The sequence below is a fragment of the Mucilaginibacter robiniae genome (genome assembly GCF_012849215.1).
In the GTDB taxonomy this organism is placed as follows: Bacteria; Bacteroidota; Bacteroidia; order Sphingobacteriales; family Sphingobacteriaceae; genus Mucilaginibacter; species Mucilaginibacter robiniae.
Genome location: NZ_CP051682.1, coordinates 1,383,324 through 1,498,666, shown reverse-complemented (window position 1 = coordinate 1,498,666; position 115,343 = coordinate 1,383,324). Strand labels below are relative to the sequence as shown.

102 protein-coding genes and 1 tRNA gene (2 of these 103 cut by a window edge) are annotated in these 115,343 nt (G+C 42.4%); 51 read left to right on the top strand and 52 right to left on the bottom strand.

What is annotated here, in order from left to right:
* On the top strand, window positions 1-611 hold the final stretch of the coding sequence (locus HH214_RS06650) for an MFS transporter (protein WP_169606583.1). 676 nt of this gene lie to the left of the window's left edge; the window shows 611 of its 1,287 coding nt (coding positions 677-1,287); its start codon lies beyond the left edge, outside the window; it ends in the stop codon at window positions 609-611.
* A 160-nt stretch (window positions 612-771) separates the two neighbouring features.
* Here HH214_RS06650 and HH214_RS06645 read toward each other — a convergent pair whose 3' ends face one another.
* From HH214_RS06645 to HH214_RS06625, 5 genes are all read right to left on the bottom strand, one after another.
* A complete protein-coding gene (locus HH214_RS06645; protein ID WP_169606582.1) occupies window positions 772-2,082 on the bottom strand; it encodes a carbohydrate porin in 1,311 nt (436 codons plus the stop codon).
* Between the two features lie 34 nt (window positions 2,083-2,116).
* Entirely contained in the window at window positions 2,117-2,776 is a 660-nt protein-coding gene (locus HH214_RS06640; RefSeq protein ID WP_169606581.1) for an HD domain-containing protein, read from the bottom strand.
* 33 nt (window positions 2,777-2,809) lie between these two features.
* Window positions 2,810-3,076 carry a helix-turn-helix domain-containing protein gene (locus tag HH214_RS06635; protein WP_169606580.1) on the bottom strand — a complete coding sequence of 89 codons (267 nt, stop codon included), beginning with the start codon at window positions 3,074-3,076 and terminating at the stop codon, window positions 2,810-2,812.
* Window positions 3,077-3,192: 116 nt separating this feature from the next.
* Window positions 3,193-3,690, bottom strand: coding sequence for a hypothetical protein (locus HH214_RS06630; protein WP_169606579.1), 498 nt, complete (start codon window positions 3,688-3,690; stop codon window positions 3,193-3,195).
* Complete coding sequence (locus HH214_RS06625) at window positions 3,691-4,863, bottom strand: THUMP domain-containing class I SAM-dependent RNA methyltransferase (protein ID WP_169606578.1); 1,173 nt, start codon at window positions 4,861-4,863, stop codon at window positions 3,691-3,693.
* A 79-nt stretch (window positions 4,864-4,942) separates the two neighbouring features.
* On the opposite strand from HH214_RS06625, the gene HH214_RS06620 reads away from it, so the two are divergent.
* Window positions 4,943-5,305 carry a DUF3127 domain-containing protein gene (locus tag HH214_RS06620; protein WP_169606577.1) on the top strand — a complete coding sequence of 121 codons (363 nt, stop codon included), beginning with the start codon at window positions 4,943-4,945 and terminating at the stop codon, window positions 5,303-5,305.
* Between the two features lie 239 nt (window positions 5,306-5,544).
* On the opposite strand, the gene HH214_RS06615 is transcribed toward HH214_RS06620, so the two are convergent.
* From HH214_RS06615 to HH214_RS06595, 5 genes are all read right to left on the bottom strand, one after another.
* Window positions 5,545-6,501, bottom strand: a complete 957-nt coding sequence (locus HH214_RS06615) for a transketolase family protein (protein WP_169606576.1) — start codon at window positions 6,499-6,501, stop codon at window positions 5,545-5,547.
* A 119-nt stretch (window positions 6,502-6,620) separates the two neighbouring features.
* Window positions 6,621-7,466, bottom strand: a complete 846-nt coding sequence (locus HH214_RS06610; protein ID WP_169606575.1) for a transketolase — start codon at window positions 7,464-7,466, stop codon at window positions 6,621-6,623.
* A 115-nt stretch (window positions 7,467-7,581) separates the two neighbouring features.
* Window positions 7,582-8,259, bottom strand: coding sequence for a fructose-6-phosphate aldolase (fsa, locus tag HH214_RS06605; protein WP_169606574.1), 678 nt, complete (start codon window positions 8,257-8,259; stop codon window positions 7,582-7,584).
* Between the two features lie 328 nt (window positions 8,260-8,587).
* Window positions 8,588-11,473 (bottom strand): glycosyl hydrolase 115 family protein, encoded by a 2,886-nt coding sequence (locus tag HH214_RS06600; RefSeq protein ID WP_169606573.1) that lies wholly within the window; start codon window positions 11,471-11,473, stop codon window positions 8,588-8,590.
* A 15-nt stretch (window positions 11,474-11,488) separates the two neighbouring features.
* Window positions 11,489-12,562: an endo-1,4-beta-xylanase gene (locus tag HH214_RS06595; protein ID WP_169606572.1), complete on the bottom strand. Its 1,074-nt coding sequence runs from the start codon at window positions 12,560-12,562 to the stop codon at window positions 11,489-11,491.
* 855 nt (window positions 12,563-13,417) lie between these two features.
* Between HH214_RS06595 and HH214_RS06590 the strand changes: the two genes are divergently transcribed.
* The 3 genes from HH214_RS06590 (at window position 13,418) to HH214_RS06580 (ending at window position 20,131) form a co-directional block, all read left to right on the top strand.
* Complete coding sequence (locus tag HH214_RS06590) at window positions 13,418-16,534, top strand: SusC/RagA family TonB-linked outer membrane protein (protein ID WP_169606571.1); 3,117 nt, start codon at window positions 13,418-13,420, stop codon at window positions 16,532-16,534.
* 18 nt (window positions 16,535-16,552) lie between these two features.
* Window positions 16,553-18,376, top strand: coding sequence for a RagB/SusD family nutrient uptake outer membrane protein (locus HH214_RS06585; protein WP_169606570.1), 1,824 nt, complete (start codon window positions 16,553-16,555; stop codon window positions 18,374-18,376).
* A gap of 69 nt (window positions 18,377-18,445) precedes the next feature.
* A complete protein-coding gene (locus HH214_RS06580) occupies window positions 18,446-20,131 on the top strand; it encodes an endo-1,4-beta-xylanase (protein ID WP_169606569.1) in 1,686 nt (561 codons plus the stop codon).
* 376 nt (window positions 20,132-20,507) lie between these two features.
* On the opposite strand, the gene HH214_RS06575 is transcribed toward HH214_RS06580, so the two are convergent.
* The 5 genes from HH214_RS06575 to HH214_RS06555 all read right to left on the bottom strand — a co-directional run bounded on the left by HH214_RS06575 (window position 20,508) and on the right by HH214_RS06555 (window position 24,482).
* On the bottom strand, window positions 20,508-21,776 hold the full coding sequence (locus HH214_RS06575) for a BamA/TamA family outer membrane protein (protein ID WP_248282224.1): 1,269 nt from the start codon (window positions 21,774-21,776) through the stop codon (window positions 20,508-20,510).
* Window positions 21,777-21,881: 105 nt separating this feature from the next.
* Window positions 21,882-22,457, bottom strand: a complete 576-nt coding sequence (locus HH214_RS06570; protein ID WP_169606568.1) for an NUDIX domain-containing protein — start codon at window positions 22,455-22,457, stop codon at window positions 21,882-21,884.
* A gap of 143 nt (window positions 22,458-22,600) precedes the next feature.
* Window positions 22,601-22,900: a YMGG-like glycine zipper-containing protein gene (locus HH214_RS06565; RefSeq protein WP_169606567.1), complete on the bottom strand. Its 300-nt coding sequence runs from the start codon at window positions 22,898-22,900 to the stop codon at window positions 22,601-22,603.
* A gap of 104 nt (window positions 22,901-23,004) precedes the next feature.
* Window positions 23,005-23,739 carry a metallophosphoesterase family protein gene (locus HH214_RS06560; RefSeq protein WP_169606566.1) on the bottom strand — a complete coding sequence of 245 codons (735 nt, stop codon included), beginning with the start codon at window positions 23,737-23,739 and terminating at the stop codon, window positions 23,005-23,007.
* Window positions 23,740-23,744: 5 nt separating this feature from the next.
* Complete coding sequence (locus tag HH214_RS06555; protein ID WP_169606565.1) at window positions 23,745-24,482, bottom strand: nucleotidyltransferase; 738 nt, start codon at window positions 24,480-24,482, stop codon at window positions 23,745-23,747.
* A gap of 219 nt (window positions 24,483-24,701) precedes the next feature.
* On the opposite strand from HH214_RS06555, the gene HH214_RS06550 reads away from it, so the two are divergent.
* Entirely contained in the window at window positions 24,702-26,243 is a 1,542-nt protein-coding gene (locus HH214_RS06550; protein ID WP_169606564.1) for an alpha-N-arabinofuranosidase, read from the top strand.
* A gap of 143 nt (window positions 26,244-26,386) precedes the next feature.
* Window positions 26,387-26,683, top strand: coding sequence for a thioredoxin (gene trxA / locus HH214_RS06545; protein WP_169606563.1), 297 nt, complete (start codon window positions 26,387-26,389; stop codon window positions 26,681-26,683).
* Window positions 26,684-26,690: 7 nt separating this feature from the next.
* On the opposite strand, the gene HH214_RS06540 is transcribed toward trxA, so the two are convergent.
* Window positions 26,691-27,188, bottom strand: a complete 498-nt coding sequence (locus HH214_RS06540) for a DUF2147 domain-containing protein (protein WP_169606562.1) — start codon at window positions 27,186-27,188, stop codon at window positions 26,691-26,693.
* Window positions 27,189-27,376: 188 nt separating this feature from the next.
* Here HH214_RS06540 and HH214_RS06535 point away from each other — a divergent pair, with 188 nt between their 5' ends.
* From HH214_RS06535 to HH214_RS06525, 3 genes are all read left to right on the top strand, one after another.
* On the top strand, window positions 27,377-28,276 hold the full coding sequence (locus tag HH214_RS06535) for a helix-turn-helix domain-containing protein (RefSeq protein WP_169606561.1): 900 nt from the start codon (window positions 27,377-27,379) through the stop codon (window positions 28,274-28,276).
* Window positions 28,277-28,376: 100 nt separating this feature from the next.
* The gene (locus HH214_RS06530; RefSeq protein WP_211166321.1) at window positions 28,377-29,378 is read left to right on the top strand and encodes an aldo/keto reductase; all 1,002 of its coding nucleotides are present in this window, start codon (window positions 28,377-28,379) and stop codon (window positions 29,376-29,378) included.
* 189 nt (window positions 29,379-29,567) lie between these two features.
* Window positions 29,568-30,425: a fumarylacetoacetate hydrolase family protein gene (locus tag HH214_RS06525; RefSeq protein WP_169606559.1), complete on the top strand. Its 858-nt coding sequence runs from the start codon at window positions 29,568-29,570 to the stop codon at window positions 30,423-30,425.
* 81 nt (window positions 30,426-30,506) lie between these two features.
* On the opposite strand, the gene HH214_RS06520 is transcribed toward HH214_RS06525, so the two are convergent.
* Window positions 30,507-31,376: a YitT family protein gene (locus HH214_RS06520; protein ID WP_169606558.1), complete on the bottom strand. Its 870-nt coding sequence runs from the start codon at window positions 31,374-31,376 to the stop codon at window positions 30,507-30,509.
* A gap of 230 nt (window positions 31,377-31,606) precedes the next feature.
* Between HH214_RS06520 and HH214_RS06515 the strand changes: the two genes are divergently transcribed.
* Window positions 31,607-32,644, top strand: coding sequence for a threonine aldolase family protein (locus HH214_RS06515; RefSeq protein ID WP_169606557.1), 1,038 nt, complete (start codon window positions 31,607-31,609; stop codon window positions 32,642-32,644).
* A 290-nt stretch (window positions 32,645-32,934) separates the two neighbouring features.
* Window positions 32,935-33,804, top strand: coding sequence for a universal stress protein (locus HH214_RS06510; RefSeq protein ID WP_169606556.1), 870 nt, complete (start codon window positions 32,935-32,937; stop codon window positions 33,802-33,804).
* A 47-nt stretch (window positions 33,805-33,851) separates the two neighbouring features.
* Here HH214_RS06510 and HH214_RS06505 read toward each other — a convergent pair whose 3' ends face one another.
* On the bottom strand, window positions 33,852-34,931 hold the full coding sequence (locus HH214_RS06505) for an aminotransferase class V-fold PLP-dependent enzyme (protein ID WP_169606555.1): 1,080 nt from the start codon (window positions 34,929-34,931) through the stop codon (window positions 33,852-33,854).
* 1,283 nt (window positions 34,932-36,214) lie between these two features.
* Here HH214_RS06505 and HH214_RS06500 point away from each other — a divergent pair.
* The 3 genes from HH214_RS06500 (at window position 36,215) to HH214_RS06490 (ending at window position 38,031) form a co-directional block, all read left to right on the top strand.
* Window positions 36,215-36,451, top strand: coding sequence for a sensor histidine kinase (locus HH214_RS06500; protein WP_248282223.1), 237 nt, complete (start codon window positions 36,215-36,217; stop codon window positions 36,449-36,451).
* Between the two features lie 155 nt (window positions 36,452-36,606).
* Window positions 36,607-37,281 carry an outer membrane beta-barrel protein gene (locus tag HH214_RS06495; protein ID WP_169606553.1) on the top strand — a complete coding sequence of 225 codons (675 nt, stop codon included), beginning with the start codon at window positions 36,607-36,609 and terminating at the stop codon, window positions 37,279-37,281.
* 27 nt (window positions 37,282-37,308) lie between these two features.
* Entirely contained in the window at window positions 37,309-38,031 is a 723-nt protein-coding gene (locus HH214_RS06490; RefSeq protein WP_169606552.1) for a hypothetical protein, read from the top strand.
* Window positions 38,032-38,112: 81 nt separating this feature from the next.
* On the opposite strand, the gene HH214_RS06485 is transcribed toward HH214_RS06490, so the two are convergent.
* Entirely contained in the window at window positions 38,113-38,310 is a 198-nt protein-coding gene (locus HH214_RS06485; protein ID WP_169606551.1) for a hypothetical protein, read from the bottom strand.
* Between the two features lie 115 nt (window positions 38,311-38,425).
* A complete protein-coding gene (ggt, locus tag HH214_RS06480; protein ID WP_169606550.1) occupies window positions 38,426-40,135 on the bottom strand; it encodes a gamma-glutamyltransferase in 1,710 nt (569 codons plus the stop codon).
* A 184-nt stretch (window positions 40,136-40,319) separates the two neighbouring features.
* On the opposite strand from ggt, the gene HH214_RS06475 reads away from it, so the two are divergent.
* Entirely contained in the window at window positions 40,320-40,835 is a 516-nt protein-coding gene (locus HH214_RS06475) for a hypothetical protein (RefSeq protein ID WP_169606549.1), read from the top strand.
* A gap of 2 nt (window positions 40,836-40,837) precedes the next feature.
* On the opposite strand, the gene HH214_RS06470 is transcribed toward HH214_RS06475, so the two are convergent.
* Window positions 40,838-44,587 carry a S8 family serine peptidase gene (locus HH214_RS06470; RefSeq protein WP_169606548.1) on the bottom strand — a complete coding sequence of 1,250 codons (3,750 nt, stop codon included), beginning with the start codon at window positions 44,585-44,587 and terminating at the stop codon, window positions 40,838-40,840.
* A gap of 134 nt (window positions 44,588-44,721) precedes the next feature.
* Here HH214_RS06470 and HH214_RS06465 point away from each other — a divergent pair, with 134 nt between their 5' ends.
* Window positions 44,722-45,192: a hypothetical protein gene (locus HH214_RS06465; RefSeq protein ID WP_169606547.1), complete on the top strand. Its 471-nt coding sequence runs from the start codon at window positions 44,722-44,724 to the stop codon at window positions 45,190-45,192.
* A gap of 59 nt (window positions 45,193-45,251) precedes the next feature.
* On the opposite strand, the gene HH214_RS06460 is transcribed toward HH214_RS06465, so the two are convergent.
* Window positions 45,252-46,019, bottom strand: coding sequence for a DUF4136 domain-containing protein (locus tag HH214_RS06460; protein WP_169606546.1), 768 nt, complete (start codon window positions 46,017-46,019; stop codon window positions 45,252-45,254).
* Window positions 46,020-46,202: 183 nt separating this feature from the next.
* Window positions 46,203-47,852 carry an NAD+ synthase gene (locus HH214_RS06455; RefSeq protein WP_169606545.1) on the bottom strand — a complete coding sequence of 550 codons (1,650 nt, stop codon included), beginning with the start codon at window positions 47,850-47,852 and terminating at the stop codon, window positions 46,203-46,205.
* 68 nt (window positions 47,853-47,920) lie between these two features.
* On the opposite strand from HH214_RS06455, the gene gldB reads away from it, so the two are divergent.
* The 3 genes from gldB (at window position 47,921) to HH214_RS06440 (ending at window position 50,790) form a co-directional block, all read left to right on the top strand.
* The gene (gene gldB, locus HH214_RS06450; RefSeq protein WP_449288825.1) at window positions 47,921-48,961 is read left to right on the top strand and encodes a gliding motility lipoprotein GldB; all 1,041 of its coding nucleotides are present in this window, start codon (window positions 47,921-47,923) and stop codon (window positions 48,959-48,961) included.
* Window positions 48,962-49,045: 84 nt separating this feature from the next.
* A complete protein-coding gene (locus HH214_RS06445) occupies window positions 49,046-50,059 on the top strand; it encodes a sensor histidine kinase (protein WP_169606543.1) in 1,014 nt (337 codons plus the stop codon).
* A gap of 2 nt (window positions 50,060-50,061) precedes the next feature.
* On the top strand, window positions 50,062-50,790 hold the full coding sequence (locus HH214_RS06440) for a LytR/AlgR family response regulator transcription factor (protein WP_169606542.1): 729 nt from the start codon (window positions 50,062-50,064) through the stop codon (window positions 50,788-50,790).
* 3 nt (window positions 50,791-50,793) lie between these two features.
* On the opposite strand, the gene HH214_RS22260 is transcribed toward HH214_RS06440, so the two are convergent.
* From HH214_RS22260 to HH214_RS06420, 5 genes are read right to left on the bottom strand one after another with little or no spacing between them, the layout of a single operon-like run.
* Window positions 50,794-51,303 carry a hypothetical protein gene (locus HH214_RS22260; RefSeq protein WP_315853193.1) on the bottom strand — a complete coding sequence of 170 codons (510 nt, stop codon included), beginning with the start codon at window positions 51,301-51,303 and terminating at the stop codon, window positions 50,794-50,796.
* A gap of 44 nt (window positions 51,304-51,347) precedes the next feature.
* On the bottom strand, window positions 51,348-51,701 hold the full coding sequence (locus tag HH214_RS22255) for a glycosyltransferase family protein (RefSeq protein WP_315853192.1): 354 nt from the start codon (window positions 51,699-51,701) through the stop codon (window positions 51,348-51,350).
* 14 nt (window positions 51,702-51,715) lie between these two features.
* Complete coding sequence (locus tag HH214_RS06430) at window positions 51,716-52,489, bottom strand: class I SAM-dependent methyltransferase (RefSeq protein WP_169606541.1); 774 nt, start codon at window positions 52,487-52,489, stop codon at window positions 51,716-51,718.
* 4 nt (window positions 52,490-52,493) lie between these two features.
* Window positions 52,494-53,141 (bottom strand): O-methyltransferase, encoded by a 648-nt coding sequence (locus tag HH214_RS06425; RefSeq protein ID WP_169606540.1) that lies wholly within the window; start codon window positions 53,139-53,141, stop codon window positions 52,494-52,496.
* On the bottom strand, window positions 53,138-54,469 hold the full coding sequence (locus HH214_RS06420; RefSeq protein ID WP_169606539.1) for a flippase: 1,332 nt from the start codon (window positions 54,467-54,469) through the stop codon (window positions 53,138-53,140). The genes HH214_RS06425 and HH214_RS06420 overlap by 4 nt, the downstream gene beginning before the upstream one ends.
* Before the next feature lie 142 nt (window positions 54,470-54,611).
* On the opposite strand from HH214_RS06420, the gene HH214_RS06415 reads away from it, so the two are divergent.
* Complete coding sequence (locus HH214_RS06415; protein ID WP_211166320.1) at window positions 54,612-55,304, top strand: FkbM family methyltransferase; 693 nt, start codon at window positions 54,612-54,614, stop codon at window positions 55,302-55,304.
* A 41-nt stretch (window positions 55,305-55,345) separates the two neighbouring features.
* On the opposite strand, the gene typA is transcribed toward HH214_RS06415, so the two are convergent.
* Together typA and HH214_RS06405 are read right to left on the bottom strand one after the other, a co-directional pair.
* Window positions 55,346-57,157 carry a translational GTPase TypA gene (gene typA / locus HH214_RS06410; RefSeq protein WP_169606538.1) on the bottom strand — a complete coding sequence of 604 codons (1,812 nt, stop codon included), beginning with the start codon at window positions 57,155-57,157 and terminating at the stop codon, window positions 55,346-55,348.
* A gap of 102 nt (window positions 57,158-57,259) precedes the next feature.
* Window positions 57,260-58,039 (bottom strand): alpha/beta hydrolase, encoded by a 780-nt coding sequence (locus tag HH214_RS06405; RefSeq protein ID WP_169606537.1) that lies wholly within the window; start codon window positions 58,037-58,039, stop codon window positions 57,260-57,262.
* A 172-nt stretch (window positions 58,040-58,211) separates the two neighbouring features.
* Between HH214_RS06405 and HH214_RS06400 the strand changes: the two genes are divergently transcribed.
* The 8 genes from HH214_RS06400 (at window position 58,212) to HH214_RS06365 (ending at window position 65,779) form a co-directional block, all read left to right on the top strand.
* The gene (locus tag HH214_RS06400) at window positions 58,212-58,919 is read left to right on the top strand and encodes an esterase family protein (RefSeq protein ID WP_169606536.1); all 708 of its coding nucleotides are present in this window, start codon (window positions 58,212-58,214) and stop codon (window positions 58,917-58,919) included.
* Window positions 58,920-59,025: 106 nt separating this feature from the next.
* Window positions 59,026-60,267: an ATP-grasp domain-containing protein gene (locus HH214_RS06395; RefSeq protein WP_169606535.1), complete on the top strand. Its 1,242-nt coding sequence runs from the start codon at window positions 59,026-59,028 to the stop codon at window positions 60,265-60,267.
* Between the two features lie 90 nt (window positions 60,268-60,357).
* Window positions 60,358-61,455 (top strand): carboxylate-amine ligase, encoded by a 1,098-nt coding sequence (locus HH214_RS06390; protein WP_169606534.1) that lies wholly within the window; start codon window positions 60,358-60,360, stop codon window positions 61,453-61,455.
* Window positions 61,456-61,463: 8 nt separating this feature from the next.
* Entirely contained in the window at window positions 61,464-62,306 is an 843-nt protein-coding gene (locus HH214_RS06385; RefSeq protein ID WP_169606533.1) for a type 1 glutamine amidotransferase, read from the top strand.
* A 155-nt stretch (window positions 62,307-62,461) separates the two neighbouring features.
* Entirely contained in the window at window positions 62,462-63,658 is a 1,197-nt protein-coding gene (locus HH214_RS06380) for a hypothetical protein (protein WP_169606532.1), read from the top strand.
* Window positions 63,659-63,734: 76 nt separating this feature from the next.
* Entirely contained in the window at window positions 63,735-64,190 is a 456-nt protein-coding gene (locus HH214_RS06375; protein WP_169606531.1) for a MarR family winged helix-turn-helix transcriptional regulator, read from the top strand.
* Window positions 64,191-64,304: 114 nt separating this feature from the next.
* Entirely contained in the window at window positions 64,305-64,808 is a 504-nt protein-coding gene (locus HH214_RS06370; RefSeq protein WP_169606530.1) for an FKBP-type peptidyl-prolyl cis-trans isomerase, read from the top strand.
* Window positions 64,809-64,813: 5 nt separating this feature from the next.
* Window positions 64,814-65,779 (top strand): FKBP-type peptidyl-prolyl cis-trans isomerase, encoded by a 966-nt coding sequence (locus HH214_RS06365; RefSeq protein ID WP_169606529.1) that lies wholly within the window; start codon window positions 64,814-64,816, stop codon window positions 65,777-65,779.
* Between the two features lie 3 nt (window positions 65,780-65,782).
* Here HH214_RS06365 and HH214_RS06360 read toward each other — a convergent pair whose 3' ends face one another.
* From HH214_RS06360 to HH214_RS06335, 6 genes are all read right to left on the bottom strand, one after another.
* On the bottom strand, window positions 65,783-67,093 hold the full coding sequence (locus tag HH214_RS06360; protein WP_169606528.1) for a cryptochrome/photolyase family protein: 1,311 nt from the start codon (window positions 67,091-67,093) through the stop codon (window positions 65,783-65,785).
* Window positions 67,086-67,994 carry a TIGR01777 family oxidoreductase gene (locus HH214_RS06355; RefSeq protein ID WP_169606527.1) on the bottom strand — a complete coding sequence of 303 codons (909 nt, stop codon included), beginning with the start codon at window positions 67,992-67,994 and terminating at the stop codon, window positions 67,086-67,088. Before HH214_RS06355 ends, HH214_RS06360 begins: the two co-directional genes overlap by 8 nt.
* Window positions 67,995-68,039: 45 nt before the next feature.
* The gene (locus tag HH214_RS06350) at window positions 68,040-68,921 is read right to left on the bottom strand and encodes an NAD(P)H-binding protein (protein ID WP_169606526.1); all 882 of its coding nucleotides are present in this window, start codon (window positions 68,919-68,921) and stop codon (window positions 68,040-68,042) included.
* Window positions 68,922-69,077: 156 nt separating this feature from the next.
* Window positions 69,078-69,848 carry an SDR family NAD(P)-dependent oxidoreductase gene (locus HH214_RS06345; protein WP_169606525.1) on the bottom strand — a complete coding sequence of 257 codons (771 nt, stop codon included), beginning with the start codon at window positions 69,846-69,848 and terminating at the stop codon, window positions 69,078-69,080.
* Between the two features lie 34 nt (window positions 69,849-69,882).
* On the bottom strand, window positions 69,883-70,680 hold the full coding sequence (locus HH214_RS06340; RefSeq protein WP_211166319.1) for an MIP/aquaporin family protein: 798 nt from the start codon (window positions 70,678-70,680) through the stop codon (window positions 69,883-69,885).
* 30 nt (window positions 70,681-70,710) lie between these two features.
* Complete coding sequence (locus tag HH214_RS06335) at window positions 70,711-73,317, bottom strand: MGH1-like glycoside hydrolase domain-containing protein (protein WP_169606524.1); 2,607 nt, start codon at window positions 73,315-73,317, stop codon at window positions 70,711-70,713.
* Between the two features lie 1,064 nt (window positions 73,318-74,381).
* On the opposite strand from HH214_RS06335, the gene HH214_RS06330 reads away from it, so the two are divergent.
* The 9 genes from HH214_RS06330 to HH214_RS06290 all read left to right on the top strand — a co-directional run bounded on the left by HH214_RS06330 (window position 74,382) and on the right by HH214_RS06290 (window position 89,744).
* Complete coding sequence (locus tag HH214_RS06330) at window positions 74,382-77,441, top strand: SusC/RagA family TonB-linked outer membrane protein (RefSeq protein WP_169606523.1); 3,060 nt, start codon at window positions 74,382-74,384, stop codon at window positions 77,439-77,441.
* 22 nt (window positions 77,442-77,463) lie between these two features.
* Complete coding sequence (locus tag HH214_RS06325) at window positions 77,464-78,975, top strand: RagB/SusD family nutrient uptake outer membrane protein (protein ID WP_169606522.1); 1,512 nt, start codon at window positions 77,464-77,466, stop codon at window positions 78,973-78,975.
* 65 nt (window positions 78,976-79,040) lie between these two features.
* Window positions 79,041-79,898 (top strand): glycoside hydrolase family 16 protein, encoded by an 858-nt coding sequence (locus HH214_RS06320; protein WP_169606521.1) that lies wholly within the window; start codon window positions 79,041-79,043, stop codon window positions 79,896-79,898.
* 29 nt (window positions 79,899-79,927) lie between these two features.
* Window positions 79,928-81,403 (top strand): glycoside hydrolase family 30 protein, encoded by a 1,476-nt coding sequence (locus tag HH214_RS06315; protein ID WP_169606520.1) that lies wholly within the window; start codon window positions 79,928-79,930, stop codon window positions 81,401-81,403.
* Window positions 81,404-81,446: 43 nt separating this feature from the next.
* Window positions 81,447-82,898: a glycoside hydrolase family 30 protein gene (locus HH214_RS06310; protein WP_169606519.1), complete on the top strand. Its 1,452-nt coding sequence runs from the start codon at window positions 81,447-81,449 to the stop codon at window positions 82,896-82,898.
* Window positions 82,899-82,932: 34 nt separating this feature from the next.
* Entirely contained in the window at window positions 82,933-84,204 is a 1,272-nt protein-coding gene (locus HH214_RS06305) for a hypothetical protein (protein ID WP_169606518.1), read from the top strand.
* 12 nt (window positions 84,205-84,216) lie between these two features.
* Entirely contained in the window at window positions 84,217-86,370 is a 2,154-nt protein-coding gene (locus tag HH214_RS06300) for a glycoside hydrolase family 3 C-terminal domain-containing protein (RefSeq protein WP_169606517.1), read from the top strand.
* 118 nt (window positions 86,371-86,488) lie between these two features.
* Complete coding sequence (locus HH214_RS06295; RefSeq protein ID WP_169606516.1) at window positions 86,489-87,727, top strand: glycoside hydrolase family 5 protein; 1,239 nt, start codon at window positions 86,489-86,491, stop codon at window positions 87,725-87,727.
* Window positions 87,728-87,827: 100 nt separating this feature from the next.
* Window positions 87,828-89,744, top strand: coding sequence for a 7TM diverse intracellular signaling domain-containing protein (locus HH214_RS06290; RefSeq protein ID WP_248282222.1), 1,917 nt, complete (start codon window positions 87,828-87,830; stop codon window positions 89,742-89,744).
* A 16-nt stretch (window positions 89,745-89,760) separates the two neighbouring features.
* Here the strand turns inward: HH214_RS06290 and HH214_RS06285 are convergent, their stop codons facing one another.
* The 4 genes from HH214_RS06285 to HH214_RS06270 are packed head-to-tail and all read right to left on the bottom strand — an operon-like array spanning window position 89,761 to window position 92,046.
* Window positions 89,761-89,994 (bottom strand): cytochrome b5 domain-containing protein, encoded by a 234-nt coding sequence (locus HH214_RS06285; protein ID WP_169606515.1) that lies wholly within the window; start codon window positions 89,992-89,994, stop codon window positions 89,761-89,763.
* Complete coding sequence (locus HH214_RS06280; protein WP_169606514.1) at window positions 89,991-90,680, bottom strand: lycopene cyclase domain-containing protein; 690 nt, start codon at window positions 90,678-90,680, stop codon at window positions 89,991-89,993. The genes HH214_RS06285 and HH214_RS06280 overlap by 4 nt, the downstream gene beginning before the upstream one ends.
* Window positions 90,677-91,213 carry a hypothetical protein gene (locus tag HH214_RS06275; protein WP_211166318.1) on the bottom strand — a complete coding sequence of 179 codons (537 nt, stop codon included), beginning with the start codon at window positions 91,211-91,213 and terminating at the stop codon, window positions 90,677-90,679. The genes HH214_RS06280 and HH214_RS06275 overlap by 4 nt, the downstream gene beginning before the upstream one ends.
* Entirely contained in the window at window positions 91,213-92,046 is an 834-nt protein-coding gene (locus HH214_RS06270) for a phytoene/squalene synthase family protein (protein WP_169606512.1), read from the bottom strand. The genes HH214_RS06275 and HH214_RS06270 overlap by 1 nt, the downstream gene beginning before the upstream one ends.
* 96 nt (window positions 92,047-92,142) lie before the next feature.
* On the opposite strand from HH214_RS06270, the gene HH214_RS06265 reads away from it, so the two are divergent.
* Window positions 92,143-93,624 carry a phytoene desaturase family protein gene (locus tag HH214_RS06265; protein WP_169606511.1) on the top strand — a complete coding sequence of 494 codons (1,482 nt, stop codon included), beginning with the start codon at window positions 92,143-92,145 and terminating at the stop codon, window positions 93,622-93,624.
* A 119-nt stretch (window positions 93,625-93,743) separates the two neighbouring features.
* On the opposite strand, the gene HH214_RS06260 is transcribed toward HH214_RS06265, so the two are convergent.
* The 3 genes from HH214_RS06260 to HH214_RS06250 form a co-directional block, all read right to left on the bottom strand.
* Window positions 93,744-94,286: an RNA polymerase sigma factor gene (locus tag HH214_RS06260; RefSeq protein WP_169606510.1), complete on the bottom strand. Its 543-nt coding sequence runs from the start codon at window positions 94,284-94,286 to the stop codon at window positions 93,744-93,746.
* A gap of 289 nt (window positions 94,287-94,575) precedes the next feature.
* Entirely contained in the window at window positions 94,576-95,595 is a 1,020-nt protein-coding gene (gene murB / locus HH214_RS06255) for a UDP-N-acetylmuramate dehydrogenase (protein ID WP_169606509.1), read from the bottom strand.
* A gap of 135 nt (window positions 95,596-95,730) precedes the next feature.
* The gene (locus tag HH214_RS06250; protein WP_169606508.1) at window positions 95,731-96,651 is read right to left on the bottom strand and encodes a PfkB family carbohydrate kinase; all 921 of its coding nucleotides are present in this window, start codon (window positions 96,649-96,651) and stop codon (window positions 95,731-95,733) included.
* 86 nt (window positions 96,652-96,737) lie between these two features.
* Here HH214_RS06250 and HH214_RS06245 point away from each other — a divergent pair.
* Window positions 96,738-96,811, top strand: a tRNA-Asn gene (locus tag HH214_RS06245).
* Window positions 96,812-97,355: 544 nt separating this feature from the next.
* Window positions 97,356-97,637 carry a response regulator transcription factor gene (locus HH214_RS06240; RefSeq protein WP_169606507.1) on the top strand — a complete coding sequence of 94 codons (282 nt, stop codon included), beginning with the start codon at window positions 97,356-97,358 and terminating at the stop codon, window positions 97,635-97,637.
* Window positions 97,638-97,670: 33 nt separating this feature from the next.
* Here the strand turns inward: HH214_RS06240 and istB are convergent, their stop codons facing one another.
* Together istB and istA are read right to left on the bottom strand one after the other, a co-directional pair.
* Window positions 97,671-98,423: an IS21-like element helper ATPase IstB gene (istB, locus tag HH214_RS06235; RefSeq protein WP_169605652.1), complete on the bottom strand. Its 753-nt coding sequence runs from the start codon at window positions 98,421-98,423 to the stop codon at window positions 97,671-97,673.
* Window positions 98,424-98,439: 16 nt separating this feature from the next.
* Window positions 98,440-99,969, bottom strand: coding sequence for an IS21 family transposase (gene istA, locus HH214_RS06230; RefSeq protein WP_248282179.1), 1,530 nt, complete (start codon window positions 99,967-99,969; stop codon window positions 98,440-98,442).
* A 49-nt stretch (window positions 99,970-100,018) separates the two neighbouring features.
* On the opposite strand from istA, the gene HH214_RS06225 reads away from it, so the two are divergent.
* Window positions 100,019-100,198: a hypothetical protein gene (locus HH214_RS06225; RefSeq protein ID WP_169606506.1), complete on the top strand. Its 180-nt coding sequence runs from the start codon at window positions 100,019-100,021 to the stop codon at window positions 100,196-100,198.
* 93 nt (window positions 100,199-100,291) lie between these two features.
* On the opposite strand, the gene HH214_RS06220 is transcribed toward HH214_RS06225, so the two are convergent.
* A complete protein-coding gene (locus tag HH214_RS06220; protein ID WP_169606505.1) occupies window positions 100,292-101,173 on the bottom strand; it encodes a cation diffusion facilitator family transporter in 882 nt (293 codons plus the stop codon).
* A 90-nt stretch (window positions 101,174-101,263) separates the two neighbouring features.
* Between HH214_RS06220 and HH214_RS06215 the strand changes: the two genes are divergently transcribed.
* On the top strand, window positions 101,264-101,500 hold the full coding sequence (locus HH214_RS06215; RefSeq protein ID WP_248282221.1) for a YnfA family protein: 237 nt from the start codon (window positions 101,264-101,266) through the stop codon (window positions 101,498-101,500).
* A 203-nt stretch (window positions 101,501-101,703) separates the two neighbouring features.
* Here HH214_RS06215 and HH214_RS06210 read toward each other — a convergent pair whose 3' ends face one another.
* Window positions 101,704-102,963: an alpha/beta hydrolase-fold protein gene (locus HH214_RS06210; protein ID WP_211166317.1), complete on the bottom strand. Its 1,260-nt coding sequence runs from the start codon at window positions 102,961-102,963 to the stop codon at window positions 101,704-101,706.
* A 243-nt stretch (window positions 102,964-103,206) separates the two neighbouring features.
* Between HH214_RS06210 and HH214_RS06205 the strand changes: the two genes are divergently transcribed.
* The 5 genes from HH214_RS06205 (at window position 103,207) to HH214_RS06185 (ending at window position 107,913) form a co-directional block, all read left to right on the top strand.
* Window positions 103,207-104,523, top strand: a complete 1,317-nt coding sequence (locus HH214_RS06205; RefSeq protein ID WP_169606504.1) for a DUF3500 domain-containing protein — start codon at window positions 103,207-103,209, stop codon at window positions 104,521-104,523.
* Window positions 104,520-105,707, top strand: coding sequence for a HupE/UreJ family protein (locus HH214_RS06200; RefSeq protein ID WP_169606503.1), 1,188 nt, complete (start codon window positions 104,520-104,522; stop codon window positions 105,705-105,707). Before HH214_RS06205 ends, HH214_RS06200 begins: the two co-directional genes overlap by 4 nt.
* 539 nt (window positions 105,708-106,246) lie before the next feature.
* Entirely contained in the window at window positions 106,247-106,504 is a 258-nt protein-coding gene (locus tag HH214_RS21925; RefSeq protein ID WP_248282220.1) for a cold-shock protein, read from the top strand.
* Between the two features lie 551 nt (window positions 106,505-107,055).
* Window positions 107,056-107,451 (top strand): hypothetical protein, encoded by a 396-nt coding sequence (locus tag HH214_RS06190; RefSeq protein ID WP_169606502.1) that lies wholly within the window; start codon window positions 107,056-107,058, stop codon window positions 107,449-107,451.
* A gap of 138 nt (window positions 107,452-107,589) precedes the next feature.
* Window positions 107,590-107,913: a hypothetical protein gene (locus tag HH214_RS06185; RefSeq protein WP_169606501.1), complete on the top strand. Its 324-nt coding sequence runs from the start codon at window positions 107,590-107,592 to the stop codon at window positions 107,911-107,913.
* 159 nt (window positions 107,914-108,072) lie between these two features.
* Here the strand turns inward: HH214_RS06185 and HH214_RS06180 are convergent, their stop codons facing one another.
* The 3 genes from HH214_RS06180 to HH214_RS06170 all read right to left on the bottom strand — a co-directional run bounded on the left by HH214_RS06180 (window position 108,073) and on the right by HH214_RS06170 (window position 109,554).
* Complete coding sequence (locus tag HH214_RS06180) at window positions 108,073-108,555, bottom strand: hypothetical protein (protein WP_169606500.1); 483 nt, start codon at window positions 108,553-108,555, stop codon at window positions 108,073-108,075.
* A 197-nt stretch (window positions 108,556-108,752) separates the two neighbouring features.
* Window positions 108,753-109,121 carry a hypothetical protein gene (locus tag HH214_RS06175; RefSeq protein WP_169606499.1) on the bottom strand — a complete coding sequence of 123 codons (369 nt, stop codon included), beginning with the start codon at window positions 109,119-109,121 and terminating at the stop codon, window positions 108,753-108,755.
* A 28-nt stretch (window positions 109,122-109,149) separates the two neighbouring features.
* The gene (locus tag HH214_RS06170) at window positions 109,150-109,554 is read right to left on the bottom strand and encodes a hypothetical protein (protein ID WP_169606498.1); all 405 of its coding nucleotides are present in this window, start codon (window positions 109,552-109,554) and stop codon (window positions 109,150-109,152) included.
* Window positions 109,555-109,858: 304 nt separating this feature from the next.
* Here HH214_RS06170 and ku point away from each other — a divergent pair, with 304 nt between their 5' ends.
* The 3 genes from ku to HH214_RS06155 are packed head-to-tail and all read left to right on the top strand — an operon-like array spanning window position 109,859 to window position 113,604.
* A complete protein-coding gene (gene ku, locus HH214_RS06165) occupies window positions 109,859-110,629 on the top strand; it encodes a non-homologous end joining protein Ku (RefSeq protein WP_169606497.1) in 771 nt (256 codons plus the stop codon).
* A gap of 3 nt (window positions 110,630-110,632) precedes the next feature.
* Window positions 110,633-113,161 carry a DNA ligase D gene (ligD, locus tag HH214_RS06160; RefSeq protein WP_169606496.1) on the top strand — a complete coding sequence of 843 codons (2,529 nt, stop codon included), beginning with the start codon at window positions 110,633-110,635 and terminating at the stop codon, window positions 113,159-113,161.
* Window positions 113,158-113,604, top strand: a complete 447-nt coding sequence (locus tag HH214_RS06155; protein ID WP_169606495.1) for a hypothetical protein — start codon at window positions 113,158-113,160, stop codon at window positions 113,602-113,604. Before ligD ends, HH214_RS06155 begins: the two co-directional genes overlap by 4 nt.
* Window positions 113,605-113,977: 373 nt before the next feature.
* Here HH214_RS06155 and HH214_RS06150 read toward each other — a convergent pair whose 3' ends face one another.
* Together HH214_RS06150 and HH214_RS06145 are read right to left on the bottom strand one after the other, a co-directional pair.
* Window positions 113,978-115,033, bottom strand: coding sequence for an HNH endonuclease domain-containing protein (locus HH214_RS06150; protein WP_169611061.1), 1,056 nt, complete (start codon window positions 115,031-115,033; stop codon window positions 113,978-113,980).
* A 186-nt stretch (window positions 115,034-115,219) separates the two neighbouring features.
* Window positions 115,220-115,343 carry the 3' portion of a hypothetical protein gene (locus HH214_RS06145; protein ID WP_169606494.1) on the bottom strand. It continues 233 nt past the right edge of the window, so only the last 124 of its 357 coding nucleotides appear in the window; its start codon lies off the right edge, out of view — the gene reads right to left on this strand; it ends in the stop codon at window positions 115,220-115,222.

The following is a 115,343-nucleotide window of genomic DNA, read 5'->3' as shown; positions in this document are numbered from 1 at the left end:
GTATTAACTTTGTTTTCAAAAGCAAAATGATGATAGGCGCCATGAGCCTGGATTTATTCTCCGTGTTTTTTGGTGGTGCTGTTGCCTTATTGCCTGTTTTTGCACATGATATTTTAAAAGTAGGTTCGGAAGGATTAGGTATTATGCGGGCTACTTCATCATTAGGTGCGGTATTGAGCATGTTGGTGATGACCAAATTTTCGCCCATGAACCGCCCATGGCGTAACCTGCTGATTGCGGTTAGCGGCTTCGGCCTCTCTATTGTTGGTTTTGGCCTTTCTAAGGTATTTTACTTGTCGCTGGTGTTCCTGTTCACTGAAGGTGCTTTTGATAGCATTAGCGTTATTATACGCAGTACTATCATGCAATTGCTTACGCCCGATCAAATGCGTGGACGAGTATCGGCCGTAAACTCTATGTTTATTGGTTCTTCTAACGAAATTGGAGCATTTGAGTCAGGTACTGCGGCAACTTTATTGGGTACTGTGCCTTCCGTAATTTTTGGTGGAAGTATGACGTTGCTTATCGTGTCTATTACTTACTGGAAAACCAGAATGTTAATACCTGCCAAACTAGCGGATATTAGTACACCTACAGAAAAGGAGATGTAAGTCGTTAAAATACTATATGCTACAAATCAGTTAATGATTAAGTAGAGTAAACAGCATTAATTTGCTGCTTAAAACAAAACGGCGGAGCCTTGTACATTGCAAGAACTCCGCCGTTTTATTTTGCCAGTAATGCTAGTTATTAGCCTACTGTTACTAAATATTAAAATTCGATATGTGCACGTAACGAAAATACGTTTACAGGGCCACGATCTTTATTATATGCCGGATTCACAATGAACTGATAATCGGGAGTGATATAAAATTTCTTTTGGAAAGCATTTATCTTGTAGTATAGTTCAGCAACCATTTCAGTGCCATAATGCTGCAACTGTCCATCACCGATGATGAACCCATAGCCGCCAGCTGCCAGGTAGTCGCGGTGTGGAGCCGAAATGCCATTACCTACAAAGGCTAAACCAACCTCATCATCACTACGTTTCCATGAGGTGCCTTTTAACACGCCACCAAAGCTTAATGAACGGTCAATTTCCGTAAAAAACCAAGTCTCAGTATGGCCATCGTTCCAGCTGGCTTTGGCAAATACACCCAAATCTTTGGTTAGGTATTGCTCGGCATTTAAGCCAAAGCCATATTTATGGTGGCCGTAGTGCAATACGGTATCAATATTAGGCGTTACAGGGCTTTGTGCAATGGCATCGCGGTAATTACCCATTTTGCCATTATTCATAAAACCCAGTACACGAAAGGAACCTTGCCGACTGTTAATGCTGTAACGTTTTTCAAATTCTAGCGTTTCGCTGTTGGATTTGCCTAATTTGGCATCAAACACAGAACCGTTAGCTGTAGTAGTTACCAAAGTGTAGGCAAAACGTAAAGTCCAGGTAGGCATACCCAGTTCGGTAAAAGCGCCTAGTACATAGCCACGGGTATTGGCTGGGTAATCCCAAGCTCCGTTACTCATTAACGACCAGTTCATAAACTGCGTACGGGGGTCATGGCTGAAGCTGTTGCCATCAAAATAATCAGACATGCCAAACTTACCTACGGTAACCGAGAAGTAGCGTTTGCTTTTAAAACCTGCCAATTGGTTTAAGTCGTCCTGCACGGTGTCGCGTTCATTACCCCAAGTAAAGTTTTGGGTCAGGTACAATCGTGCAATGTAAATTTTAGGTTCGGCACTACCTACCCGGAAGGTTTCGCCATTTGGGAAACCGGCAACACCGAGTGTTTTACTAAAGCCGGAACCACCCGAAAGTTCAGGGTTGAAATAGGCATCGGCACCTTTCCAAAGCCGGGCTCCACCAAACAAGGTAGTGGTTAACGAACTGGCAGTTTCATGCAACGGTGATAAGCTGTTATCGCCCGAATAAGGCGCATGGAATGATGGCTTGGTTTGAGTAATAACAGTTTGCTGGAAGTGGAAGTTAAATCGTTGTTGTTTTACGGTATCTTGAGCTAATAATTGAAGGGTAGCTCCAAACAAGAAGGTAAATAGTAAAAGTTTTTTCATGCAATAATATTAGCATGTAAAGATACTTTATTTGCTACACCTTACCTTCCCATTCCGCATAAAACTGCTCCAAATAATTGAGCATAAATGTATGGCGCTGCTCGGCCAAGCGGCGTGCAGTGGGCGTATTCATTTTATCTTTCAGCAGTAATAATTTTTCGTAAAAATGATTGATAGTTGGAGCTGTAGAATTTTTATACTGCTCTTTGGTCATATCCAATATAGGTGGAATTTCAGGATTGTAAATTTCCCGGCCTTTAAAGCCGCCATAGTTGAATGCACGGGCAATGCCTATAGCACCTATGGCGTCCAATCGATCAGCATCCTGTACAATTTCCAGTTCTTTGGAGTGATAGCTTGGGCGATCAAACCCAGCTTTGAATGACATGCAGGCAATAATTTGCCGTACTTCATAAATTATATGTTCCTGAACGTTCAGGCTTTGTAAAAATTGAGCTGCCGTTTCAGGGCCAATGTTTTCATCTCCGCCATGAAATTTACTGTCGGCAATATCATGCAACAGGGCAGCCAGTTCTACAATCAGTAAATCAGCATCCTCAGTGCTGGCAATTAGTTTGGCATTGTTCCAAACTCTTAGCGTATGCCACCAGTCATGACCACCTTCAGCATGTTGCAGCGTTTGCTGTACATAAGCTGCAGTTTGCGCAACAAGCTGGGCAGAAGGTTGGTTCATGAGAGGAATAGCAAGCTTGGGTTAGAGCCTAAATTAATTAACAATTTTCTTAAATAATTGCGAGATATTGGTAGGATCTGCCTTTAAAAGTTCTACCGGGTCAATATTTAATAGATTTGCTATCTGATAAAGTCGCTCTAACGTGATTTTAGTATAGCCTAACTCGATTTTACTGTAAGCATTTTGCGAAATATCCAGTTTCATAGCCAAATACTCCTGTGTATAGTTACGGTATTCTCTAAGTTTCCTAATATTTGTTGCTACTGATTTAATTTTTAAGTTGAAAACATCATTCACCATACTCCTAATTTCAGGTTTTTTTAGGATACGTACGAGATATAACAACCTACGGTTTTAGGTATTAATTAGAAAGTAAAAATTGTTAGTAGCAATAAGCTATAAGTTCAATACAGTTATTATTGGCTTACCGGATAACTGATGGTAACTGCCGGTAATAAAGTAGCCATATCCAACAACACCTCGTTTGAAGCTACAATAGGTTGCCGATGGCTGTAATATTGGTAAATCTGTTTTTGTGCAGCAGGAGTACCTGTACTAGGTAATACGGGGTTGATGGAACAAGCCACAATAAAATCGTGAGTTTTTTCACCATCAAAAATGATCCAGTGGTGGTCTGATTTTTTCAGGGCATCAATAAAAGGTAAAGTAACCTGATAATCATCAGCATAGTACACAATAATCTTTTCGATGGCACCTTGGGCATCAGCCGTAAACTTGAATACGGCGGTTCCATTTACCTTTTTAGCGGCAAGTTCGGGCGAAATCTCTACGTTGTTTTTGAAGAACTGCATCATGGCATCTTTGCCGCCCTGAAATGGGAAAACTGCCTTTTTTTGTGCATGTACCGTAACAGTAAATAATATAACGGCTACTAATAAGAAATAACGTTTCATTTATACAATTTGGGGTTCACGTTTACTGCCTCCATATATGGTATATTCCAGTAAGCGGCAGTCGAGCTTACCGTTATAAAATTCTACCCGGCGCGAGGCTTGCAGGCCTATTTTTTTAGCTAAATCAGGGTTGCCGGTAAATACATAGCCCTTGTAACCTTTGCATTGCTGCTTCATAAAGTCGCCTATACGTTTGTAGGTAGCTTCCAGTTTGGTGTGCGTACCTAAGCGTTCACCATATTCTGGGTTAAACATGACTATACCAGGCGTTTCGGGTACTGGTGTATCAGCAAAATCACAAACATCAAATTCAATCAAATGTTCTACACCGGCTGTTTTGGCATTACGGCGAGCAATTTCTACTGCATCGGGAGATAAATCAGTAGCTATAATTTTAGCCTGCGTTTCTCTTTTTGCTTTATCTTTCAGTTTACGCCGTTCGGTAAAAAATACCTGTTCATCATAGCCCATCAGGTGCATAAAGCCATAGTTCATCCGGAACAAACCGGGGCTTTTATCAGTAGCCATCAAAGCAGCTTCAATAGCTAAGGTACCTGAACCGCACATGGGGTTAATAAAAGTGCTTTGTTTATCCCAGCCGGTTGCCATAATAGTGGACGATGCCAAAGCCTCCAGCATAGGCGCTTTGCCCGGCAGCTTGCGATAGCTATGCTTGGCTAAAGTTTCGCCCGATGTATCAGCGAAAACCTCAGCGCGGTCATCCTGCCAGTACAAGTGCAGTACCGTTTTATTCAGTTCAGGCCCTGAATTGGGGCGAATACCTTTTTGCGCTTTGATGCGGTCAACAATGGCATCTTTTACCTTTACATTGGCAAATAGCGGCGTACGGATATGCTCATTATTTACGTTGGAGGTAATGGAAAAATAGCCACTGAAATCAATCAGCTTTTCCCATTCTATCTGCACCAACTGATCGTACAGCTGTTGCGGGTTTTCAGCCTGAAACGTTTTAAGCGAGTACAGAATCTGGCTAGCGCAACGTAAATTAAGGTTGAGCGGAATACAATCAGTTACGGTACCATTCAGCTCAACGCCGGTTGAAAATACACGGGTAGGGGTGTAACCCAATGCTCTTACTTCCTGCTCCAGATAGGCCGACAGGCGCTTATTGCAGGTAATTATAATTTTACTTTCGGTGTGGAAAACTTGCATTTTATGTGGGCAAATTTATGCATTTAAAGTAGCTGATTTACAATCTTAACCTTAACTTTACGTTTTATAATGTAAGATTATGGATATAAAAGGCAAAGTACATGAAGTGTCGCCAACCCAACAGGTTACCGACTCGTTGAAGAAGAGAGAGCTTATTGTTGAATATATTGAAAACCCGCAATACCCTGAATATTTAAAATTTGAAGCCATTCAGGATCGTTGCAATTTGCTGGACAATGTACGTGTAGGTGATGATGTAGAAGTATTTTTTAATCTGCGTGGCCGCCCATGGACTGATAGAACCGGCAAAAAGAGCTATTTTAACTCAATGCAGTTGTGGAAAATCAACGTATTAAGTGGCGCTGCTGCTGCATCTGCTCCGGCTTACGCTCCACCGGCTGATTTAAGCTCAGCTCCTGATGATGATGATTTGCCATTCTAAGATGGCTTTATCTGCTGAAGCTTTAACCGGTATAGCTTACCTGTTTAAAGCGTAAAGCTGCATAATTATTGTTTTTTATAAAAGTCCTGTACAGTAGGTGTCAGTAATGCCTAATGTACAGGGCTTTTTGTTTGCAAACTGTTGTTTGGTAAACTAGTATTACAGAATAAAGGAAAATACAAAGGCTACCTTAACGGGTAGCCTTCAATGGTTTATAATAGCAGTAAAAGACCAATTTTTTATCCTTTACGCTGAATAGCTTTTTGAGCAGCATCTACAATGTGTTTAGCATCTAAGCCATATTTTGCCATCAATTGTTCAGGAATACCTGATTCGCCAAAAGAGTCGTTAACAGCAATATACTCTTGTGGGTACGGGGTGTTTTTAACTAACACCTGCGCCACTGAGTCGCCCAAGCCGCCTAGGCGGTTGTGCTCTTCGGCAGTAACCACGCATTTCGTTTTAGCTACTGATTTTAAAATAGCTTCTTCATCCAATGGTTTAATGGTGTGGATGTTGATAATTTCGGCTGAGATACCCATAGCTTCCAGCTGTTCGCCGGCTTGTATAGCTTCCCATACCAGGTGACCGGTAGCAATAATAGTTACATCAGTACCTTCATTCACCATCCAGGCTTTACCAATTTCAAATACTTGGTCGGGTGCGGTAAAGATAGGCACTACCGGGCGACCAAAGCGCAGGTAAACCGGGCCATGATGCTCGGCAATAGCAATAGTAGCAGCCTTGGTTTGGTTAAAATCGCAAGGGTTAATTACTGTCATGCCTGGCAGCATTTTCATCATGCCGATATCTTCCAGAATCTGGTGAGTAGCTCCATCTTCACCTAGCGTTAAGCCCGCATGTGAAGCGCAAATTTTTACGTTTTTATCTGAGTAGGCTACTGATTGACGAATTTGGTCGTACACGCGGCCAGTAGAAAAATTGGCAAATGTACCGGTGAAAGGAATGTGGCCACCAATAGTCATACCGGCTGCAATACCGATCATGTTGGCTTCGGCAATACCTACCTGCACAAAACGTTCAGGAAAAGCATTAATGAAGTCCTGCATTTTAAGTGAGCCTATCAGATCGGCGCACAAGGCTACCACTTTGGGGTTGCGCTTACCAGCTTCCAGCAAGCCTGCGCCAAACCCTGAGCGGGTATCTTTTTTTTCTGTATAAGTATACTTGGTCATTTCTTGTCTGTTGTTTTAGATTGTTGCGGGTTATGGGTTTTTAGTTGCGGGTTGGATGATTATAAAGTTATATTCTATTTTTCTCCGCAACTTATCACTCGCAACTCGCTGCACTTTAATTAATAGTCGCCTAAAGTTTCCTCTAATTGACCTAAGGCTTGTTCTAGCTGAGCATCATTAGGAGCAACACCATGCCATTTATGGCTTCCCATCATGAAGTCAACCCCAAAGCCCATGTCAGTTTGCATCAAAATAACCACAGGTTTACCATGACCAGTCATGCTGATTGCTTTTTCAATACCTTCCACTACCTGAGCCATGTCGTTGCCTTTAATTTGCAATACCTCCCAGCCGAAAGCAGCCCACTTAGCAGGCAAATCACCTAATGACATTACCAAATTAGTAGGACCATCAATTTGCTGACCGTTTACATCGATAGCGACAATCAGGTTATCTACTTTGTGGTGAGGGGCAAACATAGCTGCTTCCCAAATTTGACCTTCTTGCAATTCACCATCTCCATGTAGGGTAAATACCAACCGATCATCACCGTTCAGCTTTTTGCTTAATGCCGCACCAATACCTACCGATAAGCCCTGGCCTAAAGAGCCTGATGCTACACGTACGCCTGGCAGATGCTCATGCGTGGTTGGGTGCCCTTGCAAGCGCGAATCTAGTTTACGGAAGGTTTTCAGTTCTGCTTTGTCGAAATAACCGGCATGTGCCAGTACAGAATAGAATACCGGTGAAATATGGCCGTTTGATAAAAAGAATAAATCTTCGCCAATACCATCCATATTAAAAGATGGATCATGTTTCATAATGGCAAAGTAAAGGGCAACAATATAATCAGTACAGCCCAATGAGCCGCCCGGATGCCCGCTTTGGCAACCATGCACCATACGCAGAATATCACGGCGTACTTGTGAGGCAATGCCTTGAAGTTCTTGGATATTTTTAGTCATTTTTTTAGTTGTGAGTTACGAGGTTTGAGTTGCTGGTGATAAGTTGAGACTACCGGAGAGCAATTAATGAGTAATAATGCTTCCAAAATCCGCAAACGATCACCCGCAACAAAAATTATTTCACTGGTTCAACACCGGCAGCAGCAGCTTTAGCATGATCGGCCAGGAATTGAGCTAAGCCACTATCAGTTAATGGGTGTTTTAATAAAGCAGTTATAGCCGACAATGGACCAGTAATTACATCAGCACCAATTTTAGCGCAATTGATAATGTGCATGGCATGACGAACCGAAGCTGCTAGTATTTGAGTTTGGTAACCGTAGTTATCATAAATTAAACGGATATCTTCAATCAGCTGCAAGCCATCGGTAGATACATCATCTAAACGGCCAATGAAAGGAGACACATAAGTAGCACCTGCTTTAGCAGCCAGTAAAGCCTGACCAGCAGAGAAAACCAGCGTGCAGTTGGTTTTGATACCTTGTTGGGTAAAGTATTTGATAGCTTTAACGCCATCTTTAATCATCGGTACTTTAACCACAATACGCTCGTGTAGCTTGGCTAAGGCTAAACCTTCTTCTACCATTTCGTTGTAAGTGGTAGATATTACTTCGGCACTTACATCACCATCTGTAATGTCACAGATTGCTTTATAATGGTTAATTACATTGTCATGGCCAGAAATGCCTTCTTTAGCCATCAATGATGGGTTAGTGGTAACTCCGTCCAGTACGCCTAAATCATGCGCCTCACGAATTTGTGCCAAATTGGCCGTGTCGATGAAGAATTTCATATATGATGATCTTTTATTTACTGTGTAATATAGCAGCCTATACCCACTATTTATGTATTTGCTGGTAAAGTTGCAATTAATTTTAAATCTTACCTAATTAATTTTCGCAATCGATTGTATTCAAATAAATGTCAATACTACAATTATAAACTTTTATAAAGTATTTTGTACTATGAGATTGATAAATGATAGTGTATTTGTGCAATTATGAGTGTAGCTACAACCGTAGCATATTGTTACACAAACTAAAAAGAGATAGTTCATGATCTTGAAAAAGAATGAACTATCTCTTGTATCGAGCAGAGTAAGCTTTTCTTGAAAGTTATGCTTACTTTATACCAATATAAAAGCTTTCTGGCGGACCTAAATAGCTAGGCTTTAACTGATGATCGATATCTAACACTAGCTTCTGCAACACTACTCCTGGTGTTACCATCCAAAATTTAACCGTATGTAAACCGGGCTGTGTAATGTGGTGCGATGAAGCTTGTACCATGATATTATCCGCTACTGATTTGTTCCACAGTGGCTGCGTTTCTTCAGCATTTACGGTTACTAATTTGGGTTGCTCATTGTCAATCGAAATGGCATACTGAAGCTTATCGGTACCTGCAATATCAATGCTGGGTGATACATAGACGTTAACATTCACCAAACCCGTATCAGCCAGATTAACCTGATATTCCAGATGCGGACTATTACCGCCAGGTGTTTGCCGTGGCGCAGTAAGCGGATACATACTTACTGCTGATGAAGTACGGCCATAATCGGGCAAGGTTAGCCATTGTATAGAAGCTGGGGCTACGGCTTTGTTGTAATGTGGAGCTTCTATGGCTACGTATCCATTGTTTTCTACAAAGCCCTTAAGTGTGCCATTTTTACCTAACGAGTTTAAAATGGCTTTGACCATTACTGTTTTACCGTCAGATGAGGTAATGGTAATCGGTGTGCTTTGTGTGCCTGCAGGTACCTTACTCCAGTCTATGCTTACCCAAAGGCGATCTTGTTTATCAACACTACCACTGGCTGGTGTAACTTTAACCCAAGGTGCAGCAGTTACGTTGTAAGTAAAAGGCGACTTGCCGCGGTTGAATAACTCTAAATAGTGTGCCTGTTGATCGAGAGGATTAAACTGTGGCAATACCGCTTCGCTAGTTGCATGAGGCCACCAGTCGGTTGAGCCTTCTACAGCTACGCCTAAATCGGCAGTGGCAGGCAAATCAATTTGTTTAGTTTCGGGTGCTTTCTGTGCACGTGGTTCCTGCCAGTAAGTGTAGCCAATATGCGTTTGGTCCATCATGTGGTTCCATTTGCCGCCAGCTATTTCATGGTTGTACTGGTTAGCTATTTCCGAATCTTTGTTAAACAGCTCGGTTACTTTGCTGGCCATATCGTTAGTAGCTGCCCGACCTTGCTCTGCATACCATCGGTTTTTTGCGGCAGCGTAATACAACTCGTTTAGGTTGGCACAAGCTTTCACCGGATGCAGTACGAGTTCAAAAAAAGCATCTTTGTAATTTGCTGGCATTTGCTGATAAAGCTGTTCCGCCTCTGCTTCCAGTTTGTTGTAATCAGCTACTACGGTTTCAAACTCACGGTAGTTGGTTAAGCTGTAAGTGTTCTGATCCAATAGTTCGGGTTTGCGCCGGCCATTGTATTTGGTATACTTAGACAAGATGTCGGCAATTTGTGTTGCATATTGCGGACCAAACTGTTTTTGTGCCCATAGTTGCGTGTATTGCTGTAGCTTTGTAGCCGGCCATTTATCAGGGTTCCAGGCATAATCCAAAAAGAAGTTGATGGGGAACTCCATAGGTTTCAAGTCGCCCACGTTTACAATCCAAACCTGGCGTACGTTATGCTCATAAGCCATATGCATTTGCTCCCAGGTTTTACTAATTGGGTTCGTGTTCAGCCACTTGTAATTACGCGGCCCGCCTACATAATCAAAATGATAGTAAATACCGTAACCACCCTTACGTGGCTTTTCGCCTAATTTAGGCAGTTTGCGAATGTTGCCCCAGTTATCATCACATAGTAGCAGAGTAACATCATCGGGTACACGCATACCTTTATCATAGTAGTCTTGTACTTCTTTATACAAAGCCCACATTTGCGGTGTTGCTTCAGGCTTTTTGCCCGTTACATCACTGATGATTTTACGCTGATCGGCTACTATTTTTTCCAATAGTGCAATGTTGGTACCCGCTTCCATGGCCATATCACCATCGCCGCGCATACCTACTGTAACAATGGTTTCTGTATTACCCATGTTCTGGATGCCCTTTCGCCAAAAATCACGCAGTACTTCGCCGTTTTTGTTGTAATCCCATTCACCTTTGCCATAACGTTTCCATTCTTGCTGGGCACGGTCCATCGGTTCATGATGCGAGGTGCCCATTACAATACCGTATTCATCAGCCGTAGCCCGGTTTAATGGGTCGTCATCATTAAAGGCATTACCCCACATGGCAGGCCATAGGTAGTTACCCTTCATGCGCAAAATGAGTTCGAACATACGAGCATACATTTGGTGGTTCACGCCGCCAAATTTTTCACGTGTCCAGCCTGAAAAAGCAGGGGCCTCATCATTGATAAATATGCCTCGATACTTAACGGCTGGTGTACCTTGCGTATGACGGCCAGGCAGCACGTACAAGTTCTTTTGCTCCTTAACCGGTACATCAGCCCACCAGTACCAAGGGGATATGCCAATCTGTGCCGATAAATCATAGATGCCATAAATAGTACCGCGTTTGTCACTACCGGCTATCACCAGCGCCTGGTCAACACCGGGTAGGGGATGGCTAACATTCTGCAGAACGAAAGTTTCCCACTTACCGGCAATGCCACTTACGTTTAACTTATGTTGTTGAATGAGCCGGTCAATTAATACACTTTTACCAATGGTACCAATAATTACGGCTTGCTTGGCTGGTTTAGCGGCATCTGTGAAAAAGGAAGGCTCTGCGTGAGTTACCGAAGCAATATCTTTTTGCAAATCGTGTGCTGCACGGATTACACCTTTATAATCTGTACTGTTCAGATATAGGGATGCAGATTTCCCTCCTCCCGACAGGCGGAAACTACCTGCGCTGCTTTGAGAAGTTACATAAACATCGGTATCAACAGCCAGTGCATATTGGTGGCTGGTTAGTACGCCCACCAGTGCCATAGCTGTAGCTTTAAGCCATAAACTATATTTTTTATTCATGGTAAAGGTTTTAAGTTACTTTTTGAAATTAGTTACCTCATAAAAGGCCTTTTTAGGTTGGAGGTTAGTATCAAACAACAACGGGAAGTTTTTGCGGCCAGCTACCGGATAGGTATCTAACCAGGTATAACGGTCGGATATGTTCCAGAAAGTAACACCGGTAATATCTTTTTTATACTGCCTGAAAACATCAAATACCTCTTTGTATTTGGCTGTTTGTTTTTGCTCTAGTTCAGGGGTGTATTCGCCTTTTTCACCGGGGCGTAGCTCACGTCGTTCTTTCTCCCAAGGGTAAATAGAAACATCCAGTTCTGTAATTTGCACTTTAAGGCCCAGTGAGGCAAATTTTTCAATAGTGTTACGTAACTCGGTTGCTGATGGCTCGTAAACCGACCAATGTGCCTGTAAGCCTACCGCATTGATGGGAACTTTAGCATCGATCAGCTTTTTAAGCAGTCGGTAAATGCGTTCCAGTTTTTCAGGACGTTCGGTATTATAATCATTATAAAAGAGAACCGCTTTAGGGTCGGCTTCGTGGGCATATTCAAAAGCTTTGGCAATAAAGTCTTCACCGCAGATTTGGTACCATGGACTGTTACGTAAAAACTGTGTCTTGTCATCAGCAATAGCTTCATTAACCACATCCCAAGCATATATTTTGCCTTTATAGCGGCTTACTACCGTTTGGATATGATCATGCAAACGCTTTAATAAAACAGCTTTAGTTACCTGATGACCTAAGCTGTCTTTAAAAATCCAGTTGGGCGTTTGTTCGTGCCAGCACAAGTTATGACCACGTACACGTAAACCATGGTGTTGTGCAAAATTGACTATGGAATCAGCATCACGCCAGAAATACTGGTTTTCCTGCGGATGTATAGGCCCCATCTTCATGGCATTTTCAGGTGTTAGGCTGTTAAATTGCTTAATAATAAACTCAGCTTCTGGCCCGGCAAGGTTACGTGGACCTACGGCTACCCCAACAGGGAAGTAGTTCTTATAGTAATCCTTTAAGCCCATATCTGAATTGTGCGGAGCTTTTTGTGCTGCTGCATGCTGCCAGCCTGTTAAACCCATGCATGCTGCCATGCAGGTTTTTCGTAGCCAATTCTGAAGCTTTTTTTTAGGTAGATAAAAGGTGTACATAATGGTAATTGGTAAATAATTTTACATCATGCCATAAGCCGGTATAGCAACTCAATGCTAAAAGCTACAGCCTTATTTAATTTAGTAGGAGGTTTTATAATGGCGTTTATACTGCAAATAAATTCTTGTTTGCAATCGATTGCAAATATATCATTATATTGATAGGAAGCAACAAAAACAATGCTTTAATAATGAAAAAAGATGTTGGTATGTGCTGGTTATTATGTGGTTAAACATTTAAGTGAAATGCTGCTATTGCGCTATCAATAAAAAAGTGATAAGGCGCATTTTTATTATAATTCAAATAAGGCTAATTAAAATTTATAAGATTTTTAAAAAGATTTAAAATTGATTGTGAGTATATCGGTAAAGTAGATGATTTAACATGAAAACTGTTTTTTCAAAAAAGTAATCGATTGCAAAGAATTATTTGCAATCGATTGCAAATTTAATTTTTCTTTCTACTTTTAGCCTGTAGAAACCATTATAAGTCCTTTTGATTCATAGTTTATTGCTACTGGTGTAGCGAGATAAGTGCTGATACCTAAAGAAGGATTACTGGACTTTGATTAACCAATTAATAAACACAACTGCTAACTATATAAAGGAATAATTATGATTAAACATCGACACTTTTTGCATTCACGCCAATCCAGTAACTGCCGAATCTCACTTATCTAGGTAGTACACAATTTTCTTTATAGGTAATCCAAATTTTACTTACTGGGATAACTATGCCCCGAACAAAGTATAGAATAACTACGCAAGCCACTAAGAACCAATAACTTTTAATTAATTATGGAAAAAATTAGACTTTTTAAATGTTGGAAAGCATTGCTTTTACTACTCAGTATCAGCATGTTTTCCATATCAGTGTACGCTCAATCTAGAAGCGTTAGCGGTACTGTAACCGATGAGAAGGGAGAGCCCCTGATTGGCGCTACAGTAAAGTTAAAGTCTGGTGGGTTAACTACCTCAACCAATATCAACGGGCAGTTTACCTTGAATGTGCCTAATAATGAAACCGCATTGAATGTGTCTTATGTAGGATATATTGATCAGGAGGTAGCTATCAATGCACAAAGCAATAATCTTAGAGTTAGACTGTCTACCAGTGCCCGTAACCTGAATGATGTAGTGGTAATTGGTTATGGTACACAACGTAAAAAAGACGTAACTGGTGCGGTATCTTCTATTAGTGGTAATGATTTAGCAGAAGTACCCGCAGCAGCTAACGTAGTTAACCAGTTACAAGGTCGTATTGCTGGTTTAGATATTCAAAGTAATGGCAGTACACCGGGTTCACAAGGTCAAATCCGTTTGCGCGGTGAGCGTTCATTTGCTACTTCGCAAGGTGCTGCCGATCAAACCAATGGACCACTGTTTGTGGTGGATGGTGTACCTTTTATTGGGGGTAGCTTAAACGATATTAATCAGGATGATATTGCTAGTATTGATGTATTAAAAGATGCTTCAGCTTCAGCTATCTATGGCTCAAGAGCATCGGGCGGTGTAGTATTAATTACTACTAAACGTGGTAAAGCTGGCCGCACTCAGGTTGCCTATAGTGGTAATTATGGCTTTAGCAAAATTATTGGTGAGTATCCATTCATGAATGCTTCTGAATATGCTGCATTCAAAGAGCAAACCATTGTAGGTAGCCCAAGTCAATCTACATCGTACCCATTAACCCCTGCTGAACAGGCAGGTTTGGCTGCCGGTACCAATACCGACTGGCAAAAGCTGCTTTACAGAACAGGCTTTGTAACCGATAACCAACTCAATATATCAGGTGGTAACGAAAAAACGCAGTTCTCTATCAGTGGTGGTTATCACTATGAAAAGGGCGTCCAATATGCAACCAAGTTTGATCGTGGTTCATTGCGTATTAACTTAGATCATACTATTAGTAAAGTGTTCAAAGTAGGTGTAACTTCTTTTCAAGCTTTAACACATTCTAATAATACTACAGGTATTTTATACAATGCAGCAGCTATAAGCCCACTTACTTCTCCTTATAATGCTGATGGTTCTATAAACTTACTGCCCATGACTGGTTCGGTAGACCAGCCAAACCGCATTAACCCGTTAACTTTAAGAAACCCTTACATACAATCGCTTAACCGTAGATTAACTACCAATAACTTGGTTTATGGTGAAGCCAACATTTTTGATGGCTTTAAATATCGTTTAAATGCCAGTTTAGCCTATGGGCAAAATCAATATAACGGATACTCACCGGTTAGTACAGTTGTTAATACTAATACAAGTAACACCGCAACTGGTGAATCAGTAACTAATAGTGAAAACTATACTTGGTTGCTTGAAAATATAATCACTTATGATAAAGTATTTTCGCAAAAGCATCATATTACCTTTACTGGTTTATACAGTACCGAAAAAGATCATAACCAGGGTTCAGGTATAACCGGCACTGGTTTGGCAGCTGATTATCTGCAAAGCTATAACCTGTTTTATGCGAATACGGTATCTGTTACAAACAGTGCATTCAGCTACTCTGAAAGAGGTTTGATTTCTTACATGGCACGTTTGTTTTACGGCTTTAATGATAAATATTTGTTAACAGCTACTGTACGTCGTGATGGTTCATCAGTGCTGGGCTCAGGCCATCAGTATTTTACTTATCCTGCATTTGCCCTAGGCTGGAATATTGACCGTGAAGACTTTATGAAAGGTTTAACCTGGATTAATACCTTAAAGTTAAGAGCTGGTTATGGTGTTACTGCTGACCAGAATATCAACCCTTACCAAATTCTAGGTACTTTAGGTTCAAACGCCTATAACTTCGGTGCTAATGGCCAAACTGGTTACCTGGTAAACAGTTTACCTAACCCTAACTTGAAATTTGAGCATACCAACAATATTAATATCGGTATTGATTTTGGCGTACTAAATAGTCGTATCACCGGTAGCATTGATGTTTACAGCCAAAAAACTTATGATATTTTGCAGGTAGAATCACTGCCAGCCAGTAATGGTGCCGGTAATACTACGGTTAATGCCGGTAATTCAAAAGGTAATGGCCTGGAAATTAGCTTAAGTTCAGTTAACCTGAGAAGCAAAACTGGCTTAAACTGGACCACCGACTTCAATATTGCTTTTCAACGTAACTCTATTACTGCTTTACATGACAATTTGCTATCAGACATTAACAATGGCTGGTTTGTAGGTCAACCTTTCAACGTAATTTATGATTACAAAAAGATTGGCATCTGGCAACAAAGTGAAGCAGGACAAGCTGCTGTATATGGCGCACGCCCGGGGCAAATCAAAATAGAGGATGTGAACCACGACAATAAGATTGATAATAATGACCGCCAGATACTGGGAAGTTATCAACCAAAGTTTACAGCAGGCTTAACTAACCGTTTTAGCTACAAAGGTGTTGATTTGTCGTTTGTAACTTTTGCCCGTATTGGTCAAAAAGTAGCGGTAACTTACCTTACCGGTGATTCAGGTGGTTCAGGTTTTCCATTTTTTGACGTAGGTCGTGTAAACCAGATTAAAACTAATTATTGGACTCCAACTAATCCAACCAACGATTTTCCACAGCCTGATGGTGGTACGCCAATTAACGGCAGTACGTTGCAATACCGTAATGGTTCATTTATCAAAATGCGTAGTATCAATTTAGGTTACACCATCCCGGGTACAGTACTTAAACATGCAGGTCTGAGCTCATTAAGAGTTTACGCAACTGTAAATAATCCATTTATTATTTATTCTCCACTGGTTAAAAGTGGCTTAGGCATCGATCCCGAAGGTAACGGTTATGGTAACCAATTGGCAGGTGCATCAGGCTTTAGCTCTAATGCTTTAGGCCGTGCTATTACTGTTGGTTTAGCTAATCCAACAGCACGTACCTGGTCAATCGGTGTAAATGCAAGATTTTAACAGTATAAAATAAAAGACATGAAATCATATAAAAAAATAGCGATTTTACTTACTGCTTTGGGTACATTAAGTGTATCTAGCTGTAAAAAACTACTCGAACAAAGCCCTAAGGCCAACATAACTCCTCAGTTTTTTACAACATCAGGTGGCGTATTAGGTGGTATTACAGGTGTTTATTCTGATTTACGTAACTTGTGGGGTACTGAAGGTTTTCTTTATTATTGCCAGTTCGGTGTTGATGAAAATATTGTAGCCGGTGGTTCAAGTACAGGAGGTAATGCTTTCGCCACTTACAATAATTATGTACGCAATTATACTGACGTTTATAATGCTTTATACGGCTTATTCAGTATTGCTTACCAAGATATTAATACGCTGAATGGTGTGCTGCAATATGGGCCTACTGCCTTTACTGATGTACCTACCCGTACTGCTTATTTAGCACAAGCCAAATTTCTGCGGGCGTTTTATTACTATCATTTAGTTGAAACCTTTGGTGCAGTACCACTACACACCACATTTATTACAGAGCCGACACTTTCAGATTCACGTGCGCCTATCGCTGATGTATATGCTCTAATCATCAAAGATTTAACAGAGGCTTCTACTGAACTGCAAAGCAGACCGGGTGAAACTATTGCTTCAACGGGTGCAGTTTCACCTTTTAGTGGACATGCTGCTACAAAGGCTACTGCATTATATTTGTTGTCTAAGGTGTATTTAACTCGTGGTTGGTCAAGTGCTGCACAGCCCAATGATTTTCAGAATGCTTTAACAACTGCACAAAGCTTAATTAACAATAGGGCCAATTATGGTTTTCCTAATGGTAATATTGGTTTATATGCAAACTATGCGGATGCTTATAATCCCGCTAATGATGCAAATAATACAGAAGACTTATTTGCTGTAGAGCATAGTACTGATCCAAAATATGGTGATTATTCAGCTTCTCCATCAAGCGGTAAGGTAAACGGATGGGCATGGTTTTTCCGACCTAACTATCCAACTGTAAACGCAAGTTATCCGTCAAGTGCTAACGGGTCTCCTGTTATGACACGTGATTTGACTAATGGCCGTCCATTCTTCCGTTGTCGTCCTAACTTTGAATATGTTGATAATATAGCTTTTGCAGATAAAACCAACGATTTTCGATACTGGAATACTTTCCAAACTACATGGATTGCTAATAATACTGGTGTAACTACACCACGAGGCACACTTACTGTAGGTACCGATACGGCTATATGGATGCCTCCTTATGATCCGGGTGCAACCAAGCGTGCCGCATTTAAAGGTGTTATCTTTATGCGCCCTAGTCTGGCTACTGCTGCTCAAGGCACTAATGCTAACCCTTTTACAACATCATTCTTTCCGTCAATTAAAAAGTTTGATGACCCTAATCGTCCTAACGTAAATGATGCTTCACAGCGTCCTAATGTGCTGTTCCGTTTTTCTGAGGTGTATTTGATTGCTGCTGAAGCAGCTTTCAAAATGGGAGATAATGCTACTGCGGCTGCCATGATAAATGTGTTAAGAACACGTGCGGCTGCTCGTCCTGCAGGTGCTCCTGCTGCTCCGTCTAATGCAGTTACTAATATGCAGATTACACCAGCACAAGTTACTATTGATTTCATTCTGGATGAGCGTAGCCGTGAATTGTATGGTGAATCATTAAGATGGTGGGATTTAGTACGTACCCAATCATTAGTGCGCCGCGTAAAACTATATAATACTGAAGCTGCTAACAATGTTCAAGACTTTGAAGTGTTGCGCCCAATACCTCAAACTGAAATTGACTTAGTTACTATAGGGCCAAAATTTCCGCAAAACCCTGGCTTTTAATTTTATATATTAACCTATACAGGCTATGCTAATATTACAGCGTAGCCTGAAATGAAAATTAAATAAAAGATGAAAAGATATTTACAAAACGCAGGATTAGCTTTACTGGCTACTACGGCTATGTTAAGTACTTCCTGTAAAAAGAATGCTGATTTTAATAGCCTAAGTACTGGTAATTATACTGATACCAGCGGTACTTTAAAAGCACTTACGGCATCAGCTTTTCCTAATATGGGTATGGCTGTAACTTATACTCCTATGTCAACTATACCAGCATATTTGGCTACAGTAAAAAGGGAGTGTAACAACGTAACTTTTGGTAATGAACTAAAAGAAGGCTCGGTAGTACAAAATGATGGAACTTATAATTACGCTACAGCCGACGCTTTGTACAAAATCTGTACTGATAATGGCTTAAGTGTGTTTGGCCATAACCTAGTGTGGTACTCGCAACAAAATGTTACTTACTTAAACAGCTTGATTAGTGCGCTTGTAATTCCGGGAAAAGGCGGAACACCTGCTCCTAATTTACTGGCTAATTTAAATGGTGATTTTGAAACTGGTAGCGGCAATAACTTTACGGGTTGGAGTAATCTGGCAGGCAATTCATCGTCAGCTACATACACAGCAGTTTCAGGTAACAACTCTAATCGGGCTTTACAGGTTAACGTAGCTACAGCAGGAGCTAATGCTTATGATGTACAATCAATAGGGCCAACTTTTGCTGTAACTGCAGGTCACAACCTTACTGTTACCGTTGATATTAAAACTACCAACACCAGTGGGAAGGTTAATATTGTTTTGCAGAATACAACTACTGGTTACTATTCACAACAAGTTATAAGCCCTACATCAACTTCATTTGCTACTTATACGGCTACTTTTACCGGAGTATCAGATGCTGCACCAAGCATCCGCTTAAATTTTCCTTCTTCTGGCAATTACACTATTGATAATATAATTATTCAAGATCCTAGTCAGGGTATGTCGGCAACAGGTGCAACACAACCTACTACTGCTCAGATTGCAGCTGTAATTCAGCCTGAAATGACTAAGTACATTACTACAACATTGCAACGCTATCCTAACATTAAAGCTTGGGATGTAGTAAATGAGCCATTGCTGGATAATGGTCAGGTTCGTACTAATACTAACTTTACAGCTTCTGCTACTCAGTTTTTGTATGCGCAATACTTAGGCAATAAATATCAGGACAGCTATATCACAAAAGCATTCAAAGCAGCTAGAGCAGCAGCACCGAATGATATTTTATTTATTAACGATTATAACTTGGAATATGCTACTGTAAAAACAGATTCTCTGGTAGCTATGGTTACAGCTTTAAATAAATATGGTGCAACTATTGATGGTATTGGTACGCAAATGCACATTACTTTAGGCCAAAACTTAAACAACATTGATTATATGTTCAAAAAGCTGGCTTCAACTGGTTTAAAAATCAGGGTTTCAGAATTGGATGTTGTAATTAATGGTGCTAAAACCAGCCCGTTTGTGCCTACAGCTACCTTATTATCTTACCAGGCAGCTATGATAAAATATGCTATTAATTCTTATATCACTAATGTTCCGGCCTCACAACGTTATGGCGTAACTGTTTGGGGCGTTTCAGATACCGATAGTTGGCTTAACACCAAGGCATCTCCTGATGCGCCTCTGCTATTTGATGCTAATTATGTTAAAAAGCCAGCCTATGCCGGCTTCAAAGCAGGCTTAACTCCAGGATCTGTTCAATAGTATTATTGAATTAACTGTTTTCTAACAAAAGCTGCCATAAAATGGCAGCTTTTGTTGCTTAAGCTTAGTAGTAAACTCTACAGATATCGAGTTAGGTTTGATGATAAGTAAGTACAAGGTGTGATTAGTAGTTCTGCACAATAAGTCTGTTTCATGTTTTCTTCCTATATACATGGAAAATGGCTGGTATTTAAAAGGACCGACATGGTTATTTAAATATTATAGATTTATCAATGTAACTATATAGACACAGGAAACAAAGGAATACAAGGCTATTTAAACAGCAGAAGAGTTTAGTTAAGGATTGGTCTGAACAAGTGAAAAGTATTAGGTAGAGGAGGATATAGCAGATTTAAGCAATTGTAAATAGCAATATTTAAAAAGCTTCGCCTAAAGCTAAACGGAAGGTACGGTAACCGCTGCTAAAGCCATAATCAAGTGCAATGTTGGTGTTTGATTTTTTATTGAACTTGATACGCAAACCAGCGCCACCCGCTGGATGGATATAGCTAAACTGACGGGTATCAGGCTCGGTAACAGAAGTAGCATTGGCAAATACCACAAAGCCGAGTAGGCCGTTGTTGGTAATTCCTCTACGGTATTCGGCTTCGGCATAAATCAAGCCTTGTCCACGATACCTATTTTGTTCAATACCCCGGCCTGAACGGTTAAATACATCCCAACCTATACTGGGTAAGCTTAAGTAGGGTGTACCTTTATTTAGTGTAGTCCAGTAATAAGTCCAGAAGGCTAATGTATTTTGCTTTTGTGCGGTATTGTGGCTTAAGGCTACATACTTGCGCATATCCAGATAAACGGATTGCCATAGGTTATTGCCCCCAAATACCGTCGAACTCATGCGGTAAATTAAATTAGCATAGCAACCCGGCATAGGGTTGATGGAGTTGTTGCGGGTATCGTATAATAAATTAAGGTTGGGGCCTGATGAAAATGACCGGTCATCTAAGGCTGCATCCAATTTGTTGAATTGTGATTTAGGTAAACCTGTATTTTCCAAATCGGCAGAAACACCAAAATGATAATCCATGGCATAACCTACCCCTGCAAAGAAGTAAGGTTTAATACGGCGTAAAAAACCTTGATAAAAGCGCAAGTATTTATAATCTATACGCGTACGGTTACTGGAAGGCTGGTTGCCGCCTAAACCCCAGGTATCTTGCGGATAAACCATCAAGCGGGTGTCGCCCGTAAGTAACCATTTATTATTAGCAAACCAGATGTTAGACCGAAAAGGCAGGCCATACCGGCCTCTAAAGTTAAAATACGGCGTAAAGGAAATGCTGGATAATTTCGTGTTGTCAGGATCGCCTAAGTAAAAGCCAGCAGTAGTTGAAGTTACAAACGCTTGCCCAGGGCCCATTGATCCACTGGCTGCAGGTAAAAAGGAAAAATAAATTTTGTCGTTGCTGATTTGAGCCGGCCTTGTGCTATAACCCGGCATAAAGAACGTTTTAAATACGTCAATCAAATCTTTTTGTGGTACGCTATCTCTGCGTATAGTCGGATAGCCTGCTCCGGAGTAGTTGGAATCAGCATCCTGAGCCTGTAAACTTACAGGAACTAAGCCTAAGAGAAAGATAAAAAAAAGACCTTTGCTTAAAAGGCTATAGTTAATCCAGCGCACAAATAGTTTATCAAACTTCAGTTAACAATTGGTTTACAGGTGTTTTGTAAATCTAAATAACTGTGCTGATAAAACGTAAAAAATATTACAAAAGTTTTACAATTTTTATTTATAATATAAAAAGTAATGTTGTAGTACTATTACCGTTTTTGCATCATTAACGGCACCTTGTTTTAACTTTTCGTAAGCTTCATCAAAACCTATCTCGAGTATGGTTATATCTTCTCCTTCGCCTTTTGCGCCGCCGCCTTCACCCTGCTTCATGGTATCATTGTAAGGAGCTATAAATAGATGTATATACTCAGTAATACCGCCACCCGATGTATATACTGCACCCACTTTGTTCAGGTCAGCTATTTTATAACCCAGCTCTTCATTAACTTCGCGTATAGCAGCTTGGTCGGGTGTTTCTCCTTCATCAATCAAGCCTGCGCAGGTTTCAACAAGGTAGCCTTCATCGTTGCCGTTTAGGTAAGTAGGTAATCTGAATTGGCGGGTGAATAGAAAAGTTTTTAGTTCAGCATTGTACAATAATACAGCTACTGCATCAGGGCGGAAGTAAACTTCATTTTCCTGAGGGTGCATTGCCCCTTTGGTATCCGGTTTCTGGAAGGTATAATATTTAAGTGGAAATTTCCGATCAGACAAAGTTTCACAATTGGTAATTTGTATCTCAGCCATAACGTGCTTTACGAAAGCAACAACGAGGCAAGAGTTAAGTTTAAAGAAGCGTTAGATTATAACTTAATATAAAACAATAAAGCCCGTATTGTGAAATACAGGCTTTATACAAACTTTAGATAACAGGAATATTAAATTTATTATTAATGACGGCGACGGCTGTAATAAGTATGATGTGCACGGTAATAAGCAGCATGTCTTTTATGTACGTTTCTGCGATGTTCGTTACCAATAATGTAACCACCACCGGCACCAATAGCACCACCAATTAAAGCACCTTTAACACCGTGGCCAATTAAACCGCCAGCAATGGCACCACCAGCACCGCCAATTAAAGCACCTTTAGCTTGGCCGCTCATTCTTCTGTGTTGTGCAAGTGTATAATTGCTGCTGGCCAGTATCACTGAACTAATCAGCGTAATTAACAAAATGATCTTTTTCATAGAATTGTGTATTTATATATTTAAGTAGATGCAAATATGACTTAATGGTTTAACGTGTATTTAACAATATTTGTTAATAAACTGTTTTATGGTATGATATATTTTTAAACTTCCAGTAAATAATATGGATAATCATAACCCGCTTTAACCAAAATAGGTTTGGCTACATTGAATATTTTAATGTCGCTATTGAGGGTGCCTTCCAGTGTGCCAGCATGGGCATGTCCATGAAAAGCAGCAATTACTTTATTCCGGATTAGCGGTTCAGCTAAACGTGATGAACCTAGAAAAGGATAAATTTCAGGTGGCTCGCCTACTACAGTAGCTTTGATAGGGGCATAGTGTAATACAGCTATTTTCTTGGTAATTTGGCTGCCATCCAGCACATTTAAGGCCCGTTCCAAATGCAGGCTTTCATCAACGGCTTCCTGAACAAAAGCTTTATTAGCATCTTCGCCAAACATGGTAAGCAGGTAACGGTCAAAACCGCCGCCAAAGCCTTTTACACCGGCAAAGCCAACATCACCAATTACTATAGCCTCACCATCCAGTATATGCACGTTAGAGTTTTGCAGCACTTGCCTGATTAATTTGTGACGCCCTTTTTCGTAATCATGGTTACCCAGTACGCAAACTACTGGTATAGTGCAAGCGCGTAGTTCTTCAGCTAATACTTTAGCTTCGTCTTCATCACCGGTATCAGTTAAGTCGCCACAAATCAGTAATACATCAGCACGAGCCGATATTTCACGAAAATAATCTACCCATTTGCCGCGGTCTGTTTCTCGAACATGTATATCGCCAACGGCAGCAATGCGGGTTACTTTTTTCTCTTCCATAGTTGTTATACAGTTTTAATCGTATAGGATTTGTAATCCCATTCTTTAATATCTATACAATACTGAGTTTGATCAATCATGGGTCCGCGGCATACCTTTTCAGTAGGAGATGGTAAGTCGTATTGTTCGCCGGCGCGGCGCAGCAGTTCATCATATAACCAGCGGGGTACAATGTTCTGGTAATCGGCCGGGTACACAAATTGGAACGAGAGCAACTGCGCTAACAACAACTGCCAATGCGGGTCAATCCTGAATAGTAAATGTTTCCAATCCAGGTTAGCACCGTATTGCAGCAGTAAGTGATTTAAATCAGCGCCATCAAAACGTTCGCGGTTTTGTACGTATATTTTGCTCCATACTACTTCTTCGGCCGAAAGGAGTTTCAAATCGTGATCAAAGAAGTTGGCATCTACTGCGCGTTCAAACCAACTATCATCTACCCGGCAAATGTTGTTTACTGTATCAAAAATCAAGTCAATAAAGTACTCGCCTTTGAATATTTTGGCTAACCAGCGGGCATCAGTAAATTCAGTGGTATAACCTTGCTCTGCGAAGTACTTTAAAATGCGTGGGCAATCGGTTGAACGGCAATATACATCCAAATCTTTGGTATCACGGTACAAACCGGTATAATGAAATATGGCAAAGGCACCCCCTAGCATATAATCAATTCCACTATCATTTAAATGATCAAGTGCCTCTTTGTAAAAAGCAATTGCTTCTTCGTCTTCATTAATTACCATATCGTTATAAAAAAAATCAAACTCAGGGCTTACCGCAGCCTGAACTATAAGAACTGTAATTATTTTATTCTGTTTGCAGGAAAGTATAGTGCTGATAAAGGAGCTGAGTAGATCAATCTTCACTATCAGAGATATAGGGATACATTTTCAATAAAGCAATTCCTTAAAATGCAATAGATTAATTATAATTGTATAACCAACATTTAAAACCTACTGCACTTGAAAAAACGTATTTTATTCCTGCTAACTGCGGGACTGGGCCTGAAAAGCTATGCCCAAAATACCGCAACTTTAACGGTAAGCAATAATTCAAAAGATACCATTAGCCGTAATATTTACGGCCAGTTTGCCGAACATCTGGGGCGTGGCATCTATGGTGGTTTTTGGGTGGATAAAACCTTACCAGTAGCTAAGCAAGATCGTATCCGGCTGGATGTGGTTAATGCCTTGAAGAAAATCAAAATTCCGAACCTACGCTGGCCCGGCGGATGCTTTGCTGATGAGTACCATTGGCGTGATGGCATTGGCCCACGCCCACAACGCCCTAAAATGATTAATACCAACTGGGGCGGAGTAGTAGAAGATAATAGCTTTGGTACACACGAATTTCTGGAGCTATGCCAATTATTGGGTTGTGAGCCGTACATATCGGCTAATGTGGGTAGTGGTACCGTACAGGAAATGTCGAACTGGGTAGAGTATCTGAATTTCGATGGTGAAAGTCCGCTTACCAACCTGCGTACACAGAACGGGCACCCGAAACCCTTTAACGTGCACTTTTGGGGAGTGGGTAATGAAAGTTGGGGTTGCGGTGGTAATATGACGCCAGAACATTATAGCGATGAATACCGCAGATATGCCTCTTTTGCCAAAAACTATAACAATGCCAAGCTTAAAAAAATAGCCTGCGGGCCCAATGCAAGTGATTATAACTGGACGGAAACTTGTATGAAGAATATTGGTCCGGGACGTATGTGGGGCTTATCTCTTCATTATTATACGTTGCCTACCGGCAACTGGAGTGATAAAGGTTCATCTACCAACTTTGGCGAAGCAGCTTATTTCAATACTATGAAAAACTGCTTGCAAATGGAAGAACTGGTAACCAAGCACTCAGCTATTATGGATAAGTACGATCCGCAAAAGAAAGTAGCTTTAGTAGTGGACGAATGGGGCGTATGGACCAACGTGATGCCGGGTACTAATCCGGGTTTCCTGTTTCAGCAGAATAGCTTACGCGATGCCTTAGTAGCAGCTACCACATTGAATATTTTTAATAACCACTGTGATCGTGTAAAAATGGCTGCCTTGGCACAATGTATAAACGTATTGCAGGCGCTGATTATCACCGATAAGGAGAAAATGCTGCTGACGCCTACTTACTACGTTTTTGATATGTACAAAGTACATCAGGATGCTAGATACCTGCCTGTCAAACTAAATGCACCCGAGTATGAGTATGAAGGCAAAAAGATTCTGGCAGTAAATGTAACGGCTTCGCAGGATGCTGCCGGTAAGGTGCATTTAACGCTGGCTAACTTAGATGCACACAACACTATTGCTGTAAGTACAGAGTTTAAAGATATAGCTTGGCAAGCAGTAACTGGCCGGGTTTTAACTTCAGCCAAAGTGGATGATATTAACACGTTCGAAAAACCTTACACTTTAATCCCTAAAACTTTTACAGGTGCCCGTAAAGAAGGGGATAAGTTAGTAATTAATATGCCAGCTAAAGCTGTGGTAGAATTAGAACTGAATTAAATAAGCTATCATAACTAATAAAAACAGCCGCTGCAAACTTGATTTGAAGCGGCTGTTTTTATTTAAGCAGTTACAGCTATCAAGATTACTTTTCACAAACGGATTTTGCATTGGGCTGTTGCTAAACTAAAAGATTAAAGATTATGGCAAGCTTTTCAGATATTATCAATACGCCGCAACCTGTATTGGTCGACTTTTCGGCTGAATGGTGTGGACCATGTAAAATGATGGCTCCTATACTGAAGCAGGTAAAAGATGCAATGGGCGATCGCGTGAAAATTGTAAAAATTGATATCGACAAAAATCCGGCGGTAGCTGATGCTTACCGCATACAGGGGGTGCCTACCCTAATTTTATTTAAAAATGGCGAAAATAAATGGCGGCAGAGCGGCGTAATGCAAGCCGGACAGATTAAGCAGATTATTGAGAGCTATTTATAAATAGCTCTTAGTTTTTCGCGATAAATTTAGCAACATCGGCATCATCCACCCGGTTAAAGGTCATGGTACGGCCTATAAATTTAAAGTGCCAGTAACCGGTTACCTTTAACACATTATCAGACGTCATGCTGGCTGATGAATTCCATTTACGCCCGGTTTGTGCATCGTAAATCATACCGTTTTCCCAACTGTCTGTTTTAGGATGATATTCCAGATTCTCTAATACATTCATGCCAACAAGATGCCGTGAGCGAAGCTGTTTTGATGGATTGTGTATATCCAGACGGGCTTCCATAGGCTTGGTGGGTTCATCAGAATCATCAAACCAAACCAGCTTGGCTTTAAAATCATTTCCATCACGATATACCTGTACAATACAGTTCTTTTTTTCCGACATCCATTTGCCGCATATACGATCGCTCGCTAATGCAGACAATTTGGAAGCATCTATAGTTAACGTAGCTGCAACGATCAGGAAGCAGCTGAGTAAAAGTTTCTTTGCCATAAGTACTTAGCTTTCTTTACAAGGTAAAAAAAATAACTTTTAAAATATGACAAATGTTTTACTGAACCATTCTTTTACAGCATACGCCTAAGAATAGTACGGTAGTTGTAGTTTGCAGATATGTGAACAACAGGCTAAAGCAATGCTGAATAGATAATTGGTTTATTTTGAAATAGCTAAGTTTGTGTATGCCTCAGTTAAGTATCCAAAAAAACAAAGCAGATTATACTAAAAGCGCGTTATTAGAATCATCGCAGTTCAGGGTGGCTTCCATAAATGAAGGATTGTGTGGAGCAGTAACTTTTGATGCTTACAACCGGCGCAATTTTTATAAAATAACGCTACTTTTAAATGGTAATAGTGAGCTTTTTTATGCCAATCGTGCTATAAAAGTAAACGGGCCTGCTTTAGTATTTACCAATCCACTAGTGCCATATGCCTGGGAAAGCGACCAGGCCATAGAGCCAGAAGGATACTTTTGTGTATTTACCGAAGACTTTTTGCAGCAAGGTGGCCGTATGGATAGTTTGCAGGATTCATCTTTGTTTAAAGCTGGCGGAACTCCGGTGTATTTTTTAAATGAAGCACAAACCGAGTACATAACGCAGCTTTTTGTAAGAATGCGCTATGAGGTAGATACAGAGTACTTGTATAAACATGAACTGGTACGAAGTCAGTTAAACTTGATTATTCACGAAGCTATAAAAATGCAACCGGCGGTGTCTTACTTTACTCCACCTAATGCAGCCGCACGTATAGCTAATTTGTTTCTGGATTTACTAGATCGGCAGTTTCCCATCATGTCGGCACAAGATGCTTTAAAGCTTAAAAAGGCAGGCGATTATGCTAACAACCTATCGGTTCATGTAAATCATTTAAATGCTGCCGTACATGAGATAACCGGCAAATCAACCACTACGCATATTAATGAGCGTATATTAACTGAGGCCAAATCATTACTAATGCATACCAAATGGAGCGTAGCCGAAATAGCATATAGCCTAGGTTTTGAATATGCCTCATACTTTAACAGCTTCTTTAAGAAACATACTAGTAGCACACCTATGGCTTTTCGAAGGGCACTTTGAAAAGTATAAGTATTGCTTTGAAACGTTTAGCGGCTCTACCAAGTGAGCTTGGTAGTTTTGCTTTATACTAAAATCATAAAAGCACACACTGATGAACACAATGAAAAGCATAAACTTAGGGAGCCAAGGGTTGCAGGTATCGGTTGAAGGATTAGGCTGTATGGGGATGACTCCTATAGCAGGTGGCGATATCTATGGTAAGGCCGATGAGGGAGAATCAATAGCTACTATACATCGGGCACTGGAGTTAGGCGTGAACTTTTTAGACACCGCCGATTTATATGGCCCTTTGCTGAACGAACGCCTGGTAGCTAAAGCCATACAAGGTAACCGCGACAAATATATTATTGCTACCAAGTTCGGTTATGAGGTTGATGATGATGAGCAGCTCACCTGGGCTATTAATGGTCGACCAGAATATGTACACAAAGCTATCAACCGTTCGCTGAAAAATTTAGGTACAGATTATATTGATTTGTATTATCTGCACCGTGTAGATCCTAACACGCCTATTGAAGATACCGTAGGTGCTATGAGTCAATTGGTTCAATCAGGAAAAGTTAAATACATCGGCTTATCTGAAGTGGCTGCCGATACCATCCGGAAGGCACATGCCATTCACCCAATTACAGCCGTACAAACCGAATACTCCATTTTTGAGCGTGACCCGGAAGTAAACGGCGTATTAACTACTTTGCAAGAACTGGGTATTGGTTTTGTGGCTTACTCGCCTGTAGGTCGTGGCTTTTTAACGGGTGCTATACAAAGCCCAGACGATTTTGCTGAAAATGATTTTCGCCGGCAAATTCCGCGCTACCAAGGCGAAAACTTTTATAAGAATTTAGAACTGGTTAAACAGATACAAGCTATAGCTGCTAGCAAAGGTATAACTGCTACGCAATTAGCTTTAGCTTGGGTGTTACAAAATAACGTGGTGGCTATTCCGGGTACTAAGCGGATTAAGTATATTGAGGAAAATGCCGCAGCTGCTCAAATAACATTTACGCCTGAAGAAAAAGCTCAGCTAGAATCTATTGTTCCGGTTGGTGTTGCTGCGGGTAGCCGTTACGATGAACAACAAATGAAATTTGTAAATCAATAAAGCTGCTAAAAAAATATCTAAAAAAGCTTCCATGTATTCAAAGTACGTGAAAGCTTTTTTGTGGTATACAAGATTGTTTTTTGCTCTACTACTAAATAATATTTTCTTGCTTTTATAATTTATAGGTGTAGTAATGCTGATGTTATTAACTTTAACGATTGATAGTGAAAATCTAATTCTAATCTAGTTATGAAATTAATCAGGTATGGCCAACCCGGCCAGGAGCGCACTGGCGTACAGTTGGATGGTGTTAATTATGATACTTCGGCTTTTGGAAGCGATTATAACGAACAGTTTTTTGAACGTGGTGGCTTAGCTTCTTTAGAAGCTTACGTAGCTGCACATCGGCAAGAACTGCAAACCATTGGTGATGACGAACGACTGGCCAGTCCAATTGCCCGCCCTTCAAAAATTGTTTGTATTGGCTTAAACTATGCCGACCATGCTAAAGAAACTGGTGCTGCACTGCCGCCCGAGCCAGTGATTTTCATGAAGAGCACCACTTCATTGACCGGACCGAATGATAATATTATGATTCCTAAAAACTCGGTTAAAACCGATTGGGAGGTAGAGCTGGCTATTGTAATTGGCAAAAAAGCATCCTACATAGAAGAAGCCGAAGCGAACGACTATATAGCCGGCTATGTACTGCATAATGATGTTTCAGAACGTGAGTTTCAGCTGGAGCGTAATGGTACTTGGGATAAAGGCAAGGGGTGCGATACCTTTGCACCACTAGGCCCTGTTCTAGCAACCGCTGATGAGCTGGGTGATTTGGATAATCTGCGTTTATGGCTTACTGTTAATGGTAAGAAAATGCAGGATGGTACAACGGCTAACCTGATTTTTAAAATTCCTTACTTGGTGTCCTATGTAAGCCAGTTCATGACTTTGCTGCCTGGTGATGTAATCTCCACCGGCACTCCGGCTGGTGTAGGTTTAGGCTTTAATCCGCCAGTGTATTTAAAACCTGGTGATGTAGTAGAGCTAGGCATTGATGGTTTAGGTACGCAAAAACAGCAGGTAGTTGCATACACAAAAAGCTAATTGGCTACAGTTACACTTAAACAGAAACAGGCTGAGAGGAATATCCTTTCAGCCTGTTTCTGTTTGAAGTGAGTAGTGATATTAATGTCGTGCCCGGCGTTTTAATACGCCGCCGGCAGCTTCTTTAATAGTGCTGGTAAATACAAAGGCTTTTTCATCCACTTCTTCTACCATATTGCGTAAACGGCGTACCTCCAAGCGGGTAACTACGGTAAAAACAATATCTACCGGCTGACTAATATCAAAGCTTTCTTTCAAAAAGCCGCGTTCGCCTTTGTAAACCGTAATACCCCGGCCTAGTTCCATTACTAGTTTTTCTTTGATCATTTGGCTTTGGCCTGATATAATGGTGACGCCAGTGTATTCTTCCAAACCTTCTATCACAAAATTAATCGTACGCGATGCGGTATAGTAAGTCAGAATGGAGTATAAAGCTGTAGGCAATCCTAAATCAATAGCCGCAATCAGAAAAATCACAATATTAATGCCCAAAATAATCTCGCTGATGGTAAAACTGATGCGTTTACCGGTGTATAGGGCTAGTACCTCAATACCATCCAATGCGCAGCCGCCACGTATGGCTAAACCCACGCCTATGCCCATAAAAACACCGCCGAAAATGGATACCAGCAATTTATCAGAGGTAATTTGCGGGTAGTGGATAAATTGAAGGCATAGTCCTAATCCAATAACCGCAGCCAGGGTTTTAATGGCGAAAGTACGGTTAACCTGAAAGGCACCCATAATAATGAGCGGGATATTAGCCAGCACAATGACGTAGGCAATATTAAGTTCATACAGCTCATGAATGAGCAGAGAGATACCGGTAACGCCGCCATCAAAAAACTGATTGGGGATCAAAAAGCTTTTAAGGGCGAAACTACAAAATAGGATACCCAGCACCGTGTAAACAAAATCCTGCACGGCATGAGGCAGATGAAAACCTTTCATGCCACGAATTTAACTGATTTTAGCTTTCAGGAAGGTTAAATATTGTTCTTTTTTGTGGTAATTGACGGATAAGTTTGTTAATAAATGCTTAAATCATCTTGATTGTTCCCTTTAATTCTTTCATAAAAGGGCAACAGTTTTGTTATAATACTAAAAACTAGCTGCCATTTGAATCAAAAATGTACAGGGCTTAATATATTGCAGGCTGATTGTAGAATAGCTGTTCATAGATGAAAAAATTTAGCTTTAAAAACGATTATAGTGAAGGCGCACACCCAGCCATTTTAAATGCCTTAGTAAGCAGTAACCTGGCCCAGCAAAGTGGTTACGGCGATGATGAATATACACAAGAAGCCGTACAACTCATTAAACAACGTATTGAAAACCCCGAAGCTGGTGTGTTCCTGGTTTCGGGTGGTACGCAGGCTAATTTGATTGTAATTGCTTCTATACTTCGCCCGCATGAGTCCGTGATAGCGGCTACTACTGGGCATATTAATGTACACGAAGCTGGAGCTATTGAAGCTACTGGGCATCGTATTGAGGCGGTGCCTACGCCTGATGGTAAACTGCGTCCTGAAGATATTTTTGGGGTACTGGGCAAGTTTGAAGAAGTGCACATGACCCGCCCGCGGTTGGTGTATATTTCAAATGCTACCGAAATTGGCACTATGTACAGCCGACAGGAACTGGTAGATTTATCAGCCTGTTGCCGTGAGCATCATTTGTATTTGTTTATGGATGGCGCTCGCCTCGGTTCAGCTTTGTGTGCTGAAACTAATGATATTACCTTTGCTGATTTAGCCCGTTATACCGATGTATTCTACATTGGCGGTACCAAAAACGGTGCTTTGCTGGGTGAAGCCATTGTGATTAACCATCGCGAACTGCAAAATGATTTTCAGTACCATTTAAAGCAGCGTGGCGCTTTGATGGCTAAAGGTCGCTTATTGGGTGTTCAGTTTGCCGAAATGTTCAGGAGCGATTTGTTTTTTGAAATGGCTCGCCATGCTAACCAAGCAGCCGCTAAACTATCGGCGGCTATTCAGCAGTTGGGTTTTCCGTTGTTAACGGTATCTTATACCAACCAGATTTTTCCAATTCTGCCTGCCGATGTAATTGAGCAGTTGTTGCAGCAGTTTGATTTTTATCGTTGGCAAAAGATAGATGCACAGCAAACCGCCATCCGCTTGGTAACCAGTTGGGCTACGCCTGATGAGGCGGTGGATCAGTTTATTGAAGTATTAACAAAGATTACCGGCAAGTAAATAATTTCAAAACAAATGCCATAAGTAAAGCTTTACTTACGGCATTTGTTAAACATACTTTGTAGCATTGTATTTCGGTGTTCATTTTTAATGTGTGAACATTCCTGAATACTTTGAATGATGGAGATGGTATTAGAATCCATCTTATTGATTATTCCTATTAGTTGTGGTATTTCCTGCTAAATCGTGATTATAATCACATTGCCAACTGAGAATCATCATCTTACTGCGCAACTTTTTTAATGAGCTTTGTAACAGCAAAATCATCAAACTCATTAAAATTCAAGCGTATGAAAACTATAGCTGTATTAACCGATTTGACTGCAAAAGGAGAGCATGCTGCCTTTTATGCTTTGCATCTGGCTCAGCATCTTCATGCTAATATTTTATTGTACAATGCCTTTACCGTGCCTTCTGCCGACCCCATGGCTGCCCAGATTGCATGGCCGATGGAAGATTTTGATGAATTACAAAACGATACCGAAAACGAGTTAAATTTGCTGGTTAAAAAGTTAGAGGTGGAGCTTACTGCTTCACCAGCTTATGCTTTTAAACCAGTTATTGATTGCCGCTGCCATGATGGTGCATTGAACCTGCACCTGGATGAGCTATTAAATAACCGCGATATAGTGATGCTGGTAATTGGCAGCCATAAAAAGGGGCTATCTGCCTGGCTGATGGGTAACCACATGCGGAGCGTAATTGATAATGTAACAGTACCGGTATTGATGGTGCCCGAAAACTGTAGTTTTAAAAGTATCCATAAAATTACTTTCCCGACTGATTTAATGCCAGCCGATATTGATTTGGTACATGCAGTAGCCCACCTGGCTAAACCGTTTGGCGCAAGCTTGTTGCTAGCGCATATTTGCCCGGCTAGCGAGGAGGCGCAAATACCTGTTAAGAAGTTTCTGGAAGAGGTAACCAATAAAATTGATTACGCCCATATTTATTACCGCAACGTTTGCGATGCCGACCTGCATGATGGTTTAAACTGGTTGGCTAATCAGGCCGCGGCCGATTTGCTGGTGATGGTACACCGCAACAAAGGCTGGCTTGATCAACTTTTAAACCGGAGCAATACCTTGAAAGTGGCCGAACAAATCAGCATACCTTTACTGGTGTTCCCTTACCCGGTACCTAAGCTCCCTGTTTTTTAGTAAAGCGGGTTAGGGTATTGATACAGAAAGGGCAGTAGTAGCGTAAATTACCGATGCTGGTCAATTACTTCCAGCAATCGTTCCAAGTCTTGTTCCGTGTTGTAGAAGTGGAAGGATACTCGAATACCTGGTCCGCGTAAGGAGGTCAGCACGCCGGCTTGCTGTAGCTGATTGAATACCTGTTCAGTCAAATTAAGGTTGAATATAGAGGAATGCTGCTTACGTTTCAGTATAGCTTCAGCTAGTAAACCACGGTCAGCAAAGGCGTTTAGGGCTTGCTGGCTGAGTTGTTGAATGTGGCTGGCTATGTTAGCCAAACCGGTTTGTTCCAGATCAGCAATAGCTTGTTTCAGGCTACCGAAGGTTAGGGTGTCCTGATGGCCGGGTTCAAAGTAAAATGATAACGGACTGCGGCCTTGTAGAAAAGGTTCCGAAGGGAATGTCTTTTGCTGGTTACCTGCGTAAAGCTGACTAGCTAAGTTCTCGTTCAATAGGGCAAAGCCATTGCCATAGCCGCTTAGCATCCATTTATAGCCGCTGGCCATGAGCGCATCCAGCCCTGATTCAACAAAGTTGAAAGGTTCGGTGCCGCAATATTGGGTACCATCGGCTACCAGCAGTAGTTCAGGGTAGGTATGTTTCAGGGTTTTGATAAACGCCGGGTCTATTTTGATGCCGCTGATGTACTGTACCAAACTAAAGGCCAGCAGGGTAGGCTTAAACTGCTCGATACGAGCCAGCAGGTTTTGTTCCAGCAGTTCGTCTGCCACTACGTGTTCATATGCATAACCGCGACTTTTTACCGGGTAATTAATAGAAGGGTAATCTTCCTGTACCAGCAATACTCGTTGCTTGCCTGGTAAGCCATCCAGCAGAATGTTAAAGCCATACGAAAAGTTGGGCACCAGGAAGGTGTTTTCTACATTGGAATGGAACAGCCGGGCTACGCTGTTTTTTACCTGCTGTAAAAAATCAGCTTGTGGCAGACGGAAATTGCTGCCTTGTTCCATGAAATCCATATCATGCTGCCTGCGCCAGTTCAGTAACGATTGCGACAGGATACCCGAACTCGCCGTATTGACATACGTATAGTTGTTCAGAACAGGAAACTGCTCAGTAAAAGTCATGCGTAAAGATAGTATTTTAGTCACGCATAGCAGAAAAGGTGAGGCTAAGTTTAGTTGTGATTTTAGTGTTACATGTTTCAGTGTGTAAGATCTGTAACACCTTGTAACACTGACAAACCATTGGCAGTGGTGGCACTGTTTTGTCAGTAGGATATTGGGTTTTGGTAGCTAATTGAAGTATACGTGGTATGCTTAAGCTAGCATAAAAGCTATAAGAGGCTTATATATCCCTTTACTCTGGCGCGAGTATGTCGGGCTGGTTGCAGCAGTGGCTACTCGTGCCTGAAAACTACTGCTAAACAGGCACGAGTAGCCATTGCCCACTTACCGCCCCGACATACTCGCGCCAGAACAGGGGGATCAATTGTCTATAAGTAGAGGAGCAAATTATGCGCAAAAGTATTCTTTTAGATACAGGGGTTGGTCACCTCGTTTCGGCTTATCTTTACCTTTATGAGTATAAAAAAAACAAAAAAATTTGCTGTTTTATTGTTAGGATTCTTCTTAATGTTAACTTTCGGGAGATGTCGCCAGGAGTGTTTACAGGAATCTATTGCACATTATGGTAAAGCTGAATTCAATATTTTCAAAGGGTTCGTGATATTTCATCGCAGTCGAGTAAGCTATAATAAAAATGTATACATGCTATATAAGCATAATTGTGGACCTTATATTATTACTTATTTAGACAACAAAGACTCGATGTTAAATGTGAATACTAAGTTTGTGAAAAATTGCTTTAATGATTCTTTAAGCGCAACCAAAATAAAGAGCTTAATGAAAGCATTCTTAAAGATTAAATGTTATTACCTTAAAGTTGACCAAGAAGGCAATATTTATATCAATCCGTACTCTTCCCAAAAAACATTATTGTTGAGAAAGGCTAAAGGATCATTGCCTAAAGATATTAGCAATTTCAAATTATATAATGATCAATGGTACATTTTGAAGTGATTCTATCTTTGAGATAAAAAAGCAGCTACAATTTTCAATGTACATCGATAAGTGATTTATGATGTAGAAAACAAATATAGTTGGGAACCTGTCCCTTTAGTTCTGATGCACGTGTGTCACGTATACTTTAGCTAATCAAACACAGCAAAGCCCGGTCGATCCACTGCCGGGCTTTGCTGTTAATTACACATAAGAACTCTACTGAAAGCTATTACTCATTTCAAAGAGCGGCAGGTACATAGAAACTAAGATCCCCAATTTCTGGCGCGAGTATGTCGGGGTGGTAAGTGGGCAAAAGCTACTCGTGCCTGTTAAGGAATGGGTATCCCTTGCTGCAGTCAGCCCGATATACTCGCGCCAGAATTGGGGTAGGCATTCCGGGGAAATATCATGCCACCTTGTTCAATAAATTTAGCAAGGCAGGCAGGCCAGGGTTGAAAGGCCAGGTTTCTATCGGGCTGGGCATGTCTATCATTAAAACCCTTGTAGAATGGCACAAGGGTGAAATTTGGTTTCGCAGCAAAGAGCACGAGGGTACTACCTTCTACATCGAGTTACCAAAATAAATAAGCTCAATTGTAATATTCGTTACAGTAGGGTTTCGCTTATACAATTGCACTCTCATAAAACGACCCTTTCGAGAGAAGAAATAGCCACAACTGAGTATTTCAATAAAATAAACTTACCTTAGCGCTTACAATCCAACGCTTTATCTAGTTTCATGAATAAATATCTTTACTCTTTAGCTGTTTTATTATGTGCCTCATTAGCGGCTCAGGCGCAAACGCAAAAAGGCAGCCAACTGCTGGGCGGGCAAATCTCAGAAAGTACCGGCAAAGGCACAACCATTGAGCACGATCCTAGCGATAACGGTGCTACTACGGTGAGCAAAGACAAAATGAACTACTTTGGCATTGGCCCTTCTTACAGCTACTTTGTGGCTAACAACCTTGACCTGGGGGCTTCAGTAGGCTATACCAGCTCTACGCTTAAGAATAACTTCAGCGCTTTGGGCAACGATGCAACCCAGCAGAAAGGATTCAACTCCGGTGTTTTCTTAAGAAAATATTTTTTGTATGACGGCAAGGTCGGTTTCCGCGTGGGGCCTTATGTAAGCTACCAACACGCCAAGGCTACCATGAATTACCAAAACACGCAGAGCTTTAACGAGGATACTGTAGAAAACAGGTTAAATGCAGGCATTGGTTTAGACTTTGTTTATTTCCCAGCCCGCAGGATCGGGCTGGCAGCAAGCATTGGCAGCCTGTCATATGAGAAGGTGTATTACAAGGAGCTATCCGGCGGTCAGCTGATGCAGGAGCAGCGGGATCATGCCTTCGGCGCGAACCTGGCTTCCAATTTAGCTTTATCGGTTTATTATTCCTTTGGTAAATAGCTTGATTCATCAACTCAAATCATATCCATGATATTAAAAAAAGCTTACAGTACGCTGCTGATGACCTTAGGGGTGGGGATGCTTGTTTGTTCGTGTAAAAAAGAAGGCGTTGCTGTTTCGGAGGTCATGCCTGCTAAAGAGGCAGTACAAACGCAAGTTGCTGCTAGCAGTGATACCAGCGTAGTTGCAGATCCGTTTTTACTCAGCTCTATTTCAAACCCCGTCGGGCATTTCACGCCGGCAGATTTTGGTGTAATGCCTTACGGTCTGCCCAATGCAACTGGAGATAATGGTGTAGCCATTGGTCAGCCTACTGGCATGGTATTAAAAGTAAACAGCAAGACATTCGTTCTTAGTAAATCGTTGCACAATGATCCGGTAGTGGCGTTTTCCAAACCAGCGCTTTTGCCGATGAGACCCATTCCCGAAATGACTATTGAAGGCGGCGATAAAGACGGCTTTATGAAGGTGCAAATCACGTTTCTTTATATAGCGCGCCGATATCAACTTCAATCCTGTAAGCTGATAATTGATGGTGATTTCTATGGCCGCGCATCTGCTGTATACTTCAGCGCACCTCAAGGAGCTCAATATGCTAAATTGCTTTCGGCAACTATTGACACCAGTAAAGAGTACGCCAGCGCTAAAGGCACGTTTGATGCCGAAGTGAGTAGGGTCAGTGGCCTATGGGCGCCTCCCGGCGTATTACGGCTAAGCGGATCGTTTAATATAGAGTCCCCGAAACTTTAAATAACCGCTGCATCCATCAACTTACTTTTATAAAGCCGTAAAATTTTGCTGGTAGCTTTTTAGTTCCCAATTGTCGACCCTTTAGTGAGATGTTTTCTTTTTAGCAGATACTCTAAAAAAAGAATGCCTAACATCAATGCAGGTAAGAATCTTTACTAAAAATACTATTTCCCGCTCAAGCGTCTGCGCTTGAACAACTTGCAGCCGAGCCGCTTGCAGAGGGCTCAAGCGTCTGCGCTTGAGCGGAAGAGGGTTGAGCAGAGGTAAAGATTGTTCCATAAACGAACGTTTACCGGGAATCCCTCTTGCTCCCGCAAGCGTCCCGCTTGTGGTTTAGCGACATTACCAGCTATCTTTATCATCAGTAGAATACCTAAAGAACACATAATTAACTCTACCAACCTGCCTTCGTATCATCCCCACGCGGGTCAGCACCGCCTACGTAGCCTTGCGGCGTTTTGACAATGGCCTCTACGCGGCCTATGGCACCACGATCGGTGATTTTATAGCCTTTTTGTTGCAGCTTGGCTTCTACTGATTTGTCCAGTGCTTCGTGTTCGGTTTCGATATCATCAGGCAGCCATTGATGGTGGAAGCGTTTAGAGGCTACCGCCTGTTGTGGGGTCTGGTTAAACTCAATCACGTTCAGGATGGTTTGAAAAACCGAAGTAATAATGGTAGAGCCCCCCGGCGTACCCACTACCATAAACAGCTGACCGTTCTTTTCCAGTATAGTTGGCGTCATGGACGATAACATGCGTTTGCCAGGTTGTATGCTGTTGGCTTTGCCGCCTACCAGTCCGTACATGTTGGGCACACCCGGTTTAGAGCTGAAATCGTCCATCTCATTATTCAGCAAAAAGCCGGCACCCTTTACAAATATCTTAGCCCCAAATGAACCATTCAGCGTAGTGGTGATGGATACTGCATTGCCTTCGCGGTCAACAATACAGTAGTGGGTAGTTTGGTCACTTTCGTAACCGACAAAAGTACCGGGTTGTATGGCGCTGCTGGGCGTGGCTTGTGCCCAGGTAAAGCTTTTCATGCGGTTATCCACATAGCTAGGGCGTAACAAACTATCTACCGGAACCTTGTAAAAGTCGGGGTCGCCCAAGTATTTAGAACGGTCGGCATACACACGCCGCTCCGCCTCCACTATCAATTGCACGGTCGAATCCTGGTTATAGCCCCAGCGGTGCAGTGGGAAAGGTTCTACACTGTGCAGCAATTGCAACAGAGCAATACCCCCGCTGGATGGTGGCGGCATGGTAATTACCTTATATTGCTTGTACTTCCCAATCACCGGCTTGCGCCACACCGAATGGTAGTTGTCCAGATCAGCCTGGGTAATCAGTCCATCGGCCGATTTCATTTCGGAAATCAGTTGAGTGGCAACCGTACCGTTATAGAAACCTGCACGTCCTTGATCCCGAATCAGCATCAGGGTTTTGGCCAAATCTTCCTGCACCAGTAAATCACCGGCAGCCCAAGGGGTATCTTTCAAAAAGTAGCTTTTACTGGGGTTCAGTCGTTTAAAATCGGCTTGGTTGCGGTTTAAATCGGCAGCCAGGTGCTGGGTAATTTTAAAACCCTGATGAGCCAGATTAATAGCCGGTTGCACCAATTCGGCCCATTTCAGTTTGCCGTATTTGCGGTGCGCCTCAATCATACCATCTACCGAACCGGGTACGCCTACCGCCTGGTGGGTGTACAAGCTTTTATTCGGGATTACGTTGCCGTTAGCATCGAGGTACATATCGGCATTAGCTTTGCCAGGCGCTTTTTCCCGGTAATCGAGCGTGTTGGTTTGCCCCTTGGCCGAACGGTAAACCATAAAGCCACCACCGCCAATATTACCAGCTTCGGGCAGGGTAACAGCCAAAGCAAATTGTACAGCCACAGCGGCATCAACCGCATTACCGCCTTTTTTCAATATGCTTAAGCCTGCTTGTGCCGCATCCGGGTAGGCGCAAACCACCATGCCGTTTTTACTGGGCTGTTCAGACTGACTTACCGGCGTTTGTGCATAAGCTATACTGGTAGCTAAAGTAAAAGCGATGTACAGCTGCGGTTTGAATATGGTTTTTATAGAGAGAATTTTCATGTGTTCAAAAAGATGTTCGTTCGTCTAAAATAGTACAAATCCGGTTAAACAGCGGGGTTTAATTGTAGTCATACCTTAAAATTATGCTACTGACTTTTAGCCGGGTAAGCCGGTAAAAGCTATTTTTTTAAAGTTAGATCTTCATAAAATCTTAAATCTGCCGTTATTTACACAAAACTACATCATGAAAAAAATAACATTACTCTTTATTATTAGCTGTTTCATGCTGGCCTTTCAGCAAAAGTCTAACGCGCAAACCACGCAAAACCCGGCCTTATACCAGGGCGCGCTTGGTTTAAAGTTTGATGGTTATGAAAATGGTATTTCCGGCAAGTACTTCATGAATAACTCAACCGCGGTAGAAGGTGTTTTAGGTTTTCGTAAGCACGGCTTGGTTATAACCGGCTTATACGAAATTCACCAAACTGCTTTCGGGGTAAACGAGCTTAAGTTTTATTATGGTGCAGGTGCGCACATTGGTTCGGTAGGTAAAGGTATTTTTCAACGCTATACCGGCGATGATGAATATTACGATAGCAGCCACGTACTGCTGGGTGCTGATGGTGTTTTGGGCCTGGAATACCTGATTCCGAACAGCCCTATTGCCATTAGTTTAGATTTGAACCCACGCCTGGAATTAGCCGTGGGTCCGTATTTTGATATTGCGCCTGGGTTAGGTATTAAATACTGCTTTAAATAATATTAGCGGTCAATAATCAGCTTGGTGGCATATTGTTTTTGCCCCAGTCGTAACCGAAGTATGTAAGTGCCGGGGGGCATGGCAGATACGTTAACTGCCGTACTGTAATTCCCTGCCGGCACTGTGCTTTTGTTGGTGTACACTATTCTGCCAGCTGTGCTGATGAGCGCCATATTTAAATCGCTGGCCGCAGGTGCAATAAAGGCAACGTTTAAATTGGTATTGGCTGGCACCGGGAACACCGATAAGCTAATATCATTAGGCGTATTCAGCACCGCATCACTCTTAATATAGGTGTAAACGGGCGATATGGTTGTACAACCCGTTGTCAGCACATTTTGTAACTGGTAATTACCGCTTTGCGTAGGCAAGTAGGTTTGCCCGGTTGCCGCGGTAATAGCTGTACCGTTTAAATACCACTGGTTGTTAGCCGCAAAGTTCGAACTCAGCGTAGTGCCGTTTTGAATAATAACCGGCGTGGTTACTATAACTGATTGACGCGTAGCCGAAGGGCAGCCTGCACTAATTACGTGCATGTTATAAAAATAGTAGTAAAAAGATTTATAAGCTGCCGTATCGGTGGTTGATGTAGTGGTTGCCGTGTTGGATACAATACTGAATACATCACCGATTTTGTAAGGATAGCCACTCACCCCGCTGTTACTTCTGAATAAAGTAGCATCATCGCTAAAGCTGGTACTGATGGTATAAGTGCCCGCTGCTGGTAGTTGCAGATTCAGATTGTAAACCTGCCCCTGGTCGGCGGCATCATCAGATTGAGCGCCGGAACCTGGCGTGGTGCGTGTTGCGGTAAGCGCAAGTGTACTGCTGGATACCACTTGTCCGTTAGCGTTTGATACCGTAAAAGTAACATGTCCCGAGTTCCCCACATATAAACGCGCACTCTGAATAATGACCGGAACACGGGTAAATACCGTAACATTCGGTCCAAACTGGTTATACCCACCACCCGAGAACACACTTTTTGTAGCCGGACCTACATAGGCGTTCAAATCATTCACCCCGGCATAGTAAGTATTGTTGGTAGGGGCAGTAGTTGTAAAAGCATTTTGGCCGTACGTTAATGGAGCGCCGCCAGTTGCTGCCGAGTACCAAAGCAAAGTACCATCACCCGTACCGTTAAGTAAGTAGCGGTTGGTATCATTACAGTAATTGGCCGTCAGGTTGGTGGCTGCAGGTGCGGCTCCGATGGTGATGTTAGCTAAAGTTTGGTCGTTGCCGGTTACTGCATCACCGCTTAACTTGGTAGTGGCGCTCAATGTATAAGCTGCCCCAGCTTGGGCATTAAAGGTACCACTTAGGATAAAGTTATCTTCGGTGCCTGCTGCTAACGTGCCGGTATAGGTTTCATTTAAAGTAACTACCGTATTATTGGCCGAAGTTACAGTGACCGTAACCGGTACATTACTGATGGCTGATGTTCCGTAATTTTTAAGCCGGACGGTAATGTTATTGGTACCGGCACAGTTGCCATTGGCTGCACTATTGCTGATGGCCGTAGCACCGGCATCAATAGCAGGTGCGGTAAACTGTACGCGGTAATCCTGCGTTTCACCTTTGCCATAGCTGCCACAGGCGGTAACTGCTGATGCTGTGCTGGTTTCTTGCAGTACTACCCGCATCAAGCTGGAGTTTCCTGAAGTGGCAGTAGAAGGCACGGTTACATTAGCCGTAAAGGTGCCCGTGCCGGTAATTACACCGCTGGTGGCTACTAACTCATCTGTAGTATTAAAAACGCCATCAGCGTTCCAGTCAATAAATACTTTGGCTATTTTGTTGAAATTGCCGCCGCAGGTACCTAAAGTAAGGCTGATTGGGTAAGTACGGCCAATTTCTAACTGGGTAGTAAGTGCGGTATAGTCTGAGTACGTGGTACAGCCTGCTGTCGGTGTATTATTGATGTTGGAAAAGGTAACATTGTTAATGCGCGAATCTGCACTGGAAGTAGGGGCAGAGGTACAGTAAGTTGTACCACCCCCACCTGTTACAATCAACGAGTAGGGCTGTGAGCCCGATTGCAGCGTACCTTTATGCGATACGAGAATGGTGTAAGTGCGGCCTGGTACCGCACCATCTACATATACCTGCTCTACGTTATCACGGCTATTGTCACCCTTGGTGGCGGCTGCACTTGGATTACTGTAGCTCAGCACCCAAGGTAAAAACGTACTGGTACCATCACTCACCCGAATGTCCAAATCGTTAACTAGTTTGGCGGTACGGTCGTTAATTGTGCCTTCGGTGCTGGGCGTACCTTGCGGATCAGTCCAAGCTATGGTAGCTATCAAAGCACCTGTACCTGAAGCTATCGCCTTAATGGTATATGTTTGACCTTGTTGCAAGGTGTTTTCGTTGATCAGACTTTTGGTATTTTGATCGGTAATGGCTTGTGCTGCTTTGCGCGTATCTAATACACCCCAGCCATAGGTATAATCGGGTCCGACATTGCCGGCATCAAAAGCGGTGTGGCAAGCTAAGCCTTTTAAGGTAGCCGAACGCATGAAACTGCCGTTATGCTTTTGGGCATAGTACTCTTGCAGTAATTGCAAAGAGCCAGTTACGTTAGGCGTAGCCATTGAGGTACCTGATAACGTAGCATAAGCCGAAGTTCCGCTGTTGCTGGTAGATAGCACATTGTCGCCATCACCGCAAATGTCGGGTTTGATACGGCCATCATCAGTAGGTCCTAACGAGCTAAAGTTAGAAATAGCTACCGATTGCCGGCTGGCTGGTCCTGATGGTTGCTGCTGTATAGCACCAACAGTTAAAATATTTTTAGCATTGGCAAAGGTGGGCAATATATCATACCCGTTATTGCTGCTGATACCAGCCGGACGAGGGCCTTTACTTACAATAGTTTGATCGGTGCGGCTTTTATAGCCATAGTAGGTAGTACCTACCGCCGGGCCGGTATAAACACGGTTGTTGCCTGCTGCTACCACAATCAAATAGCTAGGCGCATTGTAGGCAATCTTATCCATGTTTTGGGCATCGGTATCGTAAAAACCGAATTTATAATCTTCCGTATCACCAGGTAAGCCATACCAGTTCCAGGTGCCATCATCATTTTGTTCCCAACCGGCTATTACACCATAAGAGTGGTTGGATAACAGCAAGCTAGATGCCGCGGCGCTCATTTCGGTAATATCGTTATCAAAATCGTATGATAGGAGCGTGCTGCTGTTGAAAGACATGCCTTTGGCAGGTGCATAAACACCTTTGGCTATCATGGTGCCCGCTACGTGGGTAGAGTGTAAGCTGGTAGCTGTTGCCGCATCTTTCAGAGTAATTGTTTTGCCGGAAAACTCCTGGTGGGCAGCATAAACCGAACCTTCATCCCAAATAGCTAGTCTGCCGTTCAAAAAACTGCTGGAACCTGATAAGCTCAGGCCCAGTTCGCCACCAGGTTGTACGGCATTGGTTCGGGTAGTGGCTGCGGCTGTGGTATTGTTGAACGTATGGTAATAAACCGGAAAGCCTAATGCAGATACTCGTTGTAATGATATAACATCGCCTTTACTGTTTTTACGACGGATAAACCAATTGTGGGCCGGTGCCAGCGTTTGTATTTTTAGCTGATTAGCGTTGTAGTTGTTATTGAACTGCTGGGTGAGCTGTTCCAGTATAGTTTTCTTAGCCGTATTATCCGGCTGGTTTTGGGCCAGAGCTATCGTAGTTCCACCTAATATGAGCGCAATAGAAAAAAGAATTTTCAAGTAAAGTTTATTCATGTATAGGCTATGTAAGCTAACTATTCAAATCGGTTGTTCGGTAAAGTTCAATATTTTGACTGAACATTTAGTACATTGCTGATTAACAATTCTTAACCAGGCCATATTTATTAAACAGTATCATCATTTTAACCATGCTTAAATTTATTAGCAAATTATTTCTGGCTTTCAGCATCGCATCAGTACTGGTTATTACATTAAGTAGCATGTTTTCGGGTTCAATACATTTATCATCAGGTATAGAAGGTCATATTTACCAAGCCACCGGCAACCACATGCCGATGCGTGGCAAAGCCATCGAACCATCCAATAAATCATTAAACTGCCGAATAAATATTTACCAGGCAACTACTATTGCGCACACTACCGGACACCTGCCGCTTTTTACGCAAATTAACACCCATTTGGTTGCTAGCTTGCACACAGATAGTACCGGTTATTATCAAGTTAAACTGCCTGTGGGAAAATACTCTGTTTTTATCCGGCAAGATAGCAGCTACTTTGCTGCCGAAACAGATGGTCAAGGCATCCTGAACCCGGTTGAAGTGAAAACCCAACAACTTACCCGACGTGATTTCACCGTTACCCTGCAAGCTGCTTATTGAAAATAAAAAAAGCCTGCTTATAAAATAAGCAAGCTTTAGTAAAGCTTTACAACCTGAGTTTACATACCTACAGGCAGTTGTTTAAAAATATCGTTTACTACTTTAGGTAGTTGAGCAATAGCTTTCTCGCGGTTTTTGCTTAATTCTCCAGCGCCATAACCAATCCAAACAGTTTGGTTGGTGTGCGTATCAATCAGCTCAATAGCCAGTACACCTTCTTTAAAGTGTTCTTGTACAGGGTAGCCGCCGCCGTAACCGTAGCCGCCCCAACCACCACCCCAGCCTAAGCCAAAGTATGGATAGCGCCAGCCCCAGCCGCCGTAGCCGCCCCAACCACCCCAGCCTAAGCCGTAGTATGGTGTATAAGCGTAGCCGTTCCGTGAGCCGCGGTCAACAATAGTGGTGTAGCGTACCAGCAAATCCGGATTGTTAGGTTGCATCACCAAGCCTTTGCTTTGCAAGCTGCTTACAGCAGCATCTTGAATTTTACGGACTGCTTCCGGGTTGTTGAAGTACTTGTTGTTGTTTACTTCGTTAAGCCGGGCACCTAAGCTGGCCTGACCACGATTTGGACCTTGCATACGCGGACCCTGATTGCCAAAATCCCGACGACGCGGTGGCTGACCTTGAGAGTCATCAGGGCGACGTTGTCTCGGGCCCCGGAAGTTGCCCTCAGCGCCAGGGCCTTCAGGTGCTGCCCAGGCAAACGTACGATACTGTTTTAAATTCAGGTAATCGTCTCCGGCTTTGTAATAATGATAACTTGAACAGGCTGAAAGTGCTGATATAGCAAAAAGCACCAGCGCAAAATATAGTGTTCTTTTCATGGTATAATATTCCTTATTAGCTTTGATAACGAAACTATCCGATGGTTTAATGCAGAATGAAAAAAAATAATTTTTTATTAATCTTTTTCATTCTGCATTAAGTTCTGGTTGGACTTATCGAAATAAGTACAGCACTGCTGAATTTGTTTTATTATACCTGCTAAAAAGAATATTAAAAACTCTTTAAGACAGATACTTACCTACAATAGGCATCCGGCGCCCCATGCCAAAGGCTTTGGGTGATACCCGTAAAATAGGCGGAGTTTGGTAACGCTTGTGTTCAGCCAGATTAACCAGTTTAATAACGCGGCGAACAGTAACCTCATCAAAGCCCTGCTTAATCAATTCGGAAGACGAACAACGGTGTTCAACATATTGTGCCAGGATAGCATCCAGCGTATCATAATCAGGTAGTGAATCCGTATCTTTCTGATCGGGACGCAGTTCGGCAGATGGTGGTTTTACAATGGAGTTTTCCGGAATGATTTCACGATCACGATTGATATATCGCGCCAGCTGATAAACCTGTGTTTTGTAAACATCGCCCAGTACAGATATACCACCGCACATATCACCATATAAGGTACCATAACCTACGGCAGCTTCACTTTTGTTGGAAGTATTAAGTAAGATATAGCCAAACTTGTTACACATTGCCATCAGTACCACGGCACGGCTACGGGCCTGTAAATTTTCTTCTGCAATGTTAAAGGGCAAACCCTGAAATTGTGGTTCTAAAGCTGATTCAAAAGCATCGGTAATGGTTTTAATAGCAATGGTTTCTGATTTGCAACCCAGGTTAGCTACTAAATCTTCCGCATCTTTTAAGGAGTGGTCGGTAGAGAATTTAGAAGGTAATAAAATCGCCATCACGTTTTCAGGCCCCAATGCTTCGGCAGCCAATGCACAAACCACTGCCGAGTCAATACCGCCTGATAAGCCCAACGTAGCACGGTTAAAACCGGATTTAAAAAAATAATCGCGTATGCCTAAAATTAAGCTTTGATAAATTTGCTCAATATCGCTTTGGCGTTCGGCCACTAGCGTAGTAGGCTGTTCAGGTGTAATGCTGCTATCAGCATTCAGGGTATAATACGTTAGTTTTTCCACAAAGTACGGCAGCTCATCAATCAGCTTACCGGTGTTATCAAAAACTAAAGATCCGCCATCAAAAATCAATTCAGTATGTGCGCCAACATGGTTTACATAAAACAAGGGCAGGTTGTAACGCTTAGCATTACTGCTTAATATAGCAATACGCTCCTCATCATGGTTGTAAGCAAATGGCGAAGCCGCTATATTAATCATTACATCGGGTTGTTGCTCAATCAGCTTATCCATTGGGCGGGTTACGTACAATGGGTTTTCAATATCATTCCACAAATCCTCGCAAATGGTAAGTGCTATTTTATGTCCTTTAAAATCAATGCAGGTAAACTCGGTTTCTGGCTCAAAATAACGGTATTCATCAAATACATCATAGTTAGGCAGTAAAGCTTTATTTACTACCACCTGCACCTTACCATCATAAATAAAGTAAGCTGAGTTGTGCAAATCTTTACCTTGCGGGTCGTTGTTGGGTGTTGGAATACCAATAATGCAGGCAATACCTGTACACTCGGCTGCAATTTTTTGTGCCGATTGCTCACAAAGGTCAATAAACTCCTTGAATTCTAAAAAATCGCGAGCAGGATAGCCGCAAATACAAAGTTCAGAAAATACAACGAGGTCGGCGCCATTTTGCTGGGCCTGTTTTAAGGTGTCAATAATTTTTGCGGTATTCGAGTCAAAGTTACCGATATGATAATTCAGCTGAGCTAAAGCAATTTTCATGGTTTTATTCTTCTGTAGGTGTAGCAGTACTAAATCAACTCAAATTTTTTAGTTTTGTTGAGAAGATAATTACAATACCAGTGCAAAACAAAGTAAAACATTTTTACCTGCTTATTTTAAGCGCACTGGCGCTTACCTCCTGTTCGCACCATAAAAAGGCGGATGTAAGCGACATTCACCTGGAAGTTCATATTGCCCGGTTCGATCACGACTTCGACCAGATGCGTACCCAGCCTATGAGCCAGCAAGCTGCCCAAATGCAACAAAAGTATGGTAGTTTTTATAGCGACTATATGGAGCAGGTATTAGAAGCGGGTAATACGCGTGATACTGCTTACTTTGCTACCCTACGCAAAGTATTGAGCAGTAAACCTTACCAAGACTTAAAGCACGAAACAGATTCGGTTTACCCTAACCTAGATAAACAAGAAGCTGAGTTGACAGATGCTTTCAAGCGCATCAAATATTACTTTCCACAACAGCGTTTGCCTAAAATGTACGCCTATGTTTCGGGCTTTCAGGCGCAAACTTCTATCGGGAATGATTATTTTGCTATTGGGCTGGATTTGTTTTTGGGCGCTAACTCGAAGTTTTACCCGGCTTTAATTAATGCTTATCCGCACTATATAGCTCGTCGTTTTACACCCGAATACATTACCCCGCGTGTTATTGAGAGTTTGGGTCGTGAAAATATGTTTCCGCAGTCGGTTCAAAATAAATCATTGCTGAGCAAAATGATTTATGAGGGTAAGATATTGTACTTTATGGATCAGGTACTGCCCGATACACCGGACTCACTTAAAATTGGGTACACCACCCAACAAGCAGACTGGTGCAAAAACTTTGAATCCAGTATATGGGGATATTTTCTGGAACAAAACCTGCTATACGAAACTGATTTTGAGAAAATACAAAAGTACTTTAGTGAAGCGCCTTTTACCCCCGGCTTAGGCGAAAAGAACGAATCGGCACCACGACTGGCAGTTTGGACCGGGTGGCAAATTGTACGTGCCTACATGGATAAGCATACTGATGTAACTTTGCCGCAACTAATGGCTAACCAGGATGCTCAACAAATTCTGAACGACTCACACTATCATCCAAAGTGAAAATGCCGGATGCTTTAAGTACTGCTTTGAGGTATTGCTTAAATAAATACACGCCTAATCATTCTAAACAGTAATTTAGTTGCGATGAAAAAAGGCTGGCAAATTTTCTGGCATGTACTGTTTTGGGGATGTTTGGTATCCCTTTTTATTTTTATTGTGTCTAGTAACTCTAAAGTTACTACAGTTGATATATTAGTTACCATTGGCTTTTTCAGCTGCCTGAACATTGGATTGTTCTATTTTAATTATCTGGTGCTGATACCAGCTTATCTGGATAAAAATAACTACCGTAAATACGCACTAGCCGTAGTATTAACCATTATTCTGGCGGGCGTTGTCAAGTATGGCGTACGTGTGCTTATTTACCGTTATTGGCCCGGTTTGCCCGATAGTGAACCATTACGCTTTTGGCCGTACTTTGTAAGCAGCCTTTTTGCCAGTGTTATTTTTATCACCCTGAGTATTACATTACAGTTTACTACCGATTGGTTTCAGAACGAACGCGTGCAGCGTGATTTGGAAAATCAGCGTTTAACTGCCGAACTGGCTTTGTTGAAGTCTCAGATTAATCCGCATTTTTTGTTTAACTCCTTAAACAGCATTTATTCGCTGGCCTACCAGCGGGCTGATAATACACCCGAAGCTATCCTAAAGCTATCTGAAATTATGCGTTACATGCTATATGAGTGTAATGATAACAAGGTAGATTTAACTAAAGAACTGCAATACTTGCAAAATTACATCGATCTGCAAAAAATACGGCTTGGTAAAACCGCCTGTGTTGATTTTGTAATTACCGGCGAGGTAAATAACCAACGTATTGTGCCGCTGCTGCTTATTGCCTTTATCGAGAATGCCTTTAAACACGGAATTGCTAACAATGCAGCAACGCCTATTCAGCTTAAAATTGCCATAGAAAACAACCGGCTTGATTTTTTTATGCAGAATAAAAAGCATGTACATAACCGGGATGCGGCCGGAGGTATTGGCTTGAATAATGTAAAACGGCGCTTAAATTTATTGTATCCTAACCAATACCAGCTGAAAGTGAATGACACGGTGGATACTTATACTTGTGAATTATCCTTAATTTTATAAACATGATTCGTTGCCTGGTAGTTGATGACGAGCCTTTGGCTTTGCATATCATTGAAGATTATATTGCTAAAATACCCTTTATGGAACTGGTGAAATCAACCACCAGTCCTATTGAGGCGCTTACTTTAGTACAACAAGGCGGTATCGACCTGATTTTTCTGGATGTGCAAATGCCCGAATTAACGGGTATTCAGTTTTTGCGTATTGCTAATGGCAAAGCCAAAGTGATTTTAACTACCGCTTACCCGCAGTATGCCTTAGAAGGTTATGAGTTAGACGCAGTTGATTATTTGCTAAAACCTATTGCCTTCGATCGCTTTTTCAAAGCAGCTCAAAAAGTGCAGGCTACCTTACAACCGACCTTTAAACCTCTGGAGAAAGAAGAGCCTCTACCTCAACAGCAAGACTTTTTAAGCGATTTTATCTTTGTAAAAACTGAGCATAAAATACAGAAGGTGTATTTGCATGATATCATGTTTATTGAGGGCTTAAAAGATTACATCTCTATATTTACTCCTGCCGAACGGATTATCACCTTGCAAAACATGAAAAAGGTGGAAGATGCTTTACCCGAAAGGCACTTTATTCGCGTGCACCGCTCCTATATAGTAGCGCTAAATAAAATTGATAGTATTGAACGTAGCCGTATTAGTATAGGCGACAAGATTATTCCAATAGGCGATACCTATCGTGATGATTTTTTTCGAATGGTGGAAGAACGGAATATTTAAATTTTAAAAGTATTTATTACGCCATTGCTTAATAAAGCGAATGCCGCGTTGCCATAAATTACCCTTGCGGTGTTTCAAGAAGTGCTTAATGGCTTCGTAAGCATGTTTATCTTCCTGTAAAATGGTCGGGAACTGCGTAACAGGCTGCCGGGCTACATGCACTTGGTAAATATCTTCATTGTTAGAGTGTACACCACTACCATCATGCCCAATGTTCTGGATTAAGGAGTGTGATGGATTAAGCGTTAATCCATTACGTAAAAAGATAGATGCATACCAGCGTATGGCCCACGAGTTGTTTTTGCCAGCTTTAAATTGCTGCATCTGCTTCCAAAAATTCATGGTATTCTCGATAGAGAACTGGTGAATCTTCTGCTCGGAAAATTGTTGCAGCAGGTGGTCAATGTTGGGGTCAAAATGCTGCCAGGCACGTGCCCAGGTAGCCCATCCCCAGCTGGTAGCAGCCCGGTAAAAAAAGGTTTGGGATAGGTTAGGTGCTTTTAAATCATACATGTAAGCGCCAATATGCATTACCTGCTCTTGTTGGGCGTATTTAACTAGCGCTTCATTAAAATATTGAAGGGTGTAGGGGAGGAAAGTAAATCATCTTCAAACACAATTACTTTACCATACTCTTGTACCAATTGTGATACCCCGCTAATAATGGAATTAGCCAGCCCCATGTTTTCTGCCCGTTCAATCAGCTTTACCGATTTAAAGCCAGTGGCTTGTTGAGCCAATAACCTTACCTCTTTGACCTTTTGCTGGTCGGCTTCGGTTTTAGGCCCATCCGAAAAAATAAACAAGCGCGATTCTTCAGCCAGCTGGTTCTTTTGCAGGTAATTGAGGGTACGGCGCGTATGATCGGGCCGGTTGTAAACAAAAAGTGCAATGGGAGCCAGGTTTTGCATGAATGATAGCTGGTTTAAAATATTTCGGTTTGCCGTGCGGTTTTACTGCAAAGTATCGTGTAGGCATTAGCCAGTTCTTCCTGCTTTTTTTTACCCATCAAGCTGCCCATTACTTTTTTTGCCGTAAACTCAGCAGCTATTTTTACATCAGTAACAAAGCTTTTGGCTTTCTTTTGATTGATATAGGTATTAAAACGGGTTACTTCCGGCTCAATCATGGAAGTTAAGTCGGTTATTACTTCAAAGCCTTCCGTGCGCAACAGGTAACGCAGTAGGGTAGGCGTGTACATATTGATATGCCCGTAAGCTAAAAAGTGCTGTAAGCGCGCATCTACGCCTGCTTTATAATCACGTGGTACCTCAATTACGCACATTTTGGCTACCCGCTTAATTTCGCGCAGCAACAATCTTTCGTGCTCCACATGTTCCAGCACATGCGATAGGATAATCAAATCAAAGCTATCGTCGGCAAATGGCAAATGGTAACCGTCAAATACCTGTACCGATTGTAGGTTTTTAATTTGACGAGCCTGTATATACTGTACGCCACTCTCCGAAATTTCAACGGCCTGGTACTCCGGCGCAAAATTATGTTCCGACAAAATTTGCAGAATACTGCCATCACCAGCGCCAACTTCCAGCACCTTGTTAAAAGTGCGGCCTTGGCAAACTTGCATAATGTGCTGAGCTTTGTATTTGGCACCTAGCATACGCCAGGCTTCATCATGTTTTTTGTAAAATTCGTCGTAGGCGGTTTTTACATTGCCGCTTAGCTGTTCATGAGCCATATCGTTAAATACCTAAACAATTATCACTCTTGTAAAAAACGGTAGTTGATTTATAGTAGAACAAACCCGGCGATATGCCACTAAATGGAATTTGCCTAAAGCCTTGTTGCAGTAAAAAATTAACGCCTTCTTTATAATCCGGCCTTTCCGAATCATCCAAAACAATGACGCCATTGGGTGTTAAAGCTCCTACAGCCTGCTTGCAGCAGTTTACGCGGTCACGACCATCTACAATAATAATGTCAAACGCTTCGCCCAGTTTAGTAGGCATACGGCAGTAATCGCCATCGGTTTGTAGCTCGCAAAATATAATTTCAGCGTTATCAGGTTTAGTTTTGTTTATCTTTTCGTACCACTCTTGGTCATGTTCAACTGATACTACAATGCCGGTACGCTGAGCATAAAATAAAGTGGAGTTGCCGGAGCCAAACTCAAATACGGCATGTTCGGGGCGTAAACGATCTTTAATAAAATCAATAAAAGAATACGTTACCCAAGGAATAGGACGATTATTATAGTCAACCGGTGCCTGGCTGTCAAAGGCATTAAACCAACCCACTGTATCCAGGTACCCTTTTTCATTGAAAGAGAGTAAAGACTTCAGCCTTGCCGGGTTTTTAGCCAGATTTAATAATTTGGAAATATTGCTCAACGGTTAGTTATTTTTTGAAAAAGTGAAATTAAGAATAATGATTTTAACATTTGTATTCCCTGCCCACGCGTTCGAGGAATAAATAAAATAAAAAATGCAGCTACCCCATAAGCTATCAATGTGGCATAAGCAGCGCCCATTATACCATACCGCGGTATCCAGAATATGTTTAAAATTACGTTAACTAGTGCCCCGGCAGCCGTGCGCAGCATAGCTAACTTAGTGTAGCCTTCGGCAATTAGATACTGGCCGCTAGCCACACCTAAAAAAGCAAAAACACCAGCCCATACGTAAACAGCCAGTACTGGTGCACCAGCCCAATATTCTCTTTTCAGGAACCAGTGGTAAATGTAGGTTGATCCAAAACTTAATACAATAGCAGCCCCAACGCTTAAAACCACCATGAGGTCGTATAGGTTTTGTAACCGTTTGTAATAACGTTCCTGGTCGGTGTTGCGGGCATGCATAATAGCCGGGAACACCGATGATACTACCGCTAAGGGGATGAAGTAATAACTCTCGCTCAGGTTGGCTACGTTAGAGTAAATACCCAGTTGTTTAATTTCCAGGTAAGTGCCAATCATGCCCTGATCTATTTTCATGTAAATGGTATTCAGTACAGCCGAAAAGGCTAGAGGCCACGAATGTTTTAATAAGTAACCGGCAATGCTGCTATCAAATTTCCAGCGCTGTATGTGGTTACCTTTAAGCTGATACATGACCAGGTAGCTGCCAGCTACAAAAACAGCATCCAGCAACAACGAATACACAAACCATATTAAAGGTAGCTTTAGCACAATAAAAGCCAGCTTAGTAAGCGTAGATAGTACGTTGCCTGCCAATTGTACATACATAATGTACTTGCCTTGCACCTTAGATTGAAAGAAGCTATCAATAATATTAACTGACTGCACCACAGCTATAAACGCTACAATAAGTACATAATGAAAAGGCGTTTGTAACGGCTTTGCACTGTTAATAATATGATAAGCCAGATAGACCAGCGGTAACGTGCCAAAACCAGCTAACAAGCGTAAGATAAAAGCTGTACCTAAATAAGCTTCCTTCTTTTCCGGGCGGCTAATTAGTTCACGCGTAACAAAACCATCCAAGCCCAGCGCAGCGATAGCCGTCGAGAAGGTAACGATCGTCATGGGGTAGTTAAGTATGCCGAATTGCGAAGCTTCCAGATAGTTGGATAAGGCAAACGTAGTGACCACACTTTTGACCAGCATTACACCAACTTTAGCCAACATGAGCCAGCCGGTATTCTTTAAATACTTTTCAAAGGCTTGCTGGTCAAATCCTGGAATGCTGGGTATGCGCATAAATCGCAAAGGTAAAAAAATGATTAACTACTATAGGCTGTAATTATATCAGCAGCGTACAGTTGCTTAAGTAAACCCGAAATATATTTATTAAATTATGTTTATTTGCCCGAATACATTCGCTCATTAATAATGTTACCTTATGTTTCAGAATGAAGATATGATGCTTAATCATCCCGACTTTAAACCCTACCATTCTTACTCGCAAGATGGTGAGGATATGATATTAAGAAGTTTACTGGCCGAAAGCATTCCAAACTTCAATGATTATCGCGGCTTTTATATTGATATTGGCGCTCATCACCCTTACCGGTTTTCTAACACCATGCATTTTTATGAGCTAGGCTGGCAGGGTATTAATATTGAACCTACGCCAGCTGCGATGCAGTTATTTGAACAATATCGTAAACGTGATGTTAACCTAAACATCGGTATAGGTGAACAACCCGGTAAACTAACGCTGTATTGTTTTAATGAATCAGCACTGAATAGTTTTGATAAAGCTTTATCTGAAAGCCGTGATCAGGAAGATACACCTTACCACATTGTTTCAACCGCCGAAGTAGAAGTGCGTCCGTTGGCTCAGGTGCTGGATCAATATTTACCGGCTGATATCGTAATTAATTTTATGAGTGTAGATGTTTCGGGCTTGGATGTAGATGTGCTGCAATCCAATAATTGGGACAAATACCGTCCTCGTTTTGTACTGGCCGAAGATGCTGATATTAATTTTAGCTATTTAGATGCCTCAGAAGCGCATAGCTTTTTAGCCGAACAAGGTTATGAAGTTGCCGGCAAAACCTTACGAACTTTAATTTTTAAACAAAAAAGGTAGGCTTTAAGGCCTACCTTTTTATATTTAGTTATGCGGAGTAATTATGACTGGAAACGTTTAGCGTTTACTTTACGCTCATTTTCAGTTAAGTAAATTTTACGGATACGCATGCTTTGTGGCGTAACCTCAATGTACTCGTCAGCTTGAATATACTCCATTGATTCTTCCAGTGAGAATTTAATAGCTGGTGCAATACGTACGTTATCGTCACTACCTGATGCACGCATGTTGGTTAACTGTTTACCTTTAACCAGGTTAACTACTAAATCGTTATCACGAATGTGCTCGCCTAAAATCTGACCTTCGTAGATATCCACGCCCGGATCAACAAAGAAACGGCCACGATCCTGTAATTTATCAATAGAAAAGGCTGTAGTTTTACCTGTTTCCATAGATACTAGTACACCAGCCGAACGACCAGGAATGGTGCCTTTCCAAGGTTCGTAAGATTTAAAACGGTGTGCCATAATAGCCTCACCAGCAGTTGCAGTTAATACGTTGTTACGTAAACCGATAATACCACGTGATGGAATTTCAAACTCCAAGTGCTGTAAATCACCTTTTGGTTCCATTACCAACAGGTCGCCTTTACGCTGGGTTACCAGCTCAATTACTTTACCGGCCACATCACCAGGTACGTCAACGGTTAAAACCTCAATAGGCTCGCATTTAACACCATCAATTTCTTTTACAATTACTTGCGGCTGACCTACTTGTAACTCATAACCTTCACGGCGCATAGTCTCAATCAGTACCGACAAGTGCAGAATACCACGGCCATATACCAAGTATGAATCAGGCGATTCAGTTTCAATAACTTTCAACGCCAGGTTTTTCTCCATCTCTTTGTACAAACGGTCGCGCAAGTGGCGTGAAGTTACAAACTTGCCTTCTTTGCCAAAAAACGGTGAAGTGTTAATGGTGAACATCATGTTCATAGTAGGCTCATCAATTTTGATAACCTCCAGTTGTTCCGGTTTTTCAAAATCAGCAATGGTATCACCAATTTCAAAACCTTCAATACCTACTACAGCACAAATATCGCCTGCTTTTACTTCTTGGGCTTTTACTTTACCTAAGCCTTCAAAAGTATAAAGTTCTTTGATTCTTGATTTTTGGATAGTGCCATCACGTTTCACTAAAGATACCGGCTGGTTCTCTTTAATAGTACCACGAGCTACACGGCCAATGGCAATACGACCCACGAAAGATGAATAATCCAGTGAGGTAATCTGCATTTGCAGGGTACCTTCATAATATGGAGCTGCCGGAATGTTTTCCAGAATGGCATCCATCAACGGGAAAATATCTTCTGTTTTTTGTTTCCAGTCGGTACTCATCCAGCCTTGTTTAGATGAACCGTAAATTACCGGAAAGTCTAATTGCTCTTCAGTAGCGTCCAGGTTAAAGAACAATTCAAATATTTGTTCATAAACCTCTTCCGGACGGCAGTTTTCTTTATCCACTTTGTTGACTACCACAATAGGTTTCAAACCTAAAGCCAGCGCCTTTTGGGTAACAAAGCGTGTTTGCGGCATAGCACCTTCAAAAGCATCGCACAACAGCAATACACCATCGGCCATTTTCAAAACCCGTTCAACCTCACCACCAAAGTCGGCGTGGCCTGGGGTATCAATAATGTTGATTTTAACGTCTTTGTATTTAACCGATACGTTTTTAGATACGATGGTAATGCCCCGCTCGCGTTCCAGATCGTTATTGTCCAGAATCAGTTCGCCGGTTTCCTGATTGTCACGGAAAATGGCGCAGCTGTGCAGAATTTTGTCAACCAGTGTAGTTTTGCCGTGGTCAACGTGTGCTATGATAGCGATATTACGAATTTGATTTTGCATGAAATATGCCCGCTTAATTTTGCGCAAAGATACGCTTAATTTACGGCATAAAAAAACCTTGTTGGCTTTTTACAATGGTTTGATAATGACCCTTTAAGCAATTTAGCTGGCAAAAGCCCAGCACAAGAACTTAGGCAGGGCTTTTGCCCAGGTAGCCGAGTTGTGTTCTCCGCCTATCATTTCTAAATATTGTATATCGTGCGGGCGGGTGTAACCTTTAGTTTCCAGTTCCTTAATTAAATCAACCGTATCATCAATCGAATCAATAATGCCGTTTTGGTTGCGGTCGGCCGCTTCATCTTTAGTGCCGGTTTGCAGCCATAACTTAACATCAGGTTTGCCTGCCGTATCGCGTATTACGCGGTGCATAATACGGTCATTATCAGTGTAGTCATCGGCCAAATCCCGGCTGCGCCACCACAGTGATCCTGAAAATATACCTGCTTTTTGAAATACATCTGCATGATGCCAGGTAATATCCAGTGCTGAAAGGCCACCCAGCGAAAAGCCGGCGTAAACTTTAGTTTTAAAATTATAAAAACCGGTTTCTTTACTAATAGCTGGCAATAGCTCTTCCAGAATAAACTGGGTATAAGCAGAAGCTTTAGAGCCTCTTTTCTTAAAGTCGAGTTCGCCGGCTACTCCGTATTCCTGTACGCGTTCCGGACCAGCATGAACAGCCACTACCAACAAAGGTGTAATACCATTACGCTCATACTGGTACTCCAACAGGGTTTTTAAGTTTAAATTTTCCAGTTCTTGTCCATCATTTAACAATAACAAACTCTGGGGCTCTGTATTTTCAGGTAAAAGTATGGTGCAGGTTACCTCACGTTCCAATAAAGCCGATGATAGGGTTAATGTATTTTCAGTTACAAGCATATAATTTAAACAACCGGATTAAAATAAGTTTAAAAACATAGTTATAACGTACAAAAATGGGCCACTGTTGCAGTTAAGTAGCAATTTTTGGTCAATTGTACTGCTTTATGATGTTCAACTCAAACAAACACGCTATCTTACCCCTTTTCAACTATAATAAACATTTATTGCTTTGACTGAACATTATCATCGCTGGTACTCTCATCATTTAGGGCGAGATTTAGAAATGCTGGTATTTGGTACCCGTGGCTATCCGGTTATTTTGTTCCCGACCTCGCAAGGTAGCTTTCATCAAAATAAAGATCATGGCTTGATTGATAGCGTTCGCTGGTTTGTAAATGAGGGGCTGATAAAAATTTATTGCCCTGATTCGCTTGACGGACTTACCTGGTACAATAAAGGTATTCACCCTGGCGACCGGGCCTGGAATTATGAGCTTTATGACCGTATGCTGCATGATGAGCTGGTGCCCTGGGCTATGCACGAATGCGGTGTACATCAGGTTGCAGTAGCTGGCTGTAGTTTTGGCGGGTACCATGCTGCCAATTATGCCTTTAAACATCCGGAAAGGGTTGCACACCTGTTTAGCATGGGTGGTGCCTTTGATATTAAGATGTTTACGGATGGTTATTATAACGACACGATTTTTTACAACAACCCGGTCGATTATCTGCCCGGCAGCCACCGCCATGAACTTTGGCAAATGAACATTATTTTAGGTACCTCAGATTGGGATATCTGCAAAGGCTACAACGAACATTTATCACACCTGCTGAATCATAAACGTATTCATCACTGGTTGGATGTACGGGGCCAAGCCCTGCATGACTGGCCGGTTTGGAAAGAAATGTTTCCGCATTATTTATCAACCATCAGGTAGTATTTAAACAAGAAATATATAAAAGTTAAACAAATTCAGTATTAAACATTTATACCCATTAATAGCAGCCTGTTAACACTAGCGCTAAGAACTAACAATTATCACTATGAAAAAAATAGGTATTCTTTTCGGACAAGAAGATTCATTCCCGCAAGCCTTTGTTGATCGGATCAACGCAAAAGGCGAAAAAGACATTACCGCAGAATTTGTACGTGTTGACAAAGTGCTGCAAGGCGAGCCGTTGGACTACGCCGTTATTGTTGACCGCATTTCGCAAGATGTGCCGTTTTATCGTGCTGCCCTTAAAAATGCAGCTATATCAGGCACTGCCGTTATTAATAACCCTTTCTGGTGGAGCGCTGATGAAAAGTTTTTCAACAATGCGCTAGCTGTTAAGTTAGGTGTACCTGTACCTAAAACCGTACTGTTGCCTTCCAGAGAGCACCCAACTGATACTAATGAAAAATCATTCCGCAACCTGGCTTACCCGCTGGATTGGGATGGCATATTCGATTATGTAGGCTTTCCGGCTTACATGAAACCATTTGATGGCGGCGGCTGGCGCGATGTTTACAAAATCAGCGACAAAGAAGACCTTTGGAAAAAGTTTGAAGGTACCGGCCAGCTAGTGATGCTGTTGCAGGAAGAAATTATTTTTGAAGATTACTTCCGTTGCTATTGCATAGGCGGCAAGCATGTTCGTATTATGCAATATGAGCCACGCAACCCGCACCACTTACGTTACGAACACGGTAAAGCACCAGCCGACCAAAAACTGCTGGATACCATTAAAGAGTATGTATTAAAATTGAACCAGTACCTGGGCTATGATTTTAACACGGTAGAGTTTGCCGTACGCGATGGCATACCTTACGCCATTGATTTCTGTAACCCGGCACCTGATGCCGACATCAAAAGCGTAGGTGAAGAAAACTTTGAATGGGTAGTTGAAACAGCGGCTAATTACGCTATTGAACGCGCCAAGCAGCAAAAGCCGGATGCAGATAATTTAACCTGGGGCGAATATGTAAAAACTTCGGTAGGTAAAAGCCCATTGGTGAGCGCTAAACCTGTAAAGGCAACTGATGTAACTGTAACACAAGTTGACCACGCCATTACTGATGAAGGTAAACTTACAGGTGAAGACAAGCCTAAAAAAGCAGCTAAGCCCAAGGCTGTAAAAGAACTTAAAGCTGAGCAGCCAGCCACAACAACCGAAGCGAAACCTAAGCCTGCCAAAGCAACTAAAGCTACCAAGACTGCTATCCCTGTAGTGGAAGAACCTAAAGCCGAAACTGAGTCGGTAGTCAAACCAAAAGCTAAGAAAACAACAAAGAAAAAGGAATAAGTGGATAGCAGTGTTACTCCGGGCATTACCATTGAATCATGATAAGGCCCGGAGTAACCTGATTGTTAGTGACACCAAAATACATGCGCTATGAATGAGTTTACTGTAGGGGTTGAAGAAGAATTTATGGTGGTTGATCCGGTAAGCCGGGAACTAAAATCGCACGAGCAAAAAATTGTAGATAGCGCACAGCGCATTCATGAAGATCAGGTAAAGGCCGAAATGCACCAGGCCGTGGTAGAAGTAGGAACTCACATATGCCGCAATACTGAAGAAGCCCGCAAAGAAGTAAGTAAGCTTCGCCTTACGGTAGCTCAATTAGCTGGTGATATGGGCTTGCGCATAGGTGCGGCAGGTACGCATCCTTTTTCACATTGGCAACACCAACTAATTACTGAGCATCCGCGCTATAATGAAATTGTAGATGAGCTGCAGGATGCTGCACGCTCTAACCTGATTTTTGGCTTACACGTGCATGTGGGTATCCAATCTCGCGAAATGGCTATTCATATTGCCAACCAAGTGCGCTACTTTTTGCCGCACGTGTTTGCGCTAAGTGCCAACTCACCGTTTTGGGAAGGGCGTAATACTGGCTTCCGGTCGTTCCGTACCAAAGTATTTGATAAGTTTCCACGTACCGGTATACCAGATTTATTTAACAGTATTGAGGAGTATGATAATTACATCAAGCTGCTGGTAAAAACCAACTGCATTGACAATGCCAAAAAAATCTGGTGGGATATTCGTGTGCATCCATTTTATGAAACCATCGAGTTCAGGATATGTGATTGCCCGATGCTGGTAGATGAAACTATTGCTTTTACAGCCATGTTCCAGGCTTTATGTGCCAAGCTGTACAAACTAAGGTTACAAAACATGAAGTTTATCACCTATCCGCGTGCCTTAATCAATGAGAACAAATGGCGCGCTGCCCGCTATGGTATTGATGGCAAGCTAATTGATTTTGGCAAGCAGCAGGAAGTAAATACCCGTTTATTGATTCTGGAGCTGCTTGATTTTGTTGATGATGTGGTAGATGATTTGGGCTGCCGAGATGATTTAAATTACATTCACAAGATATTGGAACATGGTAATGGCGCCGACCGGCAATTGGCGGTTTATCAGCAAAAGGGTAACTTTGTAGATGTGGTAGATTTTATTACCTCACAAACATTAAAGGGCATTTGAGCAGAGTAATGGCAACGACGACGAAAGACACGCAAGAAATAAAAATAGCTATTCTGGATTTATACGATGGGCAGCCTAACCAGGGTATGCGTTGTTTTCAGGAGATAGTGGCACGTTATAAAATCAGTAATCATGTAAACCTAAGTTACCAGATATTTGACGTGCGCAAAAAGGAAGAAGTACCCGGTACTGAGTTTGATATTTACCTATCTAGCGGTGGCCCGGGCAGCCCGATTGACAGTGAAGGCAGTAATTGGGAAACTAAATACTTTAACCTGATTGATCAGTTGGAAGAGCATAATCAAACTACTGATGGTCCTAAAAAGCACGTGTTTTTTGTATGCCATTCTTTCCAATTAATGTGCCGCCGTTTGCAGTTGGGTAATGTAAGCTTGCGTCGTTCACCTTCATTTGGTGTATTGCCGGTAAATCTTGTGGAGGGTGGTTTGCAGGATGTGATTTTTGAAGGACTTAACGACCCTTTCTATGCGGTTGATTCACGTTCGTGGCAGGTGGTGCATCCTAATGAAGAGCAGTTCAAGGCTACAGGAGCTACTTTGCTGGCTATCGAAAAAGAACGCCCGCATATTGATTTGCCTCGTGCCATAATGGCCGTTCGTTTTAATGAATACTTTGTAGGTACCCAATTTCATCCCGAAGCCGATCCGGTAGGGATGACGGCACACTTGCTGAATGATGAAAAGAAGCAGCAAGTGGTTGATGAGCATGGCGAAGCAAAATATCATGAAATGATTGAGCGCTTGGAAGATCCGGACAAAATATTGCTTACGCAAACTACCATGATTCCCAACTTTCTAGATCAGGCTATATTAAGCCTGCAAGAAGCTTAAAGTGTCAATTCAAGAAGCACAGCTAAAGCCTGCTTTAAATGAAAATATTTTAGCTGTTCGTAGTCTTTTAGACTACGAACACGATTATGATTGAGGTCTCCAAATAGCAAAGACCTTTACATCTGCATCTAATTATTGCTATAAAGTTTAAGATCATGCAATACGATATACGAACTGCTTATAATAAAAATTACAGCCCTGAAAAATACCGTCAGCTACTTAAGCAACTTAATGCCGGTCAGTTGCTACCTATAGCATTTCGTGTGGCTGAAACACCGGTATTCCTAACCGCTGACTTTCATGATCGTCTGCTGGCTGCCAGCCGTGATATTCTGAAAACAGTATTGCAGCCCGATTTTAAACAGCTAACTGAACGTGCCATTCCAGATAAATGGCGTGTTGCAAACGAGAACGATCATCCGCATTTTATGGCTATTGATTTTGGCGTTTGCCAGGATGCAGAAGGTAATATTGTGCCTAAGTTGATTGAGTTACAGGGTTTCCCGTCTTTATACGGTTTTCAGGTGCTTTTAGGTGATGCTTACCGCGAAGTGTTTGATATTCCTGATGTCTGGACCATTTACTTTAATGGGATGACCAAAGCCAATTATCTGGATTTGTTTAAAAAAACTGTTTTAGGCCCCCACCAGCCCGAAGAAGTAGTGTTGATGGATGTAAACGCTCATTCTCAAAAAACATTGATTGATTTTAAAGTTACCCAACAATACCTGGGTACGCCTATTGTATCCTTAAGCGAACTCAAGCAAAAAGGCAATCAGCTGTTTTATACGGCAGAAGATGGTGAAGATAAGCTGATTAAACGCATTTACAATCGGTTGATTTTTGACGAAATTGATACCGATGGCAATCCGTTTGAAAATAGCGTAGATATACGCCAACCGTTGGATGTAGAATGGATTACCCATCCTAACTGGTTTTATCGCATCAGTAAGTTTACTATGCCTTTCCTGCAAGGGGAAGCTATCCCGAAAACCTACTTTTTACATGAGTTAGGTACCATACCTACCGACTTAGAAAATTATGTATTGAAACCGCTTTTTTCTTTTGCCGGGCAAGGGGTAATTATTGATGTAACGCAGCAGGATATTGCTGATATTAAAGATCCCGAAAACTGGATTTTGCAGGAAAAGGTGTACTATGAGCCGGTAGTGCAAGCACCCGATGATGGCGTAAAAGCCGAAATCAGGCTACTTTATTTATGGCCAGATGGAGATGCTGAACCTACCTTAGCTGTTAACCTGGCTCGCTTAAGCCGAGGCAAAATGATTGGCGTGCGCTATAATAAAGATTATGACTGGGTTGGCGGTACCGTAGCTTTTATGCCTAAGTAAAGAGTAGTAACTTAATTAATTTAGCATAAGTTATATCATTTGCAGCATCTGCAATTTTAAATTACCTTTGTTATACATGCAGGGTAATGGAAAGCGCCAGGAAACTATTGACTATTTGCTCAAAATAGTATGGCAAAATATGGCTTATCGTTACAACCAGATTGTATCTGAATTTGGTATTACACAATCTATAGGTTATTTGCTGATTAATATTGATGAGCAGGAAGGTACTACCGTATCGCAGGTAGCGGCCTTGCTGGGCCTCAAAGCAACAAGCTTATCCAGAATGCTAAGCCAACTGGAACAAATGGGTTTAATTTACCGGCAAAACAATAAAGGCGACAAGCGCTCCGTAACTGTTTACCTAACGGATATGGGTAAAGAAAAGCGGCAGATGGCCCGTCAGGTCGTAAAACAATTTAATGCCTACCTCAATCAGCACATCAGCGATCGGGAAAAACAACTACTTACACAATCACTTAAAAAAATCAATCAGCTTACTTTAGATTATAAGCCAGACTCCAATCTGTAAATTAGTACCCTTAGCAACAATAATATAGTGTCGTTAACGTATCTAATTGTTAAAAAGTGTTAAGCTGTGTTATTTGCTGTTTAAAACAGTAAATTTGCCGATTGAATAAACCGCATGAATAAGGTTTTAATTATATTAAGTTTGTGTGTATGCATTTTTGCCGGCTGTAAAAAAGTCGATGATCCTGCTGTGGTTAACAGCAATCAAAGTGCTATTGATGATCAACTCATAACTGATTACATTACAGCTAACAACTTAACAGCCGAAAAGTTAAGTCCTAGTGATACTACTGGTATCCGCTACATTGTATTGCAAAAAGGTACAACCAGCTCAGTTTATACTTCCTCTACCCAAATTACGGTGGGTTATTCAGCTTACAAGCTGGGAAGTTCAACTTCGTTTCAACAAACAGGTACTTATCATCCCTCATTTGCTTTGGGCGAAGTAATTAAAGGCTGGCAACTGGTTCTGCAAAAAGGCGTAGTTAATAAAGGAGGGACTATCAGAATATTCATACCTTCGCGCTATGCTTATGGCCCTTATGCACAGACAGAGTTAGGTTTACCCGCCAACACTGTGCTCGATTTTACCATTACTATTTTTGATGTAACGAATTAATTTAAATGAAACAACTTTATACTGCACTTTTTCTCTTGGGCACACTGTGCTTGTATTCATGCCGGAAAGATAAAACCGATATTAGCCTAAAGGCGTATGATGAACAGCAAATACAGGCATACATCAAATCTAACGGTCTTACTAATATGAAACGTGACCCTACAGGTGGGGATACTACCGGTATTTACTATGAAATACTATCGCAGGGTACAGGTGCAACGTTGAAGTACTCTGATGATATATCTTTTGTGTACACTATTAAATCACTGGATGGTAAGTACACCGTAAGTGATACAGTTTTAAATCATTCTTATTCTTATGTAGGTACATTAACACCCTCCGGATTGCAGCTAGCTATGTATAACCTGGTAAAAAATAAAGGAACTCGTGCGCACTTGCTAATTCCTTCACATTTGGCTTATGGCTCTTCAGGATCTGGTACCGGGAGTTCACGTCTGCAGGGTAATGAAAGTTTGGATTATTATGTTAACGTAATTAATGATCAGACTGCTTACGATGATTTAACTGTACAAAAATATATGTCGGCCAATAGCTTGGTTGGCTTTACCCAGGTTATTGATCCAGCAACTAATAAGCCTGACGGGGTTTATTATAAAGTTAGTCAGGCTGGTACTGGTGTTGATGCTATTACCAGCAACTCAACCGTGTACCTTCAATACAGCGGCTTTCTACTGAACGGTACGATGTTCGATCAGTATAACGATCAGGGCACCAATGCAACCAATACTGGCGAAGCCGTGAACTTGTTTAATTTAACGGGTTTATTCCCTAAAGGGTGGATATTGCCACTTACTAAAGTTACCGCTGGAGCTAAGCTTACCATCGTTATGCCTTCTCGTATGGCCTTTGGTACTTCAACAGCTTCAGGCTCTGAAGCCGCTACAGTTACTGTACCGGTAAACAGTTGCTTACGATATGACATGAACGTGGTAAGCGTAACTAATTATTAAAATTTAAAGCTTAGCCACGGCGGCTCTATATGCTTTTAAAGCACGTGCTTTACCTTCAGGGTTGTCTATAATGGGTTTTGGATATTGGCTGGTGCCATACTCCGGAACCCATTGTTTTACATACACCATTTTAGGATCAAACTTTTTAAGTTGAGCATCCGGGTTAAATATCCTAAAATACGGCATTACATCGGTGCCCGAACCTGCCACCCATTGCCAGCTGCCTACATTGGTTGATCCTTCATAATCCAGCAGCTTGCGGGCAAAATAATGTTCGCCCCACCGCCAGTCAATCAATAGATGTTTTACTAAAAAGCTAGCTGTTACCATGCGTACCCGGTTGTGCATAAATCCGGTAGCATTTAATTCACGCATACCAGCATCAACCAGGGGGTATCCGGTTTGACCTTGGCACCAAGCTTCAAATTCCTGCTCATTGTTGCGCCAATGAATATGATCAAACGCTGGCCGGTAAGCATAATGCTCAGTTTGCGGAAAGTGATCAAGTACCATCATGTAAAATTCACGCCATATCAGCTCGCCCAGCCAGGTTTGTTCTTTATCAAAAGATGCACGTGCAGCATCACGAATGCTAACTGTGCCGAACCGTAAATGCAAACCGATATGCGAAGTGCCTTTCTTTGCAGGATAGTCCCGGTTTTTGGCATAATCATCAATAATATGTTCGTACTCTGTTTCCGGGAACTGGATAGAACTTTCTGTAAAGCCCATCTGCTCTAAACTAATTTCTGGCAATGGCGAAGTGACATACAGGTTTTTAAAGTACTTCTCGGTAGGGTAAGATTTTAGGTAGAAATCGTTAACTGTTTTGAGCCACTTCTTCTTGTAGGGTGTAAAAACAGTATATGGTTCTTTATTGTCTTTAACTACCTCCTGGCGTTCAAAAATTATTTGATCTTTAAAGGTTTTCAAGGTAATGCCTTGTTGTTGCAGCATTTCGCCAATACGGCCATCACGTGCTTTGGCATAAGGCTCATAATCACGGTTAGTATATACGGCAGTTACATGGTATTCATTTAAAACTTCCTGCCAAGCATCATCAGGTTTATTATATTTAATCAGCAGGCTGCTTTTATGCTGATGAAGTTCATCCCGTAATTTGTGCAGGGTATTGTAAATAAAAGTTACGCGTGCATCATCATGGTCTTCTAGTTTATCTAATATATCACGATCAAAAATAAAAAGGCATAATACAGGATTGGGGCCTTTTAATGCATAATATAAGCCAGCATTGTCATGCAATCTTAAATCACGCCGCAGCCAGAATACAGTTACAGGTGTTTTCTTATCCATAAATATTTTTTAAAGCATCAGTAAGGTTATTGTAAGTGAAGGTAAAGCCTGCTTGTTGTACCTTTTCGGCCGATACACGAGTACTGCCCAAAACTACGGTACTCATCTTTCCAAACAACAGTTTAAGCAAAAAGGCAGGCACATTAGGTAGCCATAAAGGTTTGCGTAACTGTTTAGCAACGGCTATAGTAAGCTGCTGGTTAGTTGCCGGGGTAGGGGCAACCATATTATAAACATCAGGTAATAAACTACCCTCAATAGCTTCCAAGTACATATTGACGGCATCTTGTATATGTATCCAAGGTATCCATTGCCGGCCATTACCTAAAGCAGCACCTACCCCAAATTTAATTGGTCGGGCGAGTTGTGGTAACGCGCCTCCTTGTTGGGTTAACACTACGCCTGTACGGAACTTGGTAATGCTTAAGCCTAATTGTTGGCCTTCGTCAACTGCTTTTTCCCATGCCATACAGCAGGTACCCAGAAAATCATGAGCCGCAGGACTGCTTTCGACGAGCAACTCATCGCTCTGGTCGCCGTAGTATCCGGTAGCTGATGCTGATATTACTTGCTTTACCTGATGAGGAACGCGCTGCATCAATTGATAGATTAGCCGGATAGATTGCGTACGGCTATCAATTATTTGCTGTTTGCGTTTTTTAGTCCAGCGTTTATCGGCAACGCCAGCACCAGCTAAATGAACAATGGTGTCTATACCTTGTAGGCAATTTTCGTCAATTTGCTGTTGCTCTACATTCCACAAAAATGTTTTTACCTGTGGGTGTTTACCCAGCTTACGGCTTAAATGATTTACCTGATATCCCTTATTGAGTAGTGATTGTGTAAGTTGCTGTCCAAGAATTCCGCTGCCTCCGGTAATGAGAATATGGTGCTGTTGCATTCAGCATACAACTGTTTAAACGAAAATTAGTTTGCGCACTTGGGTTCAGGCAGTTTCCTGTAAGGCCTCTTCAAAAGTAAGGCATTTATGAGGAACAATTTGCTGAATAGCATCATCACGTGATACCAAATCATATTTCAGATTTTCTACCAATGTTTTAGCGTGAGAGTAGCTAATCGGTGTTAAGTAGTTAAGCCAATAGGAAGATAAGGCTGCTGATACTTGAGGTACAGTAACAATGCTAACCTTACGGTTCCGGCATAATTTACCGTACACTTGCAACATCTGCTTGAAGGTTAAAATATCAGGCCCGCTAATATGAAATTCACTATTGTAAGTGGCTTCATTTAACAAGCACCCCGTTAAGTAAGCAATCACATCGCAAGTAGCAATAGGTTGCTCTTGTGCTTTAGCCCAATTTTTTGCTATGATGATAGGAGATTTCTTGGTCAAACCTTCCAATAACTCTATCGCAATACTACCTGGACCAATAACCATGGTTGATTTTAAAATGGTGAGTGCAGCATCAGCCTGTTGTAATATTTCTTCTACGTGCAAGCGGGATAGTCCGGCTTCACTTAAATGGTCATCAATTTCACTTAAACAGATAATCTGTTGGCAAGCCGTTTTATCCACGGCTTCAATAAAGTTTTGGGCTGATAAAGCTTCTAAGCCTGCAAAGCCAGAAGTTTGGGGTAGGGCATTTACCAAGTAGTAAGCAGCCTCAATATCTTCAGGCAGTGGTGTCATGCTACGACTTCGCAGCAAATCACCGGTTACAAGTGTTACCTGATCGGCGTGCGAACTTTGCTTTTGGAAAAGTTTCTGATCACGCACCAGGCATACCACTTCATGGCCTTGCTCAAGCAAGGCGGGTATTAGCCTTGCACCTATATAGCCGTTTGCACCTGCCAGAAGTATCTTCATATTAGCTAATGCAACAATAGAAAAAGCAGTGAGTTTTTAAATTTCGGATTTCGGGTGTTTAATTCTGGGTTTATCCTTGGTAACTAGTTAATAACAAGTGTTATATATTGTTACTGTTCATGAAGCCAGAATTGAATACCCGAAATCCGGAGTTGATTATTGTTCTTCGTAATGGTAAGTTAATCCGCCATCAACAAAGTAGGTTGAGCCAGTTACATATTTAGCATCATCTGAACTTAAAAATGCTACCAGAGCGGCCACGTCTTCAGGTTCACCCAGCTTTTTCATCGGAATGTTTTTCAGAACATTATTCAGCAGATCGGGCGTTTCCATCAAATGTTTGTTGATAGGCGTAGCAATAGCACCCGGCGCCACATTGTTGATGCGAACATTAAGCGGAGCCAGCTCAGTAGCCAAATCTCTAGTGAGCATTTTTAAACCACCTTTACTTGCACAGTAAGCTGCAAAGTGAGGGAAAATGATTTCTTCATGTACTGAACTCATATTTACAACTACACCACCGCGATTAGCTCCCATGCAGTATTTTACAAAGGCTTGTATACCAAAAAATATACCCTTCAGGTTGGTGTCCATTACAAAATCGTATTCTTGTTCTGTTACTTCCCAAAAGTTGTGGTTCTTTTCTACCCCGGCATTGTTAACTAGTATATCTAATTGCCCGTAGCTTTTGATGGCATCATTAACCAGGTTAATTACATTTTGCGGATTGCTAACATCAGCAGTTAAAAATGTAGCCCGACGGCCCATATCGTTAATCTGCTTGATAAGCCCTTCGCCACGCTCGTCATAGCTGCGGCCATTTAAAATAATATCAGCACCTTCGCTGGCTAAGCGTAATGCACATGCAGCACCAATGCCCTGACTACTGCCAGTAATTAAAGCTATTTTGTTTTCAAAACGATTCATATAGTAGTTGATTTATACTTTAACATAAAACAGTTTAACCGCCAGAGGTTTGCATCAGGTCTGAAGTTTTTATATTTTCATGCGAATGATGGTTGTGATAGCTTATTCTGGCAGCTTCAATATGATAATACTTGTGCAGGCGTAACCATCTGAAAATACCTACCACCAGCACCACACCAGTTAAGGGTGCTAGCCAGAAAAGCCAGTAAGCTGTATAAACATGGCTGATAACCGCTGGCCCGAAACTACGTGCCGGGTTGGTGCTGCAACCTGATAAGGGGGCTTCTGCCCAAACCATAAAGCTAAAGAGGAAAGGAATAGTAAAAGGCGTGTAATTGCGTAGTTTGGGACTACCTACAAAAGCAAACAGCAGAACAATAAGGCAGGCTGTAGTAATTGCTTCGCCTATAAATGCAGGCCACAAGCCCGCTGCACTCGGAACCGTATTGCCATAAGCTACACTTTTGCCCTGGTTGCCCCACAATAGCAAAGGTACACAACCAACTACTGCGCCCAGCATTTGGCTACTAACGTAGCCCAACATAGTTGGTGTTTTCATTTTACCGCGCAGCCAAAAAGCAATGCTAACGGATGGGTTAATATGAGCACCACTTATTTTACCAACTGGTGATAGCGTAATTAAACATCCGGTACTGCCAAACAAGAAACCGGTAATAGCCCGGCGCAAGCCAGCATCGGGCACCCAGCGGTTCATGGGTGTGCCTTGTCCCCAATCAAATATCACAAAGCTTAGTCCGATAGTAAGTAGCAGGGCTGTGCCTATAAATTCAGCCAGGTACATTTTCATCAAGGTTTTGGAGGAGCTCTGCATATTGATTTTAAGGATGCTGGAAAAATGAACTTATAGTAAGGCTATCAAGCCAGTCCACCCGGTTTGGTGGCTGGCTCCTAAACCTTTGCCCGTATCACCGTGAAAATATTCATGAAACAGAATGTAATCTTTAAAATGCGGATCATGATTTAGTTTAGGATGGCCGCCAAATACAGCTCGTTCCCCTTGGTCATTCCGTAAAAATATTGCTTTCAACCGCTGGCTTAAAGCATCGGCAATGCCGGCCAATGTACTGTACTGGCCTGATCCGGTTGGGTATTCAACTTTAAAATCGTCAGTATAATATTCATGAAAGCGTTGCAGAGAGGAAATTAACAGGTAATTAATGGGCATCCAGATAGGGCCACGCCAGTTGCTATTGCCGCCAAACATATCTGTATCACTTTCGGCAGGCGTATATTTAACGGAATAATCGGCACCATTCAAATAATAATTAAAAGGATGTTTCTCGTAAATTTTAGAAACTGAACGAATGCCATAATCTGATAAAAACTCATTAGTGTCCAGCATACGGCGCAGCAACAATTTCATGCGATGTCCACGCAGTAAAGAAAATAAGTGCTGTTCATCACCGCTTTTATCTTTCCAGCGGCTTACCAGTTCAACTAAGTCAGGGCGTTGTTGCATAAACCAGTCCAGCCGTGCTGTTAGTTTAGGTAGATTTTTCCAGCGGGCCTCATCAAAAATACTTACGGCAAACATCGGTATTAATCCCACCAAGGTGCGCAAGCGTAAACGGTCCCAAGTGCAATCAGGTTTTCGTAACACATCATAATAAAAACCATCCTGGTCATCCCACAAGCCTAATGATTCTTCACCTATATTGGCTATAGAGCCGGCTATATACAGAAAATGCTCTGCAAACTTAATAGCCATAGTTTCGTAAGCCGGATTATACAAAGCCAATTCCATAGCAATGCGCATCATGTTTAATGCATACATGGCCATCCAACTGGTACCATCGGCTTGCTCCAGAAAGCCACCGCCAGGTACCGGTGCACTACGGTTAAACACGCCAATATTATCTAACCCTAAAAAGCCACCTTCAAAAATGTTGTTGCCTTCACTATCCTTACGGTTTACCCACCAGGTAAAATTTAGTAGTAGCTTTTGAAAGATTTCTTCCAGGAACACCAGATCACCTTTACCCGATATGTCACGATCAATTTCATACACATGCCAGCTGGCTAAAGCATGAACGGGTGGATTAACATCGCTAAAATCCCACTCATAGGCAGGCAATTGCCCGTTGGGATGAATGTAATTCACACCAACTAGTAACCGAAGCTGTTTTTTTGCAAAACCTGCATCAATAGCCGAAAAAGTAATACAATGGAAAGCTAAATCCCAAGCGGCAAACCACGGGTATTCCCATTTATCGGGCATAGAGAGTACATCTTCAGCCAAAAAGTGTTGCCATCGGTTGTTACGGCTTTGTTTCCGACTGTTGGGCGGTATTGGCTCACCCGGATCACCATCTAACCAGCGTTTAACATTGTAGGTGTAATACTGCTTACTCCATAACATACCTGCCCAAGCCTGGCGCTGTACTAAACGTTCATCTTCATTGGTAATTGAAGCCTGGTTGTCGGTATAAAATTCATCCGCTTCAGTTTGGCGTAGCTTCATTAAGCTGTCAAAATCTTGGAAAGGAGAAGCCTGTTTGTTTTTGCTTAAACGTAACCGTATAACCATACTACCTTGCGCCGGAACAGTTATTTGATACCAAAAAGCTGCTTTAGTGCCTTCCTGCTTAGGGTTTACGGCGGCGGTATCATTGTGCACCACTCGGTTGTTAATACCGTCTTTTACGTAAGGTGTAGTGTTGTTAGCATTATACAAACGGCGGTTGTTCGTTTCATTTTCAGTAAACAATATATCAGTATTACCATCGGCATAACAGTAATAATTACCTAATAAAGCAGAGCGCAACAAAAGTGTGTTTTCGCCTTGATAAAGCATTTCAGGTTTAATTATGCCTGAGTTTTCCTGCCATGTGTTACGGTACCATAGTTGTGGCAACACATGAAGGGTTGCAGTTTGTTGGCTGCGGTTACAAATGGTGTATTGTATGAGTAAATCTTCTTCGTTTTGCTTAGCATATTCAACAAAAACATCAAAGTAGTTATCATGGTCGAATAAGCCGGTATCTATCAGCTCATACTCTGGCTCCAATTTGCTACGCCTACGGTTTTCATCCAATAGTTGCTGGTAGGGGTAAGCAGCTTGTGGATATTTATACAACATTTTGAAATAGCTGTGCGTAGGCGTGCTATCCAGATAATAGTAAAGCTCTTTTACATCCTCACCATGATTGCCTTCACTGTTAGTTAAACCAAACAAGCGTTCTTTTAATATGGGGTCTTGCCCGTTCCATAAAGCCAGACTTAAGCAAAGTTCCTGCTGATCGTCGCTGATACCGGCAATACCTTCTTCGCCCCAGCGGTAAGCTTTACTACGAGCCATATCATGAGTAATGTAGTTCCAGGCATCTCCGTTATTACTATAATCTTCTCTTACCGTTCCCCATTGGCGTTCAGATAGATAAGGTCCCCATTTCAGCCAGTTAACTTTTTGAGCATTTTGCTCCTGTAAGCGTGTTTGTTCAGCGTTCATGTAATATGGTGATAAACGTGATGAGCAGTATAAGGTTTTGCTATATGCAGCAAGCTCATTGTGTTAAGCTGTTTAGAATAATGTAAATAGAAAAAAATAATGTGACCCACACGCATGACATAATGAGTGTACCTAACACCTATAAAAAGTAAAGCCCCCTGATGGGCAGGGGGACTTTTACTAACCAATTATAAACCTAAATTATGAGAAGAGCTGTAGGAGAAGGAGTCGAACCTTCATGGAGTGGTTAGCCTTTACAGGTTTTCCAAACTCTCCGCCACCGGGACAAGGAGGTGTGTCTGCCAAATTTCACCATCCTACAGTGTATTTATTGATACAAATATAATAGAATTAAATTAGCAATGCAAGTTTTTTAAAGTTTAAAACTTAATTATGTTAATATTTTAATAAAAGCATCCTGCTGTTAAATGATTTGTAATTAAGTAGGCCGATTTTACCCCAGTTACTGCCTTATTGATTATTATAAACTTTGTAAGAGTAAATTTATTATCTGCCTAGTGGGAGTTTTAAACAATTTCAATAAAGATATTTTTATCTACCATCTTTATTTTAATTGTATGATGTTGTCATGTTTGTGTAATTTAATCAAATCCTATTGGTGTTTTTATATTAACACCTGCAGTATATATAATACCATAATGGTTTAAAATAGTATCATATCTGTAACTAAACGTTGGAAAATACCGTATCAAAAAACGTTTTATTACGAATAGATTTTATGCTGCTTTGTATTGATAATCAATAGGTTTATGTAAAATTAGTGTTGTTACTGAACCGTTTCAAAATGCTTATAATAAGCTAGTAATCAACAAATTATAAAATTTTATTTGTTCGTCAGGAAAAATCTTCCGTACCTTTACAAACCGATTAATAAAAAACCACGCGCTATTTGCATAGTGTAATCAATTAACAATTTCAATACATGCTTATAAATTACTGCTTACTGTTGTATGGGTGATACTATTTTACCTATAGTTGCCGCATTAGGAACTTTGCGGCCACGAATAATGATTCAACAAAATTTTTAATACTTTATCAATTTTATGAGAAAAAAACTTACTTTATTAATTTCGCTTTTATGTTTAAGTCTGAGTTTTGCCTTTGCACAATCTGTTGTAAAAGGTAAAGTAACTGACAAAAGCGGACAGCCTTTACCAGGCGTAGGAGTTAAAGTGCAAGGTACTACCACTGCTACTTCAACTGATATTAATGGTAGCTATACTATTAATGCAGCGCCTAACGCTAGTTTAATATTTACTTATGTAGGCTTTACTACTTTAACTGAGCCTATTGCCAACCAATCTGTTGTTAATGTAACTTTAACAGAAGGTACTAACAACCTTAACGACGTTGTAGTAGTTGGTTTCGGTACCCAAAAGAAAAGCGTTGTTACCGGTGCTATTACCCGTGTAAAAACGTCTGATATTCAAGATCAGCAAGTTACCCGCCTTGATCAAGCTTTACAAGGTAGAACTTCTGGTGTTACGGTTACTCAAAGTTCAGGTGCACCTGGTGCTGCACCGCAAATACGTATACGTGGTGCATCATCTATTAACAATAGTGAGCCACTTTATGTAATAGACGGATTAGTAGTAATAAATGGAGGTATTGATAACTTAAACCCAGATGCAATTGAGTCTATCGAGGTCTTGAAAGATGCATCAGCTGCTATTTACGGTTCCCGTGCATCTAATGGTGTAATTTTGGTAACTACTAAGAAAGGTAAAGCTGGAACTCCAGTGATCAATTACAACGGTTATATTGGTTTTCAACAACCTATTCGCAAAGTTGACTTAGCAAATGCTACTCAATATGCTACTCTGCGTAACCAGGCAGTTACCAACGATGGTGGTACTGCTCCATTTGCCAATCCATCATCATATGGAGTAGGTACTAACTGGCAAGATGAAATCTTCAGCAATGCTATGATTCAAAACCATAACCTGAGTGTAAGTGGTGGTAGTGAAAAATCAACGTATTACACTAGCTTCGGTTATTTAGATCAGCGCGGCATTATTCTAAAAGATCAATCAGATTACAAACGTTATAGCTTTACAGTTAATAGCAACTCTAAAGTTAAAAAGTGGTTAACTGTTGGTGAAAACTTGAATTATGCTTACGGTAGAACTCTAGGTAGCTTCAATACTAATAGTGAGTTTGGTGGACCATTAAGCTCGGCATTAAATTTGGATCCTATTACTTCGGTTTTACAAACTAACTCTGCTATTGCTGCTGGTTATAATCAGTATGCCGTTAGAAATTCAGCTGGTGTACCATATGCTATTTCGCCTTATGTAGGTAATGAAATCACCAATCCGTTAGCTTATGCGCAAACCATCAATGGTAATTACAGCTGGTCACATAACCTCTTTGGTAACGTATTTGCCGAGATAGAGCCAATTACTGGTTTAAAGATCAGAACTCAGTATAATGCTAAACAAGCATTTTATGGTGGTGATTCTTTTACTCCATTGTACTACTTAAACTCTAATAATAGCAACACTACCCTTACTGCTGCAAATCGTAACAACAACCGTAACTATACTTATACTTGGGATAACACTATTTCTTATAGCAAAGCTATTGGTTTACATAATTTTACTGTATTAGGTGGTACTAGTGCTTTTCGTCAAAGCGGAGTTACTTTAGGTACTAATTATACTGGTTTGCCTTATACTAGCTTCAGCCAGTTATCTTTTAACCAGTCTTTATCAGCCGCAAATCGTGTGGGTTACTCTGGTGAAGATCAACCTTATACAGTAGCTTCTATTTTTGGTCGCGTAACTTATGATTATGATCAAAAATATCTGTTTTCAGGTATTATCCGCCGAGATGGTTCATCAAGATTCGGTAGCAACAATGTATATGGTGTGTTCCCTTCTGCGCAAGTAGGCTGGGTAGTTACTCGTGAAAAATTCTTCCCTAAAGATAGCTTCGTTGATTTCTTGAAAATCCGTGGTTCATACGGTGCTGTAGGTAATGAACAATCGTTGGGTGCATTCTATTATACATCAGTTGTAGGTTCAGGAAATAACTACGTTTTTGGTAGCGATCAATTAACTATAGGTTCTTCTGCAACCCGCCCTTCTAACCCTGATTTAAAATGGGAATCGTTGCACAGTACTGATTTGGGTTTTGATGCGGTTATCTTCAAAAACTTAAACGTTACTTTCGATCTATACCGCAGATTAACTAAAGGTATGATTCAACAGCAAACCGTTCCTGGTTATACTGGTTACACCGATCAGCCATATGCTAACGTTGGTAACCTGATTAATAAAGGTATGGAGTTAGAGTTAGGTTACTCTAGAAAAATGGGTGATTTTGGTTTTGGCGTAAACGGTAACATCGCTTACAATTACAACAAAATTCTAACCTTAGGTAACTTAGTGTCTTATCTTGATTTAGGTTCTTTCCAAGGTATCAGCTCTTATTCTTTACAACGTAACCAAGCTGGTCATCCTGTAGGTTCTTTCTATGGATTTAGAGAAGTTGGTATTTATCAGACCCAGGCTCAAATCAATTCAACCCCACACTTAGATGGCGCTAAACCTGGTGATTTCATCTGGCAAGATGTTAATGGTGATGGAAAAATTGATCAAGCTGACCGTACTTTCTTAGGTAGTCCACTGCCTAAATATACTTATGGCTTAACCATCAACGCCAATTACAAAGGTTTCGATCTTAAAATATTCGGGCAAGGTGCATGGGGTAATAAAGTATTTGAAGGTTATCGTCGTTTAGATTTACCTACTGCTAACTACGAGATTGCAGCCTTAAATGCTTGGACTCCGACCAATACTAACACCAACTATCCTCGCCTTACTGATAACGATCCAAACAACAATTTTAAATATCCATCAAACTTTTATTTGCATAATGGCGGATACTTCCGTATCAGAACTGCACAAATAGGTTATACAGTTAAGAAAAACTGGTTACAGAAAATTGACGTAAGTAATGTACGCGTTTACATCAGCAGCAATAACCTGGCTACTATTACCGGCTATAAAGGATATGATCCGGAAGTTTCAGGCGCTATTGACCGTGGTGTTTATCCAGCATCTCGTTCATTCCTGGTGGGCTTAAACGTTACTTTATAATCAATTAGAAAAAATTAAAATTATGAAAGCAAAATACATTAAGTTTAGTGTTATTGTGGCTGCCGGGGTGAGTGTATTGTTCTCCTGTAAAAAGTCTTTCTTGGAACTTTCACCTGCCGGATCAACCCTTGAAACCAACTATTACTCAACACCAACTGAAGCTTTAGCAGGTGTTGTAGCTGCTTATGATCCATTAAATACAGAAACAGGTGGCTCTGATAATACGTATGCAGATCCACTAGGTGCCTTAAATTCAGCATCTGATGATTGCTTTGCTGGTGGAGGTAGCTCGTCAGATATGACTACTTGGCAAGCTGTAAACAATTATAGTTTATTAACGCCAGCTACCGGACCTCAAGGTGAGTTCTGGAATATTAATTTTACTGGTGTAAACCGTACTAATCTGATCTTATCCAAACTGGCTAGTGTACCAGGTTTATCTGCTAGTGATTTAAAACGCTATACTGCTGAAGCTAAATTTTTAAGAGCGCATTACTATTTTGATTTAGTACGTTTGTTTGGAAATGTGCCTTTAATGACTGCACCATTGGCTACAGCTGATTTATACAATCAAAAGCAAGTAGCTTCAACAGCAGTTTACGCACAGGTTGAAACTGATTTAACTGCAGCTATTCCTGATTTACCTACAACTGTTCCTACTTCTGAAAACGGGCGTGCTTCACAAGGTGCAGCTAAAGCATTACTGGGTAAAGTTTACCTTTATGAGAAGAAATGGGCTCAAGCAGCTGCTCAGTTCGCTGACGTAAATGGTACACCTGGTGGTACCAGTACTTATGGTTACCATTTATTAACTAACTATGGAGATGTTTTCAGCCCATCAAATAAATTCAACGCTGAATCTATTTTCGAAATTCAGCACACGGGTTCTCAAAGTTACAATTGGAATAACTGGAACACTTTCAAATCAAACGTGTACACCCAAATGGTTGGGGCAAGAAGTTATAGTGGCCCAATTTACTTTGCTGGCTGGGGTTTCAACCCAATCACTACACAGTTAGTTACTGCTATGAAAGGTGACCCTCGTTATGGTTATACCATCGTAAACCTTGATAGCTTAACTAAAGCTACTAACACTAAATACGATCCAAGCTATCAGAATACAGGTTATTTCTTAGTGAAATACGCACCATTGTTAAAATACAAAACAGCAAGTGGTACTACCGAGTTGAACTGGCCAAATGATTATATTGAGATGAGATTGGCTGATACTTACCTGATGGAAGCTGAGGCATTGGTACAAGCCGGTACAAATACCGGACGTGCACAAAGTCTTCTTGATGCGGTAAGAGCACGTGTTAAGCTAGCTTCAGTACCAGCTACTTTAACTAATATTTACAATGAGCGCCGTTTAGAGTTAGCTACTGAAGGTCACCGTTGGTTTGACTTGGTTAGAACTGGTCAGGCACCAACTGTGCTAGCTTTCAAAAACTTCAAATCAGGTGTTAATGAGATTCTTCCAATCCCATTGAGAGAGTTGAATAATACCGTCTTAGTACAAAATAAAGGTTACTAATAAACTTAGGTTTAAGGCAGCCAGTTCTACACTGGCTGCCTTTTTTTATGCTTACTATTTACTATATGAAACTAAAATATACCTGTATTCTTTATTTTTTGGCAGCGGTAAGCATAGTATCTTGTTCAGGCAAAAAAGAAACTGCTCAACCTTATGTTAACACCGTTACAGCACCTGTTGATAAAGGTTGGACTTTTGAAACCACCCCCACCTGGAAGGATGAATTTGATTATACCGGTTTGCCCGATACTACCAAATGGGGCTATGATATTGGCGGAAGTGGTTGGGGAAACAATGAATTAGAATATTATACCAATTCAATTAATAATGCGCGGGTAGCTAATGATAAACTAACTATTACCTTGCGAAAAGAAAATGTAGGTGGCCGAAATTATACGTCGGCTCGATTGGCATCTCGCAACAAGTTTGATTTTTTGTATGGTAGGGTTGAAGTTAAGGCTAAATTACCATCAGGTAAAGGTACTTGGCCTGCTATATGGATGCTACCAACCGACTATGCTTATGGCGCTTGGCCTGCATCTGGAGAGTTTGACATTATGGAAATGGTTGGATACGATCCTAACGTTATACATGTAAGTGCTCATACAGGTAAATATAACTTCAAACAAAATAATCAAAAAACTAACATAACCCGATTGGACGACGCTATAAACACCTACCATTTGTACAGAGTAGATTGGACACCTTATTCCGTAAAGGGCTATGTAGATAATGTACCGGTTCTTGAATATGTAAATGATGGTACCGGCTCATACGAATGGCCTTTTGATAAGCGTTTTCACATGCTACTTAACATTGCTTATGGAGGTGATTGGGGAGGAGCGCAAGGAATTGATGATAATACACTTCCAGCTACAATGGATGTTGATTACATCAGATATTATAAGATGATAGATAAATAAGGCTTAATCTTGTTTGAAAATAATCTACTATGAAAATAAAGAATTTAAAATATTTAGGTTTTATTGGCTGCTTAACAGTATTATTAGGTGCTGGCATAAGTTGTAAAAAAGGTTCAAGTACTGATACTACACCTACTACCGGTGCAGGTAATGGCACATCAACCGTTACACCAGTTAAAACAGATGTTAACATGTGGCTTACCCAGTCAGATCAAACTATATTGTTTCAAAAACAGAATATAAGCTTACTGTTTGGCACTACTACTAACTCTAACCCAACAATTGAAGTAGATACCACACAGACATATCAACCTATTGATGGATTTGGCTTTACTTTAACTGGAGGTAGTGCATCTCTGATTAATAGTTTAAGCAGTACACAACAGAATACTTTATTGAAAGAGTTATTTGCTGCAGATACTACCAATATTGGTATAAGTTATTTGCGCATCAGTATTGGAGCATCAGATTTAAGTGCAAGTGTTTACACTTATGATGAAATAACCAGCAATGCCACCAGCGATTTAAATTTGCAATACTTTAGTATTGATAAAGAGCGTACAGACTTAATTCCGGTATTAAAAAAGATTATAGCAATTAATCCCTCCATTAAAATACTAGCTTGCCCCTGGACTGCGCCTACCTGGATGAAAACTAACGGCTTATTTAAGGGTGGTAGTTTGAAAACAGAGTATTACGATGTGTATGCTAAATACTTTGTTAAATATATACAAGCCATGAAGGCAGAAGGGATTACCATTGATGCCATTACTCCTCAAAATGAACCTTTAAACGAGTATAATAATCCGGCTATGTTAATGCAGGCTACAGAGCAGGCTAACTTTATCAAAAATAATTTAGGTCCGCAGTTTAAAGCTGCAGGTTTAACTACTAAAATCATTGCCTACGACCATAATACCGACCATACGGAATATCCTTTAGCCATATTTGCTGATGCTGGTGCCAATGCTTATGTAGATGGCTCTGCATTTCACTTATACGCGGGCTCTATTGATGCTTTAACAAGTGTGCATAATAGCTACCCTGCTAAAAATATCTATTTTACAGAACAGTACACGGCTTCAACATCTAATTTTAGTGGTGATTTGCAGTGGCATGTACAAAACTTAATAATAGGTGCTACGCGTAACTGGAGCCGTAACGTGTTAGAATGGAACTTGGCCTCCGATCCATCTTACGGTCCGCATACAGACGGTGGCTGTTCAACTTGTAAAGGCGCATTAACCATTAATAATGGTTATGTACGTAATGTTTCTTACTACATTATAGCACATGCTTCAAAATTTGTGCGCCCAGGTTCAGTACGTATAGGCTCAGCTATAGTAGGTAATCTGCAAAACGTAGCATTCAAAACTCCTGAAGGTAAAAAAGTGCTTATTGTATTAAATAGCGGTAGCACATCACAGAGCTTTAATATAAAATTTAATAACAAAGCAGTAGCTACTAGCCTGAATGGTGGAGCTGTGGCTACTTACACCTGGTAACTTTTAAATCTTAAAATCTACTTTTGGCATACTAACCCCCATAATGAAAAAAACACCTTTATTATTTAAAATTTCTGCTTTATGTGTCGCCTTCGCTTATACAGCGCAGGCACAACAGCCAGTTACGTCTAAGTTTTCAACAGCTGGCAAAAAGGTTACGGTATATACCACTGCTGAAAATACGAACTATCGTTTAGCTAAAACTGAAACCGTTAATTTCACAACTAATGAGCAACCGAAAGAGTCAGAAGCTTGCATATTTGTTGATCCGGCTAAAACGTTCCAGACTGTTCTGGGCATAGGCGGCGCTTTAACTGATGCTTCTGCCGAAACATTTTACAAGTTGCCTAAGGCAAAGCAGCAAGAAATACTAACTAACTATTATGATCCGAAAAATGGTATTGGTTATACTTTAGGTCGTACACATATTCAAAGCTGCGATTTTTCAAGCGATAGCTACAGCTATGTAATTAACAACGATGTAGATTTAAAAAGCTTTGATATCGGTCATGATAAAAAGTACCGCATTCCTTTTATCAAACAAATTATTGCTGCTGCAGGTGGTAAGCTAACTATGTTTGCTACGCCTTGGAGTCCTCCTGCATGGATGAAAACCAATAATGATGTATTACATGGTGGCAGCTTGAAAGCAGAATACGATCAGCCTTGGGCTAATTTTTATGTAAAGTTTATCAAAGCTTACGAAAAAGAAGGCATACCCATTTGGGGATTATCAGTACAGAATGAGCCTATGGCTAACCAAACATGGGAATCATGCATATATACTGCTGCTGAGGAACGTGATTTTGTGAAAAACTTTTTAGGTCCGACCTTGCATAAATCAGGTATGGCAGATAAGAAATTGATTATTTGGGATCATAACCGTGATTTGTTATACCAGCGGGCTAGTACTGTGTTAGAAGATCCGGAAGCAGCTAAATATGTTTGGGGGACTGGTTTCCATTGGTATGTACACGATGTGTTTGATAATGTGAAGCGTGTAAAAGAAGCTTTCCCGGATAAAAATTTAATATTTACAGAAGGTTGCAGCGAACGTTTTAATATGAGCACTATTCATGAGTGGAAATGGGGCGAACTGTATGGTAAATCCATGATTAATGATTTTAACAATGGTGTTGTAGGTTGGACCGATTGGAATATATTACTGGATGAAAAAGGCGGACCAAACCACGTAGGTAACTTCTGCTTTGCACCCGTACATGCTGATACTAAAACCGGCGAAATCATTTACATGAATGCATTTTACTACATCGGCCATTTCTCAAAGTTTGTACGCCCTATGGCTAAACGGGTAATTAGTTCATCTAACCGTGATGCTTTACAAACAACCGCTTTCATTAACCAAGATGGTAAGCTGGCTGTGGTAGTGATGAATGGTACCGATCAAAATTTGCCTTATCAATTAATTATCAAAGGAAAGTCAGCAGCAACCGTAAGTTTACCACACTCTATTGCCACCTTGGTGGTTGACTAGGTTAACTCAGTTTATCTGATTTTAAAACAACTACATGATACCGAAACGCTATATACGCCTGTTAATAGTTTTTCTGGTACCCTTAACGGTTATCTTTTCACAATGCTTGCGTAAAGATCAACCGGTTGATGCAAGAGGGGAGTTGTATGCGGGTAGTAAAGCTTGTATGAAATGCCATAAGGATATTTACAGCAATTATCTGCATACGGCTCACTATCAAACCAGCCGTTTGGCATCAGCAGGTTCTATTCACGGCAGTTTCGAGCCGGAAAAAAATACGGTTGTTTTCAATGCACACTTGAAAGCCGTTATGGAAAAACGTAAAAACGGCTTTTATCAGGTTAGTTATGTTGGTGGTAAACCAACTGAAGCACACCCATTCAATTTAACCATAGGTGGTATAAAAGCAGAAACCTACTTGTACTGGAAAGATAAACAGGTTTTGCAACTGCCTATGTCTTATTATGTAGGTTTAAAAGGTTGGGGTAACAGCCCTGGTTATGAGGGCGACCATATTGATTTTAGCCGTGTAATTGGCATACGATGTTTTGAGTGCCATGCTTCTTATGGCAAGGAGCTACCGCAAGAAAGCCAAAGCCTTACTGATCGTCCGGTCAGGTTAGATAAGAATGCTCTTATGTTGAGTATTGATTGCGAACGTTGTCATGGTCCTGGAACCAACCACGTGAATTATCATACCGAATATCCGGATGTAAAAACAGCCAAATATATTGCGAAATACAGTGCATTAACACGAGCTCAAAAAATTGATATGTGCGCACAATGCCATTCAGGCAATAGTGGCAGAATGGTGAAATCAACTTTTACATTCAAGCCCGGTGATGCCCTGGATAGTTATAAAGAAGTGTCTTTTTACCATCCCGTTGTGGATTCGGCTAACTTAGATGTACATGGTAATCAAACCCAATTGCTGGCCAGCAGCCCTTGTTTTATCAAAAGCAAAATGGATTGTGCTACCTGTCATAACACGCATAATAATGAGCGTGGCATAGCACAGCTTTTTGTAAACCGATGTCAAAGCTGCCATAGTACTGCTAAGCATAACTTTTGCCCGTTAGCTAATCAGTTAAGTGCGGCTGTTATCACTAGTAAATGTATTGATTGCCATATGCCGGCTAAATCATCCAGCGTAATTGCTGTACACAATGGTGTACAATCAACAGCGGTACCTTATCGGGTACGAACTCACCGTATTACCATATACCCTGAAGAAACTAAAAAAGTATTGGCTTGGCTTAAAGCTGAGCAGGCTGGCAGTTCAACTAAAAATAAGAGTACACTATAATTAATTAAGGTTATGAAAATTGTTACTTATCTGTTTAAAGCAGCTATAGTATCGGTGCCATTACTGTTGCAAGCTCCGGCTTTTGCACAAACTGATGCTGAGCTGTACGGTAAAGCTGATGCTTTGCTCAAGAAAATGACTTTACAGGAGAAGGTGAACATGATACATGGTAACACAACCTTCACTTCGGCAGGTGTACCGCGGCTGGGTATTCCTGATTTTGTAATGTCTGACGGGCCTCACGGTGTCAGGCTGGAAAACCGACCGGAGGTAACCAATGATGCCAGTACTTACCTGCCTACAGGCGTATGTTTAGCGGCTACCTGGAATCCCAGCTTGGGCTATGCCTTTGGTTCTGTATTAGGCAGCGAGGCTAATTATCGGGGTAAAGATGTAATTTTAGGTCCCGGCATCAATATCATTCGCTCACCGCTAAATGGCAGAAACTTTGAGTACGAGAGTGAAGATCCTTATTTAATATCGCGCATGGTAGTAGGTTACATTAAAGGCGTACAAGATCAGGGTGTATCTGCCTGTGTAAAGCATTTTGCCTTGAATAACCAAGAATATCTGCGTACCAAAATTAATGTTGAAGTAAGCGAGCGTGCACTACGTGAAATTTATTTACCCGGCTTTAAAGCTGCAATAACCGAAGCTGGGGTGAATACGCTAATGGGCTCATACAACAAAGTACGCGGCGAATGGGCTACGCACAACAACTACCTAATTAACCAGATTCTGAAAAAAGAATGGGGCTTTAAAGGTTTAGTGATGAGCGATTGGGCTGCGGTACATAGCACGGTACAAGCCCTCTGGAACGGTACCGACCTGGAAATGGGCACCGATTTGGAGCAAGGTGATCATCGCGACTATAGCAAATTCTTTTTAGGTGATACAGTAATAACCCTGGTTAAAAAAGGCATAGTACCTGAAAACCTGATTGATGATAAAGTACGTCGTATTTTGTATGTAATGCTGAAAACTCATGTGCTGGATAAGCAAAACCGTAAAAAAGGGGAGTTTAACACAAAAGAACATCAGCAAGCTACAGCCAAGATTGCCGAAGAAGGTATAGTGCTGTTAAAGAACCAAAACCATATTTTGCCTTTATCATCATCAGTAAAATCAATTGCTGTAATTGGTTACAATGCTGACCGGCCTCAAGCTTTGGGTGGTGGCAGTTCGCAAATTAAGGCACTATACGAAATAACACCATTACAAGGCTTAAAAAATGTAGTTGGCGGTAAGGTTAAGATAACTTATGCACAAGGCTATAAAATAGAGCGTGGCGCAACTGCCGATGCTGGCATGATTAAGCAGGCTGCTGACGCTGCTGCAAAGGCCGACGTAGCCGTAGTAGTAGGCGGCTGGACACACGGTTACGACTACAACAAATGGGGCGATAATGCTTACGATGCAGAAGATACCGATAAACCGAACATGAACATGCCTTTTGGGCAGGATGAATTAATTAAAGCAGTATTAAAAGCTAACCCTAAAACTGTTGTCGTACTAATGGGAGGCGGAGCTATCGACATGACTCAATGGGTAAACCAAACACCGGGCATTATACAAGCTTGGTACCCTGGTATGGAAGGTGGTAATGCACTGGCTAGAATTATATTCGGTCAGGTTAATCCATCTGGTAAATTGCCCATGACCTTCCCGAAAATATTGGCCGATGCTCCTGCACATAAGTTAGGTCAGTTTCCGGGAGACGGTACTAACGTGTATTACCTGGATGATATTTATGTTGGTTACCGTTATTTTGATACTTGGAAAGTAGAGCCGCAGTTTGCCTTTGGTTATGGCTTATCATATACCACCTTTAGATACAACAACCTAAAGGTAAAAGCTAATGGCGATGCTGCTACGGTAACGTTTAATGTAACTAATAGCGGTAAAGTAGCCGGTGCCGAAATTACGCAGCTGTATCTAAAGCAAGAAAAGTCAACCTTGCCACGCCCTGAAAAGGAGTTGAAAGGTTTTGAAAAAATATTTTTAAAACCTGGTGAAACCAAGCAGGTTTCATTAACGCTTAATCCGGATGCTTTTAAATATTTTAATGATACTAAAAATCAATGGGTAATGGAAAAAGGCAACTTTGATGTGCTGGTAGGCAGTTCATCACGCGACATTCGTTTGAATGGCGTAGTTGCTATGTAAGTTAATAAATAGAAGCTGTATTAAGTCAAATACATTCGTGGTGAAAGGTATCTAACTTAATACAGCTTTTTTGTGGTGCCATACAACACAAAATCTTTCCTCATCTAACAACACACCTATGTTAAAAACTCTAAAAAAAATAGTTATGGTTGCCCTGTGTGCAACTATAGGCAGCACTGTACAAGCGCAAAGCGGTAAGTTTATCTCGGTAAAAGGCAAAGACATTATAGGTACCGATGGTAAACCATTTTATATGCGTGGTACTAATTTGGGCAACTGGTTGGTACCCGAAGGCTATATGTTTAAGTTTAAAAGTATCAATTCACCTAAGCTGATTAATGAGGCTTTTGCAGAGTTAATGGGCCCTGAAGCAACCAAAGCTTTCTGGAAGCAATACTTAAACAATTATATTACCCGTGCCGATATTCATTTTCTGAAAAGCTTAGGCATGAACTCTATCCGGATACCGTTCAATTACAAATTATTTACTGATGAAGATTACTTAGGAGAGAGCAATCCTAATCATGGTTTTGAATTGATAGATCGGGTAATTGGTTGGTGCAAGCAGGAAGGCTTACATGTTATTTTAGACATGCATTGTGCACCCGGTGGCCAAACTGGTGATAATATTGATGATGGTTATGGTTATCCCTTCCTATTTGATGATGCCGCCAGTCAGCAGTTAACCATAAACATCTGGCGTACTATTGCTACTCATTATAAAAATGAAACTACCGTAATGGGGTACGATTTATTAAATGAACCTATCGCTACTTTTTTTGATACGGCTCATTTTAATCCTCGGTTAGAACCATTGTACAAGCGCATTACTCAAGTAATTCGTACAGTAGATAATAATCATATTATTTTTATAGGTGGTGCGCAATGGGATGGCAATTTCAATCCGCTAACAGGTCCGTTTGATGCTAAAATGGTATATACCTTTCACAGCTATTGGGCACCTCCGGTTAAAGCTAGCATCCAGAAGTATTTAGACATGAGAGATAAATACAACATTCCGATTTATATTGGGGAAACTGGAGAAAACAAGGATGAATGGATTGCGCAATTTACAGCTGTACTTGAACAAAACCATATAGGCTGGCATTACTGGCCTTATAAAAAAATGGATAATACCGCAGGCGTAATGAGCTTTAGTAAACCAGCCAATTACGACTTGGTAATTGATTATACCGAGAAGCCGCGTGGCAATTTTGCCGACATTCGTAAAGCGGCGCCGCAAAATCGTGAGCAGCTAAAACAAGCTATTATGGACGTTTTAAACCAGTGCAAATTTGAAAACTGTACACCTAATACCGGCTATATAAAAGCGTTAGGATTAAAGATTAAAAATTGATATTATTGTTGTATTAAACCAGGTATAATAGTGCCTGATAAATGATCAGTATTTTTGCGCTGCAAGAATTTATCAGGCACTATTATATTAATACATTACAGTGAGTAAGTTGATTTGCCGGGCCTTTGTATTGCAGCTCTGGGCTGCTTTGTGTATGGTATATAGTGTTAAAGCACAAGTAGCCGTACCACTATCAGATAAGATAGACCAGCACATCTTTACTTACCATGAAATCGATTGCTTAGAGGATGCTGCTGGGCATTATACCATTAATCAGGTGGCCTCACCTGATTTAGCCGCTAAGTTTAAGCCGAGTACGCTAAGTACACCAGTTACCACTAATACCAACTCGGTTTATTGGTACCGTATCAGGATAGCTAATAACCCCAATACACACAATAATTGGCTGCTTGAGTTTTTCGACCAAACCATTGATGATGTAACTGTTTTCTCGCCAGATGAAAATCATCACTACGCTGCGTTTCATTTAGGAGCAAGTCACCCCTTTATACAGCGGCTCTATCAGCACAAGAACTTTAGTATCAACATAAATAATCAGCCTGAAAAAACTTCGGTTTACTACATGCGGCTAAAGTCGCATCAGCCAGCTAATGTGATTGTGGTGTTGCGTTCGGTAAGTTGGTTCATACACTATGCACTGGATGAGTATTTCTTTTTCGGTATTTTCTATGGCATGGTGCTGGTATTCAGCTTATATAACTTAGTCATGTTTTTTGCTATCAGGCAAATACAATACTTGTATTATATTTTATATAACCTCAGTATCGGGTTATATGAAATGTGTGCCGATGGTATTGCTTACCAGTTTATATGGCCTAATGCACCGGTTTGGAATCAGTATGCTTATGGTATTGCCTTGTTTTTGGCTAGTATATTTGCTTTATTATTTACGCAAAGCCTATTATACGTCAGGAGTAAAGCTAACCGGTTAAACAAAGTTATCTGGGGTGTTATTTTACTGCGCAGTTTGTTTTTTGTGGCGTGCCTATTCTTTAACAAAAACTGGTTTGCCTATAAAATTATAGAAATAGTACCGCTGTCATTAGCCTATTTTACGGGTTGCCGTATATTGTACAAAGGTTACCGACCTGCCCGGTACTTTGTAATTGGTTACAGCTTCTTACTCGCCGGTTTTATGATTAAAGTATTGCTGGCGCTTAATGTAGCTTGGTTGCCCTTCGGACCTGTTACGCACTACAGCTTGAGCTTCTGCTTTGTGATGGAAATGCTGTTTATTTCTTTTGCGATAGGCGACAAGGTACGGTTTCTAAAAACTAAGAAAAACCAAGCTCAGCGGAACACAATACAGCAGCTTCGTAAAAATGAAGAGCTGAAAGATGGCATAAACCGAATGCTGGAACAGCAGGTAACCGAGCGTACTAAGGAGCTGGTAGAACAATCTGCTGTAATTGAGCAACAGAATGAAGAGCTTAAATCAGTGAACATGTTGTTGCAGCAACAGGCTGAAGAAATTTCGCGCATGAACGTGTTGCTGGAAAAAGACAATATTGTGCTGCAAACCAGTATTGAAAAAGTGACGCACGATAGGGTCATGTCTTCGGATGTAGATTTCGAGGAGTTTAGCCGCATCTATCCAGACCGTGAAGCTTGTTTTAAGTTTTTATCTGATTTGAAATGGGAAAAAGGTTATGCCTGTCGTAAGTGCGGGCATACTCATTACAGTAATGGGCATTTACCTTATAGCAGACGGTGTTCAAAATGCGGGTATGAAGAGTCGGTAATTGCCTATACTATTTTGCAGAATACCCGTATTCCGATCAATAAAGCTTTTTATATGCTGTTTTTAGTTTATAGTACTAAAGGCAAAATATCATCGCACAAACTTTCAGAAATACTCTCCATCAGGCAAAGTACTTGCTGGGCTTATAGTGCGCGTATCAAAAAGGTAATGGATGAAAAGAAAAAAGAACTCCGTAATGCCGGACATAAAGGTTGGAGCAAACTGGTTCTGGAACCACTAGCAGAAGATGCATAAGAGTTATAAAGTAGTATTAAGTTAATTGCCCAATGGCCTTGAAACGTTCAAATACAGTAGCTGTATGTGGCGCATCGGCTAGTTCTTCAGTTAAATCTTGCCCGGCCCAATGTTCATAGTGCTTGCCGTTGCGCCATAAGCGGCTATCGGTTACATCATAGATAGTACCTTGCCATGCTACCCATATTTCGGGCTTATCCTGCCCATTACGCAAAGCTAATTGTGATCGGGTATATGAAGGTAAACTCATGCAGCAGCAATAGTTTTAGCCCTTCGTTTAAAGTATTCGTAAAAGCCTACGTTCATGAGCAGAAGAGCCATCGAGTAGAAGTGGTCTTCAAAGGGGATGGTACCTACTCGTTTTCCAATGTTCTCCGCATTGTTATAAATAACGATAGGGATAGCTGTTAAAACACCATTAACAATATAAAATGGCAGTAATGAAACTATGTAAGCTACATAAAAGCGCTTGAGCCAAGGGGATTTAAAGACATATTGCAGCACTGCAATCAAAACTAATAACAGGCTAAACGTAACCAAGGTGTACAATCGATTATGATATAAAGCCAGCATAACCAAGCTTAAAATTATAATTATAGCTGATATGATCTGGCTAACGATTGATGGTAATCGCTTCCGTACATAGTAGTTTAAACAGGCGTAAATAAAAATGCAGGAGAAAGGCACGGTTAAGAAAAATAGTATTTCTTCAATAGGCAGCCGGAAAAAGGTTAATCCCGTAATAAAATCCGGGTTGAACGACCATACTCCTTTTATAGTAAACAGCACATCCCAGAACAGAAATACCAATCCGGTAATAGCCATGCCCGGCCAAATGTACTTCCACTTTTTATAAAAGCGCACACGTTTATCAAACGATAGCAATACCGGAAAAATAACAGTCAGAAAATTAATAAGCAGGTAGGCGTATCTCACTTCAGCGCGGCTAATTGTTTATGCAGAGTTTCATTTTCATCAGGTGTACAACGCTTGGAGTTGATTAGAAACTTGATGATGGTAATCACCACATTCTGATCAGCTGAGGCATAATATTTTTTATCTAGCTGCCTGATCATTTCTTTTCTATCAGCCTCCAGGTGTTTAGTATATCCTAAAAATCCAGGAACGTTATGCTCAATAGAAAAGCGCATAAAACGTATTTCTATATTGTGAGGGTCGTTGTTTACAGCACCTTCTAAAGTGTTTTCAGCATCATTTAAATACTTCAGCTTTAAATATGGGTTCCAAGTATGCTTAGCTCGCAATGCTTCTACAGCACCCAGGTAACTGGTAAGCAAAGGAGACTTGTTTTTAGTGGTAGTAAGCGAATGGTATAATGAATCATTGGTACTGCGTTTCTGTACTGCTTCCAATAGTTGCTGGCGTAATAACTTTAAATTAGGTACTTCGGCATTCACAGCCACGCACCAGGTTAGCAGTAATAACACTATCCCTCTTTTCACCAACATTATATCACATTTAGTTTTTGATGCAAAACAGCTTTAAAATATAAAGCCATTTTGTGGGTGTCAGATACTCGAATACGTTTTTGTAGTATTATGCTAGCTGGTGTACGACTTATTTTTTTAAATAGCTGACGGTAGTAGATGTAAGCAATATAAACCCCTAGCCGTGTACCGCGAGGAAGTAATTTGATACCTTCAAAAGCATCATCAAAGTCTTTTTTGATATCAGCTTCAATTTGCAATTTATCCTGCTCGGTAAAACGGTTAAAGTCAACAAACGGGAAATAAGTACGGCCGCGGTCTTCATAGTCAGACTTCACATCGCGTAAAAAATTAATTTTTTGAAAGGCTGCACCTAAGCTGCGGGCCATAGGCCGTAATTGTTGGTATAACTCTTCATTATTTTCACAAAATACCCGTAGGCACATTAGCCCTACAACCTCAGCCGATCCATAAATGTATTGATGATAACCTGCTTGGTCATAGCTGGTAATATCCAGATCCATTTCCATTGAATGTAGAAAGGCATCAATCAATTCATCTTCAATACGGTAAGCGTTTACTATTTGCTGAAAAGATTGCAATACCGGATTTAAACTAATTCTTTGTCGAATAGCAATAAATGTTTCTGTTCGGAAATCAGTAATTAATTTTTGCTTGTCGTAATCATGAAAGGTATCAACAATTTCGTCAGCATAACGCACAAAGCCGTATATGGCATAAATGGGATAACGAAAGCGTTTATCAAAAGCCATAATTCCCTTACTGAATGATGTGCTATACTTGGTCGTAATAATTTTACTGCACTCAAAGCAGGTTTCATCATATAAATTCATCAGTAAGAGCTATTTTATCAAATGTACATATATCAGGGCATAATTGTTTAGCTGCTCTGCAAAACATTTTGCTTATTTGGGGTTTCTTCAACACGCATGAATCAGCACAAAAAAGTTATTGTAATAGGCGCGGGCTTTGCTGGCTTGGCTGCCGCCACTTTACTGGCCAAAGCAGGTTACCAGGTTACTATACTGGAAAAAAATGAGCAGTCAGGTGGCCGGGCACGTATTTGGCAGCAAAAAGGCTTTACTTTTGATATGGGCCCAAGCTGGTATTGGATGCCTGATGTGTTTGAAAATTACTTTGCTTTATTCGGTAAAAAGCCGGCAGATTTTTATACACTGGAACGATTAGATCCGGGTTACCGTGTTTATTATGGCACCAATGATGTGCTGGATGTACCTGCTGACTTGAATAAACTGAAAAACTTGTTTGAACAACTGGAACCCGGCAGTGGCGCTGAACTGCAAAATTTTTTGAACCAAGCCGAATACAAGTATAAAGTAGGGATGGGTGAATATGTATTCAGACCCTCGCACTCCATTACTGAATTTATCGACTTTAATTTAATTAAGAAAAGTTTCGGTATTCAGTTGCTGACTAGCATGAGTAAGCATGTGCGTGGTTACTTTAAAAACCCAAAGTTGATTAAGCTGCTGGAGTTCCCGGTATTATTTTTAGGTGCTACTCCGCAAAATACACCGGCCATGTACAGCATGATGAACTATGCCGATTTGGTGTTAGGTACCTGGTACCCTAAAGGTGGTATGCATGAAATTGTAAAAGCAATGGTTAAGTTGGCTGAAAGCTTTGGCGTGGATATAAAATTGAACACAGAAGTAGCGCATATAGATATTGAGCAGAACAAAGTAAACACCCTCCAAACAACGCAGGGTAGCTTTACGGCTGATTTTGTAATTGCCGGTGCTGATTATGAACATGTAGATCAGCAGTTGATTGATAAAAGTCATCAAAACTATACACCCGATTACTGGAATAGTCGCACTATGTCGCCGTCTAGTTTATTGTACTATATAGGGGTGAATAAAAAGCTAAACGCCATTGAACACCATAATTTGTTTTTTGATGAAGACTTTGAACTGCATGCTAAAGAAATATATACGGACCCGAAATGGCCTACTAAGCCATTGTTTTATGTGTCATGCACCTCTAAAACAGATAGTACGGTTGCACCGGAAGGTTGCGAGAACCTGTTTTTCTTAATGCCACTAGCTCCTGGCTTGCATGATGATGAAGGGTTACGCGAAAAGTATTTTACTTTAATGTTAGACCGCTTTGAGGCTGTTACCGGAGAAAGAATCAGAGACAATATTGTAGTGAAGCGCAGCTATGCCATGAATGATTTTAAAGCAGATTACCACTCTTTTAAAGGCAATGCCTATGGTTTGGCGAATACGTTAGCCCAAACTGCTTTTTTCAAACCAGCCATGCGGGCTAAAAAAATCAAAAACATGTTGTACACCGGGCAACTTACCGTACCTGGACCTGGGGTGCCACCAGCATTGATTTCAGGTCAAATGGTGGCACAAGAGGCAATAAAGATGATGGAAAGTTAAGGTTTCGCAGATTACTTTAGTAAGGAGGATTTAAAGAATCTGCTTATTAACTAAAAAGGCCTGCTTAAATTTAAGCAGGCCTTTTTAGTTAATGTTATATGTTGAAAGATGATTAATGATTAATCTTCTTCTTCTGCGTATACTGCTTTTTTAACACCGTTATCGTAAGCTTTCAAATTTTTCTTTAAAAGTTTGCGTGCTACGTGAATGCGAGTTTTAACAGTACCAATTGGAATAGTTAAATGATCAGCGATTTCATGATATTTGTGACCTTCGAAATACATCGTAAAAGGTACATAATAGTCTTCAGGTAATCTGTCTAAAGCTCTTCTGATATCATCCATTACGAATTTAGATTCACCTTGATTTTTGGTTGAGCTAAATACTAGGTTTGCTGATGAGATTTCTTCTGATTTGGTTACAAAAGTGCTCATTTTTACAAAGCGACGATAGTTATTAATGAAAGTATTTTTCATGATGGTATACAACCATCCTTTTAAGTTAGTGCCTTCTTTAAACTTATTGTAATAAGTTATAGCCTTCAACATTGTATCCTGAACAAGGTCGTTAGCATCGTCTGCGTCATGTGTGAAGTGCAGAGCGTATGATCGTAATGAACTGGCTTGACGCAGTACCATGGAGTTAAACTCAATCTTTGTCATTCTGTTATCTGTTAAAGTTTTGTACAGAAGTATTGACAAACATGATACCGTTTTATGCCAAATTGATAATTCGATGAATAAAAGTGATTGTTTTTTTGTCAAAGCTGCAAAAGTAAAGTACTACTTAAGCTTGCTTTTTTTAATTAAGTTCCTGTATTGTAGTTGGTTATGTATTTTAAAACAAAAAGGGAAAAAAATAACTGTATGATTAAAAGTTTTTGAAAACAATTTTGCAGCAGTGCTATATACACTGTTCAGATTTTGGGATGGTGTTTAAATATGTAGGCTTTTATTGAATGATATTGACCTCTCGTTCCAGCATAACGCCAAATTTACTGTACACACTGTCTATGATTTGCGACGACAGGTTATATACTTCCTGTCCGGTAGCTCCGCCATGGTTCACTAATACCAATGCCTGATTTTTCCAGGTTCCGGTATGGCCAATTGTTTTTCCCTTCCATCCGCATTGCTCAATAAGCCAGCCAGCCGCCAGCTTTACGCCACCATTGTTGCCGGGATAATGCGGTATAGTAGGATAGTTCTGTTGAACTGCTTCGAATTGCTGGGCAGATATAATGGGGTTTTTAAAAAAGCTTCCTGAATTACCTATAGTAGAAGGGTCTGGTAACTTAGATACCCGAATAGCTGATACTACTTTCGATACGTCTTTAAGTGTAGGCTGTATGATACCTCTACTGTTTAGTTCCTGCTCAATAGCGCTGTAGCTTAAATTAAGGTTTGGCGTAGTTGATAACCGGAACTTTACGGTAGTAATAATATATTGTCTCTTTAAAGCAGATTTAAATACACTTTCACGATATCCAAATTGGCATTCCTCTTTGTTAAAGGTTTTAAAGTTTCCGGTAGCAATTTCAAAAGTATGGCAACTTTCAAAAACGTCTTTCAATTCAATACCATAAGCACCAATATTTTGAATAGGAGAGGCGCCAACTGAACCTGGAATAAGGCTCAGGTTTTCCATACCGGCAAAATTATGGTCAACACAGTAATTCACCAGTTCGTTCCATGATTCGCCTGCACCTGCTTCTACAAAAACATTGGTATGATTAATACGATGTTCAATACCCCGTATGTTCATGCGGATTACTAATCCGCCAAAATCATTTACCAGTAGCATATTACTGCCGCCTCCTAAAATAAGCCTTTCGGTTTGCTGCCATTGTTGATCCATAAAAAGTTCAGTTAATTCATCTTCATGGTTGATCTCCACAAAAAATCGGGCTTTCGCTTCAATGCCAAAGGTGTTCAGATTTTTGAGTGAAACGTTTTCTTCAATTTGCAGCATAGTTTATAGGAGTTGGCTTACTCAGCGCAAAGGTTATTGTTTGGGGTTAATGCTTTCGATATTAGATTTATACTTAGTAAGAATAATAGTTTTCTACTAAGTATAAATCCAACAATTTAAATTACAGCAGAATGTTTACAGAACAATTTCAAATTGAGCTAGATTAACAAACTCCTGTACCCGCCCTGAAACTTCTTCGGCAGTTAAGTTCTTGATTTTTTCAGTGCCAAACTTTTCTACGCAAAACGAAGCCAATGCCGAACCAAATATGATAGCATTCTTCATGTTATTAAAATTGATGGTACCCACTTTAGCTAAATAGCCAATAAAACCACCGGCGAAGGTATCGCCAGCACCTGTAGGATCAAACACTTCAGCTAATGGAAGGGCAGGGGCTGAGAATACCTTATCTTCATGAAATAATAATGCACCATGTTCCCCTTTTTTAATAATCAGGTATTTCGGACCTATGGTTAATATCTTATGTGCAGCTTTAACTAATGAGTATTCGCCAGATAGTTGACGTGCTTCTGCATCATTGATGGTAAGCACATCTACCAGTTTAATGGTTTCCAATAAATCGTCAAGCGCGATGTCCATCCAGAAGTTCATGGTATCCATCACAATTAGTTTAGGGCGCTTGTGCATGCGCTTAATTACTGTTTGCTGAACTTGAGGAGTCAGGTTACCCAGCATCAGGTATTCACAATCTTGGTAAGACTCAGGAATAATAGGGTCGAAATCTGCCAGTACATTGAGTTCGGTAATCAAGGTATCGCGGCTGTTCATATCATTATGGTAGCGGCCGCTCCAGAAAAATGATTTTTCTCCCGGTTTTACCTGCAAACCCTCTGTGTTAATATTGTGTTGCTCAAAGTCTGCTATTTCTTCTTTCGGAAAGTCGTCACCTACTACGGCCACTATTTTTACTTGGTTGTAAAAGTAAGATGCTGCTAAACTAGCATAGGTAGCAGCTCCGCCAACAATTTTATCGGTCTTGCCAAAAGGGGTTTCAATAGTGTCAAATGCCACAGTACCAATCACTAATAAACTCATGAAAAATATTTTTAAATTTTTTTCTGCAAATATTGTGAAATTACCGGACAATTTCTACTTTTGCACCACTCCACACCGGAAAATACTCCTGAGTAGCTCAGCCGGTTAGAGCATCTGACTGTTAATCAGAGGGTCGCTGGTTCGAGCCCAGCCTCAGGAGCCTCAAAATCAATGATTTAACCCCACTCTGGCGAGTGGGGTTTTTTGTTTCTCACACATTTCTCACACAATTTCGAAGATTTATGAGATCGCGGGTTAGTGTCGTGTTTTCTTAAATGTAATTGATCTATATTGTCCCCTTCGTAAAAACGGATATTTGTTATTATAGTAGTATCGGTCTTTTAAATAAGACGACATATTTAAGTGTAATTAATGCAAATCATTAATGCATATGTAAAAGCCATTTCGAGATTGCAATGTAATTTTTTTGTACCTAGTTTAAGAATTTCATTTGTTGTTTAATAGCACTAGGATATAAAATCAGTGGCTTGCGCAGCTTTACGTTCATGCTGAATGGATAATCTTCTTATACGCTAAGCAATTACATTTCAACACCGTAATCACTAAAACTTACAGTAAGCTATACAATGGTTTAGATTTGTTTTTCTTGCTCGCGCAAATCGCGTTTAATATTTAATTGCGCATCAAATACACCACTCGCTCGTGGTCCGATATTTGCAATTGCAACGCATATGCAATAAGGTATGTTAACAGGTCAGAAAAAAGTATTAGTTGTGGACGATGATCACGATATTCGGGAGATTATTATGATCATCTTGGAGTCCGAGGGTTATGCCGTTTCCGGGCTGGATAATGGCCACGCAGTGATCGAAACCATACAGCAAGTCCGTCCAGATATCTTATTGCTTGATGTACAGCTTGGTGATATGGACGGCAGGGTAGGTATTCCGGGGATGTTGACCAGGCTATTCCGTGGCAAACTGACCAGTCTGAGAACTGGCGGAATGATGCAGCCAATGCTGTAGAAGCATTATTACAAAGTTAGCTATCTCAAGTTATTATTGGTAACTGATTTCCTTTTCATCAGCCCTGCGTTTTTTTCTCATGGATTCACCCTTGAGATCCAGCCGGTGAGCGCTGTGTACGATACGGTCTAATATTGCATCAGCTATTGTTTTTTCACCGATGACCTCATGCCATTTACTGACCGGAAGCTGTGAGGTAATGATCAGGGATGCTTTACCATGCCGGTCTTCAATGATCTCCATCAGGGCAGCCCTGTTTTGTGCATCAAAAGGCTGCAAGCCAAAGTCATCGAGTATGAGCAGTTGCTGGCGTTCAATCTTTGCGATCTCTTTGATGTAGGAGCCATCAGCCTTGGCCATCTTGAGTTTGGCAAATAGCTTGGGTGTACTGGCATAGAATACCCTATAGCCCTGCATACAGGCCTGGTAACCAATAGCAGAGGCGATGTAGCTTTTGCCAATGCCGGTGCTGCCGGTCAGGAGCACATTCTCATTGCGCTCAATGAAGGTGCAGTCCGCCAGGCGCATGACCAGGTTGCGGTCAATGCTCCGCTCTGCCTGGTAGTTCACCTCTTCAATGGACGCTTTGTAGCGGAACTTGGCATGATAGATCTGGCGCTCTATACGCCGGTTATGCCGGTCATCCCATTCGGCATCCACCAGGTAGGCCAAGAGTTCATCGGCCGTGTAGTGATCTGTTTGCCCGGTTTCCAGGCTGCTTTGAAAAGCATGGAACATGCCGAAGAACTTCATCTTCCGCAGTTTGTCTAAAGTGTTTGTATTCATATGACTTGATTCGTGTTTACTGGTAATAGTCTTCGCCTCTGATGTTATCATGCTCGGGCATGGTAAGTTCATTGGCAAATAAGCTTTCTTCGTACTGATCGAGGTTCTTTTCCAGGATCATTTGTATGGTCTTGTAACTGTACATGCCATAACTCAGGCCTCTTCTGCAGGCCAGGATCAGGCGTTCATTCCCGGCTTTACGGGCAAAGCCCAGCACACCGATGCAGGATCGGTAAGCCTGCTCTGCATGGTGCCTGCGGCTAAGGATATGCTGGATATAAAGGCGCACATCCTCATGGATCGATGCGGCCCAGGACAGGAACTTTTCCGGGTTCCACTCGGCAACGAACTGGTGGGTGGAAGCCAGATGGTCTTTATCCGTAATGTAGCGGTGCAGCCCCTTGGTACGCTTGTGAATGGCTATGCGTTCATAATGATAGAAGGCCTCTACCGTCGTGCTGGAATACAGCAGCTTGATCTTTTTGCCGATGAAGCGGTAAGGCACACTATAGTAGTTCTTATCAGGCCCGAGGCTGACATGCCCGTTTTTCATCACGGTGGCATGAAACTGCTTTTTAAGCTCATAGCGCAACACGGGTAAAGGCATAAGCGTTTCACGCTCTACCTCCTCGAATTGCTGCCTTCTGCTGTAAGGCCGGCTTTGCATCAGCCGGTTATTATGGGCTTCCAGCAGTTCATGAATAGCGGCATTCAGCTCTTGCAAGGAATGATAAACGCTCTTGCGCAGGGGAACATAAATGCGGCTATAGATGATTCTTACGGCACCTTCTACCAGCGCTTTATCACGAGGGCGGAATGCCCGGGCAGGTAAGATGGTCGTGCAATAATGATTGCTGAAGTCTTCAAACGTTTCATTCAGCGTAGGTTCGTAACGGTTACTTTTAGTGACGGCAGCTTTCAGATTGTCCGGAACAATGGCCTCCGGCACGCCGCCAATGTAATGCAGGGTATGCTCACAAGCGGAAATGAAGTCTTCTTTTTGCTGGCTCATGACCGCCTCGACATAGGTCAGCTGGCTGGCCCCAAGTATGCCGATGAAGACCTCGACAGGAATGATCTCCCCGGTATCCCGGTTTGTGATGCTCAGCTTTTGACCGGCAAAATCCACATACAGCTTATCACCGGCCTTGTGGTCGATGTGCATCACAGGGTTAACCCGGGCCTGCCACTGGGTATAATAAAAGCAAAACTGGCTATACTGGTAACCGTCCGGAAACTCTTTACGATAAGCCTCCCAAAGCATTTGACGGGTAACACCGGTACGTTTCAGCTCTTTGTCTACTTTGGGAAAGCAGCGCAGCATGGCTTGCATACGGCTGTTGGGAGAGCGCTCCTTAGCCTTGCCAAACAAGTCTTCCAGCTCTTTATCATTCAAAGCATTGACTTCATCAAAGCTGAAGCCGCTCTCCTTGAAAGAGGCCAGATACTTCTTTACGGTGTTTCTGGATGCGTCTGCCTGGGCTGCTATAGACATGATGCTGCGCCCGTTGGTGTACATCCTTAAGATCTTTCTTATCTTACTCATACTGATCGTAGTGTTAGCCATACTTTGAGAGTTTTGTAACCCTACAAAGATGACGGCTGCTACCGCATCAGCTGCATTCCAGGGGTGGTCAGTTTCGCCCGGAATCCCTGGTCAGTTTGCCCCGGAATGGGGTGGTCAGTTTACGCCGGAACGCCTGACCTCTTTAAGACAGAACACCTGGTCATTTTCAGCAGAATACCCAGTCAAGCGATTACTTTCTAAAAAATAAGTTCAACAATGCACCTTATGTAAACTTTACGTTTTCGGTGCTTCCATTCTTATAGAAGATTAGAATGCTTGATCACGACGCCAACTCTTTTAGCTAAGCCGGTTCCACATGTATCAATGCATCTTTAATGCTCAGAGTGCTATGTAATAATTTATCTTTAACCTGATGGGCAATTTCATGCCCCTGCGTCACGGTCAGATGACCATTTACCTGAATGTGCAGGTCGACAAAATAATCGAATCCCATTTTTCGGACAAAACACTTCTCTACCCTTTTGACATCGCTCACCTCTGCGGCCAGTTCCCGTACGTGGCCATTGATCTCGGCTGGCGGCGCGGCATCCATAATTTCACCCAATGCAGGACGTATTATCCCGATGGCATTATAAATGATCAAGACTGCCGCTAATAGTGCAGCCCAGTCGTCAGCCCCTTCATACCCTTTACCCGCAATTAAGGCTACAATAATACCGATAAAGGCGGCAATCGAAGTGATGGCATCGCTCCGGTGATGGTAAGCATCTGCGATCACCGCCTGACTGTTCAGCTTTTTGCCAATGGCAAGTACATAGCGAAACATTACCTCCTTAATCACGATCACCATCAGCAGAATAGCCAAAGTAAATTTTTGGGGCAGGCTGTGCGGCGTTTCAATCATTTCAATCGCATGGAAACCAATCCAGAAGGCAGCGCCGATCAAGAACAGGGAAATAACGATGGCTGCGATGGGTTCTGCCTTGCCATGCCCGTACGGGTGCTGGGCATCCGGAGGACGAACAGCAATGCGGAGCGCAAAAAACAACAGCGTGGAGCTCAGCACATCAGCGCCTGTTTCTGTGGCATCGGCAATCAACGCATAAGAATGCCCTATATGCCCGGCAATGGCTTTGACAAAAACCAGTACAATGCTGATGACGATGCCGATTTGTGTAGTCCGCAGCGCATTGGCAGAAGGGTGGAGATCTAATTCGTTCATGGCGTTAAGTAAGCTAAATTTATACGCTGAAAATCTAAAGATGACGATTTAATTTTCCATACTTGTTAAAGGACAAGATACTTTTCTTAGATGACACTTGCTTTTAAATCAAGCCTGCTCTTTATCGTTGCGTGGCTTTTCAGAATAGGCGGCGGTTACCTGATCTGGCAATGGCTAAAAGAAGGTAACCCACTTTGGTACGGGGCCTTGGAAAGCGTAAGGCTCACGCTTTATGGCGTGGTGGCTACCTTTCAAACGGCCAGCTTCGGCAGAATCTATGCCGCATACGGTGGTGTTCTCATCCTGCTGGCGCTGGTTTGGGCTTGACGGATTTTAACCGGCTAAGTACGATTTCATTGGGGCAATAGTCGCATTAGTGGGGCTGGCATGATTATATATGCCACATTATATATGCCACGTAATGGCTAAGCCCGTAATTGATAGTGCAGGTAACACAGGCAGGGTTGTACCCTTATTTATTCAACAATCATACGCTAACCTGCTTGTGAAAGTACTTGATCAGTTACCACTTATTTTCGCTGCCTGAACAGCCAGTCTCTGATACCTTCTATTGTATAGGCAATCCGCCAGGTACCGCGGTGATTGCCTCCACCGTTGTCGGTTACCCCGGCAGGTATCACTGTTCCATTCTGTAGCGCTGCATAGTTAATAGATGTGCCTTGGGCTTCCATAGCTTTCACATCTGCTGCAAACTCATTTGCTGTGGCTCTGCCGCTCCAGGTGGCCCGGCTCACCTTTGCACCTTTTTCTTCTAAAGCTGCGGTAATGGCATTCATACCCGGAAAAGCTTTAGTATCACCCTGCGAAACCACAATCCACAAGTGGTCATTTGCCATCAGCCCAACTTTGGCAGGATCCCATTGGCCGGCCACCAGAAACGAGGCGGCAAACAATTCAGGATACTTGATATCCATAGCAATAGACATCATACAGCCCATTGATTGTCCGGTGGTATACAGCCTGTCTTTATCAATGCTGTATCGACCTGTCAGTTCATGCAAAAGGTTTACCGTCACATCCAAATCTTCAGTTGCTTCAGACTGGTCATTCACTACAACACTGCTGTACTGAGGTGCCAATACAAACGCTTCATGTTTGGCCTGTTCTGAGGGCGTCGCCCAGATTACGGCGCCAAGTCCCTGTACCAGCGGCGCTTTAACCTCGGCACCTACCTCACCGGCATCATGCATAAACAGCACTAAGGGGTAAGCCTTTCTAGCGTCATAATTTTTAGGAATAAACAGATTATAATTTAGGGTTCTTCCTGTTTTAGGATCTTTAAACGCCAACTGACTGAAGTCGTCTACCACCAAATTGATTTGTTGATTGCTTTGTACCGGTGCACCGGATGGTATGTATTGTTCGCCATTGGCAGCTTCAACCGGACGCAGTTGCTTTGCTGTGATGATTGCTTTTCTTAACAGTGAAGTGTGTCCGCCGGACACGTAGGTAGCGGCGCTGGCATCCGCTGGTGAAAGCTCGATCATGACATAACGGCCATCTTTGCCTTTAGCCGCCTTTGCTGCAATAGTATTTGCATAGATACGGGTGATTGTTCTGCCCTCCACGGAGAAACCGGCAGCAGAAAGACTGGTATTCTTAATTGGTTCATCAAACTCAATCGCAGCGGCGGTCACTTTTTGCCCTTCGCCGAAAACTTCAGTAATCGCGGTGATACATTTGATATGTGCAGCATGATCTGAGTTTAAGCTAAAGCCTTTACCTATCATCATCGTCATCAGAAGGCTACTTAAATACAAGGTTTTCATCTTTTTAAATTCTTTTTGCAAAGAAACAGAAAGTCGTGGAGACGAAAGGTGACAATAGACCAATAGGCAAAACTCATCGACAACCAGTTGAAACTTCAATGCTTTTATAAATATCTTTGTAAGCAGTTGACTAGTCACAGAACAAGTAGTGGCAGATGATGGCAAAGCAGATCAATCTAAGTTCGGGTTATCAACTACAGTAAACAGGAATATCATTTATTAACTTCACCATAAACACTCACCATGAATAAAGGTAACCCGATTATACTGCTGTCTTTGGGTTTAACGTCGATGCTTGCTGCTTTTCATTGGCATCATAATTACACCCATGCTGCGCCTAATACCATGGCTACACCTACCGCTATCAGCCAGACACAGGCGATTGTGACTGCTGCCAATACCTTTCTGCACGCGCTGAATGTTGAACAGTTGGCGAAGGTACAGTTCTCCTTTACTGCCCAGAAAGCAGCTACAGTAGCCCGGTTCAAAAGATCGGGTGAAAATGAAGTAGTTCCTTTCGCACCAGAAGATTACGCACGGGTAAACACCTCGAGTCACCAGCAGCATGAGGGTCAACCCGGTCCGGGCAACAGACCAGGCGGTGGCCCCGGCGGACATCCACCCCAGCCAGGTGACAAGCCGGGTCAGGGCCCCGGCCCAGGTGGTCCCGGTAAAGGCATGGGACCTGCAGAGGGCTTTGTAGGCGAACAGTATGGGCAGGCGGTATGGTCGAACTATCCAGTTAGTGACGTGCTGCGACCAGGCTTGCAACTGGGCAGCCTGAACGCCAGTCAGCGAAAGGCCGCCATGCATTTGCTGGAGGTGATGCTCAGTCCGAAAGGTTATCAGAAGGTATTAGAAATTATGGGGTCAGATCAGGTATTGTTTGAAGGCGGAACACCGTTTGCTTCGGGTATAAACCGTTATACAATAGGAATTTTCGGCCAACCCAATACCTCTACCCCCTGGATGATACAGTTTGGCGGACATCACCTGGGATTAAACGTCGTGATCGCCGGAGCGCATGGCTCCAGCACTCCAACTCTAACGGGCGCTCAACCTGCCATTTATACCGCTCACGGCAAAACCGTCCGGGTACTTGCAGGAGAAAATGATAAAGCCTTTACACTGCTGGATGCGTTGAATGATACTCAGCGTAAACAGGCCATTTTAAATTACCATGTGGATGACTTGGTACTCGGCCCTGCCAGCGGAGGAAAAACTATTGTTCCTGAAGGACTCAAAGCCTCCGCTATGAATGCACAGCAACGCACCATGCTGCTTGATTTGATTGCCGAATGGACAGGTATTGTGAATGATGCCTACAGCAAAGCCAGGATGGAAGACATCAAAGCAGGCTTGGAGGAAACCTATTTCGCCTGGAGTGGCCCGACAACACATCAACCCGGAAAGAATGGGTCTTCTTATTACCGCATTCAGGGCCCTAAATTGGTGATTGAGTTTTCGCCTCAGGGAGTGGGTGGTGATCCTACTATGCACGTACACACCATTTACCGCGACCCTACCAATGAGTATGGACATGCGTTTACTGGCCAATGAAATTTAAAGGGATTGTAGTTCTTTTCATGATGCTGTGGCTGGCTGTACCAGCCGCAGCACACCGGCTGAATGAGTATTTACAAGCGACTACAATTTTCCTTTTTAAAGATCATATTACCCTGCAACTACGGCTTACACCAGGCACTGATGTGGCAGGAAAAATCATGTTGATCATCGACCGCAACCATGATGGCGCAATAACAGAAGAAGAACAACGCACTTATGCCAGCAACGTAACCCATGAGCTGCTCTTGTGGGTGAATGGTCGTCCTAAACAGCTTCAACTGGATTCGTTGTCTTTTCCCAAATTGGAAGAAGTATATAAGGGTTTGGGTGATATCATCATCAGTCTTAGTGCCAGCCTGCCTCCCGGCACATCTCAGCACACCTTGAAGTTGAAAAATCATCATCAGCGAAGCATATCTGTTTATCTGGTAAATTGCCTGCTGCCAAATAATCCGGATATTCAGGTTATGGGCCAAAGCCGCACTTATGACCAGTCGGTTTATCAGCTAAGTTTCACGACGGATAAGGCCCTGCTAGCCCGGGCATCATCTGTATCCGGTGAATTAGAAGCGAAGCAGCGGTTAATACAGGCGGACAACCGGGCGGTATTAAAAACGTTTATCTTTCAAGGCATCCGGCATATTCTTACTGGTTACGACCACTTACTGTTCATTGCTGCCCTGGTATTAGGCGCTAACACGCTATGGGATCTGGTAAAAGTGGTAACTGCTTTTACGCTTGCCCATTCGATCACTCTGACGCTTGCAGCTTTACGGCTGGTTCAACTGCCAGAACAAATAGTTGAAGCTGGCATAGCCGCCAGCATCATCTTTGTGGCCTTACAAAATGTCTTTCATCCGGCAGCTGCGCAGGGAAACAGCCGTTTGGCCATTGCATTTTTGTTCGGGCTGCTTCATGGACTCGGCTTTGCAGGCGGACTGCTGGAAGTCATGCATCAAATGCCGGGTGTGACTATAACGCTGGCTATAATCGGGTTCACTATTGGCGTAGAAATCGGTAATCAGGTCACATTGCTGCTGCTTTTCGGCCTTTTGCAAACCCTGCGTACCTCCCGGCCTAATCTTCTGCTAAACGACCGTCTTCGGAGAAGTATACAATGTACACTGTCTTTAAGCATTGCTATGGCAGGCATCTATTATTTTTATTTAGCTATATAGATTCGCTCCACTAGTAGCTGTTATGTGTAATTAGATGATCCGTTGATCATCTCGGGAACAATTGAAGACGCCCAATATTGCTAATGTTCCCGAGTGTGCTGTGTTTGATTAGCCAGTAGGACAGAAAGAGGTAAAGTAAAACATACCCGTATATTACTTCGTATATTGAACAATCGCAGATATATCAAATCCGCTGTTTGATGGATATTCCGCTGAAATTGACCTAGCAGGAGGAGTGCCTTTTTATTTTCCGTACCTGACTCTTACTGCTGAGCAACCACCAATGGCCAGTCAATAGCTTTCAAATTATTGCATTATTCCAGCAAAAAATTCAACAACACATTGGTAGATCCTCAGAAACCTTCAACAAAAAAGAAAACGAAAAAAAGCGCCTGCAGAAGCAAAAAGACAAGAAGGTACGGGCGGAAGACCGGAAAGCAAGTTCCGGTAAAGGAAAGTCCTTAGCATCCATGATGGCTTATGTGGATCACAACGGCAATCTAACTTAGATAAAGCCCGATCCGGCTCAGCGGATAGAGGTGTCGCCGGAGAACATTCCACTGGGTATCCCAAAGCTGGAAAATCTACCCGTAGACCCCATACGATCCGGAACAGTGACTTTCTTTAATGAATCCAAAGGTTACGGCTTTATCCGCGATGCGCAAACGCAGGAAAGCCTGTTTGTACATGTCAATGGCATTGCAGAGCAGATCAAAGAAGGGAACACTGTAACTTTTCAAGTAGAAAAAGGAGCTAAAGGACTAAATGCGGTTAAAGTAAAAAGACTGGCCAAGTAGTGTAAATTCAGAAGATTTGGCAAAAGCTGCCATAACCAGCAAACTCTACGTTGATAGCTAAATTTACATTGTAGCCATCGTCAGTAGAAGAGGCAGAGTTCGCTTGGTGCATTTCGGTTTTGCGCACTATTTAAGTAATAGCGAAGCATAGCCCTAACTGTAATGCAGGTAGCTAACTATGTTTAACTCAGTCCACCTGTGACGATCATGGGCGGCATGCAAATTAAATGATACAGCATACCTTCTTAAATGGCCTGTATACGGGTAGAAAGACGGCAACGTCACTCTCATCCAGCGCACAGCAAAGCAGATTTTTAATGGATTCGTTTCGCGGCTCAAGGTATTCCACACTTGCAAAAACTGGCTGCCTTTTCTGAGTTGGCATATCGCCGGCTTGCAAAAAAAATATATAGTCAATTAGCTGTTGTTTATCAACTATTAAACCCTATCTTTATCAAAATGCCTCTCCTTTTCTGATTTATACCCTTAGATGTTATTGGTTTGCTGATCGGTAATCTTTAAGCTTTACGCTAATCACCATCAGTTAAATTATGAAAAAAAACAGCCTGTTCAGGTATTACCGCGTTTTTAAAAACGATACTACCGTAACCGAGATATCCACCAATAATTTTAAACTCCTGCCTGCTTTGCTCTCTCAAAGAGTATTTCCGGTACATTCTAATATTCAGGAGGAAGTAACCCATCATGTGCACTCCGGCTACATCCTGCCTGATGATAGTGAGATGTTTTATGGCTATGCCAGTAAAACTATGGCTATGCGAAAAGCCAAGGCGGGAGCGCTCCAACACATTAACCGGCTTATTGCAGAGGTGACACAGGGCATTAATAAACTCAAAACTCACCGTGCGTTGCATTATCAGGATCTCAACGACACGTTGTTAGAATCCAATATTCGCAAACTGGAAAGAGAAATGTATATCAAATAATAAACTTATGAGTAAAGACAAAGGAAGTAAGAATGTAAAAAAAGCGCCGAGCGCGGAGGGCAACAAATCGCTATCCGATTACCAAACAAGCAAAACAACCGTATCTAAAACGGAGAGTATTCCCAAAACGAAAAAGAAATGATGACAGCATCAAAAGCGATCGAAAATCTGGCAAACCGCTATTTGTTTGAACTTCAGAATCTGGCCTTAGAACACGGTTGCAGACCAGATCATGAATGGCAGGTGGAACGGGCAACCCATGAGGAAAAGGTGCTGCTGGAAAAGCAATATCACCTGATTTTAGCTAACCGGGTATTACCGGAGCACTTTCTTGGCTTGTTTCATCTCGTTCGGGCCAAGTTAAACTTAGAGTCCGTTGAGCCGAGTTCTGCCGCACCCACACAACTTGAGAAAGGAGGCTTGTATCTGGTAGCTTTCCATTCAGGCCGGACAAAGAATTAATACACAACATGCCACTATACAGAGAGCATTTAAGCTAAATCTGTACAGTGGTGTTTGTTGCTTATTAAGGCGTTGCATATTAGCCGCTTGTGGAAGGCCTATGTCAACCAAAGCTATACGAGAGATTATTTACCTACCTGATGTACCGGTGAAAGAAGATCAAAAATTCACATAGTGCTTCTCAATGCGGTCAGAGATTTCTCTAAGCGTTCCGGCCGGCAACAACTCCGATTGCATTTGCAACCAGTTAAAGCGTTCATTCTGGGTTAATTTTCCAACCTTTTTTCCATCAAACCAAACATGATAGATATGATCTGTGACTATAATTTCACAGTACACCACGTTATCCTTAATTTGCAATCCAAATCCAAAAGTAGGGGCACAGCTGGCTTGGTCGGGTGCAACATAGTTTTTTATGTGAGCTACCAGTTGTAACCGCTCGCTTTGCGTTAGACGTTCTAGTCCACTCATGGACAAACCATTATCAGTGTAACTCATGTTGCCGATTAAGGCTGTATCTTCAAACAGCATATGCTTCCCTGAAATAATGAACTTTTCACGATAAAATACCAATACCGTTTCCACCTGTATATATTTCGAGTTGCCCTGATCGTAAACTGAATATCCTGTTCTATGTAACATAAGGAAGCATTTGATTACACGTCATCTAAGGATACAACTGCGGGGTCAGTAATTTGTTACGACGGGACGGGATTTTTATCAATTGCCCTTTGGCCAGCGGTATGGCGCCCTGAACCAAGCTTGATGATCTTGTCGAGTACGAGAGCGACGCTTGATCAGCAGATTATTGCGCAAACTTTCGGCGCGGCTGGACCTGCCTAATCCGCCGGTTTATTGCTGCCCGACCGCCTGGGGTCCGTAAGCCGGATTTCGATGTTGGGCATGCCCAGCCGGGTACGTCCGTACCACTTGATGGCAGCAGACAAGCTCTGCAGGTGAAAAGGATCGATCAGCCGGGTGTAGCCGGTGGTCTCAACGATCAGCAGGCCCTGCCGGGACGAGCAGTAATACTGTTTTTCACCGGGCACCGGGTGGAAACCCGGATGCGCTGCCGGGTAAACTGTCAGGTAAACCGCTATCCCTTGGACACGGATCACATCGAATCCCTGAAGCCGGCTCACCTGGAATTGTAGCGGGTAGATCATAAGCAGTAAAGGAAGGGCATGGAAAATCGTTTCATGAGGCATTGACTTTACGGATACCGGCGTTCCGAAGTTATCCCTGCACCTGCTTTTGTTGCAGGGTCTGGTAATTTCTTTCCGCATCACCCAGAAGCTCGTCCAAGGCGTTCAGCGTCAGTTTAACCTTCGCCAGCTGACCATAGATTTCCAGCTGCTTTTCCCAGATCTGCTCAAAGTGATGGATGGTATCCAGGATATGCACCACGTACTGCGCAGAAGCGACCGGCTTGTCCAGCTCGATGGCCTGGGTGATGTGCAGCTCCTGCATCAGCTGGAACAGCAGGTAAGGCGCGCGCTTGTTGGCGATCACCCGCAGGTGCGTTTCTGCTGCATTGATCTTTGTATTATAGTTCCCTTCCAGGTTGAGGCGCTGCCCCTGGGCGAAATGCAGGACAATGGTCTGTAATGCGTGCTGAATCTGGCGAAGCTGTACGTTCATGGAGCCGGCTGTTATCTTTTGTGTGCACTGCGTAGCGTGCAGTGTACCTTTGCGGAGCAATCCGTGTTCCCGCCTTGTCATCCCGCGAAACAACTTACTGACATTCATCCCGAAAGTTATCCACCTGCCTGTGGATAACGTGCCGGATTTATCCACAATGTAATAGCCCCTCGATATAGCATTAGGCTAAGTGATTCATTTACAGTCATCCTGAAATGTCGCGATCCTCTTTTCCCGGTGCTGTACTACGGGTACGCTTTTGCCGTGGTGCAGCTTTTGAAATTCTTTCTCTAAACATATTGCTATGAGATCGATTTGGAACGGCTCGATTGGCTTCGGCCTCGTCAATATTCCCATCAAGCTATATTCCGCAGTACAGGACAGCGCGCTGGACCTGGACATGCTGGACGGGCGTGACCAGGCCAAGATTCACTTCCTGCGGGTGAATGAGCATACGCATAAAGAAGTGCCTTATGATAAGATCGTGCGGGCCTACAAGCTGGACGACAATTACATCGTACTCGATCAGCATGATTTCGAGGAAGCGGCACCGGAAAAGACCAAGCTCATTGAACTGGAGAGTTTCGTGGATAAGGACGAGATCAACCCCATGTACTACGAAACATCTTACTTCAGTGAGTCTAACGCCAAGAACAGCAAAGCCTATTCGCTGCTGCTAAAGGCGCTGCAAAAGTCAGGCAAAGCCGGGCTGGGCCGCTTCGTGCTGCGCAATACGGAAAACCTGTGCATCATCCACCCGGTGGACGACGTGCTGGTCATCACCAAGATCCGCTTCGCCCAGGAACTGCGTTCCTCATCCGACCTCAAGCTGCCCGCCAGTGATACCGTCAGCAAAAAAGAACTGGACATGGGCCTGGCGCTGATTAACCAGTACAGCGAAAAGTTCGACATCGATCAGTTCAAGGATACCTATTCGGATGAGCTGCTGAAGATCATTAAGGCCAAAGCCAAAGGCAAGCGGGCTACCGTCAAGAAGCTCAAACCCAAGGCAGCAGCCAGTACCGACCTGTATGAGCAGCTCATGCAGAGCATGCAGGCCAAGAAAGGAGCGTAAGCGATGAGCCTTGCCAACTACAACGCCAAGCGGGATTTCACCAGGACATCGGAACCCAAAGGCGGCAAATCGGCTACAGGGGAACTGCGCTTTGTGGTGCAGCGGCACCATGCCTCGCGCCTGCATTATGATTTCCGGCTGGAACTGGACGGTGTACTCAAAAGCTGGGCGGTGCCTAAAGGCCCGAGCATGAACCCTGGCGATAAACGGCTGGCGATGATGGTGGAGGATCACCCGTATAACTACCAGTATTTCGAAGGCATCATCCCTGCCGGTGAGTACGGCGGCGGCGTGGTCATCACCTGGGATCAAGGGACTTATACTTCACTCTCTACTTCCCGCAAGGAGGATGTCAAGACGCTGCGTGCAGGCCTGAAGTCGGGTGACCTAAAGTTTCGGCTGAATGGCGAAATTCTTAAAGGGGAGTTTGCGCTGGTCAAGCTGCACAAGGGGGAGGCGGAAGACAACGCTTGGCTGCTCATCAAGCACCAGGATGCATTTGCCAAAGGTAAGTTCAACAGCGAGGATTTCGTACCGGTTACTATTAAGCAGCTAAAGAACAACAAGGATGGCAAGCTTACCCAATTGCCCAAGCATTCGCCGGTAAAGCGGGTCCATGCGGAGAAGAATGGGCCCGCATCAGCAAAACAGGAGAAGAAAAAAGCAGGTACTGTCTACCAGCCTATGCTGGCGACCCTGGCGCAGCATCTCACCGATGATCCCGACTGGCTCTATGAGCCGAAGCTGGACGGGTACCGGGCGATCGGCTATACCGGTAAAAAGGCTGCCGCCCTCATCTCCCGCAACGGAATAGCATTCAATGATAAATATACAGCCGCGTTTGAAGCACTGCAGGCGATGGATACAGGCGCGGTCGTGGATGGCGAGATCGTGCTGGAGAACGGGCACGGCAAAAGTGCCTTTCAGGACTTGCAGAACTATGACAGCGAGAAAAGCCGGCGCACCCTGCGCTATTATCTCTTTGACCTGCTGGAACTGAACGGGCATGACCTGCGGGAACTGCCGCTCATTAAACGCAAGGCGCTGCTGAAAGCCTTTCTGGATAACCAGCCCCAAAATGACACCGTCGTTTACCTTGAATATACGGCCGCTACAGGGTCGGAACTGCTCGTGCAATCACAGAAAGAAGGCTGGGAAGGCATCATTGGCAAGGACAGCAACAGCGGGTACGAGTCCGGCCGGCGTTCCGACCGCTGGCTGAAATATAAAGTGCAGGCCTCGCAGGAAGCCGTCATCTGCGGCTATACGGCGCCCAAAGGCAGCCGGAGCCATATCGGCTCGCTGATCTTGGGAATCTGGCAAGATGACACGCTCCGGTATGTCGGCAACTGCGGCACCGGCTTTGACGAGGCCAGCCTGAAAGACCTGTATATGCGGCTGCAACCGCTGAAAACCGATGACAAGCCGTTCACGGACAAGGTGAGCTATCACGGCAAGGTGCAGTGGGTAAGGCCGGAGCTGGTTTGTGAGGTGACTTTTGCCGAGTGGACGGCCGAAGGCAGCATGCGGCACCCGGTGTATAAAGGATTGCGCATGGACAAGCAGGCAGAAGAAGTCGTGCCGGAAGGGTTTGCACAACCCTTTGCTGACGAACAAACGATCAAGGTGGGTAAGCAGACACTTAGGCTAACCAACCAGAACAAGCTCTACTGGCCGGATGAGGGCATCACCAAAGGAGAATTGCTTGCTTACTACCGCGACTTAGCGCCGCACTTGATGCCTTATCTGAAAGATAAGCCCATCTCCATGCGCCGGCAGCCGAACGGGATCAGCGATGCCGGGTTCTTTCAGAAAGATACTGATACGGCGCACCTGCCGGGCTGGGTCAACACTTACCGGTTGTATTCGGAAAGCAACGACAAAGACATCAACTATATCATTGGAAGAGATGAAGCGACATTACTGTATATGGTCAACCTGGGCTGTATCGAGATCAATCCCTGGCTGAGCAACTATCAGACGCCGGATCACCCGGAGTACCTGGTCATCGATCTGGACCCGCATGATGTGCCGTTCAGCCAGGCGGTGGAAGCGGCGCTGAAAACGAAAGAAGTATTTGACCGGCTGCAGTTGCCTTGCTTTGTGAAAACCTCCGGCTCCAAGGGCCTGCATATTTACTGCTATGTGGGTGGAGTCTATGAATATGCAATTGTGCGCAAGTTTGCGGAGTACCTGGCGAACATGATCCATGAGGAGCTGCCGGATACGACCAGCATCGAGCGCAACCCGGCCAAACGCAAAAACAAGACTTATATCGACTTCCTGCAGAACCGCAGGGGGCAGACCATTGCGGCCCCTTACTCTGTCCGGCCCAAACGCGGGGCAACCGTTTCCACGCCGCTGCACTGGCAGGAGGTCAACGGTGAGCTTTCGCTGTCGGACTTTACGATTTACACCCTGCCGGACCGGCTGAAGCATGTGGCGGATCCTTGGTTAGCGCTGCACGCGGTCAAGGCCGATTTACAGCAGGCCCTGTCACTCGTTCAACCTGCATCAACCATTGGAAGATGAGGACTTACCCGGCTATTCTCCTTACGCTTGACCTGCAAAACGCCCTGCATCACTACTGGCTGACGTTTGATCGGGGGCTGTACCTGATCCGGGATGAAAAGGATGCGTACCAGGGCGCGATTGCACGCCGCCCGGATGGCAGCTGGCAGCGGATCAGCGGGAAACGTTTCCCCGCATCAGCCGTGGGGCGGATGGGTGACGCCATCGACCACTTTGAGTACCTGTCAGAACAATCGTTCGGCTTCGGGCTGGATGTGGACGGCGAGTTGCTGTACTGCGAGGTACTGCTCGGGCAGCACGGCTACCGCATCTATCTGCATCACGAGTTTGTCGGCGAGATCCGGATGAACTTCGACTGGCAATGGGAGGTGGTATTCGGTCAGTTGCCTGCCCCAATGCTGCTGGGCGATATCGGCGCACGGATCGAACAGCATTTTGCGTGAACGAAGTGATGGAAAAAGAAAAGTTCCATAGCCTCGCGCAATGGAACTTTCAACCTAAACCTTATCACAATTGCAGGCAAGATCGCCTGCTGAAAGCAAATGTATGAGTTTATTTTGGCATTCAAATTTGTAGTCTCAGGTCTGAATGATATGATCTTAGATTTTCTTATCAAATTAAAGTTCCTGACAGATACAAAGACCTTGATGCTGCTCATCAGGTTAGCTGATTCACGGCGCCCCCGGTTCGGTTACCTATTTCCTTGATTTATGATAGCGGAGTGATGAGTCCCGGCTAAAGGCCGGATAGGTCCAGGCGACGGCGGGCCATGACCGTTCATCCCACGAATTTGGACCTGCCGACCACCCGGCAGCCTTAGCGCGGTAAATATTCAAACCCATTGTTGGCAGCGATGGTGATCAGCGGCTGCAACTGCTCGCGGTAACGCTGTTTATCTGCTGCGGAAAAAAGTTGACGGGTGGCGCTCAGGTCAGGGATGATCGTCAGGTATTCTTCCAGAAACCTGCTTTTCGGTAGCTTGTCATAAATGATGGCGACGGCCTGCTGCTGGAGCTGGTAAAAGGGCTCAAAATACCGGTCCAGCCAGGGCAGCTTATCACTTTTAACGCTGTTGAAAGCGGGGTCTGCAGGGATGAGATTCCAGATCAGGTCGTGCGAGACGAAGGCGTAAGGAATAAAATGCTCGACGGCATACCTGCCGGGCCAAAGGCGGGTATTGGTGTAAATGCAATCCACGCTGCCCAGCTCACCAATAACGATATCCCAGAATTTTTTGCGCTGTTCGGTCAGGCTCTTCCGGACCGGTGCTTTGATCAGCTTGTTAGGTATGTCGGGGACATTAGGGTTCCTGCCCTGGAGATACAGTGCCAGGTTCCAGTAGCAGAAGTCTTTCAGTACGCGGGCGTTCCGCTGCAGATAAGCGGCCCACGCCGGATTGATCACGATATGGTCCGCATATAAGGCATACAGGCATTCCCCGGTAAAAGACTGGGAAAAGGCATAGGCCAGGCGTTTATCTTCCGCCCGGAACCAGGGGCTCAAAAAGCGGTGAGGAACCTCGCTGTCAAAGTACCGGAGCGCTTTGCGGGTATGCGGGTGAGACGTCTGCCGCAAAGTGGTGCTGATGTGACCCAACTCGGCATCGATTGTCAAGTGTTCGGTGATGCGTACCTGTTCAATGGCCTGCTGGAGCTTATCCTGTTTACCGAAGGACACATGGAAGTAATTGACCGTGTACCAGGCGTGCGCCAGCATATCCGCAAACAAGGCCTGCTTGCTGAGTTGCGACTCGCCCTGTTCCACATGCCCCAGGACAGCCAGGAACCAATAAAATTTATAGGTGGCGGAGGTCTTGTTGAAACAGGCCGCGAGTAAGTGCGTCGGGAGGTCAGCTTGATAGGGGAGGTTCACAACCGCTAAGTTACACATTCGGACTCGTCCGTCCGCGGGGGCGACTGACATTTACGAGCGGAAAGTTCATGCCGTGGCTGATGGAAAGCGAAGCGGGTCGCCCGGTCCCAATCCCCTATACATAGCCCGGTTGCCATTTCGGTGCAACCAGGCGTGAATGAAAATCGTCAGGCGTTTCAGTAAAACTTACTTACTGGGCTCGCCCACTAATTTCTTGACGAGTTTGGCCCCTTTTTGAAGGGCTTTACCCAACTTTTTGACGGCGGCGGCTTCCTTGCCTTCTGCCTTTTCAGCGGCTTCAACGGTAGCC

What these genes read in the sequence shown, in the direction of transcription:
- HH214_RS06645 (WP_169606582.1), bottom strand. Translation starts at nt 2,082, where the DNA reads ATGAAAAAACTTTTACTATTTACCTTCTTGTTTGGAGCTACCCTTCAA.
- HH214_RS06640 (WP_169606581.1), bottom strand. Translation starts at nt 2,776, where the DNA reads ATGAACCAACCTTCTGCCCAGCTTGTTGCGCAAACTGCAGCTTATGTA.
- HH214_RS06635 (WP_169606580.1), bottom strand. Translation starts at nt 3,076, where the DNA reads ATGGTGAATGATGTTTTCAACTTAAAAATTAAATCAGTAGCAACAAAT.
- HH214_RS06630 (WP_169606579.1), bottom strand. Translation starts at nt 3,690, where the DNA reads ATGAAACGTTATTTCTTATTAGTAGCCGTTATATTATTTACTGTTACG.
- HH214_RS06625 (WP_169606578.1), bottom strand. Translation starts at nt 4,863, where the DNA reads ATGCAAGTTTTCCACACCGAAAGTAAAATTATAATTACCTGCAATAAG.
- HH214_RS06620 (WP_169606577.1), top strand. Translation starts at nt 4,943, where the DNA reads ATGGATATAAAAGGCAAAGTACATGAAGTGTCGCCAACCCAACAGGTT.
- HH214_RS06615 (WP_169606576.1), bottom strand. Translation starts at nt 6,501, where the DNA reads ATGACCAAGTATACTTATACAGAAAAAAAAGATACCCGCTCAGGGTTT.
- HH214_RS06610 (WP_169606575.1), bottom strand. Translation starts at nt 7,466, where the DNA reads ATGACTAAAAATATCCAAGAACTTCAAGGCATTGCCTCACAAGTACGC.
- fsa (WP_169606574.1), bottom strand. Translation starts at nt 8,259, where the DNA reads ATGAAATTCTTCATCGACACGGCCAATTTGGCACAAATTCGTGAGGCG.
- HH214_RS06600 (WP_169606573.1), bottom strand. Translation starts at nt 11,473, where the DNA reads ATGAATAAAAAATATAGTTTATGGCTTAAAGCTACAGCTATGGCACTG.
- HH214_RS06595 (WP_169606572.1), bottom strand. Translation starts at nt 12,562, where the DNA reads ATGGCAGCATGCATGGGTTTAACAGGCTGGCAGCATGCAGCAGCACAA.
- HH214_RS06590 (WP_169606571.1), top strand. Translation starts at nt 13,418, where the DNA reads ATGGAAAAAATTAGACTTTTTAAATGTTGGAAAGCATTGCTTTTACTA.
- HH214_RS06585 (WP_169606570.1), top strand. Translation starts at nt 16,553, where the DNA reads ATGAAATCATATAAAAAAATAGCGATTTTACTTACTGCTTTGGGTACA.
- HH214_RS06580 (WP_169606569.1), top strand. Translation starts at nt 18,446, where the DNA reads ATGAAAAGATATTTACAAAACGCAGGATTAGCTTTACTGGCTACTACG.
- HH214_RS06570 (WP_169606568.1), bottom strand. Translation starts at nt 22,457, where the DNA reads ATGGCTGAGATACAAATTACCAATTGTGAAACTTTGTCTGATCGGAAA.
- HH214_RS06565 (WP_169606567.1), bottom strand. Translation starts at nt 22,900, where the DNA reads ATGAAAAAGATCATTTTGTTAATTACGCTGATTAGTTCAGTGATACTG.
- HH214_RS06560 (WP_169606566.1), bottom strand. Translation starts at nt 23,739, where the DNA reads ATGGAAGAGAAAAAAGTAACCCGCATTGCTGCCGTTGGCGATATACAT.
- HH214_RS06555 (WP_169606565.1), bottom strand. Translation starts at nt 24,482, where the DNA reads ATGGTAATTAATGAAGACGAAGAAGCAATTGCTTTTTACAAAGAGGCA.
- trxA (WP_169606563.1), top strand. Translation starts at nt 26,387, where the DNA reads ATGGCAAGCTTTTCAGATATTATCAATACGCCGCAACCTGTATTGGTC.
- HH214_RS06540 (WP_169606562.1), bottom strand. Translation starts at nt 27,188, where the DNA reads ATGGCAAAGAAACTTTTACTCAGCTGCTTCCTGATCGTTGCAGCTACG.
- HH214_RS06535 (WP_169606561.1), top strand. Translation starts at nt 27,377, where the DNA reads ATGCCTCAGTTAAGTATCCAAAAAAACAAAGCAGATTATACTAAAAGC.
- HH214_RS06530 (WP_211166321.1), top strand. Translation starts at nt 28,377, where the DNA reads ATGAAAAGCATAAACTTAGGGAGCCAAGGGTTGCAGGTATCGGTTGAA.
- HH214_RS06525 (WP_169606559.1), top strand. Translation starts at nt 29,568, where the DNA reads ATGAAATTAATCAGGTATGGCCAACCCGGCCAGGAGCGCACTGGCGTA.
- HH214_RS06520 (WP_169606558.1), bottom strand. Translation starts at nt 31,376, where the DNA reads ATGAAAGGTTTTCATCTGCCTCATGCCGTGCAGGATTTTGTTTACACG.
- HH214_RS06515 (WP_169606557.1), top strand. Translation starts at nt 31,607, where the DNA reads ATGAAAAAATTTAGCTTTAAAAACGATTATAGTGAAGGCGCACACCCA.
- HH214_RS06510 (WP_169606556.1), top strand. Translation starts at nt 32,935, where the DNA reads ATGAAAACTATAGCTGTATTAACCGATTTGACTGCAAAAGGAGAGCAT.
- HH214_RS06505 (WP_169606555.1), bottom strand. Translation starts at nt 34,931, where the DNA reads ATGACTTTTACTGAGCAGTTTCCTGTTCTGAACAACTATACGTATGTC.
- HH214_RS06495 (WP_169606553.1), top strand. Translation starts at nt 36,607, where the DNA reads ATGAATAAATATCTTTACTCTTTAGCTGTTTTATTATGTGCCTCATTA.
- HH214_RS06490 (WP_169606552.1), top strand. Translation starts at nt 37,309, where the DNA reads ATGATATTAAAAAAAGCTTACAGTACGCTGCTGATGACCTTAGGGGTG.
- HH214_RS06485 (WP_169606551.1), bottom strand. Translation starts at nt 38,310, where the DNA reads ATGGAACAATCTTTACCTCTGCTCAACCCTCTTCCGCTCAAGCGCAGA.
- ggt (WP_169606550.1), bottom strand. Translation starts at nt 40,135, where the DNA reads ATGAAAATTCTCTCTATAAAAACCATATTCAAACCGCAGCTGTACATC.
- HH214_RS06475 (WP_169606549.1), top strand. Translation starts at nt 40,320, where the DNA reads ATGAAAAAAATAACATTACTCTTTATTATTAGCTGTTTCATGCTGGCC.
- HH214_RS06470 (WP_169606548.1), bottom strand. Translation starts at nt 44,587, where the DNA reads ATGAATAAACTTTACTTGAAAATTCTTTTTTCTATTGCGCTCATATTA.
- HH214_RS06465 (WP_169606547.1), top strand. Translation starts at nt 44,722, where the DNA reads ATGCTTAAATTTATTAGCAAATTATTTCTGGCTTTCAGCATCGCATCA.
- HH214_RS06460 (WP_169606546.1), bottom strand. Translation starts at nt 46,019, where the DNA reads ATGAAAAGAACACTATATTTTGCGCTGGTGCTTTTTGCTATATCAGCA.
- HH214_RS06455 (WP_169606545.1), bottom strand. Translation starts at nt 47,852, where the DNA reads ATGAAAATTGCTTTAGCTCAGCTGAATTATCATATCGGTAACTTTGAC.
- HH214_RS06445 (WP_169606543.1), top strand. Translation starts at nt 49,046, where the DNA reads ATGAAAAAAGGCTGGCAAATTTTCTGGCATGTACTGTTTTGGGGATGT.
- HH214_RS06440 (WP_169606542.1), top strand. Translation starts at nt 50,062, where the DNA reads ATGATTCGTTGCCTGGTAGTTGATGACGAGCCTTTGGCTTTGCATATC.
- HH214_RS22260 (WP_315853193.1), bottom strand. Translation starts at nt 51,303, where the DNA reads ATGTATGATTTAAAAGCACCTAACCTATCCCAAACCTTTTTTTACCGG.
- HH214_RS22255 (WP_315853192.1), bottom strand. Translation starts at nt 51,701, where the DNA reads ATGCAAAACCTGGCTCCCATTGCACTTTTTGTTTACAACCGGCCCGAT.
- HH214_RS06430 (WP_169606541.1), bottom strand. Translation starts at nt 52,489, where the DNA reads ATGGCTCATGAACAGCTAAGCGGCAATGTAAAAACCGCCTACGACGAA.
- HH214_RS06420 (WP_169606539.1), bottom strand. Translation starts at nt 54,469, where the DNA reads ATGCGCATACCCAGCATTCCAGGATTTGACCAGCAAGCCTTTGAAAAG.
- HH214_RS06415 (WP_211166320.1), top strand. Translation starts at nt 54,612, where the DNA reads ATGTTTCAGAATGAAGATATGATGCTTAATCATCCCGACTTTAAACCC.
- typA (WP_169606538.1), bottom strand. Translation starts at nt 57,157, where the DNA reads ATGCAAAATCAAATTCGTAATATCGCTATCATAGCACACGTTGACCAC.
- HH214_RS06405 (WP_169606537.1), bottom strand. Translation starts at nt 58,039, where the DNA reads ATGCTTGTAACTGAAAATACATTAACCCTATCATCGGCTTTATTGGAA.
- HH214_RS06395 (WP_169606535.1), top strand. Translation starts at nt 59,026, where the DNA reads ATGAAAAAAATAGGTATTCTTTTCGGACAAGAAGATTCATTCCCGCAA.
- HH214_RS06390 (WP_169606534.1), top strand. Translation starts at nt 60,358, where the DNA reads ATGAATGAGTTTACTGTAGGGGTTGAAGAAGAATTTATGGTGGTTGAT.
- HH214_RS06385 (WP_169606533.1), top strand. Translation starts at nt 61,464, where the DNA reads ATGGCAACGACGACGAAAGACACGCAAGAAATAAAAATAGCTATTCTG.
- HH214_RS06380 (WP_169606532.1), top strand. Translation starts at nt 62,462, where the DNA reads ATGCAATACGATATACGAACTGCTTATAATAAAAATTACAGCCCTGAA.
- HH214_RS06375 (WP_169606531.1), top strand. Translation starts at nt 63,735, where the DNA reads ATGCAGGGTAATGGAAAGCGCCAGGAAACTATTGACTATTTGCTCAAA.
- HH214_RS06370 (WP_169606530.1), top strand. Translation starts at nt 64,305, where the DNA reads ATGAATAAGGTTTTAATTATATTAAGTTTGTGTGTATGCATTTTTGCC.
- HH214_RS06365 (WP_169606529.1), top strand. Translation starts at nt 64,814, where the DNA reads ATGAAACAACTTTATACTGCACTTTTTCTCTTGGGCACACTGTGCTTG.
- HH214_RS06360 (WP_169606528.1), bottom strand. Translation starts at nt 67,093, where the DNA reads ATGGATAAGAAAACACCTGTAACTGTATTCTGGCTGCGGCGTGATTTA.
- HH214_RS06355 (WP_169606527.1), bottom strand. Translation starts at nt 67,994, where the DNA reads ATGCAACAGCACCATATTCTCATTACCGGAGGCAGCGGAATTCTTGGA.
- HH214_RS06350 (WP_169606526.1), bottom strand. Translation starts at nt 68,921, where the DNA reads ATGAAGATACTTCTGGCAGGTGCAAACGGCTATATAGGTGCAAGGCTA.
- HH214_RS06345 (WP_169606525.1), bottom strand. Translation starts at nt 69,848, where the DNA reads ATGAATCGTTTTGAAAACAAAATAGCTTTAATTACTGGCAGTAGTCAG.
- HH214_RS06340 (WP_211166319.1), bottom strand. Translation starts at nt 70,680, where the DNA reads ATGCAGAGCTCCTCCAAAACCTTGATGAAAATGTACCTGGCTGAATTT.
- HH214_RS06335 (WP_169606524.1), bottom strand. Translation starts at nt 73,317, where the DNA reads ATGAACGCTGAACAAACACGCTTACAGGAGCAAAATGCTCAAAAAGTT.
- HH214_RS06330 (WP_169606523.1), top strand. Translation starts at nt 74,382, where the DNA reads ATGAGAAAAAAACTTACTTTATTAATTTCGCTTTTATGTTTAAGTCTG.
- HH214_RS06325 (WP_169606522.1), top strand. Translation starts at nt 77,464, where the DNA reads ATGAAAGCAAAATACATTAAGTTTAGTGTTATTGTGGCTGCCGGGGTG.
- HH214_RS06320 (WP_169606521.1), top strand. Translation starts at nt 79,041, where the DNA reads ATGAAACTAAAATATACCTGTATTCTTTATTTTTTGGCAGCGGTAAGC.
- HH214_RS06315 (WP_169606520.1), top strand. Translation starts at nt 79,928, where the DNA reads ATGAAAATAAAGAATTTAAAATATTTAGGTTTTATTGGCTGCTTAACA.
- HH214_RS06310 (WP_169606519.1), top strand. Translation starts at nt 81,447, where the DNA reads ATGAAAAAAACACCTTTATTATTTAAAATTTCTGCTTTATGTGTCGCC.
- HH214_RS06305 (WP_169606518.1), top strand. Translation starts at nt 82,933, where the DNA reads ATGATACCGAAACGCTATATACGCCTGTTAATAGTTTTTCTGGTACCC.
- HH214_RS06300 (WP_169606517.1), top strand. Translation starts at nt 84,217, where the DNA reads ATGAAAATTGTTACTTATCTGTTTAAAGCAGCTATAGTATCGGTGCCA.
- HH214_RS06295 (WP_169606516.1), top strand. Translation starts at nt 86,489, where the DNA reads ATGTTAAAAACTCTAAAAAAAATAGTTATGGTTGCCCTGTGTGCAACT.
- HH214_RS06285 (WP_169606515.1), bottom strand. Translation starts at nt 89,994, where the DNA reads ATGAGTTTACCTTCATATACCCGATCACAATTAGCTTTGCGTAATGGG.
- HH214_RS06275 (WP_211166318.1), bottom strand. Translation starts at nt 91,213, where the DNA reads ATGTTGGTGAAAAGAGGGATAGTGTTATTACTGCTAACCTGGTGCGTG.
- HH214_RS06270 (WP_169606512.1), bottom strand. Translation starts at nt 92,046, where the DNA reads ATGAATTTATATGATGAAACCTGCTTTGAGTGCAGTAAAATTATTACG.
- HH214_RS06265 (WP_169606511.1), top strand. Translation starts at nt 92,143, where the DNA reads ATGAATCAGCACAAAAAAGTTATTGTAATAGGCGCGGGCTTTGCTGGC.
- HH214_RS06260 (WP_169606510.1), bottom strand. Translation starts at nt 94,286, where the DNA reads ATGACAAAGATTGAGTTTAACTCCATGGTACTGCGTCAAGCCAGTTCA.
- murB (WP_169606509.1), bottom strand. Translation starts at nt 95,595, where the DNA reads ATGCTGCAAATTGAAGAAAACGTTTCACTCAAAAATCTGAACACCTTT.
- HH214_RS06250 (WP_169606508.1), bottom strand. Translation starts at nt 96,651, where the DNA reads ATGAGTTTATTAGTGATTGGTACTGTGGCATTTGACACTATTGAAACC.
- HH214_RS06240 (WP_169606507.1), top strand. Translation starts at nt 97,356, where the DNA reads ATGTTAACAGGTCAGAAAAAAGTATTAGTTGTGGACGATGATCACGAT.
- istB (WP_169605652.1), bottom strand. Translation starts at nt 98,423, where the DNA reads ATGAATACAAACACTTTAGACAAACTGCGGAAGATGAAGTTCTTCGGC.
- istA (WP_248282179.1), bottom strand. Translation starts at nt 99,969, where the DNA reads ATGAGTAAGATAAGAAAGATCTTAAGGATGTACACCAACGGGCGCAGC.
- HH214_RS06225 (WP_169606506.1), top strand. Translation starts at nt 100,019, where the DNA reads ATGACGGCTGCTACCGCATCAGCTGCATTCCAGGGGTGGTCAGTTTCG.
- HH214_RS06220 (WP_169606505.1), bottom strand. Translation starts at nt 101,173, where the DNA reads ATGAACGAATTAGATCTCCACCCTTCTGCCAATGCGCTGCGGACTACA.
- HH214_RS06215 (WP_248282221.1), top strand. Translation starts at nt 101,264, where the DNA reads ATGACACTTGCTTTTAAATCAAGCCTGCTCTTTATCGTTGCGTGGCTT.
- HH214_RS06210 (WP_211166317.1), bottom strand. Translation starts at nt 102,963, where the DNA reads ATGAAAACCTTGTATTTAAGTAGCCTTCTGATGACGATGATGATAGGT.
- HH214_RS06205 (WP_169606504.1), top strand. Translation starts at nt 103,207, where the DNA reads ATGAATAAAGGTAACCCGATTATACTGCTGTCTTTGGGTTTAACGTCG.
- HH214_RS06200 (WP_169606503.1), top strand. Translation starts at nt 104,520, where the DNA reads ATGAAATTTAAAGGGATTGTAGTTCTTTTCATGATGCTGTGGCTGGCT.
- HH214_RS06190 (WP_169606502.1), top strand. Translation starts at nt 107,056, where the DNA reads ATGAAAAAAAACAGCCTGTTCAGGTATTACCGCGTTTTTAAAAACGAT.
- HH214_RS06185 (WP_169606501.1), top strand. Translation starts at nt 107,590, where the DNA reads ATGATGACAGCATCAAAAGCGATCGAAAATCTGGCAAACCGCTATTTG.
- HH214_RS06180 (WP_169606500.1), bottom strand. Translation starts at nt 108,555, where the DNA reads ATGTTACATAGAACAGGATATTCAGTTTACGATCAGGGCAACTCGAAA.
- HH214_RS06175 (WP_169606499.1), bottom strand. Translation starts at nt 109,121, where the DNA reads ATGCCTCATGAAACGATTTTCCATGCCCTTCCTTTACTGCTTATGATC.
- HH214_RS06170 (WP_169606498.1), bottom strand. Translation starts at nt 109,554, where the DNA reads ATGAACGTACAGCTTCGCCAGATTCAGCACGCATTACAGACCATTGTC.
- ku (WP_169606497.1), top strand. Translation starts at nt 109,859, where the DNA reads ATGAGATCGATTTGGAACGGCTCGATTGGCTTCGGCCTCGTCAATATT.
- ligD (WP_169606496.1), top strand. Translation starts at nt 110,633, where the DNA reads ATGAGCCTTGCCAACTACAACGCCAAGCGGGATTTCACCAGGACATCG.
- HH214_RS06155 (WP_169606495.1), top strand. Translation starts at nt 113,158, where the DNA reads ATGAGGACTTACCCGGCTATTCTCCTTACGCTTGACCTGCAAAACGCC.